The sequence below is a fragment of the Flavobacterium sp. 120 genome, assembly GCF_003633605.1.
Taxonomy (GTDB): Bacteria; Bacteroidota; Bacteroidia; order Flavobacteriales; family Flavobacteriaceae; genus Flavobacterium; species Flavobacterium algoritolerans.
Genome location: NZ_RBKZ01000001.1, coordinates 3517962 through 3633304 on the forward strand (window position 1 = coordinate 3517962; position 115343 = coordinate 3633304).

Sequence of the window (115343 nt, forward strand, 5' to 3'; positions counted from 1 at the left end):
GCCAAATATCATCATTGACCCAAAACCGGTTGAACCAACTATTGAGGTTGAAGATGCTGTTTTCAATTGTGATGGTACTGCAACCAGTACCGTGACTGTAACAAATAATGGTGGAGCCAATTATAGTTATCAATATCTGTTGGATGGTACTCTGAATGCGAACATACCGTCAAATGTTTTTACAAATGTGCCTTCCGGAACGCATACAGTAAGTGTTTCCTATACATTATTAAGCGTTCCAACTTATAGTAATTTATTGAAAGAAGATTTTGGATCTGGAGCACCAACTACAACTTCGGGGATTGCAAGTGCTTATTGTTTTAATGATCAACATGTGTTAGCACCTTATGCTTGTGGTACTAGATCAGTCGAAGACAACCAATATTCTGTAGCCAGCTTTTTTTGGAGATCTGACGACCCAACAAGTAATAATACTGGGGCTTGGTATCACTTTAAAGATCATACAAGTAATGGAACGAATGTAAATGGAAGGTATTTATTGGTTAATATCGGCTCTGCTGCAGGACCTTATGGGGTTCTATACAGTAAACCTATTGTTGATATTATTCCAAATCAAGACGTAAAAGTTGATTTGTATCTTGCTAACTTAATAAGGACTTCTAGAACTGGAGCTAAACCGGATTTCATAATAGAGTTAGTCGATGGTTCAGGAGCAGTAGTAGCTTCACAAGCAACTGGTGAAATTGCTAATAATGAGATTTGGAATCTAAAATCGTTGTCTCTAAATCCGGGTAATAATACTAATTTGACATTTAAAATACGTTCCGGAAGTATACTATATTCCGGGAATGATGCTTTAATTGATGATATCACGGTATATCAATTACCAAAATCATGTATTACTACCAAAGATTTTACTGTAATTATTCCTACTGATGAAGCTTTTACTGCTTCTATTACAGGATTCAAGAATGTAACTTGTGCCGGTGCTAATAATGGAGAAATCACAATCGCTGCCCAAAATTTTGATACTACAAAAGGGTTTCAATATTCTATTAATAATGGTGTGACTTGGTTTACCCAAATGACTTCTCCTTATACGATCACAGGATTAGCAGATGCCACGTATAATTTACAAATTCGTTATGATGCTACCTCAACTGGAACGTGTGTAAAACCATTTACACAAATTATAACTGCGCCAACGGCATTAATCACGACAGCAACTGTAACTAAAGTTGCAACCTGTATTTCGGGTGCAACCATTACGGCCAGTTCGACAGGAGGAACTTTAGCATATAGATATGAATTATGGGATGCAACAGGAACCAATAATGTTCAACCATCTCAGAATACCGGTATTTTTACAAATGTTGCACCGGGAACCTACATTGTTCGTGGGTATGACGCTAATAATTGTACCGATGACGCTGATGCACTTGTTGTTTTGGCTCCGCCAACTTTAACCGCATCACTGGACGCAAGCTCCGATTTATGTTTTGATAGTTTGAATCAGGCTTCATTAGTAGTAAATGCTTTAGGAGGAACTGCACCATATACGTTTAGTTTAGATGGTGCTCCGGCTCAAAACAGCAATACATTCAATACTGTAAGTTCAGGGAATCATTCGGTCTTGGTAACAGACAGTTTTGGTTGTACTGCGCCGGCTATTACTGTTAGTATTGCACCTCAACTGACTACTGTAGCTACCACTACTAAGACATTAGATTGTACAGGTAATCCAAATGCTGTAATATCAGGAACCATTTCTGGTGGGAATGCTCCATTTGTAATAACGGTACTTTCAGGAACTGGACCAGGAACAATAGCCCAACCAACAGCAACTACTTTTACATACACAACAGCAGTTGCAAGCACGTATCAATTTCAAATACAAGATGCCCAAGGATGTATTACTACTGCTACTGCAACGGTAAATTCTTTAACTCCGATAACAGCGACAACTACAAATAGTAACCCTTCTTGTAATGGTGCATTTGATGGTTCAGTACAAATAGTTCCATCAGGAGGAGTAGGTCCTTATACTTACAGCAGCGATGGAATTACGTATGTTTCGAGTTCATTATTCTCAGGTTTAGGCAACGGAACACATACTTTTTATATCAAAGACAGTAAAGAATGTTTTATTACAAAAACGGTTACTTTAACACAACCTACTGCTTTAGTAACCTCAGCAAGTGCAACCGCATTTAGTTGTAGTGTCACTAATACGAAACAATCAGCGACAATAACCATAGCGGTTCCTACTACAGGAACAGCTCCATATCAATACAGTTTTAATGGTGGCGGTTATACCAATGTCAATACCTTAACGATAAATGATAACGGAACAGATCAAGTAATTTCGTATTCCGTAAAAGATGCAAAAGGGTGTGTGTACTCAAACACGATTACAGTTTTAAAGTTAAATCCACCAACTGATTTAAGTTTTGCGGCTGCACCAATAACATGTACGGCGCCAACAACGACAGTTACAGTTACAGCCACAAATGGAGTAGGAATATTGACTTATGCCATTACTTCGCCGGCAGCTTCAGTAGCTTCAAATACTACCGGTGTTTTTGCTGGATTATTGCCGGGAACTTATATTTTTAAAGTTACCGATGCAAATGGATGTTATTTCTCAGAATCTTATGTTGTAAATTCAGTTACGCCAATCACTGTTATTGGAAGTAAATTGAGCGATGTGTTGTGTAATGCTGGAAATACAGGATCAGTTCGATATACTGTTTCTGGATTTTCAGGAACGTATAGTTATAGTATTAATGGAGGTTCAACGATTACGGGACAAACGGCAACAACGATTAATCTGACCAATCAATTTGCAGGAACATATGCAATTTTGATAACCGATGAGGTTACGGGTTGTACGGCGAATGCTTCCGTTACAATACTAGAACCGACAATTCTAACAATACCTTCAACAAGTGCCACTAATGTGCATTGTAATAATGACAATTCACAAATTACGGTAATGGTCTCTGGAGGTACCGCTAATTATTTATACGCAGCAGTAATTGCGGGCTCTACGGCTCCAATAGCTTCAGTGTACAACAGCAGTAATATCATAACTGTTGACACGAACTCAGCGACAAATTTAAGCTGGGATGTTTATGTAAAAGATGCTAAAGGCTGTATCGTAATCACTACAGTAGATGTGATTACAGATGATTTACCAATTGTTACGGCCAGTGTAAACAATCAGTGTACAAGTTCAGGAAGTAATTTTACAATTACTGCTTCGGGCACTGGATTAGCGCCTTTAACGTATAGTATCAATGGAACTACTTTCCAAACAGGTTCAACTTTTACAGTTACTCCAGGTTCATATACGGTTACTGTTAAAGATAAGAATGGTTGTACCGCTCAAGCAGCTGCACCTACTGTTGTTTATCCGGCTATGATTGTAACGGCTGTTTTAACCAAAGACAACACTTGTTTTCCTGCGCCTACGGATGCTAGTATGACTATTTCGGTAACTGGAGGAGAAGCTCCATTTGGATATCGTGTAAAAGTTGGAGCTGGTTCTTATATTGGTTCGCCAATTCCTTTTGGAGGAACCTCGTTTACATTTAACACATCAACCGCAAATACATATCAATTTGAAATTACGGATGCTAATGGATGTACCAAAGAAAGTAATGTAATTTCAACAACAGCCATTGTACCTGTAACGGCTTCTTTTGTAAAAGTAGACCCAACATGTAATGGGTTTTCAGATGGTTCTATTCGATTAACAGCCCTAACCGGTGAAGCGCCTTTTACGTATAGTATTGATGGAGGAGCTACTTTTGTTGCTACTAATGTATTTGGAGGACTAGCTTCGGAAAGTTATCCTTATGTAGTCAGAGATAAAAAAGGTTGCGATGCGACAGGAACAATTATACTTGATAATCCAGCACCAATTGATGTTTCGATTGCAATAACAGACATACTTTGTAATGCAAATACACCGGGTAGCTTACTTGCAACAATTAATTCAGGTGGGATTGCTCCATTTACATATACTCTGTATAGTAATACTTTTACACAATTAGCAACATCTGGAACAACAGCAGCGACAAGTTATAATTTCGCCGGATTAACTTTTGGGGATTACTATATTACAATAGTGGATGCTAAAGGATGCGAATATGAAAGCTTAAAACAAAGAATTAAAACACCACCATTTCTTAGCCTTGCTGCGCCTGTAATTGTAGGTAGTGATTGTGTTAATGGTGCCACGGTTCAACTGGAAGTTATTTCTGGAGGAGTTGCTCCTTATAAATTTTCAATTTTTGGACAACCGACAACAACCTCACCAGCCATAAATACTCCTCCGTATCAATGGACGTTTACTAATTTATTACAAGGAACCACTTATTATTTTCAAGTTGAAGATGCTAATCTTTGTACATCAATATTAGAGGTTATTATACCGCCAATATCTACTATTGCAGTAAATATAGATAGCATAAAAAATGTTACTTGTAAAGGTTCCAATAATGGTATTTTAGATTTCACAGTTAGTAGTTTTGATACTTCAGTAACAACTATAAATTACGAAATATTAGACGCATTGACTAATGCTCCGGTTTCCCCAGTTATTAGTGGGGCTATAACAGGAACTGCGGGAGGACCAATATCAGGGACTATTACTTCGTTACCTCCAGGGGATTATTTGTTGAAAGTAACAGAATCCACCGGTACACTTTGTTCTGCAATTATACCATTTAGCATAACTCAGCCTCTTCAAGTACTTGCTTCAAGCATTACGGCTCAAGTAAATGCTAATTGTGATTTGGGTTCTCAAATAACGCTAACTACAACAGGAGGAACCGGGCCTTATGAATATGCTGCTGGTGCGCCTGGATTTACACCAATAGCAGGTGATTTTGGAACAAGTAATGTGTTGACTTTAAATTATGTTGCTCCCGGAAATTGGGATATAGTAGTAAGGGATGCCAATGATTGTAGGGTTACAATTCCTGTAACAATCTCTAAAGATGATGATCCAACCATAAATACACCAGCTGCTATTTGTTATGACGGGAATCCGTTTACAATTACTATTTCAGGAACTGTTGATCTGGATTTAGCCGGTACAGAAATGTATAGCGTAAACGGTAGCGCTTTCCAAGTAAGTCCTAGTTTTACTTTTAATGCATCTGGAACTTATAATTTAGTAATTAAAGATGGAAATGGTTGTACGGCTACAGTACCGTATGAAGTAAAAGACCAATTGGAGTTAAGTGCAACTCTTACCAAAGAATTGGATTGTACAGCAACACCAAATGCACAAATTACTTTGACTACAACAGGTGGATATACAACGCCGTCTGCTAACTATACTTATGAAGTTTCTACAAATGGCGGTGGAACATGGACAGCTATGGCTACCAATGTATATCAAGCAGTAATAGCGGGAACGTATGATTTCAGAGTTACTGATGCGAATAATTCAATAATTTGTCAAACAACAACAACTTTTATTTTAGATCCAATACCAACCACAGTATTTAACACTACAGTAACTAATGTAAGTTGTAACGGTGGGAATGACGGATCGATTACGGTGAATGTAACTTCTGGAGTTGGGCCTTTTGAATACCAATTGGGTGCAGGAATCTTTCAATCTTCTAATTCATTTACAGGTTTAACAGCTGGTACAGCTTATGTTATTACCGTCCGTAATGCTAAGAATTGTACGCTGGCGTCATTGCCAATCACCATTAAAGAGCCAGACGATTTAACGGCAACTTCATCTATTACAACAGCATTAGTATGCGGTGCGGGGAATGCAGCACAACCAGCAACAGTGACTGTAAGTGGAATTGATGGTACTGCTCCGTATACTTATAGTTTTGATGGAGGTGCAAATTATACAGCAACACCTACTTATCAATCATATACGGGAATCACATTTGATGTTTATGTAAAAGATGCCAACGGTTGTATTTTTATTTTAGATAATGGTGTTGATATTCCGGCTTTGGATGCTCCAAGAGATTTAAATTTTGCAGCACCTGCTGTTACTTGTTCTGTATTAACAACTACGGTAACAGTAACAGTTCCTGTGGGACAAGGAGGTATAGCACCTTTTACATATAATAACCTAACATCAGGGACAGCAAGTGGTACTGGAGTATTTGCGGGACTTTTACCGGGAACCTATTTATTCCAGGTAACGGATGCTAATTTCTGTACCTACCAAGAGTCACACACTGTTAATCCGGTAACTAATATCACTGTTTCGGGTCAATTAATTAGTGATGTGACTTGTAATCCGGGAGCCAATGGAGAAGTATTGTTTACAGTAGGAAACTTTGCAGGAATGTACAGTTATTCATTAGACGGAGGAACGACAGTTATTACCGGACAAACAAATCCAACGATAACAGTATCAGGGTTAAGTGCCGCAAGTACACAAACTATCATCGTAACTGATGAAACAACAGGATGTACAGCTACAACTTTTATTGATGTTTCGCAACCTGCTCCATTAGCTTTGACAGCAAACCCATTTATTAATGCCAATTGTAATTTTGGCGCTCAAGTAAGTGTGACTGCTTCAGGTGGTGTTGCTCCATACAGTTATTCGTATGTAATAAGCGGAGATCCGGCAGGAACTTATTCTGCTTCGGCTTCAGCTGTTTTAAACCCGGCTACAGCAACATCATGGGATGTGTATGTGAAAGATGCTAATAATTGTGTAATTACAACGCCATTAACAATCGCTATTGCAACTGATCCACTTCCAACAGGAATAACGGTTTCTGGTTTAAGTCAATGTCCAAGCGCAACAGGCGATTATACTTTTACCGTAAATGTAGCAACAGGAGTGGGTCCGTATGAATATAGTATTGGAAGCGGATTCCAAACAAATCCAACATTTACCGTGAATGCATCAGGAACGTATGATGTAATTGTAAAAGATGCTAATGGCTGTTCGACAACAGCGACAGGTTTAGTTGTTATTTTACCTGCTTTACAATTACAGGCTACTATTACGGCTTTACCAACTTGTATTGATGGCGATGGAACACTAATGCTTTTAGCTACTGGAGGTTCGGGTAATTATGAATACAGTATAGACTCAGGAACATATCAAGCTTCCGCAAATTTCACTAACATTTTTGCAGGAACACATACAGTAACTGTTAGAGATATTACAACAAATTGTACCAAGTCTATTTCGGTAATTTTGGCAGCGGCAACTCCAATCACTAGTTTTGCGCTTTCAAAAGTTGATGTGACTTGTAACGGAGGAAACGATGGAAGTATAACTGCTACTATGACTACTCCTGCGGTAGGAGTAAATGACAATCCAATATACAGGTATAGTATTGATGGAGGTGCTACCACTCAAACTTCAACGGTCTTTAGTGGTTTGATTGCCGGAACATATACTATTGATGTGACTTCAGGAAGAGGTTGTGAGGCCACTCAAACCATAACTGTTGACGAGCCGGCTATTATTACAGTTCCTGCTCCAACGGTTTCTCAGTATGGCTGTAATACAGGCTCAAATGCAACTAATTATGTTACGATTACTGTAACTGGGGTAACTGGAGGTTCTGGAACTTATGCTAATTATGAATTTATAAAAGGTGGAACAGTAGTTCAGTTTGGTGCGAACAATACGTACACCGAATCTGATTTATTGGGCGGTAGTTACACCGTAAATGTTTACGATAATAAGGGTTGTATTGGCACTGCGCCATCTGTAATTACGATTGCGCCATTTATTGCTTTAGACAAAGCGAATGTAGCGGTTAACAATGCAATTACGTGTACCAATCTAGAAGACATTACGGTTTCGGTAAGCAGCATCGGAGGAACATCAACGAATCTGCAATATACTGTAGCTGATTCTAATGCGACAACAGGAGTAATTGGAGCTAATTATAATTTCACCAATGCTACTGGAATTTTCACTGGACTAAATATAGGGAATTACCTGATTACAGTTGAAAATTTAGATACAGGATGTAGCATACAAAGTGTGCATTATGTAAATAATCCAAATACTTTCGACCTTACCATAGACACTATTGTTGATGTGACTTGTTTCAATGGAAATAACGGTAGTGTTAATGTCACTTTTGTGGACAGAGTAATTTCAGCCACTAATCCGAATCAATCCGGGCCTTTCAATTATACGATAGTTGATGCCCTTGGTAATTCGGTTACTGCAGGGACAGCAGCAACTGCGGGACCAATAACCATTAATACTTTGGCAGCTGGTACTTACACTATTACAGCTACATTGACGAATAGTCCGTTTTGTACAGTAAGTAAAAACTTTACCATTACGCAACCTACAGCAGTTTTGGCCATAGCCGAAACCCATACTGCAATAACATGTGTTACAGGTAATAATGATGGAAGTATTTCCGCATCAGCTGTTGGCGGATGGCCGGGAGGTTATCAGTTTGAATTAACAGGGCCAATGACTGTAGCGTATTCTTCTCAAAGTAATTTTACCAATTTAACAGCAGGAACGTATACAGTAAATGTCAGAGATAGTAAAGGCTGTGTAGCTACAACAACTGTAACACTTGTGGTTCCAACACCAATTACCGTAACCGCAAGTTCAGATATTACAATGCTAAACTGTAAAGGAGATAAAAATGCTACGATTACTGTTGATTTGCCTACAGGCGGTCAAGGATCTAATTATTTATACACTTTGAATACGACATCTGTTACTCCGCCAACGGCATCAGGACCGCAAATTTCTCCAGTGTTTAGTGGCTTAGGTGCAGGAACGTACACGATTACGGTAACAGATGGATACAGTTGTTCAGCAACTTCGGCTGCTATTATTATCACTGAGCCAACAGAGGTGAAATCTAATTTGGTAGTGGCAACAACACAAACGTGTTTAACACAAACAACACTTACCTTGAGTGCAACGGGTGGAACAGGACTTTACACGTATAGCGACTCTGCGGCGTTTACCACAATTTTAGGTTCGTTTGTGTCATCGGTAACCTTTCCGGTGCCAGTAGGAACGTATGTTTATTATGTTAGAGATGCCAATGGTTGTGTTGCTACTGTTTCTAATCAAATCAAGATTGATCCATTGCCAGCATTAATAATCAATTTAGATAAGACAAATGCGGTTATTAATTGTGCAGGAGACAATACGGGTGTTATTGTTGCAACTGCGCAAGGAGGACTTGGAAATTATATTTATACACTACAGGATGCATCTGGAAATAACCTTACTGCTGTTCAGGCCAGTCCAGGTGTTTTCACAGAACTTTTTGCTGGAAATTATCAAGTAAAAGTAGATAGTGGTGATTGTACAACAACGTCATCAATTATTACGATTACCCAGCCGTTGGCACCATTAGCTGCACCTTTCACAGTTAGTGATGTAACCTGTAATGGAGCAAATAACGGATCAATTGAAATAAATGCTTCTGGTGGAACCGGTATTATCAAATATGCTATATCTCCAAATTTAAACCAGTTTGTTGACGATACTATTTTTGATAAACTGGCGCCAGGTACTTATGATGTAATTGTCCAAGATGTATTAGGATGTTATATAAAAATTAATTTCACTATAAATGAACCAGACTTAATAAGCGTGGTAACTGATCCATCGTCTATAATTCCGGAAGTTTGTGAAGGGGATAAAGACGGAGAATTCAGCATTACAATTTCAGGTGGGACGGCTCCATATAGTGTAAGCTTAGACAATCCAAGCGGAACTTATACAACGGGTACAGCTACTCAGACCGACTTTGATTTTACAGGATTAACAGGAGGTGCTCATACCGTTTATATTCGTGACAACTTAGGTTGTAATACAGAATGGACGGAAGTATTGCCGGAATCAATACGAATAAATCCAATTGCTGTCATTGATTACAGTTGTGTAAATAATGCGGCAAGCAATACGGTTACCGTAACGGTAGATGCTAGTATAACAAACCTAACGGATGTAGATTACTCACTGGATGGAGCATCTTATCAAACGAGCAATGTATTTACAAATGTGGCTCCAGGAACAGGTCATTATGTTGATGTAAGACATACAAATGGATGTGTCAAAAGAACAGCCAGCTTTGATATTGTACAAGTTGATCCGTTGGCATTAGTTTTAAACGATGGAGGATTAAACGAAATTGTAGCTACGGCAACTGGCGGTGGTGGCGGATATCAGTATACGCTTAACGGGGAATCCTATGGAACGAAGAATACTTTTATCATCTATAAATCGGGAGATTATACCGTTGAGGTAACAGATTCAAATGGTTGTGTGGTTTCAGCTACCCGATATTTTGAGTACATCGATGTCTGTATCCCGAATTACTTTACGCCAAACGGTGACGGAGTAATGGATGGATGGGCTCCCGGATGTACAATCAATTATAAAGACTTGACATTCGATATTTTTGACAGATACGGACGAAAAATAGCAACCTATCGCCTTGGCCAATATTGGGATGGTAAATACAATGGTAACGAACTTCCTTCCGGAGATTACTGGTATGTTTTAAAATTGAATGATTTGAAAGATGCTCGAGAGTTTGTAGGTCATTTTACCCTTTACAGATAATAAATAAACACTGATGATCAAGTTGTCCCAAATTAAAATGATCCAAATGAAAAAAATAATAGTACTCCTTCTCTTGACTGTAACTTCGGGCTACAGTCAGGAGTTAAATTTGCCTGTTTTTACACAATATTTAGCAGACAATCATTTTGTAATATCACCAACATTCGCAGGTATTGGTGATAACCTGAAAATTAGAGCCAATGGACTTACGCAATGGGTTGGCATAAAAGACGCTCCGGATAATCAGTCCGTTTATGCTGATTTTAGAATTGCGGATCAATCAGGTGTAGGGATATCGTTGTACAATGACAGCAATGGAAACACCAGACAAACTGGGCTTAAACTGTCCTTTGCGCATCACTTAATACTAGACTATTATTCAAAACAATACTTGTCTTTTGGGATGTCATATAACATTAATAACTTTAAAATAGACATTAATAATTTCAATACAACATACGAAGCTCCTGTTCTGGATCCAAGCATCACGGACAACCGATTTGTATCCAATAACAACTTTGATATTGGTGCATTGTACAGAAATAAATCATTTTATTTGAGCCTTAATGCCAGTAATATTTTAAATAAAAATGCCGATAAGTTTTCAGGAGTTGAGCCAGTATTACTAAGAAATTATCAGGTTTACTCCGGATATGTTTTTAAAAGTCCAACGAATAACAGGATTGAATATGAGCCATCCGTTTTCTATCAATATTTTGCCAGTGACCAACGTTCCAGTACGGATGTGAATATAAAATACAGACAATTCAACAAGTATGAGGATTATTATTGGGCTGGAATTTCCTACCGTTTTTTGAATGATCAGTTTTTCAAACCGTTAAATTTAGGGCCAATGGTTGGTTTCAAGAAGTCTAATTTTTATTTTGGATATTCTTATCAACTTACCCTGAATCAGTTGATGGCATACAACTCAGGAACCCATGTTGTTACAATTGGACTTGATTTTCTGGCAGGAATCAGCAACTGTCCTTGTACGCAAAGTCCGGTTCACGATTGATTATTCTTATTTATTTTCTTAGTTTTTGATATAAAAAATTGCATTAACTATTAATTTACAACGATTTCGTTGGTAAAAGCTATATTTTTCTAAGTTTTTCAAATTTAATAATAATTTAAAAGTTCTATATTTGTTATTCTTTCAAAAAAAACAAACTAAAAATATACTTAATGAAAACTTTAAACGATTTTGATTTTGCAACTAAAAAAGCAATAATACGTGTTGATTTTAATGTGCCTTTGGACGAAAACTTCAATGTAACAGATGCAACCCGTATCGAAGCGGCAAAACCTACAATTGATGCTATTCTTGCTCAAGGCGGAAGCGTAATTTTGATGTCACATTTAGGCAGACCAAAAGGTGTTGAAGAAAAATATTCATTGAAACATATCCTGAAAACAACTTCAGAAGTACTTGGAGTACCTGTTCAGTTTGCTTCAAACTGTATTGGTGAGGAAGCTAAAACTGCTGCAGAAAAATTACAAGCTGGAGAAGTTTTATTATTAGAAAATCTACGTTTTCATGACGAGGAAGAAGCTGGTGATGTTGCTTTCGCAAAAGAATTAGCGTCACTTGGTGATATTTATGTAAACGACGCTTTTGGAACTGCACACAGAGCACACGCTTCGACTACAATTATAGCTCAGTTTTTCCCAACAGAGAAATGTTTCGGATTATTATTGGCTAAAGAAATTGAAAGCTTGAACAAAGTTTTGAAAAACAGCGAAAAACCGGTAACAGCAGTTCTTGGTGGATCTAAAGTTTCTTCTAAAATTACGGTTATCGAGAATATTTTAGACAAAGTGGATCACATGATTATTGGTGGTGGAATGACATTTACTTTTGTGAAAGCATTAGGAGGTAAAATTGGAGATTCTATTTGTGAAGATGACAAACAAGAATTGGCATTGGAAATATTAAGATTGGCTAAGGAAAAAGGAGTTCAAATTCACATTCCGGTTGATGTTGTAGCAGCAAATGATTTCTCTAATACTGCCGATACTCAAATAGTTGATGTAAAAGAAATTCCTGATGGATGGCAAGGACTTGATGCAGGACCAAAATCTTTGGAAAACTTCAAAAAAGTAATTATGGATTCTAAAACAATCCTTTGGAACGGACCATTAGGTGTTTTTGAAATGGAAAGTTTTGCTAACGGAACAATTGCTTTAGGGAACTTCATTGCAGAATCTACTGCAAATGGAGCTTTCTCACTTGTAGGTGGAGGAGATTCTGTAGCAGCAGTAAAACAATTTGGACTAGAAGACAAAATGAGTTACGTATCAACGGGTGGAGGTGCTATGCTAGAAATGCTTGAAGGTAGAACATTGCCAGGAATAGCAGCTATTCTTGACTAATACAAAGAAATAAAAACCGTTAGAATTGAATGATTTCAAATTGATAAACGGTATCAGAATTCAATGAAAACCTTAGCGGTAAATAATATCGCTAAGGTTTTTTTGCATTAAATTTCAAGAATTGATTTTTTAAAGGGTTTTTTGCCTCTAAAACCGGTCAAAATTCTTTACAAATGAACGAAAGATTGCATTTTTAACAATATTTATAGAATTTTTTAGTTTAAACCTGTTAAGTTTGTAAAAACAAGCTTTGTAATCATTTGAAATATAGGTCTTTGATCGTAAAAATATGAATATAAAAAATACCACCTTATCGTTTTTTCTATTAGCATCCGTGCATTTATTTTCGCAAGAAACAGTTGTAAATAAAGACGTTGTAAAAGTAGAAACAAAATTATCCTATTTAGATTCCATCAAGAAAACCTTCATAAAAGATGACTTAGCATCTTGTGTTGACAGTTTGTGGATGAAAGAATTGACAAACCTCGATTTATACAACAACTTATCAGAGGATATTAAGAACATTAATATTGACCAAATAGTGGATTATGAATTGCCTACAGCCCTTTTGAAAGAAAGATTGGCGGCAATGGATGCCAAATCACCTTTCAATATTGAGTACAATCAAGGTCTGGAAAATATCATTAAATCATTTTTAAAGAACAGAAAAAAATCTTTTGAGCGCTTGATGGGCACATCAGAATATTATTTTCCACTTTTTGAAGAAGCTTTGGCGAAACAAAATGTTCCTTTGGAGATAAAATATTTGGCGATTGTAGAATCGGCTTTGAATCCAAAAGCAGTTTCTAAAATGGGTGCTACAGGACTTTGGCAGTTTATGTATCAAACCGGAAAACAATATGGGTTGAAAATTGATTCCTATGTTGATGAACGCAGCGATCCCTTGAAAGCCAGTGAAGCCGCGGCGCAATACATGACAAATATGTATAAAATATTTGGCGATTGGGATTTGGTTTTGGCCTCTTATAATTCTGGTCCGGGGAATGTTGCTAAAGCCATTAGACGTTCTGGAGGACAGCAAAACTATTGGAACATCAGAAAAAATCTTCCTAAAGAAACACAAGGATATGTACCTGCTTTTCTTGCTACAATGTACATTTATGAATACCATAAAGAACACGGAATTGTTCCTAACAGAGCCGCAGTAAAGCATTTTGCCACGGATACGATTATGATCAAGAAGCAAATGACGTTCAAGCAAATCTCAGATTTGTTGGATGTTCCTGTGGCGCAATTGCAGGTTTTGAATCCGTCATACAAGCTAAATGTGATTCCGTTTTATCATGATCAAAACCATTATTTGAGATTACCACAAGAAAAAATAGCCGTTTTTGCATCTAATGAAGACCAGATTTATGCCTACACTCAATATGAATCAGACAAACGTGAAAAGCCATTTCAGATTGAAAAAGCCCTTGCTGTAAAGGATACTGCGAATTACACGATTCAGAAGATTGCACTGCCCAAAACAACCTATTATAAAGTAAAACGCGGAGATAATCTGAGTATGATTGCTAGTAAATACGACGTTGACGTTGCTGACATAAAAAAATGGAATAAACTTAAAAGTAATGCTTTGGCTTATGGAAAAAGTTTAAAAATAGTGATTGGTGCTGATTTGACAACTCTAAAGAAGGAACCTAAAACAGAATTGGTTCCATCAGAGAAAATTTCGAGTAATGAAAGAATAGTTGCTTCTGAAATGAAAGCCAATAAGGAAGAAAAAACTAAAAAAACTACCCAACCAGAAACAGTAGTATCGAATGCATCTGCACTTTATGTGGTTCAAAAAGGAGATAATTTAGGAAGTATTGCCAAGAAATATGATGTTACCGTTGCCGAAATCCAAGAATGGAATCACCTTTCCAATGATAATGTGCAATTAGGAGCTTCATTGCAGGTTGCAAAAAAAGTGTCAGACAGTAAAGAAGAATTAGTTTCAGGTCCTGAACGAAAAGACATTGAGTATGTTGTTTTGCAAGGAGATAATTTAGGGAATATCGCTAAAAAATTCGGTGCTTCATTAGCGGATTTAAAGCAATGGAATAATTTACCGGATAATACGATTGGCATCGGCGCCACTTTAATTGTAGCCAAAGATGAAATAGTGATCAATACCAATAAAGCGACGGTAAGTTCATTCAAGAAAAAAACGAATATCACTGATTCTTCTAAGAAAGAGGCGATTGATTATTATGTGAAAAAAGGAGATTCCTTGTATAGCATTTCTAAAAAATATCCAGGAGTAACCATTTCTGACTTAAAAAAATGGAACGGTATTCGCAGTGAAGAACTCAAGCCCGGAATGAAGTTAAAAATAAACGGATAATACGATAAACTTCTATAAATTTGGGTTTTATTTTATAATTGAATAGCAATGAATAAAGCCCATTTTTTACTTCTTCTGATTTCTTTGATGTTGTTTTCCTGTAAAAAGGAAAATGAATCTTTGCCACGAAAAACATCGGGGAAAATCAATACTATTTCAGTTATTATTGACGATCAGTTATGGAATGGTGATGTAGGGGACAGCATTCGAAACAAGTTTGCATCTCCGGTAATTGGACTGCCACAGGAAGAACCGCTGTTCAACATCAATCAATATCCGGTTAAGCTTTTGGAAGGTTTTATGACGGATACCAGGGCGATTATAGTGGTAAAAAAAGGAGAAGTAAATAAATTTGAGATTGCTAAAGATCAATATGCATCTCCTCAGAATGTATTTCATATTTCCGGAAAAACAAGTGCGGATATTATAGCAGGCATTGAAAAAAATGCGCCCAAAATGATTCAGCTGATCAAGGAGGCAGAAATAGCCGAAAGCCAGAGAATCAATGGTCAATCCCATATTGACCCAAAGGTAATTTCGAATAAATTCCACATCACATTACAGGCTCCTTCCGGTTACGCATACGTGCTTCACAAAAGCAATTTTATGTGGTTAAAAAAGGAAATCATTGGAGGAAACACGAGTCTTTTAATTTATCAGGTTCCTTTAAGCACCATAAAAAAAGAGGCTGATTTAATCACCAGTATTATTAAAATGCGAGATTCCATCGGGAAATTATACATCAGTGGAACTGAGCCCAACACTATTATGATTACTGAAGAGGCTTACGCGCCGTATCTTTCCAAGATTACTCTTGATGATAAGGAAACCTATGAAACTAAGGGAACTTGGGAGTTAAATAATGATTTCATGTCGGGTCCATTTATCAATTATGCCATTGTCGATAAGGAGTACAATCGGATTCTGGTTTTAGAAGGTTTTTGCTATGCGCCGTCTAAAGAAAAACGCGATCTCATGCATGAATTGGAATCTATCATAAAATCAGTAGATGTATTGAAAAGATAATCTTATTTTCTTTTATTTGTACGATACAAAAAACATAAAAACAGGCACAATGTTACAATGGAAAATTAAGGCGTTTGACGCACTAACTGTTCACGAACTATATGATTTATTACAATTAAGAAGTGAGATCTTTGTAGTGGAGCAAAATTGCGTTTATCTTGATCTTGACGGGAAAGATAAAGTAGCATTACATCTTATTGGCGAATTTGAAGGTAAAATAGTAGCTCATTCCAGATTATTCAAACCCGGAATCAGTTTTGATAATGCTTCTATCGGAAGAGTAACTGTTGATGCTAATTATCGTGACAGAAAATGGGGACATGACTTAATGCGAGAATCAATTGCAGGAATCGCTTTGCATTTTGGCGAAAGCAAAATCACTATTGGAGCGCAGTTGTATCTAAAAAAATTCTACGAAAACCACGGATTTGTGCAAACCAGCGAAATGTATCTGGAAGATGATATTCCGCATATTGAGATGAAAAGAGAATAATTAAATTTTCACAATAAGGAATTCGACTCTTCGGTCTAACGCTTCTCCTAAACCTGTAGGGAATTTGTTTCCACATCCTATATATTTCATTCTAAGGCTGTTTATACCTTTAGACATGAGGTATTTGTATACGCTTTTGGCCCGATTCAAAGAAAGTTTTCTTTCGCGGCTGTCTTTGTCTATGGCGTCATCGTAATAGTTTGGAGTACAACATACGTGTCCTTTAATTTCGAATTGTAAGTTTTTCTGTTTTTGTAAAATTTTTGAAATTTTGTCTAATTCCAATTTAGATTGTGCGGTTAATTTGCTGCTTCCCAAAGGAAATAGAATATTGTCTAAGTAGACTCGGTCACCAACTTTGTGGTTGTCCTGAAAGGAGTTATAAATTCCTTTTCCAAAACTGTTTTTCTTTACAAGGAGTAAATCAACACGTCTGTTTTTGGAACGGGTTTCATTTAAATTTTCAAAAGCATCAGTTGTTAAAATCACCCGGCCTTTCCCCTCGATAATAACAATTTTGTTTTTATTAAAACCATTGGAAGTCAGGATATCTTGAACAGTTTTCACTCTGTTGTCTGATAATTTATAATTGTAATCATTATCGCCTCTATCGTCACAATAGCCATAAATCTGTATGGATTCGACTTTTGTAGTATCGACTCTTTTTATAAAATTGACTATAGTTTGTATTTGGTCGGTATAAAGATTGTATTTATCAAATTCAAAATATACGGTTTCTGAGGTTTTAATTTGAGCGGATAAATAACTGAAAAAAAGCAAAAAGAGTAGACTAAATAAGTTCTTCATTATATTTTTAAAATAGTCTTATACTCTGAGTTGTTGTTTAAAATGCTCACTGCTTTCTTAATTTCTGAATTGTTTTTGATGTAATATTGATACAATCCTTCTTGGTATTGATAGCGTTTAATGATTTCATCCAAAATCAGATTTTTAATTTCTTTTTGGTTTTTATCCAATAAAGCATTCTCACTTTTTTGAAGCGCAGTAAGCAGTTGTTGGTATTCTGTAAGGATGGATTCCTCTATTTTTTCTTTTTTGGCTACAGCCAAAGTGTTTTTCAAAGCGAGTTCAGTTTCAGTGTCAAAAGAGAATTTTTGCACTTTTAAAAACTGTTTGAAATCCAAGAAATCAGCATCGGTAACGGTAGGAATGCGGTTTCCTAAATCGGGATTTTTATAATAATAACTAGTTACGTAATTAAAAATCCCGTCATTTTTTATCAAAGCATCCGTTATTGGACTTGATTTTGCTTCTTCCAGTTCCACATCGGGCTGAATACCGCCACCATCATAAACGGTTCTTCCTTTTCGGGTTTTAAAAGCATTGTAGTTTTTCTCTTCGGTCTTTATGGCTTTGCCATTTGTATCTTTTCGGGTGTAATCCAAAGCTTGAATGCATCTTCCTGACGGCGTGTAATAGCGCGAAATGGTTACTTTTAGTTGTGTTCCGAAGGTCAAATCCACCGGTCTTTGAACTAATCCTTTCCCAAAACTACGGCTTCCTACCACCACAGCACGATCCAAATCCTGCAAAGCGCCAGCCACAATTTCTGATGCCGAAGCACTTCTGCCGTTCACAATAATAATCAAAGGAATTTCAGTGTCTACAGGATCTTTGGTTGTTTTATAGGTGCTGTTGTGTTTTTCTATTTTTGATTTTGTAGTAACAATAATCTCGTTTTTTGGAACAAATAAATTACAGATATTCACCGCTTCATTCAAAAGTCCTCCCGGATTATCTCTCAAATCCAGTATAATTCGTTCCGCACCGTCTTTTTTTAATTGTTCCAAGGCTTCTTTGGTTTCGAATGACGCTTTTTTATTAAAATGTGACAATACAATATATCCGGTTTTGTCGTCTATTTTTGCAAAAAAGGGAACCGATTTGATTTCGACTTCGTCAAGGACAATTTGAGTGGTGCTCATTTTTCCTTGTCGGATGTATTTGATGTCGATTTTAGTGTTTTTCGCACCTTTAAAAAGCTGTGAAGCATCTTCTTTGAAATCAGATAATAATACATCGCCTATTTGAGTAATTTCGTCACCCGCTTTAAGACCCGCTTTATCCGCAGGGAAGTTTTTATAGGCTTCCTTGACGATTAATTTATCTTCTTTTCGAGTCAATAAAGCGCCTATTCCAGTATATTCTCCAGTGTTGTTTATCTTGAACCTCACCACATCCTGTTCGTTGAAATAAACGGTGTATGGGTCTAAATTAGCTAACATTCCTTTGATGGCTTTATCCATTAAGTCACCAGGATTCGTTTCATCGACATAATTTCGGTTCAATTCCTTGAAAAGGGTCGTGAATATCTCGATTTGCTTGGCGATTTCAAAAAAATCGTCTTTGAAACTAGCACCAATAAACAGAAATGCCGAAGCGACAACGGGGATTATGAATTTTTTTTTGAAGAAGTTCATAGGTTTAATTAACTAAATTTGAGGCCACTAAAATAAGAATAAATCACCAAATAATTAGGTAGGACTAAATCTAAACGCAACTTTGTTCAATTAGAATATATCAAATGTTTAAATTTCAGAAATAGAATCGCTTTCTGACTCTGGTTTTTTAATATTTTGAGCAATAAACTTCTCAAACAATTGAATGGTTTTGGTATTAATTTCCTCGTACGTCAATCGGTCCTTCGTTTGATAAAAAAACATAAATGAGTACGGTTGGTCCAGATTATCAATCAATAAGTGTTTGTTCAGGCGATAGGTTTCGCGCAACACACGCTTGAAATAATTGCGGTCTACGGCTTTCTTAAAATTCTTTTTTGAAACCGAAACGCCCATTTTTATTTTTTCACCCGTCCCGAAGTTTCGGGATTCGGGATTACCAAAAGAACCTGCTTTATACACCAATCGCAACGGATATTTAGATACTGATTTCCCTTCGGTAAACAATAATCCAATGGTTATTTTACTTTTTAGCTTTTCGTTTTTTGGGTAAGTGAAGTTCATTTTAATAGAAAAAAGACATAGATTTTAACATGCAAAGTTACGATTAAACGTTGAGCCTGTATATTGTTTCGGATTTAAATACCGCTAAAAATATATTTCTTACTTTTGTGGCAAATTTTTAAAGCATGCAAAAACTAATTTCGTATCCCATTTCCGTAATTTATTATTTATGTTTCGGTCTTACATTGGTTATTTTTCATCCAATTCAGTGGGTTTGCTTCAATGTTTTTGGTTATCAAGCCCATAAAAAAAGTGTCGACTATTTGAATTTTTTCTTATTGCGATGCACGAATCTTTTGGGAACAACGTACAAATTTGAAAACATAGAAAGCATTCCAAAAAATGTTCCTCTGATTTTTGTGTCTAATCATCAAAGTATGTATGATATTATTGCTATGATTTGGTTTTTCCGCCGATTTCATTGTAAATTTGTCAGTAAGAAAGAATTAGGAAAAGGCATCCCAAGTGTATCGTTTAATTTACGTCATGGAGGCTCTGTTCTTATCGATCGTAAAGATCCCAAACAAGCCATTCCGGCCATCAAAGGATTGTCTGAATATATTGAAAAAAACAACCGTTCTGCAGTTATTTTTCCGGAAGGAACACGAAGCAAGACGGGTAAGCCAAAAGAGTTTGCACAAAGCGGGTTGAAAATTTTATGTAAGTATGCGCCCTCGGCATACGTAGTTCCAGTAAGCATAAACAATTCTTGGAAAATAGTTAAATACGGGTTTTTCCCTTTAGGTTTAGGAAATCGCCTTACCTTTGTAGTACATAAACCGTTAGCGGTTAAAGATTATGATTTTGCTGAGTTGATGGAGAAAACAGAAGCAGCAGTTGTTCAAGGAATAAAAATTTAATTTATATATAATGTCAATAAAAAACATTCGATTAGAAGTAATGCAGTTTTTGGAAAAAAACGTAGACAGCTTTGTCGATCAGTATCTAATTCCAGTGGAAAAAATATGGCAACCAACAGATTTTTTGCCTAATTCCCAAAGTGATACTTTTTTTGATGAGGTCAAAGAATTACGTGAAATTGCAAAAGAATTACCTTATGATTTCTGGGTGACTTTAGTAGGTGATACCATTACTGAGGAAGCTTTACCAACTTACGAATCCTGGTTAATGGACGTAGATGGAATTGATAATGTAGAGCGTAACGGTTGGTCTAAATGGATCAGACAATGGACTGGAGAGGAAAATCGTCATGGTGATTTACTGAACAAATACTTGTATTTATCAGGTCGTGTGAACATGCGTGAAGTAGAAATGACTACGCAACACTTGATCAACGACGGTTTTGATATTGGAACCGGAAGAGATCCATACAAAAACTTTGTGTACACCAGTTTTCAAGAATTAGCAACCTATGTTTCTCACAACAGAGTGGCGCAGATGGCTAAGAAATATGGGGATAACAAATTGTCTAAAATGTGTAAAATGATTGCTGGTGACGAGATGCGTCATCATCATGCGTACAGCGAATTTGTAAACCGTATTTTTCAAGTTGATCCAAGTGAAATGATGCTTGCGTTTCAATACATGATGAAAGCAAAAATCGTTATGCCAGCGCATTTCTTGAGAGAATCCGGTGAAAAAATCAGTACTGCATTCGAACAGTTTTCTGATTCGGCACAACGTATTGGTGTTTACACTGCAGCAGATTATGTAGATATCATGCAAAAATTAATTGACAAATGGGAAATTGACAAAATTTCCGGTTTGACTGATGAAGCAGAAAAAGCCCGTGATTACTTGATGAAATTACCGGCAAGAATGGCAAAAATTTCAGAAAGATTAGTTATTCCACAAGAATCACACATCTTCAAATGGGTCGAGCCAGCTTTAGTAAGATAGATTTTTGAGTTCTAAATAAAGAATAAAAATGTTGGATTTTGAAGTTGGAGAACTTTGAAATTCAACATTTTTTTTAAAATAAAATAAACAATGATAAACCCTGATTTAATAAGCAAAACGATTCTTTTTGTAAAAGAAAAACTAGAAAATGCCGAAGGCGGACACGACTGGTTCCATATCGAAAGAGTGTTTAAAAATGCTGTTCTGATTTCAAAAAATGAAGTTTGTGATGCCACTGTTGTAAAACTTGGGTCTTTGCTTCATGATGTTGCCGACAGTAAGTTTCATGATGGTGATGAAACCGTTGGACCAAGAATAGCGCGTGAATTTTTAGAATCAGAAAATGTTGATGAAGAAATTATCACGCATGTGGTAAATATCATTGAAAACATCTCATACAAAGGCGGTAATTTCGAAAAGAAATTCTCATCCATAGAATTGGATGTGGTGCAGGATGCAGATCGTTTAGACGCGATTGGCGCCATTGGAATTGCCAGAACGTTCAATTATGGCGGATTTAAAAATAGAGCGCTTTACGACCCTAAAATCGTTCCAAATTCCAGTATGACAAAGGAAGAATACAAGAAGAATGATTCTCCAACGCTCAATCATTTTTACGAAAAGTTATTGCTTTTGAAAGACAAGATGAATACCGAGGCCGGAAAACAAATTGCACAAGAAAGGCACCGTTACATGGAAGGATTTCTGGCGCAGTTTTATGCGGAATGGGAAGGGGAAAAGTAAGTAAGCAGTGTTCAGTTTTTAGTATTCAGTTTGTTGACGTTGAAATTGTACCGCTGTACTCCAAAAAAAATCGATTTCAGTCTTGTTTTACACATAAACCATGAACTGATCACTAAATTCTGTTAACTGACCACTAATTTTAAATTCCTTTTTCTTTCATTTCCAGAATCACATCTGAAGCGTTTTTAAAAGTGGGTGCTTGCTCAATAATACTTCCCACTCTTTTTTTATTGAGTTTAAAGGTGATGTCATTTTCTGTTGTAAACAACAAAGCGGTCAAAAACGGGTTATTCATATACGGAGCCAATATAATAAAGGCTTCGTCAAGCGAATGGAAACTTTCTATTTCTTCGGTTTTGTAACGCGCCGTAACCGAAAGACTGAATACGTCATTCTCCAGTAAAACGGGACGCACATAAATATTTTTCAGTTCCGTATCACCAATGGTTTTGGCAAGTGTTAGTTTGGCGTACGTATGGTTTTCGATACTTTCTTTTACCTTTTCCCAGAAAAGTACAAATACAGGTTGGAAGGACATAAGTTTGATTTTAGATGGTGTTATATTCCGAAACGGGTCTGTAAAATTAAGTGTTGTAAGCCAAACAATCTCTTTTTAAGGAAAGATTATTTTAAAGGATAATCACTTATAAACTAAAAAGAGAACCACTGTGGCTCTCTTTTGTTATTATTTCCCAGTAAACACTGCTTTTCTTTTCTCTAAAAAGGCGGTTGTTCCTTCTTTAAAATCTTCGGTTCCAAAACATTTTCCAAAGGCTTTTATTTCGGCTTCATAGCCATTTTTTCCTTCTTTGAAATTAGCATTGACTGCTTTTATGGCTTTGCCAATGGCGTAAGGAGAATTCTTGATTATTTTGTTTGCAAGGTTCACGCAGTAGTCTAAAAGTTCAGCTTCAGGAACAACGTGATTCACTAGTCCGGTTCTGTATGCGTCTTGTGCCGTTACCATTCCTGCGGTCATAATCATTTCCATTGCACGTCCTTTTCCTATCAATTGTGGCAAACGTTGTGTTCCTCCGTAACCCGGAATTACACCCAGTGAAACTTCAGGCAATCCCATTTTTGCATTTTCCGAAGCGATTCTAAAATGACACGCCATCGCCAGTTCTAATCCGCCACCCAATGCAAAACCATTGACCGCTGCAATTACCGGAGTTTTTAAATTCTCTATAAAATCAAATAATTTCTCTTGTCCTTCTGCCGCCAATTGCGTTCCTTCTTCAATCGAAAAATTAGCAAATTCAGAAATATCAGCTCCGGCCACAAACGCTTTTTCACCACTTCCAGTTAGAATAATAGCACGAATTTCATCATTTTTCCCTAATGTTTTGAAGGCTTTGTTCAAATCAGAAATGGTTGCAACATTCAAAGCGTTTAGTTTTGTAGGACGATTAATAGTAATCGTTGCGATGTTGTTTTCAGTTGCAATTAAAATGTTTTCGTAATTCATAATTGTAATTTTAAGAGTTAATTATTGGGAGTGAAACAATAAAAGTAGTTCCTTTTCCAAATTCAGTTTCAAAGGTAATCGTTCCTTTATAATTTTCGATAATGTTTTTTATAATACCGAGACCAAGACCCATTCCGCTGCTTTTGGTGGTGAATTTTGGTTCGAATATACGGTCGATGTCCTTGGGCTGAATGCCAATTCCGTTATCGGCAACAGTAATTAAAACGTTGTTTTGTTCTTTTTTTACCGATACGACAATAGACTTATTTTCCTGCTGTTCCGGAATGGACTGAATGGCATTCTTTGCTAAATTTGTGATGATTCGAATGAGTTGTGTTCGGTCAATTTTCGAAATAATTTCGGGAGAATCACTTTGGAATTGAATGTATTCTTCGTTGAAAATATCCATGGCAAGTTCTACTACTTCTACCACGTTTAAGGTTTCATTTTGTTGTGCCGGCATCGATGCAAAGTTAGAAAAAGCCGAAGCCACCGCGCTCATTGTATCAATTTGCTGGATTAAAGTTTCGGAGTAGTCATTCATTTTCTGCTTTACATTGGGATCAGTCGGGTCAAATTTTCGCTGAAAACTCTGCACTGTTAGTCGCATTGGCGTAAGCGGATTCTTGATTTCATGCGCCACCTGTTTCGCCATTTCGCGCCAAGCTTCTTCACGTTCGCTTTGCGCTAGTTTGATGGCACTTTTCTCGAGTTCATCCACCATTCCGTTGTACGCTTTTATCAAAAGATTAATCTCTTTGCTGCTGGCTTCCAAAACAATTTTCTCGTTTTTTTGATTCAAACTCGTTTCGCTTAACTTATCTGAGATTGTTTTCAACGATTTAGTGATGTACGAAGAAAGGAAATAGGCCAATGCAAACGCGACAATAAGCATAAAGGAATACACTTGTCCCAGGCGGATTAGAAAGCTTTTTAATTCGTTTTCATAGTAACCGTCGTCTTCTACGTATGGAAGATTTAAGATTCCCAACGGTTTGAATTTATCGTCTTTGATTTGACTGAAAGCAGAGCGGTTCTTTTTGCCATCAATAGTTTTAATGTCCACGTATCTTTTTTCAATCGAAGAGCGAACCAGTTTTAAAATGTATTTGGGAATTGGCGGAGCGACTTTATCTACAGAAAATGATTCTTTGGAGGATTTTAGCAATTTTCCGTCTAAACTGTAAATGTTAATTTCAATACTGTGAATTTGTGCCAGTTCGTGAATTTTATCTTTAAAAATCAAACCTAAATTCTCCGTTGTCAAAGGATATGTAGTGGTCGAAAGCACATAATTTATATGTTCTTTTATTGCATCTTCTTTTCGTTCTAAGCGCTCTTGGTGGTATTCTTTGGCTTCGTTTTTAAACTGAATAATAGAAATAGAAGCTAACAAAACGGACGCCATGATTATCAATACAATCATCGAAAGGAAAATCCTGATTCGTAACGAAAGCATTGATATTTTGAAGCTTTTAAACATATTAAGATTGATTTCTTTCTCTGATTTTTTTATAAAATTTAAATCCAAGCATAATTAAAATGGAAAAGAGAAAGATTCCAATTACACCATAAATCCAGTTGACTGCATTTTTTAAAATTACTAAAAAAACCACTGCAAAAAGGATAATCGTTGCGCCTTCGTTCCACAATCTCATGAAATTTGTGGAATATTTCACTTCGTCATTTTGCAATTGCTTGAATATTTGATGGCATTTTGCATGGTATAAATACAACACAAATACAAAGCCAAGTTTTACATGCATCCAAGGCATTTTTAACCAAGCTTGTCCTAAATCTGTAAAAAACAGCATCCAAAAAGCAAAAATACTGGCTAAAACTGCTGATGGCCAAGTGATAATGTACCACAAGCGATAGGTCATTATTTTGTATTGTTTTTGCAATATTTCTTTTTCTGGCGAAGGTTTTTGCGCTGCTTCAATTTGATAAACGAATAAGCGAACAATGTAAAATAATCCTGCAAACCATGTGATTACAAAGATGAGGTGCAGGGATTTAAGGTAATTATAGTATTCCATCGTTAGTTTGAATCAGTTTTGTGTTCATTTCTTTTTTTAGAAAATAGCCAGTTAGTAGCGTTGATAAAATATCAGCAATCGGGAATGCAATCCACACTCCAAAAATACCTAAAAAATTTGGTAGAATCAGCACTAACGGAATCAGGAAAAACCCTTGTTTGCTTAAGGTCAAAAGCAATGCTTTTTTTGCCTTTCCCGCAGCTTGAAAATAAGCCGCACCAATAAGTTGTACCGCTATGATTGGCGAAGCCGCAAAAACCCAGCGCAACGCTTCTGGAGTTTGGGTAATCACGAGTGGATCTGTAGTAAAAATAGCGACTATAGGTTTGGCAAAAATTAGAATAATCACAAAAATAACGGAGGCTAAAAAAGCAGCGTATTTTATTGAAAGCAGCACACTTTCTTTCACTCTTTCATAATTTCCCGCACCGTAATTGAATCCGGCAATTGGCAGAAATCCTTGCGTAATTCCCAGAATTGGAAACAAAGCAAACATCAACATTCGGCTGATAATTCCATATATAGCAACGGAATGTTCGCCACCATATGTGTACAAAGTATGATTCAGGATTATGGCTAAAATACTCACGACTCCTTGTCTTGAAAAAGTCACAAAACTCAATTCGGTTATTTCCTTTACAATAGGAATGTTGAATTTAAAATGTCTGGCTTTTAGTTGTAGTTCACTTTTAAAATAAAAAAACCAAAACACAAATAGAAAGCACGTGAAATAGGATATGGCTGTAGCCAAAGCAGCGCCAAACATTCCTAAATTCAGGTATTTTATAAAAATAATGTCTAGTAAAATGTTTATAAATGCAGGGATTATCATGGCGACCATTGCAAACTTTGCTTTGCCTTCGGCACGAATCACGTTGTTTCCCATCATACAAAGTGCCAAAAACGGAACGCTTATAATTATAGGTATAAAAAATTCTTTGGCGGGTTCCATTATGGCTCCTTTCGCACCAAAAAGCATCAGCATTTCGTCGCTGAAAAAAAGACCAAATAGCACAAAAACAGATGCCAATAAAAAAGTCATCATGGTTTGGTTCCCAAATGTATGCAATGCTTTTTCCTTATGATTGGCTCCTAATGCTCTGGAAAGTACAGAGCCTCCGCCCACACCAATCGCCATTCCTAAAGAAGAAATCAAAAAGGTGATGGGCAAAACTACGGTTACCGCCGCAATGGCCAAAGAACCAATCCATTGCCCAACAAAAATGGTGTCAATTAAAATATTAACCGACATGAATAAAATTCCAATAGAAGACGGAACGGCTTGTTTTATCAAGAGTTTTTTGATGTCCTGAGTTCCTAACTCATCGGCGGTAACAGCCATTTAAGCGTTTATTTTTTCAGAGTCAGCTTTAACTGATGAAGAAGTGTTGGACCAATTTGAAATCCAATTGCTTACTGTTTTGCACCAATCGTCGCTGTCGTTCAAACATGGAATTGCTAAAAATTCTTCACCACCATGAGCTTTGAATTCATGATTGGCTTCCATGGCAATTTCTTCCAAAGTCTCCAAGCAATCGGATACGAACGCAGGTGTTACGACGGCAAGTTTTTTAATTCCTTTTTCGGGCATTTTGTTCACTTCAACATCCGTGTAGGGTGTCAACCATTTGTCTCCCGCTAATCGCGATTGAAAGGTCTGGCTGTATTTTCCTTCTGGGATTCCCAATAATTTTACCACTTGTTTTGTGGTTTCGTAACATTGGTGACGGTAGCAAAATTCATGTGCCGGCGAAGGCGTGTTGCAACAAGAACCGTCTATTTTACAATGGGATTTGGTAATATCTGTCTTGCGAATGTGACGCTCTGGAATTCCGTGGTAAGAGAATAATAAATGATCGTAATCAAAACCCTCTAAATGACCTTTGATAGAATCAGCCAGATTTTTTAAGTAATCAGGTTTGTTATAAAATGCAGGAACAATGGTAAATTTCATTTCCGGAAAGTGCTTTTTACGCAATTCTTCGGCTAGTTCTAATATTGTAGTTGTAGATGCCATTGCATGTTGTGGATACAATGGAAAAAGCAGTACTTCATTCACACCTTTATCATGCAATTCTTGTAAACCGGACAATAAAGATGGATTTCCATAACGCATCGCTAAGGAAACGGGAACATCAACTAATTGCTTTACTTTGGCGTGCATTCTTTTGGAAATAACGACAAGTGGAGAACCTTCGTCCCACCATATTTTTGCGTAAGCAGCAGCCGATTTTTTAGGTCTTGTTTGTAAAATTATCCCACGAACTAATAATGCTCGCAACAAAAACGGAACGTCAATTACGTATTTGTCCATTAAAAATTCATCTAAATATGGTTTTACATCTTTTGGAGTTGGACTTTCCGGAGAACCTAAATTAACTAATAATACACCTTTCATGTTATCTTTTTTTGTTGGCACAAAAGTAAATAAACTTACTTTTTTATAAATTGCGATTAACTATTTTTTATTTATTGTTTAATATAAGAAATCAATTGGTTACTGCATATTTGGGTTGATTGACATCAAATATTTCTTTGGCGTGGTGGCAAATTTCTTCTTGAACGCCGCTATGAAATGACTTCCGGTGCTGTATCCAATTTTCAATCCTACTTCGTTTACATTGTAAGAGCCGCTGTCGAGTAATTTTCGGGCAAAATCCATTTTGTAGTCAAATAGAAATCCATAAACGGTATCGCCATAAATTTGTTTGAAACCCATTTTTAGTTTCTTTAGATTCAAACCTATTTCATCCGCTAATTCCTGTAATCCTGGCGGTTCGGCCATGTTGGCAATGATGATTTCTTTGGCTTTTCTTATCTTCATTACATTGTCCTCATCAATTAAAAACGGACATTGTTCTGCATTTGGATCTTCGGTTCGATTGAAATACAAACTCAATAATTCGTATCCTTTCCCTTTGTAATAGAGGTTTTTTATAGACGGGTGTAAGCTGTAATGGAATAGTTGCGACAAAACAATTGCCATCGATGGACTGATATTTCCTTCGTTATAATATTTTTTGTCCTTATTATCAGCACTCAAAAAAGTAATATAATCGGCTTCTGTAGAAAACAAAGCATGAAATTTTTTGATGGAAATAATCACGGAAATCACCCAAGAATTTGGTGCTAATTCCAAATTTAAAGGCAACTCTTTTTGTGGATTGTACAAAAGCAATGATTTTTCCTCTTTCAGTTCCAAAGCATAATTACCTTGGTTAAAAATAAATTTGGCTTTTCCTTTGATTCCAAAGTGAAACTGAATCAGTCCGCTATCTACTTCGCGTTGTGCATTAAAGGCATCAACACTGTCATTTTGAAAGCGAATGAGCGTAAAATCATCCTCAATTTTTATAATTTCCTGAGAACCCATAGCGATATTTTTTTAATATGAAAATGATATTTATCAGACTCTTTTATTTAGAACAGCTCTAAATAGGATGATTCAAACAACTTGATTTCACTACAAAAATAGAATTTTTTACAATAAAATAAGCAATTGGAACTAAAAAATCACTTAGCGATACAAAAAGAACTTCTAGCGTTACTTTTATAAATACTATAGTGATAATTTTGTTCCACTTTCTGGAAAAGTGCAAATATGGAAAACAATAACACATCAAAGCATCACTATTTTTACGCAGTTGGATTAAGCTATAAAAAAGCAGATGCTGAGATTAGAGGTAAGTTTAGTTTAGACGCTGCTGCAAAAACGCGTTTGCTGGAACAAGCTAAGAATGAAGGAATAGAGAGTTTAATAGTCACTTCTACCTGCAACCGTACTGAAATTTACGGTTATGCGGAACATCCGTTTCAATTAATCAAATTAATTTGTGAGAATAGTCAAGGCTCTGTTGAATCATTTCAAAAGGTAGGTTTTGTCTATAAAAATCAAGAAGCGATTAGTCACTTGTTTCGTGTAGGAACGGGTTTAGACAGTCAAATTCTGGGTGATTTCGAAATTATAGCACAAATAAGAAATTCTTTTTCACAATCAAAATCATTGGGTTTAGCCAATGCTTTTATGGAACGATTGGTGAATGCCGTTATCCAAGCCAGTAAAAAAATAAAAACCGATACAGAGATTAGCTCAGGCGCTACTTCGGTTTCTTTTGCCGCGGTTCAATATATTTTCAAGAATGTAGAAGACATTGGAAACAAAAATATTCTATTGTTTGGTACTGGAAAAATTGGTAGAAATACATGTGAAAATTTAGTAAAGCACACTAAAAATGAACATATTACCTTAATCAACAGAACCAAAGAGAAGGCAGAGAAATTAGCCGGAAAATTGAACCTAATCGTAAAAGATTACTCTGAACTGCATTTGGAGCTGCAAAAAGCAGATGTTGTTGTGGTAGCAACCGGCGCGCAAAATCCTACTATAGACAAAGCAATTCTGAATTTGAAAAAACCAATGTTGATTTTGGATTTATCGATTCCGAAAAATGTGCATGAAAATGTGGAAGAAATTGAAGGTGTTACGCTGATTCACATGGATTATTTGTCACAACTTACTGACGAAACTTTAGAAAACAGAAAAAAACACATTCCTGCTGCTGAAGCCATCATAGAAGAAATTAAAGAAGAATTTATTACTTGGACCAAAGGCAGAAAATTTGCACCAACAATCAATGCTTTAAAAGCAAAATTGAATGCGATAAAAACATCTGAATTGGATTTTCAAAGTAAGAAAATTTCAAATTTCAATGAAGAGCAAGCTGAAATAATCAGCAACAGAATTATCCAAAAAATAACGACTCACTTTGCCAATCATTTGAAAGACGACGATACTATGGTAGACGAAAGTATAGAATGGATTGAGAAAGTTTTCAAAATAGGAGCTATTACAAAATAATGAGCAAAACGATACGCATAGGAACCCGCGATAGCGAACTCGCGCTTTGGCAAGCACACACCGTCGAAAAAAAACTAAATGATTTAGGCCATAAAACCGAAATTATAGCGGTAAAATCACAAGGAGATATCATTCTCGACAAACCACTTTACGAATTAGGAATCACAGGAATTTTTACTAAAACGCTCGATATTGCCATGATTAATGGTCAGGTCGATATTGCGGTTCATTCCATGAAAGATGTTCCTACAGCTTTGCCAGTAGGAATTGTTCAGGCAGCTGTTCTGGAAAGAGCCAATACGTTGGATATTTTGGTACACAAAGGCAACCTTGATTTTCTTAATGGAGCAGGCACAATTGCCACAGGAAGTTTGCGTCGTCAGGCACAATGGCTCAATAAATATCCCAATCACAACGTAGTTGATTTGCGTGGAAACGTCAATACGAGAATGCAGAAATTGCAGGAAAGCGATTGGAACGGAGCCGTTTTTGCGGCAGCAGGATTGGAGAGAATCAACTTGAAACCTTCTAATTATATCGATTTGGATTGGATGATTCCAGCGCCGGCTCAAGGTGCTATGGTTGTTGTAGCTATGGCAAATGATGAATTTTGCAGACAAGCGCTAAACGAACTTAACGATATTGACACTGAAGTTTGTACGCACATTGAAAGACAGTTTTTAAAAACACTCGAAGGCGGTTGTACGGCACCAATTGGCGCTTTAGCAGTTTTTGTAGAAGATGATATTTTGTTTAAAGGCGTTCTTTTTTCTATCGATGGAAAGCAAAAAATCGAAATCGAAAAAACTGTTCCGATGCAAGAATGGAAGAAATTAGGCTTTTATTGTGCCAAAGAAATTTTAGAAAATGGCGGAGCAGAATTGATGACCGAAATTAAAATTAATTTGAAGAAATAATGAGCCAAACAAGCATTTTATCCACCAAAACATTGTCGGCAGAACAAAGACAAGTATTTCTTGACGCTAATTTTGATCTTTTAGAACAAGATTTCATCGAAATTAAAAACAATCTTTTCGAACTCAATACCATCAACAACAACTTGATTTTTAGCAGTCAAAATGCTGTATTAAGTTTGATTGAACAAAACGGTTGGGAAGTTTTAAAGACTAAACCTGTTTTTTGTGTCGGTATTAAAACTAAGGAATTACTGGAGTCGCATGGCTTTACAGTTGATGTTTATTTGGATTACGCATCTGAATTAGCTGAAATAATCACTTTGATTTACAATAAGGAAAGCTATACTTTTTTGAGCGGAAATTTGCGTAAAGAAACGTTGCCTGAAGCATTAAAAAGCGCAGGAATAACTTTTAATGAAATCGAAGTGTATCAAACAACACTTGCGCCTTTTAAAATATCAGACCAAGAAAATTTTGACGGAATTCTATTTTTTAGCCCATCTGGCGTTGAAAGTTATTTGACAAATAATAAAATCAAGAATGAAGTTTGTTTTTGCATAGGCACAACTACAGCATCAGCATTAGAAACGAAGAAAATTAAAAACATAGTAATTGCCGAAACACCAACTATCGAAGAGGTGATTGAGGAAGTTATTGAATATTATAAAACGGAAAGCATCTAGCAATCTGCTAAAATTTAAATACATGATTAAGAACGACCTATTTTTAAGAGCACTAAAAGGAGAAACAGTACAACGTCCACCAGTTTGGATGATGCGTCAAGCGGGAAGATATTTACCGGAATTCATCGCTTTGCGTGATAAATATGATTTTTTCACCCGTTGTCAAACTCCGGAATTAGCTGCTGAAATCACCGTACAACCGATACGAAGAATTGCTCCGGATGCTGCGATTTTGTTTTCGGATATATTAGTAATTCCACAAGCAATGGGAATTGAAGTGTTGATGAAAGAAAATTTTGGTCCGTTTTTGCCAAATCCAATTCGTACGATTCAAGATGTGGAAAAAGTTATCGTTCCAGATGTTAATGAAACATTAGGATACGTTTTTGACGCTATCAAATTGACCAAAGAAATGTTGAATGATGAGGTGCCATTAATTGGTTTCGCAGGTTCTCCTTGGACAATTATGTGTTATGCAGTAGAAGGGAAAGGCTCTAAAAGTTTTGATATGGCCAAAGGATTTTGTTTCCAACATCCAGAAGCAGCGCATGTTTTATTGCAAAAAATCACCGATACCACTATTTTATATTTGAAAGAAAAAGTAAAAGCGGGAGTAAATGCCGTTCAAATTTTTGACTCTTGGGGTGGAATGCTTTCTCCGGTTGATTATCAGGAATTCTCTTGGAAATACATCAACCAAATTATTGAAGCATTGGCTGATGATGCTCCGGTAATTATTTTCGGAAAAGGATGTTGGTTTGCATTAAATGAAATGGGAAAAAGTAGAGCATCAGCATTAGGAGTTGACTGGACGTGTTCTCCTAGAAATGCACGATACTTGTCAGGTGGAAATATCACATTGCAAGGAAATTTTGATCCATCCAGATTATTATCTCCAATTCCGGTGATTAAGAAAATGGTGCACGAAATGATTAACGAATTCGGAAAAGACAAATACATCGTGAATTTAGGTCACGGAATTTTACCAAATATTCCTGTGGATCACGCGAAAGCGTTTATTGATGCAGTGAAGGAATACAATCAGTAGTCAGTCACAGTCACAGTTTTCAGTTTCCATTTTTGTAGCTGAAAATCGTTACTGAAAACTAATTTATAATGAAAGAACAATTTTATTCTTACATACAAAACCTTCAAGACCAAATCTGTAAAGGATTAGAGGCAGTTGAAGGTCAAGCCAAATTCCGTGAAGACCTTTGGGAACGTCCGGAAGGTGGAGGAGGAAGAACACGCGTGATAGAAAATGGTCCCGAAGGGTCGGGAGTTTTCGAAAAAGGCGGCGTGAATATTTCGGCAGTACACGGGAAATTACCCGAAGCCATGCAAAAGATGTTCAATGTAGGTGAAGCTGATTTTTTTGCCTGCGGATTGAGTTTGGTTTTGCACCCAAAAAATCCAATGACACCAACCGTTCACGCGAACTGGCGTTATTTCGAAATGTACGATGACAACGGAAATGTAATCCAGCAATGGTTTGGAGGCGGACAAGATTTAACGCCGTATTATTTGTTTGAAGAAGATGCAATTCATTTTCATCAAACCTGTAAAACCGCTTGCGACAAACATAATCCAGAGTTTTATCCAAAATACAAGAAACAATGCGATGCCTATTTTTGGAACGCTCACAGAAATGAAGCACGTGGAATTGGTGGATTGTTTTTCGATTATTGCAAAGCAACCGATGAAATGAGTATGCAAGATTGGTACAACTTTGTAACCGAAGTTGGCAATAGTTTTCTGCAAGCGTATGTTCCCATCGTAGAAAAAAGAAAAGATTTACCGTATACTTCAGAGCAAAGAACGTGGCAGGAAATCCGTCGTGGTCGTTATGTGGAGTTTAATTTGGTGCACGACAAAGGCACTTTATTTGGACTAAAAACTAACGGAAGAATCGAAAGTATCCTGATGAGCTTACCACCGCATGTGCAATGGGTTTACGATCATCATGCAAAAGCCGGAAGCGAAGAAGAAAAATTAGTAAACGTATTAGAGAATCCAAGAAATTGGATTGCAGATTGATGATTAACGATTTTTGATTTCAGATTTTCTGTTATCACCAATTCGTTTTAAATCATAAATCAGCAATCGCTAATCTAAAATCATAAATTTTATGTTCCCATTACACAGAGGCAGAAGATTAAGAACGAACGAATCCATTAGAAGTTTAGTTCGTGAGACCAGTTTAAGTCCAGCGGATTTCATGTTTCCTATGTTTATTGCTGAAGGCGAAAATGTACAAGTGGAAATTCCTTCCATGCCCGGAATATTTCGACGTTCTATAGATTTAACGGTAAAAGAAATTCATGAATTATTCGATTTAGGGATTCGTGCGGTTAATATTTATGTAAAAGTCAGTGAAAATTTAAAAGATAACACAGGAAATGAAGCTTGGAATCAAGATGGATTAATGCAAAATGCCATTCGTGCCATCAAAGCCGCTTGTCCAGAAATGATTGTAATGCCCGATGTAGCTTTAGACCCTTATTCGATTTATGGACATGACGGAATTATTGCAAATGGAGATGTAGAAAATGATTCGACGAATGCAGCTTTGGTGAAAATGGCTGTTTCTCATGCGCAAGCGGGAGCTGATTTTGTAGCGCCATCAGACATGATGGACGGACGCGTGTTGCGTTTGCGTGAAGGTCTTGACGCTGCCGGTTTTCACAATGTGGGTATCATGAGTTATTCTGCAAAATATGCTTCTGCATTTTACGGACCATTTCGTGATGCGTTAGACAGCGCTCCTGTTGACGCCACTGAAATTCCAAAAGACAAGAAAACCTACCAAATGGATTATGCCAATCGAATCGAGGCCATCAAAGAAGCGTTGTGGGACGTGGAAGAAGGCGCTGATATGGTCATGGTAAAACCCGGAATTGCGTATTTAGACATCGTTCGTGAAGTCAAAAATGCGGTAAATGTTCCGGTAACAGTATACCATGTTTCGGGAGAATATGCGATGATCAAAGCCGCAGCCGAAAGAGGTTGGTTGGATCACGATAAAATTATGATGGAACAATTAATGTGTATCAAACGTGCTGGAGCCAGTTTAATTTCGACTTATTTTGCTAAAGAAGCTGCAATACTTTTAAATAAATAGAAATGAAAAAATATTTAATAATAGCGGTTTTATTGCTGTCCAATAGCATTTTTGCACAAGTTGAGGTGGTTTCCACTTTCATCGAAAAATGGGATAATTCCAAAGATTATTTAGTAGCCGTTGCAGAAGCTATGCCGGAGGATAAATATGATTACAAGCCTGCTGAACGTGAAATGTCGTTTAGAGAACAATTATTTCACATACAAGACAACATGAATTGGTTGAGTACAACGCATTTTTCGGGCGAGAAATATGTGAAAAAAGAATCGGTAAAAGGACTTTCAAAAGCGCAAATGATCCAAGAAATAAAAGCCTCTTTTGATAAAGCAAAGGCATTTGTACAAAAAACCAATGATGTTGAATTATCCCAAAAAGTAGATTTTTTTGCTGGTCCAAAATCAAAATTACAAATACTCAACTTGATGCAAGATCATGTTACCCATCACAGAGCGCAAATTTTAGTATATTTGAACCTGAATGGAATTCAACCACCCAAGTATATTGGTTGGTAATTTTGCAATTTAGATACTTATAATTAAAGAAATTAACATGAGAAAGACGTTGTTTTTATTTGCCGTTTTAGCCTTTGCTTCTTGTAAAAAAGAAGAAGTCAAAAAAGAACCTTTATACCCAACCATTACCGAAGAAGTTGCGCAAACTCCAGAGGAATTAGGAGAAGAAATTTTCAAAGGAAAAGGAAATTGTGTTGCCTGTCATCAAGTAGACAAGAAAGTGATAGGACCAAGTCTGCAGGATATTGCTAAGATTTATAAAGATAAAAACGCAAGCATCGTAACGTTTTTAAAAGGTGAAGGTGAGCCTATTGTTGACCCAAGCCAGTATGAAGTTATGAAAACAAACTTCGCCGTTACAAAAGCGATGTCTGATGACGAATTGAAAGCTTTAGAAGCTTACGTATATTCAAATTTGAAATAATCCTGGCGTTTTTCAGGAGGTAATTCCGCTCTACGCTGTATTCCCGATAAATAAAAACTACGGCTAAAAAGCCTTGTTTTTCTAAATCGGGAGATGTCGCTGCTATTGGGGCTAAAATACAAGAACCATTCGTCTTTGCGAATGGTTTTTTTTATGTCTAAAACTGTTTGAGCATATTTATTTCTGAACTTTCTTGCTTCTTTAGAAACAATGTGGTTAATTTTTTTATCTTTAAAATATGGAAACAGCATACATCAAAACGCCTTTAGGTATCGCTACAATCATTGGTGATGAAAATGGAATATCTGTAATTTCAGTTTCGGATGAAGGTGAAATTTCAACTACAATTCCTGCTGTTGTGCAAGAAGCCGTTACACAACTCAACGATTATTTTGAAGGGAAACGAACCGATTTTGACTTTGCACTGAATCCAAAAGGTACTGAATTTCAACAAAAAGTTTGGAAAGGATTGCTCGAAATCCCATTTGGGAAAACCTGCAGCTATATGGATTTATCTAAAAAACTGGGTGACGTTAAAGCTATTCGAGCTGTGGCTTCTGCTAATGGGAAAAACCCGCTTTGGATTGTCGTTCCATGTCACAGGGTCATTGGAACAGATGGTTCCTTAACAGGATATGCGGGTGGTTTATGGCGCAAAAAATGGTTGTTGGAACATGAGAATCCAACCACACAACAAAGTCTTTTTTAAAAACAGACTTCTTAGATTTTTAGAAGGTTAGACACATTAGATTTCTTTGATTGTTAGAAATTTAGATTGTCTCAGATTCAAAAAAATCGATCAAGTTTACTAATTTAGGTTTTTGTATTTAATCTAAAAATCTAAGAAGTCAAAAAATCTAACAAATCTAGCTGATGATAGAAAAAATAAATCTCAATAACATTTTGTTCCTCGACATAGAAACCGTTCCGGAAGCCGAAGATTTCAATGCATTAGATTCTGAAATGAAAGACCTTTGGGAGCACAAAACCCAATACCAGCGCAAAGACGAATACACGCCGGAGGATTTTTATGACCGAGCGGGAATTTGGGCCGAGTTTGGTAAAATCGTTTGTATTTCCGTGGGTTATTTTACCATCAAAGGCGATATTCGGAATTTTAGGGTGACTTCTTTTTTTGGAGAAGAAAAGAAAATATTGCTCGATTTCAATAATCTGCTGAACAATCATTTCAATCAGCCACAACATGTTTTGTGTGGGCACAATGCCAAGGAATTCGATATTCCATTCCTTGCCCGACGCATGATTATCAATCAAATTGCCATTCCTAACAAGTTGAATTTATTTGGAAAAAAACCATGGGAAATTCCGCATTTGGACACTTTGGAATTATGGAAATTTGGCGATTACAAACATTTTACTTCTTTAAAATTGATGTGTAAAGTGCTTGGAATCCCTTCTCCAAAAGGCGACATCGACGGCAGTCAAGTAGGGCATGTGTTTTATGTAGATAAGGATATTGATAGAATCGTAACCTATTGCGAGAAAGATACCATTGCCGTGGCACAGATTTTTCTGAGATTACGCAGGGAAGAATTGTTAATTGAGGACGAGATTATTCATGTGTAAGCATTCTGTCATTGTCATTGCAATTGATTTATTACATTTACAAAAATTATAAATTATGGTATTGAGTAGATTTTGGTTGGTCATTTTTATTTCAGCAATTGTATTTGTAGTGTTTAGTTTGTTTTCTGGAGACAGTTATACTATTGACCACGTTTTGAATGGAAAGAAAGATGATCCAATTCTGGTTTCGGAGAAATTCGCAGAGCAACTTCCTGCTTTTATTAAAGACAGCATCAAGAAAGCACCTGAACAAACCATGATTATCAATCGTGATACGCTAAATGCTGACACAACTTATGTTTATAAGAACAAAACCGTAAAAATATATAGTGGTGTTCAAAAATCAGATGGTTTATTGCCAACGTGTAAAAGTACTTTACTGGAATTAATCCTTCCGCTGATGGCTTATTTGGCTTTTTTCTGTGGATTGATGGAGCTTTTAATCATTTCCGGAGCCTCTGGAAAATTAGCTAAAGCATTGAGTCCCGTTTTTGTAAAAGTGTTTCCAAGTATTCCTAAAAACCATCCTTCCATTTCGTATATGACCTTAAATTTCGCTGCGAATTTCTTAGGATTAGATTCTGCTGCAACTCCTTTTGGTCTAAAGGCCATGGAGAGTTTACAAGAGATAAATCCAGAGAAAGACAAAGCAAGTGATGCACAAATTATGTTCATGTGTTTGCACGCATCAGGTCTTACTTTGATCGCTACTTCTATTATAGGATATCGTGCTGCTGCAAATGCGAGTAATCCTGCTGATGTGATGTTGCCTTGTATTATTACTTCTTTTATCGGCACGATTGCTGCTTTTTTAATTGTTGGAATCAAACAAAAAATCAATTTTAGAAGTGCTTCTTTGGTGATTGTATTGATGACATTAATAGCTGCCATTGTAGGTTTGTTGATGTATGTAAATCATTTGGATTTAATTGGGAAAAACTATTTCACCTCTAATCTTTCTGCTTTAATATTAATTGGAATAATTGCCTTTACCTTGATCTTTTCGTTTATTCATGAGAAAAAATTTACTGAAGCATCTACTACAGTTTTTGAAAGTTTTGTAGTGGGAGCTAATAATGGTGTGAAAACCGGAGTGACTATTTTTCCTTATGTATTGGGAATGCTGGTAGCTATTTCTTTATTCAGAAACAGTGGTTTGTTTGAAATTATTAGCGATTGGATTGCTTTCATTTTTTCAAATATGGGAGTAAGTAAGGAAATTACAGATGCTTTACCGGTTGCGTTGCTTCGTCCTTTTAGTTCTGCCGGATCAAGAGGATTTTTGATTGACTCGATGAATACTTTTGGTGCGGATTCTTTAACGGCTAGATTGGCAAGTATTTTTCAATGCAGTGCCGAGAGTACTTTTTATGTGATAGCCGTTTATTTTGGCTCTGTGAACATTAAAAACACACGTTATGCACTAGGAACGATGCTTATAGTAGATGTAATTTGTGTGATTACAGCAATTTTTGTGGCGACTTGGTTTTTTTAAAAATAGGATTTTTGAATTGAATTGATTTTTGGATACAATCCCAAATCTAATCATAAAAAAAACCGCAATCTCAATTAATTATTGAGATTGCGGTTTTGTGTTTATAAGAGTGTTTATTTTAATCTATTTCCATCTCCGGAATTTCACCTTCAATAATTAAATCAGCTTCGGTAGAAGCGATAATATGTTCTACGGTTACACCAGGTGCGCGCTCCAATAGTTTGAAACCTTGCGGTGTTATTTCCATTACGGCCAGTTCAGTAACTACTTTTTTAACGCAACCTACACCCGTTAATGGCAAGGTACATTTTTTAAGTATTTTAGATTCTCCAGCTTTGTTTACGTGCATCATGGCTACAATAATATTCTCGGCAGAAGCCACTAAATCCATTGCGCCACCCATTCCTTTGACCATTTTACCAGGGATTTTCCAGTTGGCAATATCACCGTTTTCGGCAACTTCCATGGCACCAAGGATTGTTAAGTCAACATGCTGTCCACGAATCATTCCAAAACTGAATGCGGAGTCAAAGAAACTTGCTCCGGGCAAAGTAGTTATGGTTTGTTTTCCTGCGTTGATTAAATCAGCATCTTCATCGCCTTCAAAAGGAAATGGACCCATACCTAGAATTCCGTTTTCACTTTGAAATTCAACGTCAATTCCTTCGGGGATATAATTAGCGACTAATGTTGGAATTCCGATTCCGAGATTCACGTAATAGTTGTGTTTTAATTCTTTTGCAATGCGTTTTGCAATTTGATTTTTATCTAAAGCCATAATTAGAAAATTTTTCTCACGGTTCTTTGTTCAATTCTTTTTTCATATTTCACACCTTGAAAAATTCTATTTACAAGTATACCTGGAATATGAATTTCATTTGGATCTAAACTTCCTGCAGGTACTAATTCTTCTACTTCGGCGATAGTGATTTTTGCAGCTCCAGCCATACAAGGGTTGAAATTTCTTGCGGTTCCTTTGAAAATTAAGTTTCCGGCTTCGTCACCTTTCCATGCTTTCACGATGGCAAAATCAGCGTTGAAAGCGTGTTCCATAACATGCATTTTCCCATTGAATTCACGGACTTCTTTGCCTTCGGCTACTTCAGTTCCATATCCGGCTGGTGTAAAAAAAGCGGGAATTCCTGCTTGTGCCGCACGACAACGCTCTGCTAAAGTTCCTTGAGGAATAAGATCCACTTCGAGTTCTCCAGAAAGCATTTGGCGTTCGAATTCGGCATTTTCACCTACGTAGGAAGAAATCATTTTTTTGATTTGACGCTTTTGCAAAAGCAATCCAAGACCAAAATCATCAACACCTGCATTGTTTGAAATACAAGTTAAATCCGTAGTTCCTTTTTTTACTAATTCGGCGATGGAATTTTCTGGAATACCACATAATCCGAAACCGCCAAGCATAATAGTCATCCCGTTTTCAATTCCTTGAAGGGCATCCTGAACGTTGTTTACTTTTTTGTTAATCATAAAAATGAGTTGCTATTTGTCGAATTTTATTTAATGAAGAAGTAAATCTGTTTATAATACAAGAACAACAGAATTTAATTTTGAGAACCAAAGCCCTAGCCCAGATAAAAGCGACATCCTTTCAGGGCCTGATTTTTTTCAGGACCAGAAAGATATAGCGGTTAGCTGGATTAGCTCCAGATGAAAATTTTACAATTCAAATTCTTCGGTATCTTGTTCTACGGCCGTCGTGTCTATTACCTTTTTAGGAACGTAACAGTCTACTTTTATAGAAAGATTTGCAGGTCTTTCAAAGCCTTCCTTAGAAACTTTAAGGGCAGGATCAGCATAACACAATTTCATGAAATAACCCCAAACCGGCAATGCGGCTGTGGCTCCCTGACCATAAGTGATGCTTTTGAAACGTGCCGAACGATCCTCACAACCTACCCAAACTCCAGTTACAAGATTAGGAACCATTCCCATGAACCAACCATCGGATTGGTTTTGAGTAGTACCTGTTTTTCCTGCAATAGGGTTTCTAAACGAATACGGATAACCCGTCCAGCGGTTGTCTCCATTACCACCGCCAGTGGTGCGCAAACGGTCTCCAGAACCACCTTCGGTTACACCTTCCAGTAATTTGATAACCGCATAAGCGATGTCTTTGTTTAAAACATCATGTGATTCAGGTATTGGTTCGTAGATGATAACGCCACTTTTATCTTCAATTTTAGATATAAATTGAGGTTTCATATAAACGCCTTGATTGGCAAAAGTGCTGTAAGCGGCAACCATGTCTTCAACCGTTATTTCAACTGCTCCTAAGGCAATGGAAGGTTGGTTTACAATTTCGGATTTCACCCCTAATTTATGGGTTAAATCGATTACTGCTTCCGGACCAACTTTGTCAATTAATTTTGCTGATACTGTATTTATTGAATTCGCCAAACCTCTTTTTAAGGTAACCATTCCGCGGTATTTATTGTCTGAATTTTTAGGTTCCCAATCTTCGGTAACATGATGGCGACCTTTTCTAATCATGAATGGTCCATCTACAATCGAGTCACAAGGAGACATGTTTAATTGCTCAATAGCAGTGGCATAAACAAATGGTTTGAAAGTAGAACCTACTTGTCTGGCGCCTTGTCCTACGTGATCGTATTGAAAATATTTGTAGTTGATACCACCAACCCAAGCTTTTATATTACCGGTTTGTGGTTCCATTGCCATCAATCCAGATTGTAAAAAGTGTTTGTAATAACGGATAGAATCCAATGGCGTCATGATCGTATCTTTTTCTCCTTTCCAAGAAAAGACAGTCATTTTTGCTTTTTCGCTGAACGATTTTATAATTTCTTCATCGCTTTTATCCATTGATTTCATCACAGCCCATCGGTTAGATGATTTCATTGCTTGATTCAAAATTCGTTGTGTTTCTACCGAAGAAATATTAACAAATGGAGCGTTTTTATTATCCTTGGACTGATTGAAAAACTCTTCTTGAAGGTTTGCCATGTGAGCAGTAACCGCTTCTTCAGCATGCAATTGCATTCTGGAATCAATCGTAGTGTAAATTTTCAGACCGTCTTTGTAGATGTCATAATCAGAACCATCCGGTTTTTTATTTTCCTCGGCCCATTTCTTCATGTAATCGCGAAGATATTCTCTAAAATAAGTTGCCGTTCCGTCTTTATGTGTTTCTAATTTGAAATTTAATTTGATCGGTAAACTTTGCAGTCTTTCCTTCTCTTCTTTTGAAATGATTTTTCCTTTTTCCATTTGCAAAAGCACCACGTTTCTGCGGTTTTTTACACCTTGCGGGTTTCTGATAGGATTGTATAAACCTGAATTTTTAAACATTCCCACTAATATTGCCGACTCACTGATGGTTAAATCCTTTGGCTCTTTGGAGAAATAGGTTTTTGCCGCTGAACTTACTCCGACAGAATTATTTCCAAAATCATACACATTACAATACATGGCAATGATTTCATTTTTAGTGTATTGTCTTTCTAATCGAATAGCAATAATCCATTCTTTTATTTTTTGTACAATTCTAAAAGGCAGGAATTTAGATCCTTCTCCGTGAAATAATTGTTTGGCTAATTGCTGTGTCAACGTACTCGCTCCACCGCTTGTTCCTAAACTTGAAATAGCTCTTAAAGTTCCTCTACCATCAATACCGGAATGCTCATAAAAACGAGCATCTTCAGTAGCGATTAATGCTTGTACGAGGTTTTTTGGTAAGTCTGAATAGCGTAATTGAGACCTGTTTTTTTCGAAATACTTACCCAAAACCACTCCGTCAGCCGATATGATTTCGGTAGCTAAGTTAGAATCTGGATTTTCTAAATCTTCAAAAGAAGGCATCGAGCCGAAAAGTCCCCATGAAGCAAATAAGAAAAACAAACCGACAGCACCCATTCCATAAAAGAAGATTTTCCAAAATTTCTTTTTGTAGTAAGTGACGTCCTTATCAATGTTTTTTGTCTGATTGTTATTTTTTTTGATAGCCATAATACTATTTTATTCTTTTTTTTCTATTCTAAAACCTACCTCTGTAATTCCGTCTAAAGCTGTTACGCCAGGAACTTTGCCGTTTTCTCTAACAGCTTGTTTGATGTAGACTTTGTATTTTGATTTGAACCGCACATTTTCCTTGTAAAAGAGTTTGCTTTCTTTTATATCCGAAAAACCATCACCTAATAATGTTCCGTCAGGATCTGCCATTTGGTATTCAAGTGTGTCTACTTTTGTAAAACCATTTGGCAATTCCAATGCCACAATTAAAAACAGATTATTGTATTGATAATTGTTATTGGCTCTCAAATTCACAAATAAATTGTATCGTTTTGTTGAGTCTAATTCCGGTAAATTGAACGTTACAATGCTGTCTTTGTGCCACGCACTGCCAACAGATTTATATTCATCAAAAACTCTTTTTTTATCACATGAAGAAAAGAGAATCACCACTAAAAGAAGTAAAGCGCTATTTTTTATCCACATTTTTAGTAATAATTATAGGTTTTCTTGGTTCCGCAGGCTTTTTGTCATTTGGATTCTGACGGTTATTATTGTTATTGTTTGCGGGCTTGTTGTTATTTGCTACAATTGCATTTTCACCGGCCGGTTTGCGTTTTTTATGCTGTTTTTTCTTTGGTTTTGGTTGATCAAAACGAGTCAAACTTTCTTGACCCATTGCATTATTGAAGTTTTTCTCCGGTTCAGCAACAATCTCGATAGCATAATCTTCTAACGAAGAAACTTTGTTTTTTAGTTTGTTTTCAGCAACAATTTCTTTGACTTGTTCAATTTTCAACACATGCCAATTAGCAAAATTATTGGTGTATGCAAACCACATTAATCCTTTGAAAATATCTTGTTTCTGACAAATGGCATCTCCTTTTTCAGTTACCAATTTTGTTTCGAAATCCGGAAAATCTTTCAAGGCATCCATGTACGTATCTAGCTCATAGTTCAAGCAGCATTTCAATTTTCCGCATTGTCCAGCCAGTTTTTGTGGATTCAAAGACAGTTGTTGGTAACGTGCCGCTGAGGTGTTTACACTTCTAAAATCTGTCAACCAAGTAGAACAACACAATTCTCTTCCGCAAGAACCAATTCCGCCTAAACGAGCTGCTTCCTGACGGAAACCTACTTGTTTCATCTCGATACGAGTACTGAATTCTTTAGCGAAATCTTTAATCAACGCACGAAAGTCGATACGGTCATTTGCCGTGTAATAAAACGTAGCTTTTGATCCGTCCCCTTGAAATTCAATATCCGAAATTTTCATTTCCAGTTTTTGAGCAATCGCCAGTTCACGTGCGCGAACCTTCATTGGCTCTTCACGATCTCTTGCAGTAGACCAAATATCAATGTCTTTTTGGGAGGCTTTTCTATAAATTTTTGGAATTTCATTACCCAAGTAATTCGCTCCTTTTTTCTTCATTTGAATTTTAACCAATTCTCCAGTCAAAGTAACAATTCCTATATCATGACCCGGAGAAGCAACAGTAGCTACGATATCGCCAATGCTTAACGTTAATTTCTCGGTATTGCGGTAAAATTCTTTTCTTCCATTTTTGAAACGTACTTCAACACAGTCAAAAGGTGCGTCGCCATTAGGCAAACTCATATTAGAAAGCCAATCGAATACCGTTAATTTATTGCAGCTATCGGTGCCGCAAGTCCCATTATTTTTACAACCCTTAGGTGCGCCACCATCAGAAGTTGAACAACTTGTACATGCCATAATCTTATATGTAGTGTTGCGACGAGCACAACTTAAGTTCTTAAAACGTTTAATGTGTAAAGATAGTATTTTTTAATTTTATGGAACAATGCCTATTTGCGCCAATAAATCATAAATTTTTAATAAAAAAACCCATTACAAATCAGATTGTAATGGGTTAATTTCATAGGATTTTATCCTAAATATTTAATCTAGAATCTTATATAATTTATCAGATAATCGAATTCTGAAAGGTAGTTTAAACGTGCAAGTGTCTCCAGAAACTGCTTTTTCTTGTGCTAAATCGTTAACAAGCATTTCTTCGATTACTACTTTTTGTTCTCCGGTTGTAGTACCTTTTATTAAAATGGTATCGCCAATTTTGATTTCGTTTTCTTCAATTAAAAACTGACCAATACTTGGTTTTGGAAAAAAATGCGTTCCTTTTCCGATATAGACTTTCTTAATTTTTGGTTCTTTTTTGATGGCAGTCCCGGCGCTTCGGGATGGTTTTTCGGCAACAAAAACACCATGCGTTTCTTCATTGTTTTTGAAAGTCAAAACGTCTGATTTTCCTTTTTTGAAAATCTTATTTCCGTTTTTAATTCCTCTTCGAATGGCTTTTTGTTCTTCTTCCGGCATGTGAATGACAGTTACACATTCAGCAGAACAGCAACCTTCCATTTTTTCCTTGCAAGAATCACATTGGATAAAAAGCAAATGACAACCTTCATTCACGCAATTCGTATGTACATCACAAGGTTCGCCACATTGATGGCATTGTGAAACAATATCGTCTGTGATTCTTTCGCCCAAGCGGTGATCAAATACGAAGTTTTTTCCAATGAATTTACTTTCTAAACCTTCAGCTTTTACTTGGCGCGTGTATTCAATAATTCCGCCTTCCAGTTGGTATACGTTTTCAAAACCTTTGTGTTTGAAATATGCGCTGGCTTTCTCGCAACGGATTCCTCCGGTGCAATACATCAATAGTTTTTTGTCTTGTTTGTGTTCAGAAAGTTGTTCTTCGATGATTGGTAAACTTTCACGAAAAGTATCAACATCTGGTTTTATAGCTTTGGTAAAATGTCCAATCTCACTTTCGTAATGATTTCGCATATCGACCACAATTGTGTTTGGATCTTCCAAAAGTTCATTGAATTCCTTGGCTTTTAGGTGGATTCCAATATTCGTCACATCAAAAGTCTCATCAACCAAACCATCAGCTACAATCTTATCACGCACTTTTACAGTCAGTTTCAGGAACGAGTGATCGTCTTGTTCTACGGCAATATTCAATCGGATTCCTTTCATGAAATCATAGACTTCTATCGAATCTTTGAACGCATAGAAATTATCCGCAGGCAATGATAATTGGGCGTTGATTCCCTCACTGGCTACATAAATTCGACCCAGAACTTCAAGAGAGTTCCATGCCAGAAATAATTCGTTACGAAATTGTGTTGGATTTGAGATTTGCGCATAAGCATAGAAAGACAGCGTAAGACGTTGTTTTCCGGCATCATCAATCATGATGGCTCTTTCCTCTGCGCTTAATGTGTTATACAGTTGCATGCTATAAACAGTTTTAAGTTGAGAAATATATTTTTTGCAAAAGTATATAATTTAACCGCAAAGTTCGCAAAGTTTATGCATAAAAAACCCTTTCAGAGTTCTAAACTCTGAAAGGGTTAATACATTCTAAAATGTAAATTTTAGCAATACTCGTCGAAAGCGTCTTTCAAGTTCTCAGCAATTAGTTCTGCTGGGCGACCTTCAATGTGGTGACGCTCTAGCATGTGTACTAATTCTCCGTTTTTGAACAAAGCCATACTTGGCGATGATGGAGGAAAAGGGAACATGTGTTGTCTTGCAGCATCAACTGCATCTTTGTCAACTCCTGCAAAAACAGTGATTAAATGGTCTGGTTTTTTAGCGCCATCTAAACTCATTTTTGCTCCTGGACGTGCGTTTCTAGCAGCACAACCACAAACCGAATTTACAACTACAAGCGTTGTTCCTTCTAATTTCATTGCGTTTTCTACCGCTTCAGCACTATGTAAATCTTGAAAACCTGCAGCTGTTAATTCCGCTTGCATTGGTTTTACCATTTCTTCTGGATACATATCTTTTTTATTTTAAATCAATAATAACTTCGAGTTGCAAAGTTACAAAGTTTACAATCAAGAATAGGAGTTCAATTATAAAGTTTTGTTATAGTTTGATTGTTATTTCATTGTTTTGAAACCAACATGAAACAGGGCTTTAATAAATAGCATTTTTGGACATTTTAAAATCACCTGAATGTCTTCAATAAAAGAGGTTTCCTCGTCTAAGAATTTAAAAATCAAACTTGGATTTCCTTTTTTGAACATCGAAGAAAAAATGTGGGAACCCAATTCATTTTTTCGGTCTAAAATGTCTAACAAAAGCAAATCGTAAAACCAGAATTTGGTTCTTTTATGAAATTTGGTGAAGTCGGTTTCCCTTTGCAGAAACGTAACCAATTGACTTGATTTTTTATCGGAATTTTTGAAAGTATAGCCCGTACTGGCTTTCGTCCAACCACCGGAAGTTCCTATGTTTAGTACGTTTTTAGTGTTTGCTTTCCAAAAAGGATAACACGTCATAGGAATACTGCCTTGCTCTTTTTCGACGATTTCATAGTTCGTAATTCCAAGTTTTTCGATGTATTGCTGGATTTCGTTTTCGTATTCCTCAGTTTTTAAATGCTGGTGCGAGAACAAAGTGTATTCCAGTAAAGCTTCAGTTTTTGATGTGGGTAACACATACATAAAACGGGTGTTTCCTTTTTGTTCCACCGAAAAATCCATGAAAGTTGCTTGCTCCGAATTGAAAACAGGCTGCTCGCTTTTGATAAACCAACCAATAAAATGCTGTTGTAAAACTGGATATTTTGTATGGTTATCTGCTTTGTGTTTGTTGTAAATGCTGTTGAATAATTTCGAGCAGGAAAAGGATTCGCTTTCGGTTTGTACCAGAATTATAGTTTCAGATTCTTCAATTTCCAATACTTTGTGTGGAAGGAAAGTGATATTTTCTTGTTTCGAAAGCAAATCAAATACTTGAGTGTAAAAATCCAGTCCTTTCACCATATTGTAGTCGTACGGTTGCAAGTCTAAATCCCTGCGAAAGTTTTCATTGGCAAACAAAGCCGAGTCCCATTTCTTGGAAATAGATTTTTCCCAAACCGAATCGTTGGTTTTCCAAAAACACCACGTTCTGTCGTTGGTTTTTTTAGTGTTTTCATCCAATAACAAAATACTTGTATTCTTAAATTTTCCGGATTGCACCATTTTATACACGGTCATCAAAGCCGATAATCCTGCGCCGGTAAAAATATAATCGTAGTGTTTCATTTGAGAATTTGACATTTCCCCCAAAAATAGACAATTTTATTCTTTTAGTTTGGCTAAAATCAGCTTTAATTCTTTTGGTTTCAAGTACCCGCTGTGCTGAAAAACAATCTCGTTTTCACTGTTCAAAACACACAAAACAGGAAAGTTCAGTTGCTTATTTATTGTTCCTAAAGCAATCGCCAGTTCGTGCGTTCCAGAGTTGTTTCCTGTGGGCTTGAATTGAAAAGTGGTTTTATTGAAAACTACCGCTCGTTTCTCTTCGGCATTGAAATCAACAAAATAAAAAGTGTTGTTGAGTTCCTTGATGATTTCCTCGTTTTTGAAAGTGGTGTTTTTCATCGCATGGCAAAATTGACACCAATCGGTTTGAATGAAAACTATCGTTTTTCTCTTTTCGATACGTTGTAAACTGTCAATTTCTTCGAATGCAACCGAATGCATTTGCGCGAATCCAGCAGGAATCACACAGCATAATAACAACAGTAAATAAAGATTCTTTTTCATTATTTTAAGGTATAACGAAGTCCGAAAAAGCTTCTGATTCCTTGGTTCGGTCCATAAACATAAGTCGTGTCAAACGTTAATCCATAGGGATTTTCAGGTGTTGCCAATACTTGACCGTTCGTATCGTATGTTACATTTTTATCAAAAGGATCATTGGTTCTTGCAATTAAAAACGGATTATTTTGTTTAGGCAAAAAGTTTAATAGGTTTTTAATTCCGGCATAGAATTCAAAGTTTTTCAAGCCAGAATACGTAAATTGAATGTTTTGCAAACTGTACCATGGCGATTCCAGAGCACGAGGATCTAAAGCGCTTAAAAGAGGCAATTGCATCGGGCTGTACACATTTCCGGTATAATCTACATTCAAATCAATAGCTTGAAATTTATACGAAATGCTCCAGGTTGCTGTGAATTTCTCGGTTAGAAAAGGGGTTTCTTTTCGGCCATTTTCAACATTTTTATTGTCTAGCAAGGAAGCGCCAGTGATGATTTTTAATCCATTCGGAAAATTGAAATCGATGTTCGTACTGATTCCTTGGCTTATCGCATAACCGTTGATGTTGTCATAAATGATTTGATTTGGATCAGTATCATAATCCGTAACAATTTTATTACCGAATCGGGTATGGAAAAAGGAAGTTTCAATTCCGATAAAAGTTCCGTTGTCGAAATTTATTTTCTTGATATAATTCAAATTGGCATTTATGGATTGTTCCGGTTTCAGGTTATTGGCGATTACAATTTCACGGGCGCCGGTTAAAGCAGCGTGATCTTCGGTAAATAAATTCACGACTCTAAAACCCGTTCCCGCATTCAAACGAATGATGTTGTTATCGTCAAATTTCCATTTGTAAGCAATTCTGGGTGTTAAGATACTTCCGTGAAACGAGTTGTAATCGTAACGCATTCCCAGTAACAGCTTGTGTTTTTCAGTAAACGTGATTTCATCTTGAACAAAAATTCCCGGTAACCACGTTTTTTCGGGGTTGTTATTTCCCAGTTTTGAAGTTGCAGGTGTATTGTCATCGTAATAATTGTATCGGGTGGCAATTCCGGTAAGCAAATCATTTTTCCCTATTTTTTTATCCCAAGTTAATTGTAGAAAACCAATTTTTTGGTTGGCAATATAACTCGTTGTGCCATAGCGACTATCTTGAAAATGTACATTTCCTGAAAAGGAAAGCATCAGTTTTTCCTGAAACGGCAGTTGGTAACTTCCAATCAATTCTGCTCGTTTGGTATAAATGCTTTCGCCGTAAATTTCGTCACCGCCACGATTTTTTTTCTCCCAACGCACATCGCCACCAAAACGGTCTTCATAAACGCCTCGCGCCGCAATGGTGAACAATCGATTTTCTTTTCTGTCGAAAGTCCATTTTTGAAAAAGGGAAATTCGGTCAGAAAGGGTAACATCGGTAAAATTATCGCCGTCGTTGTCTATTTTTTGATTGTATCTGAAATAATTTAAACCTAAAAGTGCGGTTGCTTTTTTACCAACATTGAGTTTTACTCCTAAATCAACATTGGTTTCCAGCCAAGAAGTAGAAAACACATCGGCGGAAAATAGGGGAGCATTTGTTGGATTTTTAGTAATGATATTGATTAAACCGCCCACGGCTTCACTGCCGTATAAAGAAGAAGCGGGACCTTTTACGATTTCAATTCGTTCCACCAGTGAGTTTGGAATTCCGGATAATCCATACACTGTGGATAAACTGCTCACGATGGGCATTCCGTCTATCAGAACCAAAGTATACGGACCTTCCAGTCCGTTGATGTGGATGTCGCCCGTATTACAAACACCACAATTAAGCTGTGGTCGGACTCCGTTTACATTCTGTAAGGCTTCATAAATACTGGCTGTTGGGTTTTTTTTGAAAAATATTGGAGAATAAACCTCGACAGGAACAGCACTTTCTAATCTTTTTACTGCTTTTAAAGTTCCCGAAACAACGACTTCATTGAGTTGGTTTTCGGTACTTGAAAGTTCAAAATCCAAAATGTTGTTCTCATTAATTTTGACCGTTATATTCTTTTTTAAAGTTTGAAAACCGCTTGTCGTAATCTGAATTCTATAATTTCCTTCAGCAATATTTTCGATGCTGTAGTTTCCTAAACTATCCGTTTGGGTGGCGTATTTTGTTCCAATTAAAAAAATACGGGCATCCGAAACCCCTTTTTTCTCTGATGAAACAAATCCCGAAAGGCTTGTTTTTTCTTGACTGTAGCCAAAGTTAAACATCAGAATAATGGACAATATATATAAATTTTTCACTGTACTTAAATTAAATTTAGACAAAGCTAAAAATTATATTTTGCAAAACAAATTTTTTAATTACATTTGTATCAATAACTTAATATCATGGCTAAATCTTTAGAAGAAGTAAACCAATCGGTTTCCACACAAAACAAAAAATCAGTATTCCGAAAAATCCTTGCTTTTTTTGGTCCGGCTTATTTAATTAGTGTTGGTTATATGGACCCGGGAAACTGGGCGACAGATATTGCTGGAGGAAGCCAGTTTGGATATGCCTTGCTTTGGGTTTTATTGATGAGTAATATTATGGCTCTGTTGTTGCAAAGCTTGAGTGCCCGACTGGGAATTGTTACCCAACGTGATTTGGCGCAAGCCTCCCGAGAAACCTATTCGCCATTTATCAATTATATATTGTACTTCCTTGCTGAAATTGCTATTGCTGCCTGTGATCTCGCCGAGGTTTTGGGAATGGCAATCGGTATCAATTTATTGTTTGACATTCCGCTGATTGAAGGCGTGTTAATCACAGTTTTAGACACCTTTTTATTATTATTTTTAATCAATAAAGGCATCCGTAAAATGGAAGCTTTTATCATTGTATTGGTGGCTATCATTGGGTTTTCCTTTATTTTCGAAATGATATTTGCCCAGCCGGAACTGGATAAAGTGTTGTTTGGGTTAATTCCTTCGATGCCCAATGAAGCGGCATTGTATATTGCTATCGGTATTATTGGAGCTACGGTTATGCCACACAATTTATACTTGCATTCTTCATTGGTGCAAACCAGAAAATTCGAAAGAACGACTGCCGGAATTAAGCAGGCTTTGAAATACAATTTCATCGATTCTACCATTGCATTAAACTTAGCTTTTTTAGTGAATGCAGCTATTTTGATATTGGCTGCAGCCACATTTTATAAAAACGGAATGTTTGAAGTGGCCGAGATTCAAGATGCCCATCGCTTTTTGGAGCCGCTTTTAGGAAGTAAATTTGCACCTATATTATTTGCGGTAGCCCTAATTGCTGCCGGGCAGAGTTCCACAATTACAGGAACTCTTGCCGGACAAATTGTAATGGAAGGGTATCTTAATTTGCGCATTCAGCCGTGGGTTAGAAGGATTATCACACGACTGATTGCCATTGTTCCTGCGGTTATCGTAATTACGATTTACGGGGAAAGTGTTACGGGAAAATTACTGATTTTGAGTCAGGTTATTTTGAGTTTACAACTGGGTTTTGCCATTATTCCGTTGATTCATTTTGTGAGTGATAAATCAAAAATGAAAGGATTTCATATTGGGAAAGTGACCCAAATCGCTTCTTGGGTTATTGCAACAATCATTGTTTCATTAAATGCTAAATTGGTTTTTGATGAAATAACAGGTTGGCTTGAAACTTCCGAAAATCCACTTTTGTTATGGTTAACGGTAGTTCCTTTAGCTTTTGGATTCTTGATTTTATTGCTTTATATTGTGTTTAAGCCTTTTATTGCCAAAGCCAAAATAGATATTCAAAATCATTCGCCACACAGTTTAAAACTGCGATTTTCTAAATCAGGAAGTTACACAAAAAAGAATATTGCGGTCTCCGTAGATTTCTCCAGTGCCGATGAAGTGGCTTTAAATAACGCTTTTGAACTAGGAGGAATAGAAGCAAAATACACTTTGATTCACGTGGTAGAAACCGTGGGAGCCATGATTTATGGCGAAAACACAGATGATCACGAAACCTTAATCGACGAGAAATTATTAGAGGAATACAAAGTAATGCTTACCGAAAAAGGATTTCAAGTAGCCATACAATTAGGATTTGGAGAGCCTAATAAAGTGATTCCGGAAATTATCAATAAAGGAGAATTTGACATTTTGGTTATGGGAACGCACGGTCATACCGGATTCAAGGATTTAGTCTTTGGAACCACAGTTGACAAATTGCGCCACAAAATTTCTATTCCGTTACTAATTGTAAAAAATTAAATAAGTTTTCATCCAAAGTGAATTTTTTGGAGGTGCTATTCCCGCTTACCGTTGTAAATGAAATTCACTGAACAACAATGCAAATAAAAGGATTCCCACTGTTATCCGGACTAGGGAATCTGAAATCAAAAATCGTTAATCTGCAATCAAAAATCAAATGACATTTTCAGAAGAGAATTATCTTAAAACCATATACCACCTTACCATTATTTCAGATTCAGAAATAAGCACCAATGCTATTGCCGAAAAAATGGAAACCAAAGCTTCGTCAGTGACTGATATGCTCAAGAAATTAGCCGAAAAAGACTTGGTTAATTATAAAAAATACCAAGGCGTTTCGTTGACAGAACACGGAAAAATAGCCGCAAAAATGATCGTGAGAAAACACCGTCTTTGGGAGGTTTTTTTAGTAGACAAACTAGATTTTTCCTGGGATGAGGTTCATGATATTGCGGAACAATTAGAACACATCAAATCAGAAAAACTCATCAACAAACTCGATGATTTTTTAGGAAATCCTACCGAAGATCCACATGGCGATCCTATTCCCGATGCAAATGGTCAAATTGTTAAAATAGAAAAGCAATTGCTCTCTGAATTGCACGAAAACCAAGCAGGGATTTGCGTTGGTGTTAAAGATACCTCCTCAGAATTTCTAAAATATTTGGACAAACAGGGAATCGCATTGGGTTCTAAAATTGAAATCATAGGAAAGGAAACTTTCGATTTGTCTTTGAAAATAAAAGTGGACAACAAGGATTTGACCATTTCCAATAAAATTGCCAGTAATCTTTTTGTGAAATTAACGTAGCTATTTGGCGTTATCTTTGGATAAACTATTTAAAATAAAGAACATGAAAAATTCCTTGTTGTTGTTTCTTTTGATGATTGGCACGATAACTTTCGCACAAAACACCAAAACAGAAAATGTTCAATCCTTGAAGATAACCCAAAAAAAGTGTCTTAAGAAAAAAGGATTCAATTTGGTTTTGAAAGAACTCGTTTCTGATTCCCGCTGCCCGGAAGGCGTGACTTGTATCTGGGCGGGAGAAGCTTCGGTTGTAGTTTCGGTTTACAAAGATTCAAAATTAGTGGAGGATCACACGATGGTTTTTTCGATGAAAAACGAAGAAGAAAATAAACAGTGGTTTTCTAAATATTTGCCTGAAAAGCAAAAAAACATAAAAAATTTTAGTGTTTTTCCTTATCCAAAAGAAGGAGTTCAAGTCAATCCGAAAAACTATTATGTAAAAATTGGGTATGTAAAATAACCCTTCTGGAATCAGTACAGTAAATGTTATTTTTTATCGCTTTTGAATCCTATTAATTTTCGATATTTCTGTTCGCTTTCTTCTAAAGCCACCTCAAGTTCTTTGTAATAGGTGATGTCTTTTATATTTGCAACAGCAGCAATTACATAGTTGTTTTCATCGATTATCGGTCTTCCGCTGATGATAACCCGTTTTTTAGTTTTCGTTTCTGAATCTTCAATTATAATCTCGACATCATCTGTTGATTCGCCTTTTAATGCTTTTTCCAATGGAAGGTTTTGAGCTGGAAAAACAGTTTGCTCGTCAGGATAATACAAGTCGTATTTAGTGGACCAATCCAGTGTAGTTGGCATTGTAGAGTCTTGTTTTATACCTATGATTTCTTCGGCCATATGATTCGACAAAACGATTCTTTTCTGGCTGTCAGTTACAATAATTCCTTCGCCAATATTTTCTAAAATCAATTTCAATTTTAATTCATTAAGGCGCACTAATTTATCGGCTTCTATTTTCTCGTCTTCTAGTTTTTTGCTTATTGAAATGTCTTTAATAAAAGCAATGAAGATGTATTTGCCTAAAATAGTAGCTTGCGACACGGTTAGCTCAATATCAAATTCAACATTTTGTTTGTTAAGTGCTGTGGTTTCAAATGTTTTATTAAGAATAGGTCCTTCGCCAGTATCTATAAAGTGATGAAGTCCTTTTAAATGATTCTCTCTATGTTGTTGTGGCATAATTAATTCATGCATTCGTTTGCCTAAGGCTTCTATAATGGTCCAGCCAAAGATTTTTTCGGCTTGCGGATTCCATCTCATGATGATTCCTTCGTCATTTATTACAATCAAAGCGTCAGGCGCCTCATTGAATATGGTTTGCAATTGACCTTCGCTTTCTTTTAATTTCTGTTCGGCTGCTTTTCGTTCCGTGATGTCTCGCATGATCGATTTGTGACCGGTAATTCTATTTCCTTCCCTTAGCTGCATTACCGTTTGTTCTACCCATTTTAGTTCTCTGTTTTTGGTAATAATGGGAAATGAGAATAATGTTTCGTCTATTTTATGTTTAAATTGATTTAAGTAAAAATCGGCCACACGGTCTTTCCATTCTGGAGCGACTAGTTCTGAAAAATGTTTTCCTATAAGCTCATCTTGGGTATAACCCGTTAGTTTTTTACAAGCAGGATTGATGTAGGTGAAATAACCTTTATAGTCTGATGTGTGGACAAGATCACTTATGTTTTCCACAATTTCACGATATTTCTCCTCGCTTTTGCGAAGTGTTTCTATGGCCTCTGCCAATTGAGCTGTGCGTTCCGTTACTTTTTGTTCCAGTTCTTCATTTAGTTTTTTAATCTCGGTTTCTGCATTTTTCCGTTCCGTGATATCATGAAAAACTGCCACCGCTCCGGTTATTTTACCAGCCGAATCTTTTAATGGTCTGGCGGATATTACGACAAAATTGCCTTCGGTTTTTTTGTAATTTTGTACAAATATTTCCATATCATCTACTTCTTCGCCATGTAATGCCTTAACGATAGGCAGGTCATCAGTAGCCAAAACAGCTTTAGTATCCGGCCACAATATGCCATACGTGTCAGCCCATTTTTCTTCGGGTATATCAAGAAGGCCAATTCCAATTATTTTTTCAGAAGCGGGATTCCAAATGATAAATTTCCCATTTTCATCAGCAACGACTAATCCATCACCCATGTTTTGAATCACGGATTGTAAAAGTGTATTTTGCTCATTTAACTGCTCTTTGGATTGAGCGACTTCATTGTCTCTTTTTTCGATTGTTGAAAGCATGTCATTAAGACCTATGGAAAGAATGCTGATTTCGTCTTTTCCTTCAACGGTCATTCGGGTGGTATAATCACTGGTGTCCTTTATCTGCTGAATTACGGTTACCAAGTTCAATAAGGGTTTTGAGATGTATTTTTTAATAATCATTGCAATCAAGAATGCCAGCCCGATTCCTACGACCAATAGTACAACTCCCAGACGGAGCACATCCATTTTTATTTTATTCAATTCTGATAATTCAAATCGGATACAAACCAATCCAATTGTTTTATTGTCTTTCTTGATTTTGCTGTAAACAAAAAGATTTTCATTGGTAAAATGAGAACTTTTTTCATTCATGGCCGGAACAGAAAATCGATAGTTAGGATCAGAACCCGGTTTTGTATAGGAGGCAAAAACGTTGCCTTTTTTGTCCAATATGTTTGCATTCAAAATGTCGTTTTGCACGTTTAATTCTGACAGAATTTTATTGGCGGCAGCATTATCCAAAAACTCAAGGGCAGAAACATTATTGAAACCAACCACTTGTGCAATGGCTATTGAACTAATCACTTTTCGGTCTTTAAATCCTTGAATGTCTATCAGTACAAAAGCAGTAATACAAAGTCCCAATACAAATGCTGAGGTGAAAACCTGCATGAGCACCAGCTTATTTTTAATTGATATGTTGCGTAGATTCATCATGTATGTATTGTTTTTTCAATATTTATAGCACCACTTCATACACTAAACGGTTTGTATTTTAAAGATTTTCAAATCACTCAAAGCTGTATTTTGATATTATTATTGCACAATAATGGCATGTTGCAATAAGAACGAACTGATTCCTATTCCGGCTTTATTTATTGCTTTTAGATTTACTTCAAATTTTAATTTATTGTCGACTTTGACAAAATTCACATGTGTTCCTTTTTTTCCAAAACCGTTTTGTTCTGTGACAATCAGTACCGGTTTCCCTGCATATTTAGAAAGAATGGTTTCAATAGGAATGGAACAATTGTAAGGAACAAACAGGATGTTGCAAAAACTTATATCATTCAAATTTTTATATTCTTTTACTTCAATTTTTTTGTCTTTACTAATGTCAAGCAGTGAACTGGTAATTGGACTTCCTTCCAAAATAGCAATCTTGAAAGTTTGTTTTTTAGAGTAATTTTTCCAGTAAACATAGTCTACAAAACGATACAAGAAATCTGCTTTTAAAGCATATTCCTTTCCTCCGGAATTCTCTTGGGCCGAAATCGTATTTCCCCCCATTAGCATAATAATTATGCTTAAAATAAATAGGTGATTTCTAGTTTTCATCATTCTGTTTTTAACGAAGTTCTACCCTGATTTGAAATATCTTTTTTAAAATTTATAGATAAGCGACAAGCTAAATAAAGTTCCTAATTGGCTAAAGTGATATCCTTGATAGGTCATTTGCGAGTAACGACCATTGAATGTAATCAGGTTAAATTGTGATTTCACTTGAGTCGGGTTGTTCAGAATGGCTGTTCCGGCGGCATTTTCGGCTTTAAATTTCCATTCGGGCACTACATTTAACACATTATTCGCGTTAAGCGTTATGGTTAATTTATCTGTTGCAGCGTAGTTAATTCCTAAATCAGTGACTATTTTAGGGATAAACTCTGTTCTTAAATTGGAATCTAAACCTTCTTGTTTGAAAGTTGTTTTTCCAAAATACGTGTTGCTAAGTGAGAAATCAAATTTTCTGATTCTGTAATTTGCTCCCAAAATCCATTTGGTTTCGGGTCTGGACGTAAACATTAAAGCATCAAGTGTTGTACCAAAATTATTACTTGCAACGGGTGAAATTCTTTTGTTTTCAAGCGTTATATTTCCGGACAAATTGAATCCAATAACCCCGGCCCCTAATGTTAAAGTGCCGTAATTCATGACCACATCTAAGCCTGAAGTTCTCGTATCGAATGAGTTTTCAAACCAGGCAACGCTGCCAAACTGTGTGTCCACTTTATCCCCTAAAATGATTCTGTCTTTTACTTTAATGTTGTAATAATCTACAGTGAAATTTAAATCTTTCAAAGGATTGGAACCTATTCCTACAGTTATATTGGTTGATTTTTCGGCATCTAATTTTGGAATACCCAAAATACGTGCATGTGCAGAAATATTATTAATTAAGCCGTTGATTTGAATTCCCTGACCCGCTACGAAAGAATATTGTGATTTTTGAGTGTAGATTTGGTGTAATGTCGGTGCTCTAAATCCAGAAGAAATAGAACCTCTTACCGTAATTTTGTCTTTATAAAATTTATATCTGGAACTTAATTTCCAAACCGTTGCTGCTCCAAAATCGCTGTAATCTTCATAACGAACGGTACCGTTTACTGAAAAATCTTTTGTAAAGTCATACGCCAGATCGAAGTATCCTCCTAAATTATATCGATTCCATTTTCCGGAATTCTCGGGTCGATTCCCCGCAAATGAGTCAGCGCCAAATCCATCCCAAGAAGCTTTATCGCCTTCATTGATCAGGAACGTTTCGGTTCTCACTTCGGAGCCAAAACCAATGCTTATTTTATCTGACAGCACTTTAGAAATATCTAAATTACCCACAACATGATTGAATGATGCACCTCCTGGTTTGAAAAAAATAGGGCTGTTTTCACGATATAAATTCACTCCATTTGCATCCTGAATATCAGATCTGTTATGAGAGTTTTCTATAGCGTAAGTTTGTTTGTTTCCGCCTACTGTTATGCTGGCATCAGTATTCCATCCGTTTTTTATGGATTTGTAGCCTAAAGTGGCGTTGTAATCGTTTAATTCGCCTATAAATGTTGGGATATAGCCTTTGTATGAAGCGATAGTTCCGTCTCCAAAGAAATTTAATAAATAGGGAAGGTCGTTTAAAGTAATTCCTCCTCCGTAGCCCCAGTATGGCGTTCTGTAATTGGCATAAGAATTCACTTTTTTATAGACATAAGCGGCGTTGTAATACATTTGTGTTTCATCAGATAGATTAAATCCACCGTTTACCAAAAATTTTGCAGCAGCAGTTTCTGGAGCTCCATTTATATTCTTGGCATACGGGTATTTTGTTAGAAAAGCGTTAATATCTGCTGAGGTGTTAATGCCTGAAATAGTGCCTCCAAAATCAGTAAATTCTCCATCTGCATCTACTTTTCCGGGTCTGTTTGCCAATTTTACTTTCGAAAAATCTAATGTATAATTTACAAAACCATTATTGCCCACAGCAGAGCCATTGTTCAAGCTCACGCCCAGCATTTCGCCGTCACCTTCACCCGTCACGCCTGTTTTAATAGTTACGGAACCATCATCAGTTCTCTTTTTTAAAATAATATTGAGTACTCCGGCAATGGCATCAGAACCGTATTGTGCCGATGCGCCATCCCGAAGAATTTCTACCCGTTCTATGGCATCAATTGGTATTCCGGAAATATCAGCTCCTGTTTCCCCTTGACCGGGCGATGTTTGAACATACAGTAAAGCGCTTAAATTTTTCCGTTTTCCGTTGATGAGTATTAAAGTTCTGCTGGGTCCCATATTTCTAATTTCGTATGGGTCAAGTAAGGAAGTAGCATCATTTACGGGAGTTTGAGCCGTATTAAAAGAGGGGATTTTGTACTGTAATGCTTTGTCAAATGTTGTTTGTCCTGTTGAAGTCAGTTCTTCATAGGACACAATATCAATGGGAAGTGTTGTTGTAGTATTGCTTCTGGGCGTAGCTCTTGTTCCGGTAACGACAACTGCGTTAAGATTTTGTCCGCTTCCTTCAGATAAAACAACATTCAAAATAGATTCCGTTGTGTCATATTCTTGTTTGGAGAAACCAAAGTAACTAAAGACTAAAATAGCTCCTTCTTTGACGGTAATCTTGTATGCTCCGTTGAGATCAGTGGAAACGCTGTTACTTGTTCCTTTTTCGGTGACATTTACGCCTGACATGGCAACACCAGCATTATCTATCACAAAACCGGAGATTTCTTTTTGTGCAAAAAGAAAGGTGATGTTCAGCATAAATAATACGATGGTGACAAACTTTTTCATGATTAGTTGATATTGGTCCATTTTGGTTTGAAATCAATGGCAACGTAATAATTGTAAGAAGTTTTCAGGGAACTACTTGTTGTGTTTTTGAGAAAAAGTAATCCGTGAAAAAGATGAGTATGAAATCAAAAAGTAGTTTTGTTCAATTTGTTAAAAAGAAGTTTATCCAAAAACGAATACTACTTTAGGTCTATAACAGAATCAGAAATATTTTTTGGGATTAAAAATATTTATAACTTACGAATGAGATTTTTACTAAAAATTATGATGGTTTAATCCTATGCGAATTCCCCATTCATAATAGTTCTATAATTTCAATTCTTTGTAGGGATAGAGTTGAAATTATGTCCAAAAGGCAACTTAGATTCAGGTTGTATTTAAAAGCCACTTTTTTTAATCTAAAAAATGGAAAGAACTGATTTTGAATCTAAAAGCTCGTTTTTTCTATAGTAAATTTAATCAAAAAAAGGCATTTTCTTAAATAATAGAAGGCTTTTTTTTGTTTTTTTAAGTAAAGTTTAACCCAGTTGAGTTTTAAAGTAGTTCAGATTAAAAAACAGAAAAGAGGAAAATTTTAATTGCAACCACAATCATCACCGCTACCGCAATTTTTATCTGATTTTTTCTTTTTGAAAAAGAATTTTTTGATCAAAAAAGCAAGGGCAATTCCCAAGGCAATAAAAGCAATTATTTCTTGAATATCCATAATAGGTTATTTTAGAATTTGATAGGCAAGTAAAGCCACCACATAAGCAAATCCAGACATGAAGATCAATTGTCCAGCCGGCCATTTCCATGAATTGGTTTCTTTTTTAGTAACTGCAAGCGTACTGGCACATTGCATAGCAAAAGCATAAAACAACAACAATGATATTCCGGAGGCAAAGTTGAAAATCTTTTCTCCGGTTACCGGATTGATTTCTGCAGCCATTTTATTTTTGATTGTAGTCTCATTATCACTGCCACCTACGCTGTAAATAGTAGCCAATGTTCCTACGAATACTTCTCTGGCAGCAAAGGAACTGATGATTGCAATTCCTATTTTCCAGTCGTAACCAAGGGGTGAAATCGCCGGTTCAATAGTTTTTCCCATTAATCCAATATAGGAATTTTCCAGTTTTTGTGAAGCTACAGCATTCTCAAAATCTGTTTCTGACAACGGATTTTGCTTGGTGTTTTCAGTAACAATTGTTTCTGCATTATTGAATTTTTCGCCTGGACCGTAAGAGGCTAAAAACCACAATACAATAGAAATCGCTAAAATGATTTTTCCGGCGCCAAAAATAAAAGCTTTCGTTTTCTCGATTACATTGATTCCCACGTTCTTGAAAAGTGGTAATTTATAATTTGGCATTTCTACTACGAAGTATGTTTTCCCTTTTATTTTAAGGATTTTATTCAAAATGTAAGCGGAGAAAATAGCCATTCCAAAACCCAAAAGGTACAACAACATTAAGGTCATTCCTTGCATGTTCAGAAATCCAAAAACACGATTATCAGGAATTACCAGTGCAATAATAATGGCATAAACGGGTAATCTAGCAGAACAGGTTGTGAAAGGAGTTACCAGAATAGTGATTAATCTTTCTTTCCAGTTCTCTATATTTCGGGTAGCCATAATTGCTGGAATAGCGCAGGCGGTTCCTGAAATAAGCGGCACCACACTTTTACCTGATAAACCAAATTTTCGCATGATTTTATCCATCAGGAAAACTACTCGGCTCATGTAACCACTTTCTTCAAGAATCGAAATAAACATAAACAGGAACGCGATTTGTGGAATAAATATCAAAATTCCTCCTATTCCGGGAATGATTCCCTGCGAAATTAAATTAGTCAAAACTCCTGCCGGTAATTCTTCGGCAGCAAGTGTACTCAATGAAGCAAAAGAAGCATCGATAAAATCCATTGGAATTTTAGACCATTCAAAAATAGATTGGAAAATAACAAACAAAATCAGGAAGAAAATTACATATCCCCATACTTTGTGTGTCAGAACACGATCCAGTTTACTACGGAAATCTTTAGCAATAGTGGTGTCAATTTTTAATCCTTCTTTCAAAACATCATTGATGAATTGATAGCGTTTTATGGTTTCTTTTTGTTGCAAACGCTTTAAATCCGAATGCGATTTAGTAAACGAACTTCTAATTTCATTTCGATCTAAATTCAGGAAGTTTACGTCTTGCGTGATGACCAACCATAATTTATACAACAGCTGGTTAGGAAATGTTTTTCGAAGCGTATTGAAATATTCAGGATCAATACTGGACGCATTCAGGCATGGTTCGCTTGAAATGGTTTTGTAACTGACAATCAATTTTTTCAATTCATCAATCCCAAAACCTTTTCTGGAACTAATCAGTGCGATTTTTGTTTTTAAATGCTCCTCAAGATACGGGATGTCTAGTGTGATTCCTTTAAATTTCATTCTATCGGCCATGTTGATGACTAATATTGTGGGGATTTCAAGGTCTTTTATTTGGGTAAAAAGCAGTAAATTTCGTTTCAGATTTTCAACATCAGTAACGACAAGTGCTACGTCCGGATATAATTTATCGTTTTTATTCAGTAATAATTCAATGACTACATTTTCATCAATCGAACTTGCATTTAAGCTGTAAGTTCCGGGTAAATCCAGAATATTTGCTTTGGCATTATTGGGTAATTTACAAAAACCAATCTTTTTTTCAACCGTAATTCCAGGGTAGTTTCCCACTTGTTGATTAAGTCCTGTCAACTGATTAAAAACGGAAGTTTTCCCCGTATTAGGATTCCCGATTAAAGCAACATTGATATTTTGATTGGTCATTATAAGTTGTTTTTTAGTATTTCAACTTCAATCTCACGGGCTGTTTCCACGCGGATAGCAACGTGTGAACCATTAATGTTAAGGTATAAAGGATCGCCAAAAGGAGCAATTTGAAGCAGTTCAACCATATTCCCAGGCAAACAACCCATTTCTAGTAATTTCAACGGAACAATGTCAATATCAAAATCTTTGATAATGGCTTTTTCACCTTTTTTTAGAGAATGTATCGTTGTTTGCAAGTCTTATTTAGATTGAATTAAGATTGCAAAAGTACATATTATAAAACTAAAAAAAATGATAATTGTCAATTTTGTAGTTTTTTTGGATAAATTTTAAGAATAGGGAATAGTTTGTTTTACTGGGTTTTTCAATCAGATTATAAGTGACTTATCTTCTGTTTAAAGTCTTTATTCGTTACTCAAAAAAGTAATGTCTTCGATTAATCGCTTGATGTCTTCTTTATTGGTGCCGTCATAAAAGCCACGAACTCTTTTTTTGGCATCCACCAAAACAAAATTTTCGGTGTGAACCATATCATATAATTCACTTGGTTTACCCAGTTTCACGGCCAAATAGGATTTTCTGGCCATGGTATAGATTTCTTTTTTATCTCCGGTGACTAAATTCCATTTGGCATCATCAACATGATGTTTTTTGGCGTAAGCCTTTAAAACGGGAACGCTGTCAGTCTCCGGAAAAACGGTGTACGATAATAATTTGACCTTTGGATTATTGGCGAAAGCTTTTTGAATATCGGATAAATTGGTGGTCATCTTTGGACAGATGGAGCCGCAAGTGGTAAAGAAAAAATCAGCAACGTATATTTTGCCTTCGTAATCTTTTTGGGTGATGGTTTTTCCGTTTTGGTTAACAAATGAAAAATCAGCAATCGTATGGTACTTGCTTTTGTATTGAATGGTGCTGTCCACTAATTCAGGATTCACATCCGCAGGATTATAAATGGGAAGTGTTTTTTTTGGCTTTAAAGCCGAATAAAATAAAGATAAAATGATTGCCGAAAGAACAATGAAGACCCCGAAAAAGAGTCGGTATTTTTTGAAAAATTCTAACATAACGCTATTTTGATGCAAAAATACGAAAACGAGATTTGTTTTTAATTCAAATTAACACAATCTTATTTTAGATGAATTCCTTTGAAATAAAGGATGTGAAATTAATACCTTTTATGATTAAACCTTTTAGAAATTTTAAAGTCAAATAGAGATGTATTTGATTTTAACTAAAAATCAAATTATTTATTAATAGCTTTGTTAAGATAACTAAAAACCAAAAAAAAATGAAAAAAACCAGCAATAAGCAATTGCTTTTTGTGATTCCCGCAATCATGGGTTTTGCGGTGAGTCAAGCACAGAATGCTCCGGCAGCTAAAGAACCGGGGATCAATGTTAATTACATGGATAAGGCTGTAAAGCCTAGCAACGATTTCTTTCGTTATGTAAACGGAACTTGGTTGGATAATACGGAGATTCCAGCTGATAGAACCCGTTGGGGTAGTTTTGATGAATTGCGTCAAAAAACAGATGCTGATGCATTGGCAATTCTAAAAGAAGCGACAACAAATCCAAGCTACAAATCGAATACAGATCAAGGGAAAGCGATTAACTTATACAAATCTATTCTTGATACCGTAGGAAGAAATAAGTTAGGTATAGCGCCTTTGAAACCGTACTTAAAGAAAATAGATGCGGTTAAAAACGCCAAAGATTTAGAGGCATTATTGATTGAAATGGAACCTATTGGTGGGATTGGATTTATGGGTGCCGGTGTAGGAACAGATGCAAAGAACAGCAGTAGAAACGTGATTAATTTAGGTCCGGGCGGTGTAGGCTTGCCAGACAGAGATTATTATGTTTCTGAAGATGCTGATTCCAAAGAGAAACGTGCGAAATATCTTTTACACGTTGCTAAAATGTTGCAATACCTTGGTGATAAACCAGCAGTTGCAAAAATGAATGCTGAAAAAATCCTGGCTCTTGAAATTGCCATGTCTAAACCAAGATTAGACAGAGTAGAACGCAGAGATCGTAGAAAGTCATACAATCCGATGACATTGGCTGATTTGAGTAAATTAACTCCATCAATCAACTGGAATAATTATTTTACAAAAATTGGATTGGCAAAAGTAGATACTGTTATTGTATCGCAACCAAAATACATGACTGCTCTAGAAACTATTTTTAAAGAAAATAAAGTAGAAGACTGGAAAGCATACATGCGTTGGAGTTTGTTGAACAGAGCTTCAAGCCAATTATCAACTGAAATTGAAAATGCAAACTGGGAGTTTTACGGAAGAACGTTAACGGGAGCTGTAAGTCAAAGACCACGTGACGAAAGAGCACTTCAAACCATCAATGGAGCGGTTGGAGAAGCGTTAGGAAAATTATATGTTGAGAAAAAATTTCCGGCTGAAGCCAAAGCCAAAGCGGAGAAAATGATCAAAAATATATTTTCAGCTTTCGAAAATAGAATCAATAATTTGTCTTGGATGTCTGCAGAAACAAAGGTGAGCGCGCTTGCTAAACTGCATAAATCAAGAATTAAAATTGGTTATCCTGACAAATGGAAAGATTATTCAGCCTTGACGATTAAAAGTCCAGAAGAAGGAGGAACGTATTTTGAAAACGCTAAAAGCATGGCGCAATGGCGTTTCAATGAAAATATAGCTGAGTTGAATAAACCTGTTGATAAAGACAGATGGGGAATGTCTCCACAAACGGTAAATGCGTATTACAATCCTTCAAATAACGAGATTGTATTCCCAGCAGCAATTTTACAACCGCCTTTTTACAATTACCAAGCGGATGAAGCTGTAAATTATGGTGGAATCGGTGGTGTTATTGGTCATGAAATTTCACATGGTTTTGATGATTCAGGTTCCCGTTACAATGCTGACGGAAACTTAGTAGACTGGTGGACCGCAGAAGATTTGAAACAATTTTCAGCCTTAACAGGAGCACTTGCCGCTCAATACAGCGCTTTGCAACCTATTCCGGGAACTTTTGTAGATGGTAAATTTACGCTGGGTGAAAACATTGGAGATTTAGGTGGAGTAAATGCTGCTTATGATGGTTTACAATTGTATTTGAAAGAAAACGGAAATCCGGGATTAATCGACGGATATACTCCAGAACAACGTTTCTTTATTTCTTGGTCAACGATCTGGCGTTCAAAAATGCGAGATGAAGCCTTGAAAAACCAAGTAAAAACAGACCCGCATTCTCCAGGAATGTACCGTGCTTATGTTCCTTTGCAAAACATTGATACGTTCTATAAAGCGTTCGATATCAAAGCAACTGACGGAATGTATATTGCACCTGAAAAGCGTGTAAGAATCTGGTAGAAATACATACAAGCATAAAAAAAGTCCCATTTGAAACTGTCAGATGGGACTTTTTTGATTTATCAGGAATTTATTTTCGGCCTTTCCTCAACGAATAATTCACCAGATACAATCCAAACAATGTAACGCCACCGCCTATTGCAATGGCAGCATTTAGTACTTCTCCGAAAATCACAGCACCTAGAATCACGGCTATAATTGGGTTGATGTATGCGTAAATACTGCTTATTTCAGCAGGAAGATTTTGAAGCGCATAGATAAAGGCAATGAAAGTAAGTACGGAACCAAAAACAACTAAATAAGCAATAGACCACCACGAAATTGCTGGAATAGCACTCAAACTAACAGAAGTTCCCGTTGCTCCATTGTACGCAAAAATTAAAATACTGGATATAAACATTTGCAGTCCCAAACTAAAATAAGGGTTAAAACTAGCTGCTTTTTTCTTTGTATACAACGAGCCAAATGCCCAAGTTAACGTAGCTATCAATGACAGTATAATCCCAAATCTAAAATCAGGAATCATAAAATCACTTAAATGATCGTAAAAGATAACGCAAACGCCACCAAAACTGATAATTAAACCAATAACAGTAAGTCTTGCCAATCGTTCTCCCTTAAAAAAAGTAATAATTACAATCCATAAAGGAACAATAGCGCCAATGATTGCTCCAAGTCCGCTACTGATGTATTTCACGCCCCAAGTGCTTAATCCGTTACTCAAAACAAAATTAAGGATGCTTAAAATGACAATGGTTTTCCATTGTTTTCCTTTTGGCCAAGGTGTTTTTTTGAACAAGAAAAAAGAAATATACAGCAATCCACCAATGAATTGTCTAATGGCAGCAAGTTGTAAAGCCGGCATGTGTTTTACGCCTTCTTTTGAAGCAATCCAAGTAGTTCCCCAAAAAAAACTGACCCAGCACAAAGCCAAAATAGGTAATCCAATGGCATTAACTTTAGACGAAACAGCATTTTTAATTTTAGTTCTCACGTTATAAATTTGGTTTTGTAAAAGTATAATTTAAAACGGTTTCTATTTTAGTACTCAAAATTGTTTTTCCAATAGATGGATTTTTATGATTAAACTTTGGCAAAGCCAAATCTAAATCCACTGCTTTTTGTGTGTAGTACCTTTCTCGTGAGGGATGAGATGGAGCGACCGCATTGAAGGTTTCATTCCACACATCATTTTCAATGATTTTTAGAATTATACCCACACAATCTTCCTGATGAATCAAATTAATCGAGGCGTCAGGATTATCCAAATTTTCACGTCCAGCCAAGAACTTTATTGGATTACGGTCTTCGCCAATTAAGCCGCCAAAACGCAATACCGTTGTTTTAAAGTTTATATTGCTTTGCAAAAGCTTTTCTGTTTCCAGTAATTGTTTGCCGCCTTCAGTATCCGGTCTCGGGATTGTTTCTTCAGTAACAAAAGCATCATCATCATTATAAACGGATGTCGAACTGATGAAAAGCACGTTTTCAACTGATGATTTTTCTATAAACGGAATTGTATTTCGAATCTTGGAAACAAAGTTTTCTGTCCCTGAACCGCGAAGTTTTGGCGGAACATCGATGATTAAAATTTCAGAATTCTCCAGAAAATCTGTTAGGTTTCCAGTGGTTTTATTTTCTGAAAGCGCAATTAAAAAAGGTTCAATTCCTGCATTTTCCAATACGGCTAATTTCTCTGTCGAAGTCGTCGAGCCGTTTACGGAAAATCCTTTTGAATGTAAGGCTTTCGCCAAAGGAAAACCCAACCAGCCACAACCCAGAATACTAATTTTTGTCATTTTATGTTTAAATTATTTGACTTTCAAACTGTCTTTCACAACTGTTAAACTATCTTTAGTCATAGGATTGATAGCTGTATCCAAAGCATTTGCAACCACAACTGGTGTCGGTTTTATTTTTTGTTTGATTACTACCGCATCATTCAAAACAAAAGGTGTTGGCATCATCCAATTTTCTCTTTTGGCTATTCCAAATAAAGGATTAGTCATTAAATCAAAAGAACTTTCCATCAGTTCCATATCAAAAACCGTTGAGGAATTTACACTGAACTGCATTTCTAAAGGTGTATTTCCAACGACATAATAACTCAATATTTTCTTTCCTTTTCGTTGGTAAAGTGAATTTTTCTGGCCTAATGTGGTCACGCCATTCGCTTTGAAATTATGAATCACCATTTTTTCATTGGCAAAAATATCATAGCGGTTGACGTTTCGATTTGGGGAAATTTTTATTTTCAAATACCTTTGATTGCCTACAATTCTGTCTTCTAGAAACGTAATACTTGGTTTTAGAATGTCTTTTCTAGGAGCTTTGGCAGCATACGTAAAACCGGAATTGTATTTGCTGAACAATGGTGTTTCGTTCAAAATGGATGCGTCTTTTGGGTTTTCACCCAAATAGCTTTTGGTCCAGGAATCAAGATTGGTGTCATACGTAACCCAATTGGCTTTGTCAGTATCGGCATCATAGACATACAATAAGCTGTTTGATTTGGCTTTCCCATATTCGTAACCTGATTCAGAATGCGCTTTCGCAAAAAAGCCAATGGCAAGCATAAAAAATACTAAAGACCAGATTCCTTTTTTGGCGAAAGTCCCAAAAACAGGCAACAATAATGTGAATGTCAAAACGGTAAGGATTGCACTTCCAAACAACACTTTTAATCCCAAACCAATAGGAAACATCTGGATGAAAGGCGTTATGATTATCAAGGCCGGAATGCTAAAAATAAGACTTAGTATTTTACGGGATTTTTGGGTAATGATAAATGCAGCAAATAAAAATAATCCAAAATAGACCGGAATAATCAGGAATCCAGCTCCTTGTAAACTGAAAGCAAGCGCTCCATTAATGACAATCCAAATAAATAATGGTGCTACATAATGATTCATAGTCACTTTCTTGGCAGAAAAACGGTTGTAAAATACTAGGCTTATCGCCAAAGCCAGAAGTACAAATGCTGCAATGTAAGCGTGTCCGTTATATGTAAATCCGTTGAGTAAATCATTGTATTGCGGGTAAACGGCTAATAATCCTTTCCAACCAAAAAAAGTAATTAATCCAGTAACAATCAATGAACCTAAAAATGGAATAAATCCTCTTCCAATTTCGCGGAATGATAAAATACGCTTGGCTATTCCTAAAAATAATAGAAAAATAAACAGGACCAATGCGATTACCACCATTGGTAAAACCCAGCTAAAAGGATAACTTATAAACGTATACGGAATGGTAAAATAGACGTAATCTTCACTGGCTTGTGTTGTATTTAAATCGGCATTTGAGAAATAGTTCAGCAATGGCATTAAATACGTGCCTTGATGTGCTAATGTGTTTTTGTTCAAATGATTGATGTCGTCCTGAGCAGTATGATAGTTAAAATGGTCATCAATAAAAGCAAAATTATACCCTTGAATATTGCCTTGTTCTCTGAAAACAGTCAAGTCAGTATCATTGGGTAACATTTTATAAATGCTGTACATCAAGGAATTTGAAACGGGAAAAGTCGCTTTTGCGGCAGCAAACTCTTTTACTAACCCTGCATTTCCCTTGTTGGTTTCCATCAACATATAACTGGGTCCGGATGAACCACGCGCTTCAAAGTTTAGCACTAAGCCTATTTCTTTTGCCCAATGGTGTTTGGTTACAAAAAGCGCTGCGCCATTTAATCCTAATTCTTCCGCATCTGAAAACAGAATAATAATATCGTTTTTATGTGGGGTTTTGGAATATAAAAAAGCACGAACACTCTCCAGAATCGTCGCTACGCCTGAACCTGCGTCACTTGCACCTTTAGAGTAGGAATGTGGTGCGCTGTCATAATGGGAAAGCAATAACAACGCTTTAGAATTAGAAGTTCCTTTTATTCGAGCCAATATGTTTTTTGATTGTACTAAATTTCCCCAATCACTCAAGGTGTATCCTTCTTGAACAGAAGTTTCCAGTCCTAACTTGTTCAGCTCTTTTACGAGATAATTAGCAACCACTTCATGTTCTTTGGAACCTACATAATGAGGTTGTTTTGAAATGGCTTCTACTTGGTTTAAAGCTCTTTTGGTCGAAAATTCAGAAAGAGAGCCTTCTTCATCTGAAGTCCAATGTGGCATCATGGTAAAGTAAATCAATCCTAGTATCCCTAGGAGAAATAAACTGGCAAAAATTGAGGAATAATCTTTTTTCATTTTTGGTTAGATAGGTTTGGGGTTGTGGTATTTAAATGTCTTTTTTGACTAGCATATAAAAATCATTATCCAAAAGCATATAGCCTTGGTCATATAGGAAATAGTAGGTATTTCCAGTTTTGGTTTGTAAAACATTAGTAAAAAACTCAAAATCGAAACCTTTACTCAGGAGTTTTGCTCGAGTGGTTTTTGATTTTCCTTCAACATTAAGCTCTGACAAAATACGGTAATTCTTGCGTAACTTATTGTTGATGTTGCGCATAAAATTAGTACTGTCTTTGTTTATTTTATTATTGTAGGCATTACGACAGCCGTCACTACAGAATTTCTTATCCTCGCGACCTACAATTTTCTCTCCACATTCTAGGCAGGTTTTCATGGATTTATTTTTTTAATTTCGTACAAATCTGTTCTACGATCTTTAAGAATTCGAACACTTCCATGCTCGTGAAGTTCCTTTAATAAATTCAAATCAACATCTACAATTAGGGTCATTTCAGTATTCGGAGTAGCTTCAGCTTTTATTCCGTTACTTGGAAAGGCAAAATCTGATGGTGTAAACACCGCAGATTGCGCATATTGAATGTCCATGTTGTTCACCTTTGGAAGATTCCCAACACAGCCTGCTATAGCGACATAACATTCGTTTTCAATTGCTCTGGCCTGTGCACAATGTTTGACTCTTGTGTAGGCATTTTGAGTATCAGTCAAGAACGGTACAAATAAAATATTCATCCCTTCATCCGCCATTAATCTGGAAAGTTCCGGAAACTCTACATCATAACAAATTACGATACCTATTTTTCCGCAATCGGTATCAAAAGTCTTAATTTGTGATCCTCCGGTCATTCCCCAATGTTGTACTTCGTTTGGCGTGACGTGAATTTTAGCATACATTTCTGAAGTTCCGTCTCTTTTACAAAGAAAACCAACATTGTATAACGTGCCGTTTTCTAAATACGGCATACTTCCTGTAATGATGTTTATGTTATAAGAAATGGCTAATTCCTGGAAACGTTTGTGAATGGGTTCAGTATGTTTGGCTAATTCCCGTATGGCTTCGGCTTCAGATAAATGGTTGTAATCCGCCATCAACGGCGCGGTAAACAGTTCCGGAAATAAAGCAAAATCACTTCCATAGCCAGAAACAACATCGACAAAAAATTCGCATTGTTCGAACAAAGCTTCCAGATTATTCAATTGACGCATCTGCCATTGTACTAATCCTAGTCGGATGACGCTTTTTGCAAGGTTTATTAATTTTGGACTTTCGTCGTAATAAATATTATTCCATTCCAGTAAAACGGCAAATTCTTTGGAATCAGAGTCCCCTTCCAAGTAGTTTTTCATTACTCGGATCACGTGGAAGTCATTACTCAACTGAAAAGAAAGTACGGGATCGTGAAGTTCTTTTCTTTTTACTTTTTCGATATAATTTTTTGGAGTAAGTTTTTTTGCATGTTGTCCATAATTAGGAATTCTTCCTGCAAAAACAATTGCTTTTAAATTCAATTGTTCACATAATTCTTTTCGGGCATCATATAAACGTCTGCCAAGGCGTAATCCTCTATAATTTGGATGAATAAAAACATCTATTCCGTATAAAACATCTCCTTTCGGGTTGTGGGTAGAGAAGGTATATTTTCCGGTTATATCAGAATAATTATGGTTTTTGTCGACCAGACTTTCATCAACAATGAGTGATAATGCAGAACCTACTACTTTTCCATCAACTAAAATTACCAATTGACCTTCAGGAAAAATGCTTAATAATTTTTCAATATGATGTTCTCTCCAGTAAGAGCCAACCATTTCCGGATAAGATTCTACCATGGAGTTTTTTAACTCTTTGTAGTCGTCAAATTTCAGATTTCGTAACTCTACTTTGTTTATTTTGGCTTGCATAAGAATTTGATTTTCATCAAATATAGCTAAATTTTCCCATTTACAAACGTTTACAAATAGTTACAACCGAAAGTAAATAGTTAGTAACCGAATACTTTTTGGAAGTCACCGCATCTTTGCAATGTTGATTTGAAAGACCAATTCAACAAAACATACACTAACATTTAAATAGTATACGCCATGAGCACATTAAGAAACAAAGTACAGTTAATTGGACACGTAGGAAATGATCCGGAAATCAAAACTTTTGACGGAGGAAAAAAATTAGCCAATTTCACATTAGCAACCAACGAGAGCTACAAAAACGACAAAGGAGAAAAAGTAGAAGAAACCCAATGGCACAAGCTTGTAGCTTGGGGAAAAACAGCTGAAATCATTGAAAAATATGTTACTAAAGGCAAAGAAATTGCCATTGAAGGGAAATTGACACATAGAAGTTATGATGATAAAAATGGGGAGAAACGCTATGTTACCGAAGTAGTGGTAAATGATGTGCTTCTTTTAGGGAAGTAATATTCAGTCTATAAGTATTGTAATGTTGTAAATTACGACTGAAACCAAACAAAAAAACCATCGATAACTATCGGTGGTTTTTTATGGATTATTGAACGGTAAACGATAACTGATATTGTTTATTTGTCTTTTTTGCGTAAATCAAATTTTGGACAGTTTTTGCAACGTTTATGTTCTCCTTTTTTATATTTTTCGCAACACTCAGACTTGAGGTTTTCTTTAGCAGATCCATTTTTAAGGAACTTTTTTTTATCCTTTTTCGTATCCTTATTTTTTTTCTTTTTACTCAATTTCTAAAAAAATTAAAATCAAGTTATTTGCTAAACAATATTTGATTATTTAGATGTGCTGTTTAAAGTTAGTTGTTGCATATCTCTGTCAAATAAATACAAACCACCTTTATCGTCACCAATCAGGTTTATTTTATCCAAAATAAGTTTTGCCTGAGCTTCTTCTTCAATTTGTTCAGCTACATACCACTGTAAAAAGTTGTGTGTGGCATAATCCTTTTCAGAAAATGAAATATCAACCAGTTTGTTAATCGAATCAGAAACAAAAACTTCATGTTTATACAATTCTTCAAACATTTCCTTAAATGTTCCGTAGCTGATCTTTGGTGCCTTTAATTCGCTAACCTTAGCATGACCACCTCGTTCATTTACGTAGCGGACTAGTTTAAGCATGTGTACCCTCTCTTCTTCAGATTGAGCATACATAAATTTTGAAATTCCTTCCAAACCATGAGTTTCAGCCCATGAAGCCATAGAAAGATAGGTTTGGGATGATTCAGCTTCAATTCGAATCTGATTGTTCAGCGCTTGTTCTATATTTTTTGATAACATGGCAGTAAGTTTTAAGTAAAGTTACAAAAAAACTTAATCTATTGATTCATAATATCTTGGAAAAAATCTACAAATTGTCCTAAATGTAAGCCATCAACTAATCCATGATGCACATGTATAGACATTGGCATGGTTCTTTTTCCGTTTTCAGCAATTTTCATTTTTCCAAAGGAAATTTTCGGACAACTATCCGGAAAAGTATAGCTTCGTGCATGCGATAATGAAGTGAAATCCAGCCATGGAATCGCCGAAAAATGGATTACATTATCATCTGTAAATGTTCGGGTAAAAAGGCCTGTCGTGTTTTGTATTCTTTCAATTTCAGTCAATGCATTTGTAGTGAAAATTTCAAAATCTGCGTTGTATTCGATTAAAGAAAATCCGAAACTACCGTCTTCACGACCAATAGTTGCAGAAGTATTAATTTGGTCACAAACATATATTTGGTCATCCGTAATCCTGTAGCGAAATGATTCGGTAGTATTGACTGCAACTAATGTTTTGTGTAAATAATAGATAAAAAAGGAGGCGTTCAATGATTTTGCTGTTGCGTAGGCTTTGGTGCAGTCGATTTCTACGGTTGCACCAAAAAAGGGTTCTTCAAATTGTCTAAAAAAATGGAAATGTTCTTTTCTGGACCAGTTCTCTATATCTAAAAGTGTTTTCAAGATTTTGTAATTTTATTTAGGATTCAAAAGTACAGCTATTCTTTGAAATCTGGAATTCATTTCATCCAACTTTTGTTGCGAACAAATTATAAAATGGATGTTTCGGATGCTGTAATGTTGATTTTTTTTTGGTGATAAAAAACGAAAATAACAGCCATAAAAAAAGCCCTAAAAGAAATTTCCTTTAGGGCTTTTTGATATAAAAAAGTAGCTTATTTTACTCTGAAAGTAACTCTTCTTACTAATCTTCTTGCGTTTTCTGAATCGATATCTACTGAAGTATCTTCACCAGCTGCAATTACATTCAATCTTGATGCATCAACATTAGCTTTCACTAAAGTGTTCTTCACATTGTTTGCTCTTGCATTAGATAATTTATCATTGTATGCAGATCTTCCAACTTCGTCAGCGTGACCTACAATATCAATTGAAGCAGTAGGATTGTTTCTCAAGTAAGTTAACATGAAGTCAATACCTTCTGTAGAAACATTAGTTGGAGTAGATTTATTGAAGTCAAAATAAACTGCAACATAACCACCGTTAATTAAACTAGTAATCAACTCGTTGTTTGTTAAAAGAGGAGAGTTGTTAGTAGTACTACCATAATTTTTTATGATAAAAGCTTCTGTTTCATCAGGAACATTATTGTTGTTCTTGTCAATTGATCTTCCTTTAGTATCAACCATTGCTCCTGCAGGAGTACTTAACTCTTCGTCTAAATAATCAGCTACACCATCTTTATCAGAATCTAGCATTTTATTTTCAATAGCCATAAATCTTGCATCAATTGCGTCAAATCTACCTTCATGGTCGATAACCCAGTCAGCATGTTTTTCGTTTTTACCTAAGTAAACAGTTAAACCTACTGTACCATTGAAAAGAATTCCTCCAAAACCTCTTGTACCTGAAAGACTTGCAGCATCAAAAGCAGCATCTTGAGATGCATTTAAGATTGTTGTAAAATCTCCAGTTAAAGCAATTCTGTTAGATAACTTGATCTGACCTGTTATACCAGCCATAAAGTTACCCATTCTGTCTTTCAACGCAGAATTTTGATCTTCTAATTGTGCCAAACCGAAACCAGCATGACCTAATAAACCAAGTGTGTTTGTCCAAGTTTCAAAATTCATGATTCTACCTAAGTTAGCAACACCTTGTAAGTCTACTCTGTAGTACTTAGTGTCAAAATCAATTGAATTTTTTTGTCCTTCAAAACTGTTGTATCCAAAATCAGCTTTCAAACCAAATTTGTTGTTAAACATGTATCTAACTCCAAGATCAACAACATAAGGACTAGGTGTTGAAGTAAATTGGCCAGGACTCATAGGTCTTTGTGGTTTGTTAACACCACCAGCTAATTCAACAGACCATTTGTTAAATTCAGTTCCTGTAGTTGCGCTTTCTACATTTTCTGTTTGAGCACTCAAAGTTGTCATTGCAGAAGCAAAAACTAACGTAAGTATGATTTTTTTCATAATTTTATTGTTTAAAATTTTATGCAAAAATACGACATATTGTTAGATAAGAAATATTAAACAGTTAATTATGTAAGAATTAGTTTTAATTCTGTAAACGGAGTTAGCAACGGCATTTTTAGCAATATTTTGTACTTTTTTTATAGATTACACAAAGATATTAACTTTAAATTCAAGTGTTTTTTAGCTGAAAAGACTTTTATTAATGATTCAAAGAGATTTAAAACAGGTTTTTATTATTCCAGTCTTTTTAGTATTTCTGTTATTTTTTCATAAGCACTGAAATTTTCATGTTCTACTTTATGGTCGATTTTTTCGTGTGCCCAAGTTGTATGAAACGGAATATGAACGGCGTGTCCGCCAATAGCTAAAACTGGTAAAACATCTGATTTTAAGGAATTACCAATCATAAAAAATTCTTCAGGTTGTATTTCGAGTCGTTTTATTAAATCAGAATAATCAATTTCTTGCTTGTCCGACATCACTTCAATATGATGAAAATAATGACCCAAACCAGAATTGTGCAATTTTCGGCGTTGGTCCAATAAATCGCCTTTGGTGGCAACCACTAGTTTGTATTTTCCGTGTAAAGCGTCTAAAGTTTCTTCGACACCATCCAATAAAACAATCGGTTTTTCCAGTAATTCTTTCCCATATTGAATTATTTTTTCGATAATTTCTACAGGAAGTGTATTATTCGAAATAGTCATCGCGGCCTCAATCATCGACAGAATGTAGCCTTTGATTCCGTAGCCGTACAATTTCAGATTGTCAATTTCGACCTTAAAAAGTTCTTTCGAAATTCCCTGATGCGACAAATAATCTTCCATCAAACCACAGAATTTCTTCTCGGTTTCATCAAAATACGTTTCGTTGATCCATAAGGTATCATCGGCGTCGAAAGCAATTACTTTTAGTTTCATTTTTTTTGTAATGGTTGATTAATAAAATCCAAAAATTAATTATGTTCTATTTTTAATCATTAAATTTTTTGATAATATATTCCTTTGTTTTATTATCATAATAACCTAAATAATAAGCATCGGTTTTAAATAATGTTTGTGATGAAACATCTTTATATGTATCGAAAAAAGTACGGATTTTATCAAACGCTAAAGGTTGTAAATCGCCTTTAATATGACTGCCTTCCTTGTCAAATAATCCGTCTGTTTTAACCACTTTTCTATTTGAGTAGGAATTAAAACTCTCTATGCCAGGGTTGTGCACGGCGATTGAAACGAGTGCTCCAATTAAGCCAAATTGGCCCATACCAAATTGGCTGGCTGACTGTTGCACTGGAGAAACACCCCCAAAAGTAATTAGTGTGTTTTGGCCAATTGTATAGCAGCTAACACCAGGATATAAATTGTTTACTTTTCGAATAAACTGTGAAGAATTTTCTAAGGTTCTCTTTCCTCCAAAATCTCCTCCTTCCAGTTGAACTTCCGAATTTTTAAAATCGATTGGTTCGGATGACTTAGCGGTATGTTCCTTCAATACTTTTCCGTCTAAATCTTTTACAGTAAGATAAAATAGATTGGATGCGCTTTTTAATTGATATAATTTGTTGTCAAAGTAAAATGAATTCGAATTTAAATACGTTCGGTCTTCTTCTATATCGTGGGTTTTTATTTTTTTTTCAGTAGCTTTAAAATCTGTTAAATCAACAGTGATAATTTGGGTAAACTCGATATTCGTGTCAAGGGTAATGATAATTCGATTGTTTTTGAAATAACATTTTCTCTTTTTGGCACTATCAGTTAGAGATGTTGGGTTGTCGGTATTTATAAGCTGCAACGAGAAAGGCGCTTCAAAAGGAAGTAAATTTTCTCCTAATACTTCATATAAGTTTGATTGTGTATAGTCTGATTTATAAAAAGTAAATTCGTTCAAATTGATTTTTTTTTCGGTATAATCACCTTCTTTATCAAAAACATAGATTTTTAAATCATTACTTTTTTTGATAACTGTTAGGATGTAAAAAAAATCTATATCACTAAATTTTTGTAAAACTTTTTCGTCTTTTAATAATAAAGAATGTTGTTTTGTTGTCGTTTTATGGTTATTGAAATCGTATAATTCAGTAAAAATATCCTTGGAATCATTTGATGACCAAAAAAGTCTAGTGTTGTCATTGTTGATGTTGTAGCCAATCATCTTCGTGTAAATTTTAGTATTTGGCCTTTCGGATGAAATACTATCAACGATTTTCATTTTTTCATCGAGTTGAATTGCTTTTACTTTTATTTTATCACCAATAAATAAAGTAATTTCTTTTTTATCGTTATTTATAGTCTGAAAAACATCTCGATTTTTTTTTAGCTCAAGAGGTATAGAAGATACCAGTTCTTGTGAAAAAGAAATTAAACTACTTAAAATTAAAGACGCAAGAAGTGTTTTTTTTATCATTTTTAGATAGGTTTATTTTTTAGCTAATATCTTATTTTTTTTTAAAATATTAGTAGTTAAAAAATGTTTTTTAAATGCAAATTGCGTGACTTAATTAAAATTTTAATTAAGTCACGCAATTTTATACTTTTTTCAAAAAGTCTTAATTTATAGTCTCTCCATTGGCAACGCCATCGGTATCCGGGTTTACAAATACCAATTTTCCTTCAGCATTCGTAGTCATCAAAATCATTCCTTGGCTTTCTACGCCGCGAAGGTTTCTTGGTGCCAAATTCACTAAAACAGTAACTTTTTTACCAATAATATCTTCCGGTTTGAAACTCTCGGCAATTCCCGAAACAATAGTGCGAACATCAATTCCAGTATCTACTTTTAAAATCAAAAGCTTGTTCGCTTTTGGCATTTTTTCGGCTTCCAGAATCGTTCCTGTACGGATATCCATTTTGGCAAAATCCTCAAATTGAATCGCTTCTTTTTGTGGTTCTGCTTTTTTGTTTTCGGCAGTATTGGCAGTTTTAGTAGCTTCCAGTTTGTCTATTTGTTTTTGGATTTCCTCGTCTTCAATTTTGGCAAACAATAATTCGGCTTCACCAATTTGATGTCCAGCCGGAATCAAATCAGAATTTTGAGCAATAGTATTCCAATTCAACGGACTTTCTATTTTTAAAATTCTTGATAATTTTTTAGCCGTAAATGGTAGGAAAGGTTCGCAAAGTGAACTCAACGCAGCCGCAATTTGCAGCGCCACATACATTTGAGTTTGCACGCGTTCTGGATTGTCTTTGATAACTTTCCAAGGCTCTTCATCCGCCAAATATTTATTTCCTAAACGAGCCACATTCATCAATTCACTTAACGCTTCACGGAATCTGTAACGTTCCACAGAACTCGAAATTACAGCTGGATACGCTTTCAATTCAGTTAAAGTCGCTTCATCCACTTCCGAAAGTTCGTTTGGTTGAGGTACAATTCCGTTGTAATATTTATTGGTTAAAACCACAACACGATTGATGAAATTTCCATAAATCGCAACCAATTCATTGTTGTTTCTCGCCTGAAAATCTTTCCAAGTAAAATCATTATCCTTTGTTTCCGGCGCATTCGATGTCAAGGCATAACGCAAAACATCCTGTTGATTCGGAAATTCTTCTAAATATTCGTGCAACCAAACCGCCCAGTTTTTAGAAGTAGATAATTTATTTCCTTCCAAGTTCAAGAACTCGTTCGCAGGCACATTATCTGGCAAAATATAACTTCCTTCGGCTTTCAACATCGCCGGGAAAATGATGCAATGGAAAACAATATTGTCTTTCCCAATAAAGTGAACCAGTTTTGTATCCTGATCTTTCCAGTACGGTTCCCAATCTTTTCCTTCGCGTAAAGCCCATTCTTTCGTAGAAGAAATGTAGCCAATCGGCGCATCAAACCACACGTATAATTTTTTTCCTTCGGCACCTTCAACAGGAACGTCAATTCCCCAATCCAAATCACGAGTTACCGCACGAGGTTCTAATCCGCCATCAATCCACGATTTTACTTGTCCGTAAACATTCGGCTTCCAATCGTTTTTATGTCCAACAAGAATCCATTCTTTCAAAAACTCTTCATAACGGTCCAAAGGTAAAAACCAGTGTTTCGTCGATTTCAAAATTGGAGTTTCTCCAGTAATTGTCGATTTAGGATTAATCAAATCCGTAGCATTCAGCGTCGAACCACATTTTTCGCATTGATCACCGTAGGCTTCTTCGTTGCCACATTTTGGACAAGTTCCCACCACGAAACGGTCTGCGAGGAACTGATCTGCTTTCGCATCATACAATTGCTCGGTCACTTCTTCGATAAAATCCCCTTGTTCATACAGTTTTCTAAAAAATTCCGAAGCCGTATCATGATGAATTTTAGCCGAAGTTCTGGAATAATTATCAAACGAAATTCCAAAATCAGAGAACGATTTACGAATGATTCCGTCATATTTGTCGATTACTTCCTGTGGCGTTATGCCTTCTTTTTTGGCTTTCATCGAAATCGCCACGCCATGTTCGTCGCTTCCGCAAACAAACAAAACGTCTCTTCCCTGCAATCTTAAATATCTGGAATATATGTCCGAAGGCACGTAAACACCGGCCAAATGGCCAATGTGAATTGGTCCGTTCGTATACGGCAATGCCGCTGTAATCGTATATCTTTTTGGATTCTGTATCATAAATTTATTTTTAGATTCTGAAATTAATTCAGAACGAGGTGCAAAAATAAGGAATCCAATTTTATTTGAAGCTATTTAGCTTCGCTGAATCTGCGATGTCCCGCTATCCGTTGCAATCTTTTACTTTTTAAAGAAAAAAGTAAAAGGATTTTCACTGCTATCGGGGCTAGGAAAACCCGGATTATAAAAATGTATAAGTCTTGTGAGCTTTCTCTTCCTGCAAGGTTTTTTTTGACCTTGTAGGTGTTTATATCTAAAAACATACCTACAAAGTTTTGTAAACCTTGCAGGAGAAAAAATTCTAAAGGCACATTTTTTTAGCCAAATGTGGAAAGCCGTAAGTGTATGTTTTTTCGTCTCGATAAATTTGAGGGCAGAATTGCAATGAATGCTAGCTTAATACAGAACCTAAAATTTAAACAGAATGAGAAAATTAATTACATTACTAATTATCGTATTAATATTAATTCCTAAAAAAGCTGAAGCTCAAAATAATGGTGCTGCAGCAGTAGCTGCTATTGCGGGTATAGCCGCTATTGGCGCTGGAATATTTGCCGTTGAACAGATGAAAGAGCAAGCTGAGCTAACCGCAACCCAATGGATATTAAAAAACCACCCGGAATTAACTAGCTTTTCATTAAAAACATTAGATTTTGACGGTAAAAAATTAAAGGATATGTCTTCCGTATCTGTAATCTTGTTCAATGTTCAAGAGTTTCAGCCACAAGAAAAGCCTGAGTTAAATGGTAAAAAACAAGTTTTGTTTGGATTTACCAGTAATGGCTGGGTAAATGAGAACGGTGTTAACTTCGATAAAGTAAAATGGTATCTTATTGACGAAAGTGAATGGATCAAAATGATGACATCCTATGTTAAAGTTGCTTCGGGTGTTAATGATAGTAAATTGATTAAAGATAAATTATTGGAAGGCAAGATTGTAAATAAAGGCTTGAAAATTAACAGTAAAATTGCACTTCCATTTTTTGAATTAACTGGCGACATGTATGTTGTAACGGATTACTCAAATGATATGAAATTTATCTACAATGAAAGATCTTTAGGTATTTTTCTAAAAGAAACTAATGATTTAGTTCAGATAGGAAGAAATCAGATCATCGATATCCACGACTTCTTCTTTAAGAAATAAGCAGATTTCGTCTACTAACTTGGACTAATCTAACGAGGATTTTTTGGCAATTTTTATCCATAAAAATTTAATTAAAGCATTTTTTATCAATAACACGTAAAGAAGGAAAGCTACATTTATAATGTAGCTTTTTTTTATATTTGTAACCGTAATTAAAGAAGTTTCTACATTATGGCAAAAGGACCCGAAAAAAACACCAAAAATAAGGCTTTACATACCAAATTGCTCAATCGGAAAAAGGCTAAACTTCAAGAAGAAAAAAAAGAAAAAGCGTTGCGTTTGAAAGCTTTGGTTACAAAAATGAATCAGAAAAAGAATAGTGACGAATCTGATAGCATATAAATCGAATTGTATTTCTTTTCTGTTTTATTTTACCCGAAATTTGCAGCACATATTCAAACACAAAACCTATGGAATTCGGTAGAATAATTATTTCAGAAACAGCCTTTAATAGTGAGAACCTTCAAGATGTGATTCACTCTAATATTTCGGTAATCAACTTAATGCGTGAGGAAGGCGTGAACGATGATTTGATTCACGAAGATGCTATAATGAGTTATTATTTAGATTATTATACCTCACAATATACCGAAGGAAATTTTGCTCAGTTTGTATACAATTCCGGTTGGGATAAAGAATTAAACGAATTAATCGAAGAAGGTTTGGCATTAATTGGTGCCGAAAAGCATTTGGAATTGTTCCAACAGCAATCCAAAAAAGTAAAACTGATGAGCAGTGTGAAGCTGAATAAATTCCTAAAAGGGAAATTAGAAGGCGTAAATCCTATCCGAGATTTGCTTAACAACGACACTTTTTTTGAAATAGAAGAAAATCTAATTACTTTGAATGCTGCTTTCTTAAAAACCCACCCAGATTTTGAAGTCCTTTCTGTAGACGACATGTTTGCAACCTTAGAAGAATTTGTGGGGCACGAGATTAAAAGAGACTAAGTAAGTCAAAAGTCCAATGTCATAAAGTTTTTAAAGTCCTGTTTTTATTTGTTTTTTTGAAGTTCTATTGTCAATGTAAATTAAACATTAGGGCATTTGAATCATACATTAGTATTGGACTTTATGACTTTTGATTTTTGACGAATTTTTTCCCCCATTTCTATCAAACATTTCCTTAAATTTGCTTCCATTATTATAAAAGTTAGCGTTAAAAAAATCAAGCTATGTTACAAATCGCATTTATTAGAGAGAATCAAGAAAAAGTAATCACCGCTTTGGCAAAGAGAAACATCGATGCTACAAGTGTTGTTGAAGAAGTGGTCCAACTGGATGAAAAACGTCGCGCTACGCAAGTGGAGCTAGACAATATTTTATCCGAATCTAATAAATTATCCAAAGATATTGGCGAATTGATGAAAGGCGGAGAGAAAGCAAAAGCCGCAATTCTAAAAGAAAAAACCGTTTTAAACAAAGAGAAAAGCAAAGCTCTAGCGGAAACAGCTGATGCGCTTGCCGCTGAACTTTTAGAGAAATTATATACGTTACCCAATCTTCCTGCTGATATTGTTCCTGTTGGAAAAACACCGGAGGAAAACCTAAACGTTTTTGAAGAAGGGGAAATTCCAGTTTTGCATGATGGAGCGCAACCGCATTGGGAATTGGTAAAAAAATATGATATCATTGATTTTGAATTGGGTGTGAAAATCACAGGCGCAGGATTTCCTGTTTATAAAGGAAAGGGAGCTCGCTTACAACGTGCTTTGATCAATTATTTCTTGGACAAAAATACTGCTGCAGGGTATAATGAAGTTCAGGTTCCGCACATGGTCAACGAAGCATCCGCTTACGGAACGGGACAATTACCGGATAAAGAAGGGCAAATGTATCACGATAAAACGGATGATTTGTACTTGATTCCAACGGCTGAGGTTCCGGTAACGAATTTGTTTCGTGACGTGATTTTGAACGAAAATGAATTACCCGTTTTAACAACGGCCTATACGCCATGTTTCCGTCGTGAAGCAGGTTCTTACGGAGCGCATGTACGTGGATTGAACCGTTTGCACCAATTTGACAAAGTGGAAATTGTACGTGTAGAACATCCTGATAAGTCATACGAAGCTTTGGACGGAATGGTGGAACACGTTAAAAATATATTACAGGAATTGAAATTACCATATAGAATATTGCGTCTTTGTGGTGGAGATATGGGTTTTACTTCAGCTTTGACGTATGATTTCGAAGTGTTTTCTACAGCGCAAGATCGTTGGTTAGAAATCAGTTCAGTTTCTAACTTTGAGACTTTTCAAGCGAATCGTTTGAAATTGCGTTTCAAAGATAAAGACGGAAAAAACCAATTGGCACACACTTTAAACGGAAGCGCATTGGCTTTGCCAAGAGTTTTGGCTGGAATTTTAGAAAATTACCAAACTCCGGAAGGAATTGTAATTCCTGAGGTTTTACGTCCGTATTGCAGGTTTGATATTATAGATTAATTAGTGTTCAGTCCTCAGTGATCGGTGTTCAGTTAGCTTTTTGGACAATGCACCGTTTGGCAAACTGAACACTGAATACTGAACACTTTTAAGATGAAAAATATTTTTCTACATATTACCCTGTTTTTTTCATTGCTTTGTTTTTCTCAAAACGAACAATTAGCGCAGTATTATTATGACAAAGGCGATTTTGAAAAAGCAAAAATCAGCTATGAAGAGTTGCTGCAAGAGATTCCGTTAAATTCCCAGTATTTCTTAAGAATAATAGATTGTTCTCAGCAATTGCAACAGTTTGAAAGTGCCGAAAAAGCCATTCAGGAACGATTTAACAAGTACAATCAAGGGAATCTTCTGGTAGAATTAGGCTATAATTTTCAGTTGCAAAAAAATGATGTCAAAGCTAAGATCTACTACGATCAAGCATTGGACCGAATCAGAAAAAATCCAAATGAAGTCTACGGAATATCGAACGCTTTTGAGAAAAAAGTGTTGCTCGAATACGCCCTGAAATCCTACCAAACCGCCACAGAATTAGAGCCTAATTTTAATTTCAATTATCAAATAGGATTGCTTTACGGTCAATTGTCTAATATGGAAATGATGATTTCCACTTTTCTGGACGAGGCGTTTGCGAATCCTCAAAACTCCATTAGAATCCAAAATCAATTGGTTCGTTTTATGGCTGATGAAGGTGATGCAAACTTCAATGAAATATTGCGCAAAGCATTAATTCTAAGGACTCAGAAAAATCAAGATCTCTTTTGGAACCATTATTTGAGTTGGTTTTATGTACAGCAAAAAGAATTCGAAAAAGCATTTATTCAGGAAAAAGCCATTTACAAACGCAATCCGGAATCGCTTGCCAATATTGTGAATTTAGGGCAACTGGCCATTGAAGAAGACAATCAGGAAGCAGCTAAAGAAATTTTGGGATTTGTATTGGAAAATACACAAGATTTAGAATTGTTGATCCAAGCGAATTCGTATTTGGTAACCATGAAAATTGAAAAAGCATCCGAAAATGACTTTGCAGCCATCAACACAGAATTAGACGGTTTGTTGAAACAATTTGAAATAAGTCCTTTTACCTTATCTTTGCAGCTGATTCAGGCACATTTCACGGCATTTAATTTGAAAAAACCAGAGGAAGGAAAGGCAATTGTCAAGAGAGCATTGGAATTGAAATTGAATGATTATGAAGTGGCTAATGCCAAAATGGAACTGGCAGATATTTTACTTTACGAAGAAAAATTCAATCAGGCTTTGATTTATTATTCGCAGATTGAATTGGATTTGAAGAATGATGTAATGGCACATGAAGCCAGTTTGAAAGCCGCAAAAACCAGTTATTTCAAAACCGATTTTGCTTGGGCATTGAAACAATTTAAGGAATTGAAATCAGCGAATACGCAGTTGATTGCCAATGATGCTTTGGAATTTTTTCTGTTAATCAACGACAATACTGTTGCCGATTCGACACAAACGGCTTTGAAGCAATTTGCAAAAGGAGATTATCTGTTGTATCAAAACAGGAATCAGGAAGCGGTAACGCAGTTTCAGACGATTTTGAAAAACTATAAAGGACAAGAAATAGAGGCCGTGACCTTGTTGCGATTAGGGAAAATATATGAAAAGAAAGGTGATTTTGCTTTGGCTTTAAGCCAATACCAAACGATTATTGACCAGCATAGCGACGGAATTTATATAGATGAAGCGTTGTATTTTTCGGCAGAAATTTATAACAAGCAATCGTTACCCGAAAAAGCGAAACCATTATATGAAAAGGTATTGTTCAATCATCAGGACAGTATTTATTTTGTGGAAGCAAGAAAGAAATTCAGACAATTGCGAGGAGATACTAATTTGTAAAAAAGTTTAACTGTTTAATTGTTGAGTCGATTAACCAGTTAAACAATTAACCAGTTAAACAAAAAAAATGATACTATACAACGTTACCACAAACATACATGAAAGCGTTCACGATCAATGGATGATTTGGATGCAATACAAACACATTCCTGAAATTTTGGCTACGGGAAAATTCTCTTCGGCAAGAATGGTACGGGTTTTAATTGAAGAAGAAATGGGCGGAGTAACGTACTCTGTTCAATACGCAACAGACAGCAAAGAAACTTTGGAGAAATATTATCAGGAGGATGCGCCGGCTTTTCGCGAAGAAGGAGCAAAGTTGTTTGGAGACAAAATGCTTGCTTTTAGAACAGAATTAGAATTGATTGCAGATTTTTAGAGTCATTGCAAGGAACGAAGCAATCACATTCAGATTGTCGTTTTGAACCACAATCTTGAAGTCGCAATCTGCGATCTCCAATTTGAAATAAAATACACTTTGTGCCTTAGTGCCAAAATAAACTTAAAATAAAGCGAGATTGCTTCGTGCCTCGCAATGACAACATGGAAAAAGTAACAGCCAAAAAACACCTCGGACAACACTTTCTTAAAGACGAAAGCATTGCAAAAGACATTGCTGACACGTTGAACTTAGAAGGATATGATGATGTATTAGAGATAGGTCCGGGAATGGGAGTTTTGACAAAATATTTGTTGGATAAACCGGTGAATACGTACGTTATTGAAATCGATACGGAATCAGTGACGTATTTGGACCAAAATTATCCAAAATTAAAAGACAGAATCATTTCTAAAGATTTCCTGAAATATAATGTAAACGATGTTTTTGAAGGGAAACAATTCGCTATCATTGGGAATTTCCCGTATAATATTTCGACACAAATTGTTTTCAGAACTTTGGAATACCGCGATCAGATTCCGGAATTTGCAGGGATGTTTCAGAAAGAAGTAGCGCAACGTATTTGTGAAAAAAAGGGAACAAAAGCGTATGGAATTCTATCGGTTCTGGTTCAGGCTTTTTATGATGCCGAGTATTTATTTACAGTTGATGAAAATGTATTTATTCCGCCACCAAAGGTAAAATCGGGAGTTTTACGTTTGCGCAGAAAGAAAGATTACAGCTTGCCATGTGGTGAGAAATTGTTTTTCACGGTAGTGAAAACGGCCTTTCAACAGCGACGCAAAACGTTACGAAATAGTTTAAAAACCTTAAATTTGTCGGATAGTTTAAGAGAAGATAAAATTTTTGACCTTCGACCAGAACAATTAAATGTAGAACAGTTCATAGAACTTACCCAAAAAATAGAAGCCGATGGAGTTTAAAATCAGCAAAGAATTAATTCAGGAATTAGAGCAACTCATTCAAAATAAAAACGACCAGCAACTGGAAGTCTTATTGAATGATATGCACCATGCTGATATTGCTGAAATTCTCGATGAGCTTGATTTTAATGAAGCGACCTATATTTTTAAAGTTTTAGACAGTGAAAAAACCGCCGAAATTCTTCTGGAACTGGAAGATGATTTGCGGGAAAATATATTAAGCAGGCTTTCGCCAAAAGAGATTGCGGAAGAATTAGATGAGCTGGAAACGAATGATGCAGCCGATATTATTGCAGAGCTTTCGAAAGATTTGAAAGCCGAAGTAATATCAGAACTTCAGGATGTTGAGCACGCCAAAGATATTGTTGACTTATTGCGTTATGATGAGGATACCGCAGGTGGAATCATGCACAAGGAATTGGTTAAAGTCAATGAAAATTGGAATGTGCTAACGTGTGTAAAAGAAATGCGCATTCAGGCCGAAAACATCTCCAGAGTCCATTCGATTTATGTCGTGGATGATGAAGATAGATTGAAAGGCCGTTTGTCACTCAAGGATTTATTGACCACTTCTTCCAGAACACCGGTAAGTGATGTTTACATCCGAAAATTAAACTCTGTAAAAGTAGATACCGAAGATGTTGAGGTGGCCCGAATCATGCAAAAATACGATTTAGAAGCCATTCCCGTCGTAGATGAAATGGGACGATTAGTGGGAAGAATCACCATTGATGACATTGTAGACGTAATCAAGGATGAAGCTGATGAGGATTACCAGTTGGCAGCAGGTATCTCGCAAGACGTTGAAGCTGATGACAGCATTTTTGAACATACAAAAGCACGATTGCCTTGGTTGGTTTTGGCTCTTTTAGGTGGTTTTATCTCCGTAAAAGTGCTCGGCTTGTTTGAAGGAGCGATGTTTGAACATGGGAATTTGTTCTTTTTCACACCACTTATTGCCGCAATGGCAGGAAATGTAGGCGTACAATCATCAGCAATTATAGTGCAGGGTTTGGCTAACAATACGTTGAGCGGATCCTTGTTTAATAGATTGGTCAAAGAAGTGTCACTAAGTTTATTAAACGGACTGATTTTGGCTACGATATTGTTTTTAGGAAGTCATTTTCTGTTGAATGTCGAATTGATCATTGGCGTTATTGTTACTATAGCATTGATGTCGGTAATTATTATTGCATCGTTAATAGGGACTTTTGTTCCGTTGTTACTCGATAAATTTGGCATTGACCCCGCATTAGCAACCGGACCGTTTATCACAACGAGTAATGATATTTGTGGAATTCTGATTTATTTTTCGATAGCAAAAATGATTCTGGGATTTTAAGAAAGAATTGAACAAAAAGAATAGAGAGAAATTAAAAAATAACTAATACAACTATAACTACACAACCAACACTTTTCCCTAACGGCTTACTTTTCTTTGGAGAGTCCAGAAGCTTCGGGAGGGGAAAGGAAAAACCACAACTAGCATGAAAGTACACATTATTGGCGGCGGAAACTTAGGTGTTTCTATCGCATTAGGACTATCAAAATTTTCACCAGAGAACCAAGTAACCGTAACCAGAAGAAACACATCAAGCATTCTGTATCTTGAAAAATTGGGTGCTACGGTTTCTACGAATAATATCCATCAGATTCAGGAGGCCGATGTCATTATCTTGACCATAAAACCATATCAAGTGGATACCGTTTTAGCCGAAATCCTTCCAGTAATTTCGAATAAAATTATTGCGTCGGCAGTGAGTGGATTGTCCATAGAAAATTTACAAAACAAAATCGGTGCTGCTAATAGTGCCATCCGAATCATGCCCAATATTGCGGCACAGTTTGGTGCATCAGCAACTTGTATTGCGTTTCACGAAAAAGACAAAGAGAAAGCACAAGATGTAGTTTCTCTTTTTCAGAGTTTGGGAACTGCTCCTATTATTGACGAAAAATTAATGGATGCAGCAACTGTTCTTGCGGCCAGCGGAACTGCTTTTGCGTTGCGATACATTCGCGCATCGATGCAAGCCGGAATCGAAATAGGATTTGACTGGCAAACCGCATTAGCCATTTCGGCACAAACCGTAAAAGGTGCTGCCGAAATGCTGCTGGAAGAAAAAGTACACCCGGAACAATTAATTGACCGCGTAACTACACCACAAGGCTGTACCATAGCCGGATTGAACGAAATGGAAATGCACGGATTCAGTTCGTCCCTGATACGAGGAATCAAAACGTCCTTGAAACAAATTAAGGGGTAAGCCTCGAGTTCCGTAAAATCTTGATTATATAAGCTGCGCAAATGTCTCTGACTTTGCGCAATTTTTTTACTTAAGCTTCGCAAATATTGATATTTGTTTACACAATCAAATAAATACTATATTTGAAAAAAAACTACCATGAAAAAACTACTGCTTTTAACCCTTATTTTAATTTCAAGTTATACTGTAAATGCTCAACAAAATAAACAAAAACAAGTGCTTAGGCATGTGGTGATGTTTGGTTGGAAAGCCGGAACCGATGCGGCAGCAATTGACAAAGTGGTAACTGCTTTTGGGAATTTGGAACATAAAATCAAATTGATAAAAGCGTATGAATGGGGAATCAATAACAGTCCTGAAAACTTGAATAATGGTTTGACGCATTGTTTTACCTTAACATTCAACAGTGAAGCTGATAGAGATGCGTACTTGATTCATCCGGATCATAAAGCTTTTGTGGCTGTTTTGAGTCCGGCTCCAGAGAAAGTTACCGTAGTTGATTATTGGACTAATAAGTAAAGGACAGGGATAATAAATAAAACGGACTTAGCTTATAAATAGCCTAATTATAATCATAAGTTTCAATAAAAAGTGGTGTTTAGTTTTAAAACTAAACACCACTTTTTTTATTAGAGACATTAACTAATTCTATTGGTTAAATCTTCATTTTTTTTGCTCTAGCAGGGTTCAAACTAAATTTCAACCATAAAAAGCCAATGGTTCCCGCAATAAAGGAAGCAATCAAAATCGCAATTTTTGAATAAGTAATGACTTCTTCTCCGTCGTTTTTGAAAGCAAGTAAGGTTATAAAAATAGACATGGTAAAACCTATTCCGCCCAGCATTCCTGCACCTAGAATACTGCTCCACTTTAGGTCTTTAGGCAAACTGCAAATTCCTAAACTAACAGCCAGGAATGAAAATAACCAGATCCCCAATGGTTTTCCTACCACAAGACCCAGTATAATTCCAATTGTGTTGGGATGATTCAATCCCTCATGCCAATCTGAATTTATGGCAATACAAGTGTTGGCTACAGCAAACAAAGGAAGAATAAAAAAAGCCACTGGTTTGTGTAAAAAATGCTGTAATCGATACGAAGAAGTTTTCTTGCCTCCATCACCAAACGGAATTACAAAGGCCAATAATACTCCGGTTATCGTTGCGTGTACACCAGAATTTAACATAAAATACCACATGGCAGCACCACCAATCAAATAAGGAATGAGGCTGTGAACTTTTCTTCGGTTAAGGATAAATAGACCGCCCATAATGGCAAAAGCGATAAACAAATTCATAAAAGCAATAGTGTCCGTGTAAAATATTGCAATTACCATAATAGCACCTAAATCATCAATTACAGCAAGCGCAGTCAAGAATACTTTGAGTGATGTAGGAACGCGATTTCCTAAAAGTGACAGGATTCCAATAGCAAAAGCAATATCAGTCGCCATAGGAATTCCGGCTCCGTTTTGTGTGATGGTTCCAAAATTCAACAGTAAAAAGATTCCGGCTGGGACAACCATTCCGCCTAATGCGCCAAAAATAGGTAAAGCGGCATTTTTAATACTGGATAATTCTCCTTGGTACATTTCGCGTTCTAATTCTAAACCAATCAAAAGAAAAAAGATAGCCATTAAGCCGTCATTAATCCAATGTGTTATGGAATGACTTCCAATATTGGTTTCCCATAAAGCTATATATTCAGTTTGAATGGATGAATTGGCTAATAAAAGAGAGAGTATTGTTGCAAAAAGTAATAAGAGTCCACCGGCTTTTTCGCTTTCAAAAAAAGCGTTGAATGTTTTCGTTAATTTCATTTTTGTTTTTTCATTTATTATAAGCATGAGATTTATAATAAAAATTGAGAAAGCTAATTTACGATTTTATGAGCTAATTTCCTTCGATAAAACAATAAACCGTAATTTTTTTGTTAATTTGAAGTATCAAAAAATACTACTTTTATGGATATCAAAGTCCTTCATATCGATAGCAATAATTCCTTGCTTTGGGATCAATTGCAACAGTCCGGATTTATAAATCACAGCGATTTTACCTCGTCAAAAGAAGAAATTGAATCTAAAATTCAAGAATATCAGGGAATTGTCATTCGAAGCCGATTCAAAATTGACAAGGCTTTCTTGGACAAAGCCACTAATTTGCAATTCATTGCACGCGTTGGAGCCGGATTAGAAAGCATCGATTGCGATTATGCAGCATCCAAAAACATTACGCTTATTGCTGCTCCCGAAGGAAATCGAAATGCTGTTGCCGAACATACATTGGGGATGATATTGTCGCTTTTTAATAAGCTAAATGAAGCGGACAGAGAGATACGATCCGGACATTGGAACCGTGAAAGCAATCGTGGACATGAACTTGACGGAAAAACGGTGGGGATTATTGGTTACGGAAATATGGGAAAATCATTCGCCAAGAAACTCCGTGGTTTTGATGTCGAAGTGTTGTGTTATGACATTCAGGAAAATGTAGGCGATGTAAATGCAAAGCAGGTTTCATTGGAAGAATTCCAGCAAAAAGTAGATGTAGTGAGTTTGCATATTCCGTGGACTCCCGAAACAGATAAAATGGTTGACAGTGATTTTATCAATGGATTCGCCAAACCTTTTTGGATTATAAATACGTCTCGTGGCAAGAATATTGTCACTGCTGATTTGGTTGCGGCCATGCAATCCGGAAAAATTCTAGGAGCTGGTTTAGATGTTTTGGAATACGAGAAGTTGTCATTCGAAACGCTGTTTCAAGATAAAAATACTCCCGAAGCTTTCCAGTATTTGTTGAACGCCAAGAATGTGATTTTGAGTCCGCATATTGCCGGTTGGACATTCGAAAGCCATGAACGATTGGCGCAAGTCATAGTTGATAAAATAAAAGCAAAGTATTTTGGTCAAGCCAAAGATACGGAGCTGGAGAAACGCGTCACGGGAATCGGTGGTTTCTTTTTTAAATCAAAAAATCCCAAAGAACTGGTAGCTTGGTACGGAAAACACCTGGGTTTAAAAACGGATCAATATGGTTCCACTTTTTGGTGGAAAGATAAAGATGGGAATGATTGTTCTACCCAATGGTCGCCATTTGCAGATGATACCAATTATTTTGTACCAAGTGAGAAACAGTTCATGCAAAACTTTAGAGTGGATGATTTAGAAAAGTTATTACAAAAATTGTCAGAGGAGGGTGTAACAATTGTAGGTGATATGGAGTCTTATGAGTATGGAAAATTTGGATGGATTCTAGATGTCGAAGGGAATAAGATAGAACTTTGGGAACCAATCGATACAGCATTTCAATAAAATTTTTAATTTCAATATTTACTAACTTAAATTTAACCAAACCAAAATGGAAGAAATCGCACAAGAAACTTGGAACACTCCAAGGAAACCCATTCCAGTATTTAAAGTAGATCCAGTATTAGTATTAATTTTTGGGTTTTTAACCTGTGGATTGTATTTAATCTATTGGAATATTAAAGTTGCAGAAGTTTTTAATGCTGTTTCTGAGAGAGAAGTTATTTCACAACCCATTGCCATATTTGCGGGCTGTTGTTATCCTGTAAATATTTATTTCTTTTATTTAGCTGGCAGAGACGGACTTCCTGATGTATATCATAGATCTGGTTCAGCTCAAAAAGACGATACGGTTTTGCTGCTTATTTTAGGGCTTTTCTTTCCAATGATTGCCGCAATGATAGTTCAAAATGACATCAATAAATTATACAATTAATAGTAAAGATAAACGTAAAATTTACGGAATTATAGGCGCTGTTTTCACACTCATGGTTCCGTTTTTTTTAATGTTTTTTAATGATGATAATCATCTTGAGACCGATCAGTCTTTGTGTCCTTTCAAAATGATTACAGGCTTTCCATGCCCGGGTTGTGGAATTACAAAATCATTGGTTTATTTTTATCAGGGAGATTTTTACAAGAGCATAAGCTATCATATATTAGGTCCTTTTGTGATTGCATTTAGTATTGTTAGCATTGTTATACTGTCTATTGAATTAATTACTAAAAAAGAGTATTTTAATACTGTTATGTACAATAAAAGACTAGCCTATAGTTTGGGTATTTTTCTAGTTGGATATCATATCATAAGATTGATTTTCTTTATAAATAACAATTCTTTAGATTCTATTTTGAAAGAATCCATCTGGAGATAAACTAGAAATAAAAAATCCCGTCTTGTCTTTTTAGAACGAGACGGGATTTTTTTATATCTAATTGATATTAATCTTCTTTGTCATTTAATTTTCGTTCCAATTCTGCCTGAAACTCTTCCATTACGGGCTTCATGGTGCTTTCTGGAATATCTGCAATTCTGATGTACATTAATCCGTCAACGGCATTGTTAAACAACGGATCCACGTTAAAAGCAACCACTTTTGCATTTTGTTTGATGTATTTTTTAATCAAAACCGGCAAACGCAAACTTCCTGGCTCTAATTCATCAATGATTTTATCAAACTTGTTCAAATCAGATTCGGCTTCGTCAAATATGAAATCCTTATCGGCATCTTTCAGTTTTACTTTGTAAGCTTTCTTAGGGTGAACGTATTGTGCAATATAAGGATCGTAATAATTGGACTTCATGAATTCAATCATCAATGATTTTGAGAAATCAGAAAATTGATTGCTGATACTCACGCCACCAAGCAAATATTTATGTTCTGGAAAACGCAAAGTAGTGTGCATAATTCCTTTCCAAAGCAAGAAAAGGGGCATTGGTTTTTGTTGGTATTCTTTGATGATGAAAGCTCTGCCCATTTCGATAGACTTGTGCATCATATCATTTAATTCCGGTTCAAATCGGAATAAGTCGTTGAGATAGAAACCATTTATTCCGTATTTCGGATAAATTTCAGAACCTAAACCCATTCGATACGCACCAGCAATTTTATGGGCTTCATTATCCCATAAAAAAAGATGATGGTAATATTGGTCGTGCTTGTCTAAATCAATGGATTCGTTTGTTCCTTCTCCAACTTCGCGGAAAGTGATTTCTCGAAGACGGCCAATTTCGTGCAGAATATTTGGAATTTTAGCAGCTTCAGTAAAGAAAACTTCGTAGTTTTTGCTTTGTAAAAGACGACAATCCGTACTTCTTAAAGCATCTACTTCGGCAATCATTTTCTCACTATTGGCAGGAGTAACAATTTTCTTCGGACTTTTAGGAAGTTTCAAATTTGGAGGCGTCAGCAATTTACTTTCTTTCTCGAAAGGATTGGCGAGCATATAGGTTTTCTTTCTCAAAAACTCGGAATATTCCTCAATCGTTGCGTGTTCGTTTTGTTCACTTACCGAAATAGGTTTGCCAATACGTACTTTTATCACACGATGTTTTTGGCTAAACACTTCCGAAGGCAGTTTTGCCGTTCTAAAAGTGCCGCTTATTTTAGAAAGTAAATAAAATAATCGACTGTTTTTAGCGTGAAAATAAATGGGAACAACAGGAACTTGGGCTTTTCTAATGACTTTAATAGCACCTTCTTCCCAGGGTTTATCCACCATTAATTTTCCGTCTTTATACGTAGAAACTTCTCCCGCAGGAAACATTCCTAACGGCTTTCCATCGCTTAAATGACGTAAGGTTTCTTTGATTCCCACCACGCTTGACTTAGCATCCCTGTGATTTTCAAAGGGATTCACAGGCATGATGTATTTTTTGAGAGGGGCAATGCGATGCAAAAGAAAATTGGCGATAATTTTGAAATTAGGTTCTCTTTCAAGCATTAATTTCAATAATAAAACACCGTCAATTCCTCCTAGCGGATGATTTGAAATGGTGATATAAGCACCGTCTTTTGGTAAACGTTTTAAATCCTCTTCCGGAATTTCGAATTTTATTTGTAGATCATCTAATACCCCATTTAAAAACGCAACGTCTTTTAAATGTTTATTTCTGTCGTATACTTTGTTTAAGGTAGAGATTTTTAGCACCTTCATTAGCATCCAGCCAGAAAAAGTCCCCAGAACTCCGTACTTGTCTGCATTTATTGCTTTTGCAACTTCTTTCGCGGTTACTAAACCCATGTATTTTTTTGTTTTTTTAGAGCAAGAAACAAAGATAGCAAAAAACTCCATTTTCTCTATTTTTCTGAATCAAACTTCTAGTTTTTTGTTACATTTGAAACCCACATCTAAACAATATAATTTTTTCCGAGAAAATAAAAAGTGGGTTCCTGACAACCGCAGGCAAAAAATAGTTTTTCGGAAGAAATTCAAATTTTTTTTAAAATGAGAATTATTTCATACAACGTAAACGGAATCAGAGCCGCCATTTCAAAAGGATTTATCGACTGGTTGCAACACGCAAATCCCGATGTTATTTGTCTTCAGGAAATTAAGGCTACCGAAGACCAAATCCCAGTCGAAGATATTGCAAAAGCGGGTTATCCCTACCAATATTACTATTCAGCAACCAAAAAAGGATATAGTGGCGTAGCTATACTTTCTAAAATCAAGCCTAATAATGTCGTTCACGGAACCGGAATTCACCACATGGATTTCGAAGGAAGAAACCTTCGCGCTGATTTTGATGGATTTTCAGTGATGAGTTTGTACTTGCCATCAGGGACAAATATCGATCGATTGGACCATAAATTCATGTTCATGGATGATTTTCAAACCTACATCAACGAACTTAAAAAAGAAACGCCAAACCTAATTATCTGCGGGGATTATAACATTTGTCACGAGGCAATTGACATTCACGATCCAATCCGAAACAAAAATGTTTCCGGATTTTTGCCGCAAGAAAGAGCTTGGCTCGATGGATTTATGAAGTCCGGATTTGTGGATAGTTTTCGTCATTTCAACAGTGAACCGCATCAATATTCGTGGTGGAGTTACCGCGCCGGAGCCAGAGGAAACAACAAAGGTTGGCGTATCGATTACAATTTAGTAAGCGATTCTTTAAAACATAAATTAAAAAGAGCCGTTATTTTATCAGATGCCGTGCATTCGGATCATTGCCCTATTCTGGTAGAAATCGAGTAATCTGGAGCTATTTCCCGTCTCGTCCTAAAGAAGAGATTACAATCTTGTTGTTTTTAAAGAAAAAACAACAAGGATTTTCACTTTTATCGAGGCTAGGGCATTCGAATACAATTTGAATTTTTGCTTTCAAAACAACATTAGAAACAACATAAATACAAACAAAATGATTAAAAGAGTTTCCATCGGATTATTAGTATTGGCGCTTTCAACCTCCTGTGTATCCAAGAAAATATACAACGACTTAGAAAGTAAGTTCACCGATTTAAAAAAAGAAAACAGAAGTTTAGCAGATGAAAATGCCGATTTGCTAAAAGCTAAAAACCAATTAGAATTAGACCGTGACGGCTTAAAAACTGATTTGAGTAAATCCAAAGCCGAACTGGATAAATTGAAAGCAGATTACGCAGCAGCTCAAAATAAATTCAAAGTTCTGCAGGATTCATACGCTGCTTTAGAAAAAAACAGCGGAGATGCTTTGCAAAGCAACATGAAGAAAAACCGTGATTTACTGGATCAATTAGACGAGAAAGGAAATGCATTGGCATTAGAACAAGAGCGATTGAGCAAAAGCGCACAACGTTTGCAAGAATTAGAAGATTTGATTGCTGCCAAAGAAGCGAGCATGAAAAAACTAAAAGAAACCTTGTCTAAAGCCTTGAACAGTTTTGAAGGAAAAGGGTTGACAGTAGAACAAAAAAACGGAAAAGTGTACGTTTCTATGGAGAACAAACTACTTTTCAATTCGGGAAGTTGGGCGGTAGGTTCCGAAGGGAAAAAAGCAGTAATTGAAGTTGGAAAAGTTTTGGGTGACAACCCAGATATCTCAGTACTCATCGAAGGTCATACGGATGATGATGCTTTTACGGCTTCAGGACCAATTGCGGATAACTGGGATTTATCAACCAAAAGAGCGACAGCAATAGTTGCTATTTTAAGCGAAAACAAGAAAATCAACAAACAAAATCTGACGGCTGCCGGAAGAGGAGAATTCTCTCCATTAGCAAGCAATTCAACTGCAGATGGAAAAGCTAAAAACCGTAGAATCGAAATCATTCTAACGCCAAGATTAGACGAAATCGCCGAAATGTTGAATGAGATAAATTAAGGTTCAAAGTGTCAAAGACAGAAAGGTTCAGAGTTTTTTACTTTGAGCCTTTTTTGTTTTCTACGAGACGTATTGTAAAGCGTCTAGTGTTTTTAAGTTTCACCATTAAGAAATTAAGAAAATTAAGTTTTGATCCTTAATGAAACTTAATTTCTTAATGGTTAAAAAAAGAACCTTTTCTTATTCGCAAATCTGCTAATTTCATCTTTCGATGGAAGGTTTCGATTGGCGAATTAGCGGTTTTATTTTTTTAAATATCCCGTTTAGTTATAAATAAACGTTTCTCAATTTTCTGTTAACTGTAAATTTAAACCACAAACTAATTTTATCTTTGTTTTCGAAAAATAAAATACAATTTCCTTAAAAATGAAATACACTACTTTACCAAATACTGATATAAAAGTCAGCAAAATTTGCCTTGGAACCATGACTTTTGGGCAACAAAATACGGAAGCTGATGGTCATGCTCAAATGGATTATGCTTTAGAAAACGGAGTCAATTTCTTTGACACTGCCGAAATGTATTCGGTTCCAGCGCGTCAGGAAACTTATGGAAGTACAGAAAAAATTATTGGAACTTGGTTCAAAAAATCAGGAAAAAGAGAAGAAATAGTCTTGGCTTCTAAAATTGCCGGACCCAGTCCTAATTTTGGCTACATGAGAGAGAAATTAGATTTCTCACCAGCCAGTATCAAGTTTGCATTGGATAATAGTTTACAACGCTTACAAACGGATTATATTGATGTTTATCAATTACATTGGCCGGAACGCAAAACCAATTATTTTGGACAACGCGGTTTCAAAGTTCAGGATGATGCTTGGGAAGATAACATTCACAATGTATTGGAAACATTAGACGGTTTTGTCAAAGAAGGAAAAATTAAACACATCGGACTTTCAAATGAAAATCCTTGGGGAATCATGCGTTTTCTGGAGGAAAGCAAATACAACAATTTGCCAAGAGTAAAAACGATTCAAAATCCATATTCGTTATTGAACAGACTTTTTGAAAACGGTTCTGCCGAAGTTTGCCTTAGAGAAAATGTGGGTTTATTGGCGTATTCGCCGATGGCTTTTGGGGTTTTGTCCGGTAAATTCCTTACTGGTGAAGCGCATCCAAATGCAAGAATCAAGTTGTTTCCACAGTATTCCAGATACAACAGCACACAATGTACTGAAGCTACAAGATTGTATCAGGAAATCGCCAAGAAAAACGGACTGACTTTAACGGAATTGTCTTTGGCATTTATAGAACAACAGCCGTTTGTAACCAGCACGATTATTGGCGCGACAACATTGGAACAATTAAAAGAAAATATTGATACGATTCAAGTGTCACTTTCGGATGAAATTCTAAAAGCAATTGATGAAGTGCAAGCCGTGATTCCTGATCCGGCACCGTAAAGTAATAAACCCTATCAGAGTTCTAAACTCTGATAGGGTTATTTTAAGAATTAAAGATCAAATTCCTCATCAACGGATAACGAATCCACTTTTATTTGCGTTGAATCTTGTACTTTGAATTTGATAAAAGATCGTGCAGGTCCTGAAATTAGTATGGGTAAGGATTTGTAAATAGTGTCTTCTGGAGTCAAAAGTCCTCTTCGAAACATGATATTCGTTAGAAAAGATTCTTGTTTTACTGCAAAATCTTTCAACATCCCTTGATCGTTGAACTGGTACATGAATTTCTTGGGACTTGGAATAATTCGGGCGAGATACAAGCATTCGTTCAGCGATAATTCCGAAGGTGTTTTTTGGAAATAAAACTGACTTGCTTCACCAATTCCATATACATTTGGACCCCATTCGATAATATTAAAATATACTTCGAGCATGCGTTCCTTGCTCACAATTCGGTTGTTTTCCAGAATGTAAACCAATAAAATTTCCTCCAGTTTGCGGGATACGGTTTTCTCTCGACTCAGAAAAGCATTCTTTACTAATTGCATACTGATCGTGCTGGCGCCACGGGAGAATTTTTTGGTTCTTATGTTTTTGACGATGGATTGTTTGAAAGCTTCGCTGATAAAACCACGATGCGAAAAGAAAGAAGGATCTTCTGTAGTTAAAACGGACTTTCTTAAATACGGTGAAATTTGGTCTAATGGCGTATAATTTGGATTGGCAGAACCAACCAAAATCGGACGTTGCAACACATTTTTTATAAGTGCGCGATACACAAATTCTCCATTGAGTTTGTTGAGATTCGCTTCGCCGTATTTTGTAATTTTCAGATTTTCTTTCTTCAATTTACTGTCAAAAACCAGTTGATTCGGTTTGTTTTGGTTGAAGGCAAAATCCAATTTGTAATCAAAATTACCGCTTGCTTCCATTCCTTGAAAGTGGGTGAATAAACCGTCAGGTAGCGAGGTGATAAAGTCCTGCGCTTTCATTTTTGGGATAGTAACCTTGAGTTTGTAAATCGTATCTTTTTCCGTTTCGTAAGCTACGTAAGGATGAAATTTTATCTTGTTCAACTGAACTGTTGAGCTGCTGTCAATCGAAATAAAATCAGAACCCAATAAGAATCGATAATCAAATTTTGCATTCTTAAGAATAACATCTTTGCTGGCAATTTTCGGGTGGTTGAGTTTTAAATTGGCAATAGCCATAAAGCCATCAATATGCAATTCGTCGCCATCTCTATCTATGTTTTGAATATTCAATCGAATAGAGTCAAAGCTTGATTTCAGGTTGAAACGCTCGTCTAAATAGGGCATTTGGATGGCACCAGTATCAATATTGACGAAACGGATATCGGCTTTTTTATTTCTTGGATCAGCAAACCCTTTGATTCTCCACCGTTGTGAAATGGTATTGGTTTGAACTTGAATGGATGTTTCTAGTTGTTTGTTGACCAATCGCAGTTTTTGGAAATTAATGGTTGCTTTTTTTCCGTTATCATTGAGTCGAAAAGACAGATTGTCCAGAATCATATCCGTAGGGACTAAATTCAGTGCTTTTGAGATTATTCTGTAGGCAAACTGTGCGTAATCTCTTTTCTCGTCGCTTATTTCTGTTTGATTGTCTTTTTTTAGAAAAGCATCAAAATTCCTCAGTTTTCCTTTTTTTACTAACTGGACAAAACCGTTCTGGACTTCTAAAGTTCCAAGCTGAACATCTCCCGTTATGAGATGCCATAAATTGACGCTGGTTTTTAGTTTTTGGATTTTAAAAAGCGTGTCTCTGTTTTTTGGAACCAGTATTATTTCGGTAAGATTCAAACCCGATAATCCGTCAAAAGAAGCTTTTTTTATCGTAAAAGAGCTGTTGTAATCCACTTCCATTTCATTGGAAACTTTTGCTATTGTTTGTTGTAAAACGGCATCTCGAAAGATATAAAAAGCAATAATTAAAGTGACAAATAATACAAAAAATATTTTTGCTGCTAGAATTAATTTTTGTTTTCCGGTTTTCATAAACAGTTTAATAAGTAATACAATCTAAAATACAATGCGTTTGGAATCTCGGCCATAAAGAAAAGGAAAATAATACTAAGGGAAAGATTTTTATGGTTTTCTTTAGAATATTGATTGGGGAAAATGATTTTTTAAATAAAAAAACTACAACCATAAAGCGTTGTAGTTTTTAAATTATTGCGTAGCAGCTAAATTTGCTTTAGGGTTTAGGTTCTTTATATTCAAAAGGGTTATAAAAGCGTCTTACTTTTTCCACAATCTGGTTTAAGGTCATTTTATCAGCTGTTTCTACGGCTTTTAGTTTTCCGGGTTCAATTAAATGATCCGTCATTAATTTTTGTTCCAGTTTAGTTTTGGTTTGTGCGGGACCAAAAACAATAAGTTCATCCGATTTTTTGACATAAGACAGCACTGATTTTATAAAATAATCCAGCTCTTGTTTTTTTCGGTCGTCAAATTTTTTGTCGCTATTGCCATGATGAACTCCTGAGAAAGTTCCTTTATTACCTTCGTCATTATGATGTACGCTGTTTTCAACCTCAGAATCTATTTCGGTAATTTTTTCTGTATCACCATCAAGAGCAACAATTATTGCTTTTGAGGAGTCTATCCAAATGCCAGTTTGTCTTTTCATGTCTTTGATATTTTAAATTAAAATAGATTGTTTTTTGCTGTTTTTATTGCAACAGAATCGCGCTTAGTTGACTTATTAGAACGTGTTCTGATTTGTTTTTTCCTGAAAATGAAGAAGCTATAGCGTTGGCAGTTTTTAGAATTAAGGCGTTAATTTCCGGAGTGAACAAATGTGGGTGTTCTGCTCTGAAAATTTTAAAGTCAGGCATCACTTGTTCAAATTCCCATTCATTGGCGACAAGCCAGTCAAAAACAATTTCGATTTCATAAGCGGTATCATCCCCAAATTCATTAAAACTATTTTCCAGCGGAAGCCATTCGGTCTTTATAATTTGTTTCAGTTTGTTGATTTCTTCTGTACAAATGGTTTTGTCTACGGCCGCAATAGAATAGAACACTTTGCCTAAGTGTTCGTATAAATGAGTCATAGTTTGGTGAGAAGGTTTCATTTTTGTTTTCGTAAAGTATTGTTAAACATAAAGTTACGAAAAATAATGAATTCCTTTGCTGCTTTTTCTTTTTAATTGAAATAAACGTGAAATAAACAAAAATATAATTATTTGATTTTCAGTTTTTAACAAAAAAAAGAGGAAGCCTTTTTTAGTGACTTCCTCTTTTTTGCAGCGGCAGAAAAATTATTTTTTCGAGTATTCTTTGTCTAAAAATAAGTAACGGGCGTCGTTCTCTGCTCGTACTGATTTTGAGGCTAAATCGATAATCATGATTTCGGGTTTTTCTTCATTTTTTGACATTGGCCAAACCGGAAGCTTATCACCATTTGGATTTCCAGTTTTAATAAAGTTGGCAAAATAATTCAGCATCGTTTCTGAAACTGCATAATCAGATTCTGTCCAGGCATAGTCTTTATTTCCGGCTAAATTACCCATTGCATATTCGATTTCGGCAGAGTGTACTGCTCCTTTTGGTATTGGTGCTTTTGGAGTGTTTGAATTCTTTTTGATGACACCGCCAGCAAGGCCAGCTTCAAGACTATTGTCTCGCATTTCTGGTCTGGGATGTGTATAATAATAGCGATATACGGGTTGTGTGCTGTTTTTTCGATGCAAATCAAACCATTTCCAGGTGCTGTAGGCGATAAAACGGTCACCCGATAAATCGGTGGCAGATTGCTCTGTTACTTCCAGAGTTCCTGTTGGATATAATTTCAATACTTCATCGGCTTTTTTGCCATACAATTCTTTTACTTTTTGAATATAGGTTTCATTACTGATGTCTTTTCCGGCTGTCAATGCTCTGTAAGTCATTTCTTCGGAGTTCCATCCTAATAATAAAGGAATCATAGCTTGTTGTTTGGCTTCAAAAGTTTCAGGTAGTGTTTTGGTTAAAAAATAACCGTCAATGGTAGTTTTAAAAACGCCTAAACTGCTTCCTAAGGATTTTTGGTAAAGTTCTAACGTAGACATCTCCCGAAGATTTTTTAAGGAAGTTGCTCCGATTTTTTGGGCATATTCAAGGCCTGTTTTTTCGGCTTCGGCCAAAGGAACCGGTGCTAATGTTGGGAATATTGAACCACCGCTTTCGCCAATAGCTCCTGCAATAATTCCTTTTGATAAAGGAGAAGCCATTTGTGCACTTACGGCAATAGAACCCGCTGATTCTCCTGCAATAGTTACGCGTTTTGGGTCACCTCCGAATTTTGAAATATTGGCTTGTACCCATTTTAAAGCGGCATTTTGATCTAATAATCCGTAGTTTCCAGATGCACGATTCGGTGATTCTTTGGTCAGTTCCGGATGGGAGAAAAATCCCCAAATCCCTAATCTATAATTTACGGTTAAGGTTACTATTCCTTTTTTTGCCATATTCTCACCATCATAACGACTTTCTGAGCCATCGCCTGCAGCAAAACCACCACCATAGAAATACACTAAAACTGGTAATTTTTCACTGGCAGATTTAGCAGGAGACCAAACATTCAGGTACAAACAATCTTCGCTCATGCCATCACTTCTAAAACCCATATCGCCAAAAACATTAGATTGAATGGCTCGTGGTCCAAATTTTTTGGTTTGTTTTACTCCAGTCCAATTGGTTAAAGGTTGAGGTGCTTTCCATCGTAAATCACCTACTGGTGGTTGTGCAAACGGAATTCCTTTGAAACTTTGAATGTTTGTCTTTATGTCAAATTCTCCTTCAATAGTTCCGTTAGCAATAGTGAGTTGAACGGGGAAAGCATTTTGATTTTCGGCTTGTTGCGCTTCCGAAAAGAAAGGAATGAGCAACAGCAGTATTCCGATACAGTTTGTTTTTAGATTCATAGTGTATTATTTTATTTGTTTTTTTGACATTATATTTATCCAAATAGTTCACTCGCCACATCTTCAATTTTGGCTACCAATCGTATTTTGATTCCGGTATTTTTCAATGCAATTTTATTGTATTTGGATACGAAAATGGTCGAAAAACCTAATTTCTCCGCTTCCTGAATGCGTTGGTCCACGCGGTTTACAGGACGTATTTCGCCTGAAAGTCCCACTTCGCCGGCAAAGCAAAAATCTTTATTGACTGCAATATCTTCATTCGAGGATAAAATGGCGGCTACAACAGCCAAATCTATCGCCGGATCATCTACTGAAATTCCTCCCGTCACGTTCAGGAAAACATCTTTGGCGCCAAGCCTGAAACCGGCTCTTTTTTCTAAAACGGCCAGAATCATATTGAGTCTTTTCGCATTATAACCTGTCGTGCTGCGTTGCGGTGTTCCGTAAACTGCGGTGCTTACCAAGGCTTGGATTTCAATCATCAACGGTCGCATGCCTTCTAATGTTGACGCAATTGCAGTTCCGGATAATTCTTCATCTTTATGCGAAATCAATATTTCGGATGGATTCGAAACTTCTCGTAATCCATTACCTAACATTTCATAAATACCAATTTCGGCAGTAGATCCGAAACGGTTTTTTAAAGAACGTAAAATGCGGTATACGTGGTTTCTGTCGCCTTCAAATTGTAAAACCGTATCGACCATGTGTTCCAGGATTTTTGGTCCTGCAATGTTTCCGTCTTTGGTGATATGACCAATCAGAATCACGGGAATATTGGTTTCTTTGGCAAACTTGATCAACTCGGCGGTGGTTTCTCTAATTTGAGAAATACTGCCGGGAGTGGATTCAATATAATCCGTATGCAAAGTTTGAATGGAATCGATAATCACGATTTCCGGTTCAATGGCTTCAATTTGCTTGAAGATATTTTGGGTTTTGGTTTCGGTAAGAATATAGCAATTGTCTCCGCTTGGCGTGATTCTTTCGGCACGCATCTTTATTTGTTTCTGACTTTCTTCGCCCGAAACATATAAGGTTTTATACGGTAATTTCAAGGAAATTTGAAGTAAAAGCGTGCTTTTTCCAATGCCGGGTTCACCACCCAAAAGAATCAAAGAACCAGGAACGATTCCGCCACCCAATACGCGATTAAGTTCGGCGTCTGTAGTGTCCATTCGGATTTCCTGAGCCGAATCAATTTCGTCTATTCGTAACGGTTTCGGTGCTTTACTGCTGGTAGTAGTTTCGCTTTTCCAAGCTGTTTTTTCCTGTTTTTGGATAATTTCTTCCGCAATGGTATTCCATTCTTTACAAGAATTGCATTGTCCTTGCCATTTTGCATATTGTGCGCCACAGTTTTGGCAAAAAAAAGTTGTTTTTACTTTCGACATTATTTTTTTGGTGTTTGGCTTGTCATGTCATCGTATTTTTCCATCATCATGTTTTTTGTAAGGTCGCCAATTTCCTCTAATTGGGAAGCACTTTGATAGCGTTTTGCCGCTTTCTTAGGGTCGCCCATTTTTTCATACATTAAACCCAATTCATAATCGGCAAGCATTGATTTTGGATAATTTTTATTGGCAATTTCAGCTAATTTATCCAATTCAGGATACGCTTTGTTTTTTAGAATTGCCGCTTCAATGGCTTTGAAATCGTTTACACGAATTGGTATTTTTAAACCTAAACTTTTGGACAAAGCAGCATATTTATTGGTCAAATAATCAACATAACCGGATTGCAACACAGCAATTTTTTCGCTGTATTCAGTAGATGAAATAGGCTTGTAAGCGTCAAAAAATTGGTATAAGGCATTTGGAATCGAGTATAGTACAAGCGAATAGTGTGATGCGCCTTTAAAATTATCGAACTTGTAATTTAATTCAGGATTAGCAACCTGTTTTATGTTCTCGTCCAGTTTTTTTATAGACTCTTGAATTTTTTTTATATCGCCATCTCCATTGGATTGATAATAAAAAATAGGTTGTTTTATATTTGAAAGTTTTTCTGGAATGATATTTTCCATTTCAGGAGCCAGTTCCGGGCTTAATGAAATATATCCATTGAATATAGGATTGTCTTTATACAGGAAAAAGTTTAAAAATCCCGCCGTAGTGTCGTGTCCTGCAATGATTCGGAATGGCGCAACTGGGTATTTTTTTTCGATATAGGGAAGTAACTCGGCGCCAATAAACTCAAAGAATTTTGCGCCTTTTCCAGAAGGAACTCCATCTGCTTCATCATAAGTGCTGTCGTCAAAGCGTTCGTTATTTTTGTTTTGGCTTATGCCAACGACAATCATTTCGGGTAAATCATCCCAATAAGCACCGTAATTCAAAGCGCCATAAAATGGGTCAAATAAGTAATCGCCATCGAGTAAAATAAGTATAGGATACTTTTTATTTGGGTTTTTTTCGAAAGAAGGCGGAAGTCCAATTGTGATTTCACGGCTTTCGCCCAAAGCGTTTGAATCGAATGGTATGGTGGTTTTTTGTGAAAATGCTGTAATAGAGAAGAATAAGAATAGTAGTAGTTGTTTCATAATGTGGAGCGTTTAGAAATTAAAGTACACCTAAATAAGACAGCAATATAATACTTTATTTACTTTTATTTTAAAAACAAGAAAAGTTAAGGCGCCAGAATTGCACTTGCTTTTTAGAACAATAAATAGGATTTAGGGAGTTGAAAAATGCGCTAAACAAAAAACAACTGAATATCTGATTTTGAGTTAAGTAAATCAGATATTCAGTGTCTTGTGGAATTAAATACTTTTACTTTGAGTGATAAAATAAGTAATTTATCTTTTTCAAAAAGTATATCAGTACGTATTTGTTCTTTGAAGAATTAGGTCAAAGAATTGTCATTTTCGTTAGGGAAAATAATCCAAGGTTTGAAGGCTTTTGCTTCTTCAAATTCTAGGATTGCATACGAAATAATGATAATAATATCATCTCTTTGTACTTTTCTGGCTGCTGGACCATTTAAGGTTATGATGCCTGAGTTTTTTTCGCCTTTGATGGCGTAGGTGTCAAAGCGTTCGCCATTGTTGATATTTACGATGAATACTCTTTCTCCTTCAATGATATTGGAGGCTTCCAGTAAAGCTTCATCTATGGTAATGCTACCGATATAATTTAAATCGGCGCCAGTTACTTTTACTCGGTGTATTTTTGATTTTACGACTTGAATTTGCATGCTACAAAAGTAAATTAATTTAATGAAATGGTGTCAATCAATCGAATATTATTGACAAGTACCGCAATGAACGCACGGTATTTTTTATTTTTATTTTTTCGGGTACAAGGTAAAAGTGTTGCTTCATCGGCAATTACGAAATATTCCAATGTGAAGCGCGTGTTCTTGTTGAATGATTTTTGAACCCATTCTGAAATAGCTGTGGTGCTATTAGTCGCAAATTTTTCTTTTACTGCGGTTAGTGTTTTATAAATAATAGCCGCTTCGTCTCTTTCTTGCGCTGATAAACGTTCGTTTCTGGAACTCATCGCAAGATTGTTGGATTCTCTGTATATAGGACAGCCAATTACGTTTACTTGTAAGTGGTTTTTGGCGACCATTTTTTTGACAATTTGTAATTGTTGAAAATCTTTTTCACCAAAATACGCGTTTGTTGGTTCTATTATTTCAAACAGACGTTTTACAATCGTGCCTACGCCATTAAAATGTCCAGGTCTGAATTTGCCTTCCATTTGGTTTTCTAATCCATCAAAATCGAAAGATTGAGAAAGAGGTTTCCCATCATAAATGTCTTCAACAGATGGTGCGTATAGAATTATATTTGGATTTAAAGCCGTAAGTTTTTTTACGTCTTCTTCCAATGTTCGGGGGTATTTTGCTAAATCTTCGGGATTGTTAAATTGTGTTGGATTTACAAAAATACTTACGACAGTATTTTCATTCTCCAGCAATGATTTTTGCATTAATGCCAAATGACCTTGATGTAAAGCGCCCATGGTAGGAACAAATCCAATAGTGGATTGGACGGTTTTTATTGATTTCAAATAGTCGATTAAAGATGCTTTTCCGTAGAAAATATGCATGGCAGTATTATTAAAATTAAATGCAAACTTACTATTTTAGTTAATAACTGCATAAAATTTTGTAATTTTGCGTGGTTTTTATTGCCAATAAATTAAGTAAATTACAATATGAAAGATAAGAGGATATTATATGTATCATCTGAAGTGGTGCCTTATCTCGCTGAAAATGAGGTCTCTTTAATGTCTTACGACGTGCCGAAAATGATTAATGATCAAGGTGGACAGATAAGAATTTTTATGCCAAGGTATGGAAATATTAACGAGAGAAGACATCAATTGCACGAAGTAATTAGACTTTCGGGGATGAATTTGGTAGTGAACGACTTGGATATGCCCTTGATTATAAAAGTGGCTTCCATACCAAAAGAAAGAATACAAGTTTACTTTATTGATAATGATGAGTATTTCAAAAGGAAAGCCACATTTGCTGATGAAGAAGGTGTGATGTATCCTGATAATGACGAACGTGCCATTTTCTTTGCAAAAGGAGTTGTTGAAACGGTAAAAAAACTCAATTGGGTTCCTGATATTATTCACGTTCACGGATGGATGGCTGCTATGTTACCCATTTATATGAAGCATTTTTACAAAAATGAAGCATTGTTTTCAGAGACAAAGATTGTTACTTCGGTTTACAGTCAGTCTTTTGACGGTACTTTAGATGTAGAGATGATTAATAAAGTGAAATTTGACGGTGTTCCTGATGATGCGATTTCGGATCTGGAAGTTCCAGACTACGAAAATATTATTAAGGCTACTATTAAGCATTCCGATGCTGTGATTATTGCATCAGAAAACCTGTCTCCAAGTTTAACAAAATATATAGAATCTTCAGGAAAACCTTTTTTACCTTTCGCACCGAAAGATGCATTCGCGGAAGCGTATACTAATTTCTATAGAAACGAGGTTCTTTAAATTAAACTTTTTTATTAAATATGTACAATAATTCTTTTTTTAAGAAAATTCTGGTAGTTGCGAGTGTTGTTTTTTTATATTCCTGTGATAAAGATTATAATGAAATTGGAGGTGATTTAATTGGTGAAAACAATTTTGATCTCAAAAAAGAAACGTACAATGTTTTAGCTTACAATCAAAAAACGGGTCCTATACAGTCGAATGATCTTGTAGTAAATCCTTTGGGAATTTATAATAATCCAAATTTTGGTGAAACAACGGCCAATTTTGGTACGCAATTGACTTTGCCAGCAACCATAACAACGATTAGTACAAGACCGTATATTGAAAGTGTAGTTTTGACAATCCCATATTATTATGATGCGACCAAAACAGTTACAAAAACTGATGGTAGTCATGAATATGTACTAGATTCTATATATGGACCTGACAAGGCCGAGATGAAACTAAGTATTTATGAGTCTGGTTATTATATGAGAGATGCAGATCCTATTGGTGGATTTTTACAGCCTCAAAAATATTTTACAAATCAAAATGCAGAATTTGATAATGTTAAAATACCGAATCGTTTAAATGATGATTCCAGTTTGGCTCAAAACGATAAGTTTTTCTTTGACCCAGCGGAACATGTTGTGACTACGACAGATTCAATTACAAAAGTAGTTACAACTACAAGAACTCCTCCGGGAATGCAATTGAATTTGAATAAAGCTTTTTTCAAAGCAAAAATAATTGATGCTGTTGCAGCTGGAAAATTGGCAACAAATGATGTTTTCAAAGAGTACTTCAGAGGACTTTATTTTAAAATGGAAAAATCAGGAAGTAGTGCCGGAAATTTAGCAATGTTGAACTTTAAGGCGGGAAAAATTACTTTAAAATACAATGAAGATTTGTCAACAACAACTGCTGGTGTGACTACAATTACACGAGTTAAAAAAACCATAGTTCTTGATATGACCGGTAATTCAGTGAGTTTGTTGAATACAGATTTTGCAGGTAGCGGACTTGCTTATAATGCTTTGCCAAATACTGGAAATACAACTGAAGGGGATGATAAATTGTATCTAAAAGGTGGTGAAGGATCTGTAGCGGTGATAAGTCTTTTTAATACTCCGGGTGAGTTAGATGCTATTAGAAATAGTGGATGGTTGATTAATGAAGCTAATTTGGTTTTTCATATTGACGCTGCAACTATGGCTAATAATTATGAGCCACAAAGAATCTATCTATATGATTTTAATAATAACCGACCTATTGTTGATTATTATGCAGATGCAACAACAAATAGTGTTGATGTTAAAAAATCAAAAGCCATTTTTGATGGTAATATAAATAGAAATGCTACAAGTAAAAGAGGAGTTACGTATAAAATTAGGGTTACAAATCAAATAAGGAATCTTGTTAAATATAAAGATTCAACTAATGTTAAATTAGGATTGGTAGTTACAGAAGATATTGGTACAATAGCTTCTCATAAGTTGAGAACTCCAAATGCTTTTATTTCTGGAGCGCCAAAAGCATCTGTAATGAATCCTTTAGGAACTATTTTATTTGGAGGTAAATCCACGGTTCCTGATGATAAGAGATTGAAGCTTGAAATTTATTATACAAAACCTAATTAAAAAATTATGTGTGGAATCGTTGGTTATATCGGTTATAGAGAAGCTTATCCTATTGTAATAAAAGGATTAAAGAGGCTTGAATATAGAGGTTATGATAGTGCCGGTGTGATGTTATATGATGGTAAAGAGCTAAAACTTTGTAAAACAAAAGGAAAGGTTTCAGATCTTGAGGAAAAGGCTGCTACGGCAATTACTGCAAACGGGACTATAGGGATAGGGCATACGCGTTGGGCAACTCATGGTGTTCCAAACGATGTGAATTCGCATCCTCATCTTTCTAATTCAGGTGATTTGGCAATAATTCACAATGGAATTATTGAAAATTATGCACCTTTAAAAGAAGAGTTAATAAAACGTGGGTATGTTTTTCATTCGGATACTGATACTGAGGTATTGATAAATCTTATTGAAGAGGTACAAACTAAAGAGAATTTAAAACTGGGGAAAGCAGTCCAGGTAGCATTGAATCAAGTAGTGGGAGCGTATGCAATTGCTGTTTTTGACAAAAAGACTCCGGACGAAATTGTTGCTGCTAGATTAGGAAGTCCATTGGCAATTGGTGTAGGAGAAGGAGAATATTTTATTGCTTCGGATGCTTCACCTTTTATAGAATATACTTCTAACGCAATCTATCTTGAAGATGGCGAAATGGCAAATATTAGATTGCATAAAGCCATGAAAATTAGAAAAATTAAAGATGATTCTTTAGTTGATCCTTATATTCAGGAGCTTCAAATGAACTTAGAGCAAATTGAAAAAGGTGGTTACGATCATTTTATGCTTAAGGAAATTTATGAGCAACCAAGTGTTATAAAAGATACCTATCGCGGAAGACTTCATGCTAATGAGGGCATTATTCAAATGGCTGGAGTTGAGGATAATTTAGAAAAATTCCTTAATGCTGATAGAATTATTATTGTGGCTTGTGGAACTTCATGGCATGCAGGTTTAGTTGCTGAGTATGTTTTTGAAGAGTTTGCGCGTATTCCGGTAGAAGTAGAATATGCTTCGGAGTTTAGATATAGAAACCCAATAATAAATAGTAAAGATGTAGTTATTGCTATCTCACAATCAGGTGAAACAGCTGATACTATGGCTGCCATAAAACTAGCCAAAGAACATGGCGCATTTGTGTTTGGTGTTTGTAATGTAGTGGGTTCTTCTATTTCTAGGGAAACACATGCAGGAGCTTATACACATGCCGGACCTGAAATAGGTGTCGCATCGACTAAAGCTTTTACGACTCAAATTACAGTATTGACAATGATTGCTTTGCGTTTAGCAAAAGCCAAAGGGACTTTGTCGAATAGCGATTTTCATACTTATTTACAAGAATTACAAATTATTCCTGAAAAAGTGAAAGAGGCTTTAGAGACAAATGAAAAGGCAAAAGAAATTGCTTCTGCTTTTAAAGATGCTCCTAACTGTCTTTATTTAGGAAGAGGATATAACTTTCCTGTAGCTCTTGAAGGCGCCTTGAAACTTAAAGAGATATCTTATATTCATGCTGAAGGTTATCCTGCAGCTGAAATGAAACATGGACCTATTGCATTAATTGATGAACATATGCCAGTAGTTGTTATTGCTCCTAAGCAAGGACACTATGACAAAATTGTAAGTAACATTCAGGAGATTAAATCAAGAAGTGGAAAAATTATTGCTGTTGTAACTAAAGGCGATACACAAGTACGTGAATTAGCTGATTATGTTATTGAAATCCCTGAAACATCAGATGCTTTGTCACCATTGATTACGACAATCCCATTACAGCTTTTGTCTTATCATATTGCGGTTATGCGCGGTTGTAATGTTGATCAGCCTCGTAATTTAGCAAAATCAGTAACTGTAGAATAAGTTTTATACAAAACAGATTTACATTATAATATTTAAAAAGCCTCGAAAGATTTTCTTTCGAGGCTTTTTTTTGAATAAGTGTTTTTATGTTGGGACTTTTTTAAATGCCTGAAAAGCGTAAAGGAAACGTTAAATTTCCGCTGCTTTATCACTTTTATCAAATATCTAAAAATTAATAATTTTTTTGTGATAAATGTATTTTTTATATGCATGCATAATGATATTCTGTTATTATTACATAATTTTTAACATATAATAATAAAAAATAAATGTAGAATAAGTGCGAATGAGGTAAAATAACTGATAAATATGAAATTTTTTAGGCGCTTTTTTATTAATATCAAAAATATTTGTACTTTGGCGTCATAAACCAACAAATTTTAACCCAATGAGAGTGTATTTACTTTTTTTGTCATTGTTTTTTTGTAGCCTAACTTTTGCTCAAAATTCAATTTCAGGTATTGTTACAGACAGTAACAACCAACCTATTCCTGGAGCCAACATTAAAATTGTTGGAGACACTTCAGGTGCGATTACCGATTTCGATGGTTCTTTTATTTTAAAATCGTCCAGAAAGGCACCTTTTACAATTGAGGTGACGAGTGTAGGATATGTATCTAAAAAAATTAATGTTTCGTCTGATAATCAGAAGTTAGTTGTAAAGCTTGAAGATGAAGAGACTAAACTAAACGAGATAGTGGTATCTGCTTCAAGAACTCCAGAGAGAGTGATTGAGTCGCCGGTTACTATTGAGCGAATGGGTATTCAACAAATAAAAAGTACTACTGCGCCAACATTTTATGATGGTTTAGAAAATCTTAAAGAGGTGCATTTTAATACAAGTAGTATCTCATTTAAGTCTATCAATACAAGAGGTTTCTCTACGGTAGCAAATACTCGTTTCATGCAATTAGTGGATGGGATGGATAATTCTTCTCCTGCGTTAAACTTTGTATTAGGAAACTTAATAGGTCTTTCGGATATTGATGTGGCTAATGTTGAGTTGCTTCCTGGAGCTTCTTCGGCTCTTTATGGAGCAAATGCTTTCAATGGTATTTTGTTCATGAATAGTAAAAATCCTTTTACAAATCAAGGGATTAGCACCTACGTGAAATATGGTCAAACAAGTCAAGATGTTGCAGGTACTAATGACTATTTTGATTTTGGATTAAGAGCAGCTACTGCTTTTAGCAAGCATTTTGCAGCCAAAGCAAATTTTAATTTCTTGAGAGCAACAGAATGGATTGCTGCTGATCAAAGAAGTATGACTGGTGGTTCAATTGGACATGCAAACAACCAAAATTATGATGGTTTGAATTTATATGGTGATGAGGTTACAACTTTTATTACTAATGTAGGTCAAGTTAGCAGAACGGGATATCGTGAGCAAGATTTAAATGACAATAAAGTAAAAAGCGTAAAAGCTGATTTCTCTTTGCATTTTAAACCATGGGAAGGTGAGACAGAAATTATATTGCAACATAAAATAGGGTTGGGAAGTACTATTTATCAAGGTGCAAATAGATATGCATTGGGAGATTTCTTCATGCAACAATCTAAATTGGAAATAAAAGGGAAAAATTTCTTTGTAAGAGGATACATTACAGATGAAGACGCTGGAAATTCATACGACATGCGTTTTGCTGCTTGGAATGTTAACAGAGCAGCAAAGTCTGATACAGAATGGTTTACAAACTACGCTACTGCTTATCAGCTTTCGGGTGCTGTTTTGGGAACTAACGCTCAACAATCAGCTGCAAATGCGAGAAACTATGCTGATTATAATATCAAGCCAGCAGGTTTAGCTTTTTTACCTACTCCAACAGGAAGTGCTAGATTTGAGCCGGGTTCTGTTCAATTCAAAAATGCTTTAGCTGTGGCGATATCTGAGCCAGATCTTACTAAAGGAGCTAAGTTTATTGATCAATCAAAGATTTACCATTCAGATGTGAATTATAATTTTAAAGATTTAGTGAAATTTGCTGAGATTCAATTAGGAGGTTCATTCAGACAATATGAAATGAACTCTCAAGGAACAATCTTCACTGATTTCGACGGTCCATTAAGATATAATGAATATGGTGCTTACGGGCAATTGACAAAAAAATTCATGGACGACCGATTGAAATTTACAGGATCTGCGCGTTACGATAAAAGTCAAAATTTTGACGGAAACATTTCGCCTCGTGTATCTTTTGTTTATTCTGCCGGAGCAACTAAAAAACATAATTTCAGAGTTTCTTATCAAACAGGTTTCAGAAACCCAACTACACAAGATCAGTATATCGGTCTGGACTTAGGTCCGTTCGCTTTAATTGGTTCTGCTGCTGAGAATTTAGATCGTTTTACTGAAGTTAGAACTGTTAGTGCTGCAAGTCAGGCATTGGGAATTCCTGCAACTTTAACACTGACAGGTCAAAACGCATATAACAATTCATATACATTGACTTCTGTTCAGGCTTTTAGTGCTGCTATTGCGGCTAACCCAACTAATGTTCCAGCAGCAGCAGCTTTGTTGCAAGCGGCTAAGATTGGATTGGTAAAACCGGAAGAGGTTCAAGCTATCGAAGTGGGATACCGTTCGGTTGTTAATAAT

93 protein-coding genes and 1 pseudogene (2 of these 94 cut by a window edge) are annotated in these 115343 nt (G+C 35.9%); 46 read left to right on the forward strand and 48 right to left on the reverse strand.

The window, feature by feature from the left end; genetic code table 11:
• The 6 genes from C8C87_RS15120 to C8C87_RS15145 all read left to right on the forward strand — a co-directional run.
• Positions 1 to 10537, forward strand: partial view of a T9SS type B sorting domain-containing protein gene (locus C8C87_RS15120; RefSeq protein ID WP_121343160.1) — the 3' portion only. 3482 nt of this gene lie to the left of the window's left edge; only the last 10537 of its 14019 coding nucleotides appear in the window; its start codon lies off the left edge, out of view; it ends in the stop codon at positions 10535 to 10537.
• Positions 10538 to 10583: 46 nt separating this feature from the next.
• Complete coding sequence (locus C8C87_RS15125; protein WP_099716225.1) at positions 10584 to 11555, forward strand: type IX secretion system membrane protein PorP/SprF; 972 nt, start codon at positions 10584 to 10586, stop codon at positions 11553 to 11555.
• 170 nt (positions 11556 to 11725) lie between these two features.
• Positions 11726 to 12913, forward strand: a complete 1188-nt coding sequence (gene pgk / locus C8C87_RS15130) for a phosphoglycerate kinase (protein ID WP_099713922.1) — start codon at positions 11726 to 11728, stop codon at positions 12911 to 12913.
• A 289-nt stretch (positions 12914 to 13202) separates the two neighbouring features.
• Positions 13203 to 15263 carry a LysM peptidoglycan-binding domain-containing protein gene (locus C8C87_RS15135; protein WP_121343161.1) on the forward strand — a complete coding sequence of 687 codons (2061 nt, stop codon included), beginning with the start codon at positions 13203 to 13205 and terminating at the stop codon, positions 15261 to 15263.
• Between the two features lie 48 nt (positions 15264 to 15311).
• Positions 15312 to 16289: a DUF4837 family protein gene (locus tag C8C87_RS15140; protein ID WP_099713920.1), complete on the forward strand. Its 978-nt coding sequence runs from the start codon at positions 15312 to 15314 to the stop codon at positions 16287 to 16289.
• A gap of 49 nt (positions 16290 to 16338) precedes the next feature.
• Complete coding sequence (locus C8C87_RS15145; protein ID WP_121343162.1) at positions 16339 to 16782, forward strand: GNAT family N-acetyltransferase; 444 nt, start codon at positions 16339 to 16341, stop codon at positions 16780 to 16782.
• Here the strand turns inward: C8C87_RS15145 and C8C87_RS15150 are convergent, their stop codons facing one another.
• From C8C87_RS15150 to C8C87_RS15160, 3 genes are all read right to left on the reverse strand, one after another.
• Positions 16783 to 17589: an OmpA family protein gene (locus C8C87_RS15150; RefSeq protein WP_121343163.1), complete on the reverse strand. Its 807-nt coding sequence runs from the start codon at positions 17587 to 17589 to the stop codon at positions 16783 to 16785.
• Complete coding sequence (locus C8C87_RS15155; protein WP_121343164.1) at positions 17589 to 19223, reverse strand: S41 family peptidase; 1635 nt, start codon at positions 19221 to 19223, stop codon at positions 17589 to 17591. The genes C8C87_RS15150 and C8C87_RS15155 overlap by 1 nt, the downstream gene beginning before the upstream one ends.
• A gap of 108 nt (positions 19224 to 19331) precedes the next feature.
• On the reverse strand, positions 19332 to 19766 hold the full coding sequence (locus C8C87_RS15160) for a ribonuclease P protein component (RefSeq protein WP_121343165.1): 435 nt from the start codon (positions 19764 to 19766) through the stop codon (positions 19332 to 19334).
• 125 nt (positions 19767 to 19891) lie between these two features.
• Here C8C87_RS15160 and C8C87_RS15165 point away from each other — a divergent pair, with 125 nt between their 5' ends.
• From C8C87_RS15165 to C8C87_RS15175, 3 genes are all read left to right on the forward strand, one after another.
• Positions 19892 to 20626, forward strand: a complete 735-nt coding sequence (locus C8C87_RS15165) for a 1-acyl-sn-glycerol-3-phosphate acyltransferase (protein WP_099713915.1) — start codon at positions 19892 to 19894, stop codon at positions 20624 to 20626.
• Positions 20627 to 20636: 10 nt separating this feature from the next.
• A complete protein-coding gene (locus tag C8C87_RS15170) occupies positions 20637 to 21626 on the forward strand; it encodes an acyl-ACP desaturase (RefSeq protein ID WP_099713914.1) in 990 nt (329 codons plus the stop codon).
• Between the two features lie 90 nt (positions 21627 to 21716).
• On the forward strand, positions 21717 to 22370 hold the full coding sequence (locus tag C8C87_RS15175; protein WP_121343166.1) for an HD domain-containing protein: 654 nt from the start codon (positions 21717 to 21719) through the stop codon (positions 22368 to 22370).
• A gap of 139 nt (positions 22371 to 22509) precedes the next feature.
• On the opposite strand, the gene C8C87_RS15180 is transcribed toward C8C87_RS15175, so the two are convergent.
• The 7 genes from C8C87_RS15180 to C8C87_RS15210 all read right to left on the reverse strand — a co-directional run bounded on the left by C8C87_RS15180 (position 22510) and on the right by C8C87_RS15210 (position 29250).
• A complete protein-coding gene (locus C8C87_RS15180; protein ID WP_099713912.1) occupies positions 22510 to 22908 on the reverse strand; it encodes a hypothetical protein in 399 nt (132 codons plus the stop codon).
• A gap of 147 nt (positions 22909 to 23055) precedes the next feature.
• The gene (locus tag C8C87_RS15185; protein ID WP_099713911.1) at positions 23056 to 23838 is read right to left on the reverse strand and encodes an enoyl-CoA hydratase/isomerase family protein; all 783 of its coding nucleotides are present in this window, start codon (positions 23836 to 23838) and stop codon (positions 23056 to 23058) included.
• A gap of 10 nt (positions 23839 to 23848) precedes the next feature.
• Positions 23849 to 25321 (reverse strand): PAS domain-containing sensor histidine kinase, encoded by a 1473-nt coding sequence (locus C8C87_RS15190; protein WP_369869831.1) that lies wholly within the window; start codon positions 25319 to 25321, stop codon positions 23849 to 23851.
• A 1-nt stretch (position 25322) separates the two neighbouring features.
• Positions 25323 to 25877, reverse strand: coding sequence for a CopD family protein (locus tag C8C87_RS15195; protein WP_121343167.1), 555 nt, complete (start codon positions 25875 to 25877; stop codon positions 25323 to 25325).
• Positions 25864 to 27219 (reverse strand): MATE family efflux transporter, encoded by a 1356-nt coding sequence (locus C8C87_RS15200; RefSeq protein ID WP_121343168.1) that lies wholly within the window; start codon positions 27217 to 27219, stop codon positions 25864 to 25866. The genes C8C87_RS15195 and C8C87_RS15200 overlap by 14 nt, the downstream gene beginning before the upstream one ends.
• Positions 27220 to 28275, reverse strand: a complete 1056-nt coding sequence (gene hemH / locus C8C87_RS15205) for a ferrochelatase (RefSeq protein ID WP_121343169.1) — start codon at positions 28273 to 28275, stop codon at positions 27220 to 27222. It abuts the gene before it with no gap.
• Positions 28276 to 28374: 99 nt separating this feature from the next.
• Positions 28375 to 29250, reverse strand: a complete 876-nt coding sequence (locus C8C87_RS15210; protein ID WP_099713906.1) for an AraC family transcriptional regulator — start codon at positions 29248 to 29250, stop codon at positions 28375 to 28377.
• A 228-nt stretch (positions 29251 to 29478) separates the two neighbouring features.
• Between C8C87_RS15210 and hemA the strand changes: the two genes are divergently transcribed.
• The 11 genes from hemA to C8C87_RS15265 all read left to right on the forward strand — a co-directional run bounded on the left by hemA (position 29479) and on the right by C8C87_RS15265 (position 39474).
• Positions 29479 to 30735: a glutamyl-tRNA reductase gene (hemA, locus tag C8C87_RS15215; RefSeq protein ID WP_121343170.1), complete on the forward strand. Its 1257-nt coding sequence runs from the start codon at positions 29479 to 29481 to the stop codon at positions 30733 to 30735.
• Entirely contained in the window at positions 30732 to 31652 is a 921-nt protein-coding gene (gene hemC / locus C8C87_RS15220; RefSeq protein WP_121343171.1) for a hydroxymethylbilane synthase, read from the forward strand. The genes hemA and hemC overlap by 4 nt, the downstream gene beginning before the upstream one ends.
• Positions 31652 to 32335: a uroporphyrinogen-III synthase gene (locus C8C87_RS15225; protein WP_121343172.1), complete on the forward strand. Its 684-nt coding sequence runs from the start codon at positions 31652 to 31654 to the stop codon at positions 32333 to 32335. Before hemC ends, C8C87_RS15225 begins: the two co-directional genes overlap by 1 nt.
• A gap of 22 nt (positions 32336 to 32357) precedes the next feature.
• Complete coding sequence (gene hemE / locus C8C87_RS15230) at positions 32358 to 33383, forward strand: uroporphyrinogen decarboxylase (protein WP_121343173.1); 1026 nt, start codon at positions 32358 to 32360, stop codon at positions 33381 to 33383.
• Positions 33384 to 33451: 68 nt separating this feature from the next.
• Entirely contained in the window at positions 33452 to 34372 is a 921-nt protein-coding gene (gene hemF / locus C8C87_RS15235; RefSeq protein WP_121343174.1) for an oxygen-dependent coproporphyrinogen oxidase, read from the forward strand.
• Positions 34373 to 34463: 91 nt separating this feature from the next.
• Positions 34464 to 35456 (forward strand): porphobilinogen synthase, encoded by a 993-nt coding sequence (hemB, locus tag C8C87_RS15240; RefSeq protein ID WP_121343175.1) that lies wholly within the window; start codon positions 34464 to 34466, stop codon positions 35454 to 35456.
• Between the two features lie 2 nt (positions 35457 to 35458).
• Complete coding sequence (locus tag C8C87_RS15245) at positions 35459 to 35968, forward strand: DinB family protein (protein WP_121343176.1); 510 nt, start codon at positions 35459 to 35461, stop codon at positions 35966 to 35968.
• Positions 35969 to 36005: 37 nt separating this feature from the next.
• Positions 36006 to 36392 carry a c-type cytochrome gene (locus tag C8C87_RS15250; protein WP_121343177.1) on the forward strand — a complete coding sequence of 129 codons (387 nt, stop codon included), beginning with the start codon at positions 36006 to 36008 and terminating at the stop codon, positions 36390 to 36392.
• Positions 36393 to 36630: 238 nt separating this feature from the next.
• On the forward strand, positions 36631 to 37101 hold the full coding sequence (locus tag C8C87_RS15255) for a methylated-DNA--[protein]-cysteine S-methyltransferase (protein ID WP_121343178.1): 471 nt from the start codon (positions 36631 to 36633) through the stop codon (positions 37099 to 37101).
• A 164-nt stretch (positions 37102 to 37265) separates the two neighbouring features.
• Positions 37266 to 37979: a 3'-5' exonuclease gene (locus tag C8C87_RS15260; RefSeq protein WP_121343179.1), complete on the forward strand. Its 714-nt coding sequence runs from the start codon at positions 37266 to 37268 to the stop codon at positions 37977 to 37979.
• Between the two features lie 55 nt (positions 37980 to 38034).
• Positions 38035 to 39474 carry a nucleoside recognition domain-containing protein gene (locus C8C87_RS15265; RefSeq protein ID WP_121343180.1) on the forward strand — a complete coding sequence of 480 codons (1440 nt, stop codon included), beginning with the start codon at positions 38035 to 38037 and terminating at the stop codon, positions 39472 to 39474.
• A 118-nt stretch (positions 39475 to 39592) separates the two neighbouring features.
• Here the strand turns inward: C8C87_RS15265 and C8C87_RS15270 are convergent, their stop codons facing one another.
• The 10 genes from C8C87_RS15270 to C8C87_RS15315 form a co-directional block, all read right to left on the reverse strand.
• Positions 39593 to 40252, reverse strand: coding sequence for a CoA transferase subunit B (locus tag C8C87_RS15270; protein WP_121343181.1), 660 nt, complete (start codon positions 40250 to 40252; stop codon positions 39593 to 39595).
• Between the two features lie 2 nt (positions 40253 to 40254).
• Positions 40255 to 40956, reverse strand: a complete 702-nt coding sequence (locus C8C87_RS15275) for a CoA transferase subunit A (RefSeq protein WP_121343182.1) — start codon at positions 40954 to 40956, stop codon at positions 40255 to 40257.
• Between the two features lie 189 nt (positions 40957 to 41145).
• Complete coding sequence (locus C8C87_RS15280) at positions 41146 to 43455, reverse strand: penicillin-binding protein 1A (RefSeq protein ID WP_121343183.1); 2310 nt, start codon at positions 43453 to 43455, stop codon at positions 41146 to 41148.
• 9 nt (positions 43456 to 43464) lie between these two features.
• Positions 43465 to 43944 (reverse strand): gliding motility lipoprotein GldH, encoded by a 480-nt coding sequence (locus tag C8C87_RS15285; RefSeq protein ID WP_099713891.1) that lies wholly within the window; start codon positions 43942 to 43944, stop codon positions 43465 to 43467.
• A complete protein-coding gene (locus C8C87_RS15290) occupies positions 43928 to 45193 on the reverse strand; it encodes a regulatory iron-sulfur-containing complex subunit RicT (protein WP_099713890.1) in 1266 nt (421 codons plus the stop codon). Before C8C87_RS15290 ends, C8C87_RS15285 begins: the two co-directional genes overlap by 17 nt.
• A gap of 186 nt (positions 45194 to 45379) precedes the next feature.
• On the reverse strand, positions 45380 to 46747 hold the full coding sequence (locus C8C87_RS15295; protein ID WP_121343184.1) for a rhodanese-related sulfurtransferase: 1368 nt from the start codon (positions 46745 to 46747) through the stop codon (positions 45380 to 45382).
• Positions 46748 to 46887: 140 nt separating this feature from the next.
• The gene (locus tag C8C87_RS15300; protein WP_121343185.1) at positions 46888 to 47298 is read right to left on the reverse strand and encodes a BrxA/BrxB family bacilliredoxin; all 411 of its coding nucleotides are present in this window, start codon (positions 47296 to 47298) and stop codon (positions 46888 to 46890) included.
• A 102-nt stretch (positions 47299 to 47400) separates the two neighbouring features.
• Complete coding sequence (locus C8C87_RS15305; protein WP_233550046.1) at positions 47401 to 48567, reverse strand: lycopene cyclase family protein; 1167 nt, start codon at positions 48565 to 48567, stop codon at positions 47401 to 47403.
• A 21-nt stretch (positions 48568 to 48588) separates the two neighbouring features.
• On the reverse strand, positions 48589 to 49056 hold the full coding sequence (locus C8C87_RS15310; RefSeq protein ID WP_121343186.1) for a thioredoxin family protein: 468 nt from the start codon (positions 49054 to 49056) through the stop codon (positions 48589 to 48591).
• The gene (locus C8C87_RS15315; protein WP_121343187.1) at positions 49056 to 51299 is read right to left on the reverse strand and encodes a TonB-dependent receptor; all 2244 of its coding nucleotides are present in this window, start codon (positions 51297 to 51299) and stop codon (positions 49056 to 49058) included. Before C8C87_RS15315 ends, C8C87_RS15310 begins: the two co-directional genes overlap by 1 nt.
• A gap of 120 nt (positions 51300 to 51419) precedes the next feature.
• On the opposite strand from C8C87_RS15315, the gene C8C87_RS15320 reads away from it, so the two are divergent.
• From C8C87_RS15320 to C8C87_RS15330, 3 genes are all read left to right on the forward strand, one after another.
• Positions 51420 to 53291 carry an Nramp family divalent metal transporter gene (locus tag C8C87_RS15320; protein WP_121343188.1) on the forward strand — a complete coding sequence of 624 codons (1872 nt, stop codon included), beginning with the start codon at positions 51420 to 51422 and terminating at the stop codon, positions 53289 to 53291.
• A 157-nt stretch (positions 53292 to 53448) separates the two neighbouring features.
• The gene (locus tag C8C87_RS15325) at positions 53449 to 54102 is read left to right on the forward strand and encodes a metal-dependent transcriptional regulator (RefSeq protein ID WP_099713885.1); all 654 of its coding nucleotides are present in this window, start codon (positions 53449 to 53451) and stop codon (positions 54100 to 54102) included.
• 43 nt (positions 54103 to 54145) lie between these two features.
• The gene (locus tag C8C87_RS15330) at positions 54146 to 54562 is read left to right on the forward strand and encodes a hypothetical protein (RefSeq protein ID WP_121343189.1); all 417 of its coding nucleotides are present in this window, start codon (positions 54146 to 54148) and stop codon (positions 54560 to 54562) included.
• 26 nt (positions 54563 to 54588) lie between these two features.
• Here the strand turns inward: C8C87_RS15330 and C8C87_RS15335 are convergent, their stop codons facing one another.
• The 7 genes from C8C87_RS15335 to C8C87_RS15365 form a co-directional block, all read right to left on the reverse strand.
• Positions 54589 to 57048, reverse strand: coding sequence for a PAS domain S-box protein (locus tag C8C87_RS15335; protein WP_121343190.1), 2460 nt, complete (start codon positions 57046 to 57048; stop codon positions 54589 to 54591).
• Between the two features lie 99 nt (positions 57049 to 57147).
• A complete protein-coding gene (locus C8C87_RS15340) occupies positions 57148 to 57621 on the reverse strand; it encodes a YfiR family protein (protein ID WP_233550047.1) in 474 nt (157 codons plus the stop codon).
• 93 nt (positions 57622 to 57714) lie between these two features.
• The gene (locus C8C87_RS15345) at positions 57715 to 60399 is read right to left on the reverse strand and encodes a TonB-dependent receptor domain-containing protein (protein WP_121343398.1); all 2685 of its coding nucleotides are present in this window, start codon (positions 60397 to 60399) and stop codon (positions 57715 to 57717) included.
• Positions 60400 to 60973: 574 nt separating this feature from the next.
• On the reverse strand, positions 60974 to 61105 hold the full coding sequence (locus C8C87_RS15350; RefSeq protein WP_121343192.1) for a FeoB-associated Cys-rich membrane protein: 132 nt from the start codon (positions 61103 to 61105) through the stop codon (positions 60974 to 60976).
• A 6-nt stretch (positions 61106 to 61111) separates the two neighbouring features.
• On the reverse strand, positions 61112 to 63211 hold the full coding sequence (feoB, locus tag C8C87_RS15355; protein ID WP_121343193.1) for a ferrous iron transport protein B: 2100 nt from the start codon (positions 63209 to 63211) through the stop codon (positions 61112 to 61114).
• Positions 63211 to 63450 carry a FeoA family protein gene (locus C8C87_RS15360; protein WP_121343194.1) on the reverse strand — a complete coding sequence of 80 codons (240 nt, stop codon included), beginning with the start codon at positions 63448 to 63450 and terminating at the stop codon, positions 63211 to 63213. The genes feoB and C8C87_RS15360 overlap by 1 nt, the downstream gene beginning before the upstream one ends.
• A gap of 168 nt (positions 63451 to 63618) precedes the next feature.
• Positions 63619 to 64284 (reverse strand): SCO family protein, encoded by a 666-nt coding sequence (locus tag C8C87_RS15365; protein ID WP_099713879.1) that lies wholly within the window; start codon positions 64282 to 64284, stop codon positions 63619 to 63621.
• Positions 64285 to 64508: 224 nt separating this feature from the next.
• Between C8C87_RS15365 and C8C87_RS15370 the strand changes: the two genes are divergently transcribed.
• Positions 64509 to 66572, forward strand: a complete 2064-nt coding sequence (locus C8C87_RS15370; RefSeq protein WP_121343195.1) for a M13 family metallopeptidase — start codon at positions 64509 to 64511, stop codon at positions 66570 to 66572.
• A 70-nt stretch (positions 66573 to 66642) separates the two neighbouring features.
• On the opposite strand, the gene C8C87_RS15375 is transcribed toward C8C87_RS15370, so the two are convergent.
• The 5 genes from C8C87_RS15375 to C8C87_RS15395 form a co-directional block, all read right to left on the reverse strand.
• Entirely contained in the window at positions 66643 to 67566 is a 924-nt protein-coding gene (locus C8C87_RS15375) for a DMT family transporter (protein WP_121343196.1), read from the reverse strand.
• Between the two features lies 1 nt (position 67567).
• Entirely contained in the window at positions 67568 to 68371 is an 804-nt protein-coding gene (locus tag C8C87_RS15380) for an SDR family NAD(P)-dependent oxidoreductase (protein WP_121343197.1), read from the reverse strand.
• A gap of 12 nt (positions 68372 to 68383) precedes the next feature.
• Positions 68384 to 70702 (reverse strand): M28 family peptidase, encoded by a 2319-nt coding sequence (locus tag C8C87_RS15385; protein WP_121343399.1) that lies wholly within the window; start codon positions 70700 to 70702, stop codon positions 68384 to 68386.
• 103 nt (positions 70703 to 70805) lie between these two features.
• The gene (locus tag C8C87_RS15390) at positions 70806 to 71153 is read right to left on the reverse strand and encodes a hypothetical protein (RefSeq protein WP_121343198.1); all 348 of its coding nucleotides are present in this window, start codon (positions 71151 to 71153) and stop codon (positions 70806 to 70808) included.
• Positions 71150 to 72679 carry a bifunctional GNAT family N-acetyltransferase/carbon-nitrogen hydrolase family protein gene (locus C8C87_RS15395; protein ID WP_121343199.1) on the reverse strand — a complete coding sequence of 510 codons (1530 nt, stop codon included), beginning with the start codon at positions 72677 to 72679 and terminating at the stop codon, positions 71150 to 71152. Before C8C87_RS15395 ends, C8C87_RS15390 begins: the two co-directional genes overlap by 4 nt.
• Positions 72680 to 72859: 180 nt before the next feature.
• Here C8C87_RS15395 and C8C87_RS15400 point away from each other — a divergent pair, with 180 nt between their 5' ends.
• Entirely contained in the window at positions 72860 to 73192 is a 333-nt protein-coding gene (locus C8C87_RS15400; RefSeq protein WP_099713873.1) for a single-stranded DNA-binding protein, read from the forward strand.
• Between the two features lie 335 nt (positions 73193 to 73527).
• Here the strand turns inward: C8C87_RS15400 and C8C87_RS15405 are convergent, their stop codons facing one another.
• From C8C87_RS15405 to metG, 6 genes are all read right to left on the reverse strand, one after another.
• Positions 73528 to 74034 carry a ferritin gene (locus C8C87_RS15405; RefSeq protein WP_121343200.1) on the reverse strand — a complete coding sequence of 169 codons (507 nt, stop codon included), beginning with the start codon at positions 74032 to 74034 and terminating at the stop codon, positions 73528 to 73530.
• Positions 74035 to 74072: 38 nt separating this feature from the next.
• The gene (locus C8C87_RS15410) at positions 74073 to 74702 is read right to left on the reverse strand and encodes a chloramphenicol acetyltransferase (protein WP_121343201.1); all 630 of its coding nucleotides are present in this window, start codon (positions 74700 to 74702) and stop codon (positions 74073 to 74075) included.
• Positions 74703 to 74914: 212 nt separating this feature from the next.
• The gene (locus C8C87_RS15415) at positions 74915 to 76177 is read right to left on the reverse strand and encodes an OmpA family protein (RefSeq protein WP_121343202.1); all 1263 of its coding nucleotides are present in this window, start codon (positions 76175 to 76177) and stop codon (positions 74915 to 74917) included.
• 236 nt (positions 76178 to 76413) lie between these two features.
• A complete protein-coding gene (locus C8C87_RS15420) occupies positions 76414 to 77100 on the reverse strand; it encodes an HAD family hydrolase (protein ID WP_121343203.1) in 687 nt (228 codons plus the stop codon).
• 52 nt (positions 77101 to 77152) lie between these two features.
• A complete protein-coding gene (locus C8C87_RS15425; RefSeq protein ID WP_121343204.1) occupies positions 77153 to 78586 on the reverse strand; it encodes a hypothetical protein in 1434 nt (477 codons plus the stop codon).
• 142 nt (positions 78587 to 78728) lie between these two features.
• A complete protein-coding gene (gene metG / locus C8C87_RS15430) occupies positions 78729 to 80789 on the reverse strand; it encodes a methionine--tRNA ligase (protein WP_121343205.1) in 2061 nt (686 codons plus the stop codon).
• A gap of 424 nt (positions 80790 to 81213) precedes the next feature.
• On the opposite strand from metG, the gene C8C87_RS15440 reads away from it, so the two are divergent.
• The 10 genes from C8C87_RS15440 to C8C87_RS15480 all read left to right on the forward strand — a co-directional run bounded on the left by C8C87_RS15440 (position 81214) and on the right by C8C87_RS15480 (position 90357).
• A complete protein-coding gene (locus C8C87_RS15440) occupies positions 81214 to 81936 on the forward strand; it encodes a hypothetical protein (RefSeq protein WP_121343207.1) in 723 nt (240 codons plus the stop codon).
• A 171-nt stretch (positions 81937 to 82107) separates the two neighbouring features.
• Complete coding sequence (locus tag C8C87_RS15860; protein WP_199716388.1) at positions 82108 to 82278, forward strand: hypothetical protein; 171 nt, start codon at positions 82108 to 82110, stop codon at positions 82276 to 82278.
• A 68-nt stretch (positions 82279 to 82346) separates the two neighbouring features.
• Entirely contained in the window at positions 82347 to 82886 is a 540-nt protein-coding gene (locus tag C8C87_RS15445; protein WP_121343208.1) for a DUF4375 domain-containing protein, read from the forward strand.
• A gap of 224 nt (positions 82887 to 83110) precedes the next feature.
• Positions 83111 to 84382, forward strand: a complete 1272-nt coding sequence (gene serS, locus C8C87_RS15450; protein ID WP_121343209.1) for a serine--tRNA ligase — start codon at positions 83111 to 83113, stop codon at positions 84380 to 84382.
• A 93-nt stretch (positions 84383 to 84475) separates the two neighbouring features.
• Positions 84476 to 86251, forward strand: a complete 1776-nt coding sequence (locus C8C87_RS15455; protein WP_121343210.1) for a tetratricopeptide repeat protein — start codon at positions 84476 to 84478, stop codon at positions 86249 to 86251.
• Between the two features lie 67 nt (positions 86252 to 86318).
• Positions 86319 to 86630, forward strand: coding sequence for a DUF4286 family protein (locus tag C8C87_RS15460; RefSeq protein WP_099713863.1), 312 nt, complete (start codon positions 86319 to 86321; stop codon positions 86628 to 86630).
• A gap of 164 nt (positions 86631 to 86794) precedes the next feature.
• Positions 86795 to 87574, forward strand: a complete 780-nt coding sequence (gene rsmA, locus C8C87_RS15465; protein WP_121343211.1) for a 16S rRNA (adenine(1518)-N(6)/adenine(1519)-N(6))-dimethyltransferase RsmA — start codon at positions 86795 to 86797, stop codon at positions 87572 to 87574.
• The gene (gene mgtE / locus C8C87_RS15470; RefSeq protein WP_099713861.1) at positions 87564 to 88916 is read left to right on the forward strand and encodes a magnesium transporter; all 1353 of its coding nucleotides are present in this window, start codon (positions 87564 to 87566) and stop codon (positions 88914 to 88916) included. The genes rsmA and mgtE overlap by 11 nt, the downstream gene beginning before the upstream one ends.
• 145 nt (positions 88917 to 89061) lie before the next feature.
• A complete protein-coding gene (gene proC, locus C8C87_RS15475; RefSeq protein ID WP_099713860.1) occupies positions 89062 to 89838 on the forward strand; it encodes a pyrroline-5-carboxylate reductase in 777 nt (258 codons plus the stop codon).
• A 138-nt stretch (positions 89839 to 89976) separates the two neighbouring features.
• Positions 89977 to 90357, forward strand: coding sequence for a Dabb family protein (locus C8C87_RS15480; protein WP_121343212.1), 381 nt, complete (start codon positions 89977 to 89979; stop codon positions 90355 to 90357).
• 136 nt (positions 90358 to 90493) lie between these two features.
• On the opposite strand, the gene nhaA is transcribed toward C8C87_RS15480, so the two are convergent.
• The gene (nhaA, locus tag C8C87_RS15485) at positions 90494 to 91657 is read right to left on the reverse strand and encodes a Na+/H+ antiporter NhaA (protein WP_099716221.1); all 1164 of its coding nucleotides are present in this window, start codon (positions 91655 to 91657) and stop codon (positions 90494 to 90496) included.
• 144 nt (positions 91658 to 91801) lie between these two features.
• Here nhaA and C8C87_RS15490 point away from each other — a divergent pair.
• The 4 genes and pseudogenes from C8C87_RS15490 to C8C87_RS15500 form a co-directional block, all read left to right on the forward strand.
• Positions 91802 to 92740, forward strand: a pseudogene (locus C8C87_RS15490) (2-hydroxyacid dehydrogenase); the annotation flags it as partial.
• An 84-nt stretch (positions 92741 to 92824) separates the two neighbouring features.
• Positions 92825 to 93151 carry a VOC family protein gene (locus tag C8C87_RS15990; protein ID WP_369869870.1) on the forward strand — a complete coding sequence of 109 codons (327 nt, stop codon included), beginning with the start codon at positions 92825 to 92827 and terminating at the stop codon, positions 93149 to 93151.
• 46 nt (positions 93152 to 93197) lie between these two features.
• Entirely contained in the window at positions 93198 to 93581 is a 384-nt protein-coding gene (locus C8C87_RS15495) for a DUF4234 domain-containing protein (protein ID WP_099713857.1), read from the forward strand.
• The gene (locus tag C8C87_RS15500) at positions 93556 to 94020 is read left to right on the forward strand and encodes a DUF2752 domain-containing protein (RefSeq protein ID WP_121343213.1); all 465 of its coding nucleotides are present in this window, start codon (positions 93556 to 93558) and stop codon (positions 94018 to 94020) included. Before C8C87_RS15495 ends, C8C87_RS15500 begins: the two co-directional genes overlap by 26 nt.
• A gap of 67 nt (positions 94021 to 94087) precedes the next feature.
• Here C8C87_RS15500 and C8C87_RS15505 read toward each other — a convergent pair whose 3' ends face one another.
• The gene (locus C8C87_RS15505; RefSeq protein WP_099713855.1) at positions 94088 to 95890 is read right to left on the reverse strand and encodes a lysophospholipid acyltransferase family protein; all 1803 of its coding nucleotides are present in this window, start codon (positions 95888 to 95890) and stop codon (positions 94088 to 94090) included.
• 204 nt (positions 95891 to 96094) lie between these two features.
• Between C8C87_RS15505 and C8C87_RS15515 the strand changes: the two genes are divergently transcribed.
• The 3 genes from C8C87_RS15515 (at position 96095) to C8C87_RS15525 (ending at position 99365) form a co-directional block, all read left to right on the forward strand.
• A complete protein-coding gene (locus C8C87_RS15515; RefSeq protein ID WP_121343215.1) occupies positions 96095 to 96856 on the forward strand; it encodes an exodeoxyribonuclease III in 762 nt (253 codons plus the stop codon).
• A gap of 163 nt (positions 96857 to 97019) precedes the next feature.
• Positions 97020 to 97961 carry an OmpA family protein gene (locus tag C8C87_RS15520; RefSeq protein ID WP_121343400.1) on the forward strand — a complete coding sequence of 314 codons (942 nt, stop codon included), beginning with the start codon at positions 97020 to 97022 and terminating at the stop codon, positions 97959 to 97961.
• Between the two features lie 366 nt (positions 97962 to 98327).
• A complete protein-coding gene (locus tag C8C87_RS15525; protein WP_121343216.1) occupies positions 98328 to 99365 on the forward strand; it encodes an aldo/keto reductase in 1038 nt (345 codons plus the stop codon).
• A gap of 50 nt (positions 99366 to 99415) precedes the next feature.
• Here the strand turns inward: C8C87_RS15525 and C8C87_RS15530 are convergent, their stop codons facing one another.
• The 8 genes from C8C87_RS15530 to panC form a co-directional block, all read right to left on the reverse strand.
• Entirely contained in the window at positions 99416 to 101383 is a 1968-nt protein-coding gene (locus tag C8C87_RS15530) for a transglycosylase domain-containing protein (protein WP_121343217.1), read from the reverse strand.
• Between the two features lie 199 nt (positions 101384 to 101582).
• A complete protein-coding gene (locus C8C87_RS15535; RefSeq protein WP_091172364.1) occupies positions 101583 to 102017 on the reverse strand; it encodes a hypothetical protein in 435 nt (144 codons plus the stop codon).
• Positions 102018 to 102060: 43 nt separating this feature from the next.
• Entirely contained in the window at positions 102061 to 102465 is a 405-nt protein-coding gene (locus tag C8C87_RS15540) for a hypothetical protein (RefSeq protein WP_233550049.1), read from the reverse strand.
• Between the two features lie 186 nt (positions 102466 to 102651).
• Positions 102652 to 104295 (reverse strand): carboxylesterase/lipase family protein, encoded by a 1644-nt coding sequence (locus C8C87_RS15545; RefSeq protein ID WP_121343218.1) that lies wholly within the window; start codon positions 104293 to 104295, stop codon positions 102652 to 102654.
• A gap of 35 nt (positions 104296 to 104330) precedes the next feature.
• Positions 104331 to 105692 (reverse strand): DNA repair protein RadA, encoded by a 1362-nt coding sequence (gene radA, locus C8C87_RS15550; protein ID WP_121343219.1) that lies wholly within the window; start codon positions 105690 to 105692, stop codon positions 104331 to 104333.
• The gene (locus tag C8C87_RS15555; protein ID WP_233550050.1) at positions 105692 to 106840 is read right to left on the reverse strand and encodes an alpha/beta hydrolase; all 1149 of its coding nucleotides are present in this window, start codon (positions 106838 to 106840) and stop codon (positions 105692 to 105694) included. The genes radA and C8C87_RS15555 overlap by 1 nt, the downstream gene beginning before the upstream one ends.
• 302 nt (positions 106841 to 107142) lie before the next feature.
• Entirely contained in the window at positions 107143 to 107493 is a 351-nt protein-coding gene (panD, locus tag C8C87_RS15560) for an aspartate 1-decarboxylase (protein ID WP_121343221.1), read from the reverse strand.
• Positions 107494 to 107507: 14 nt separating this feature from the next.
• Complete coding sequence (gene panC / locus C8C87_RS15565; RefSeq protein WP_121343222.1) at positions 107508 to 108356, reverse strand: pantoate--beta-alanine ligase; 849 nt, start codon at positions 108354 to 108356, stop codon at positions 107508 to 107510.
• Positions 108357 to 108464: 108 nt separating this feature from the next.
• Here panC and C8C87_RS15570 point away from each other — a divergent pair, with 108 nt between their 5' ends.
• The 4 genes from C8C87_RS15570 to C8C87_RS15585 form a co-directional block, all read left to right on the forward strand.
• Positions 108465 to 109271, forward strand: coding sequence for a glycogen/starch synthase (locus C8C87_RS15570; protein ID WP_121343223.1), 807 nt, complete (start codon positions 108465 to 108467; stop codon positions 109269 to 109271).
• Positions 109272 to 109291: 20 nt separating this feature from the next.
• Positions 109292 to 110893 (forward strand): DUF4270 domain-containing protein, encoded by a 1602-nt coding sequence (locus tag C8C87_RS15575; protein ID WP_121343224.1) that lies wholly within the window; start codon positions 109292 to 109294, stop codon positions 110891 to 110893.
• Between the two features lie 6 nt (positions 110894 to 110899).
• Complete coding sequence (gene glmS / locus C8C87_RS15580) at positions 110900 to 112747, forward strand: glutamine--fructose-6-phosphate transaminase (isomerizing) (protein WP_121343225.1); 1848 nt, start codon at positions 110900 to 110902, stop codon at positions 112745 to 112747.
• Between the two features lie 388 nt (positions 112748 to 113135).
• A protein-coding gene (locus C8C87_RS15585; protein ID WP_121343226.1) for a carboxypeptidase-like regulatory domain-containing protein crosses the window boundary here: on the forward strand, positions 113136 to 115343 show its 5' portion. It continues 618 nt past the right edge of the window; 2208 of the gene's 2826 nt are visible here — the first part of the coding sequence; the start codon lies at positions 113136 to 113138; its stop codon lies off the right edge, out of view.

Excerpts from the sequence above, each read along its gene's own strand:
- C8C87_RS15310 (WP_121343186.1), bottom strand. The coding sequence starts at position 49,056 with ATGAAAAAGAATCTTTATTTACTGTTGTTATTATGCTGTGTGATTCCT.
- C8C87_RS15255 (WP_121343178.1), top strand. The coding sequence starts at position 36,631 with ATGGAAACAGCATACATCAAAACGCCTTTAGGTATCGCTACAATCATT.
- proC (WP_099713860.1), top strand. The coding sequence starts at position 89,062 with ATGAAAGTACACATTATTGGCGGCGGAAACTTAGGTGTTTCTATCGCA.
- C8C87_RS15185 (WP_099713911.1), bottom strand. The coding sequence starts at position 23,838 with ATGAATTACGAAAACATTTTAATTGCAACTGAAAACAACATCGCAACG.
- C8C87_RS15570 (WP_121343223.1), top strand. The coding sequence starts at position 108,465 with ATGAAAGATAAGAGGATATTATATGTATCATCTGAAGTGGTGCCTTAT.
- C8C87_RS15305 (WP_233550046.1), bottom strand. The coding sequence starts at position 48,567 with ATGTCAAATTCTCAAATGAAACACTACGATTATATTTTTACCGGCGCA.
- mgtE (WP_099713861.1), top strand. The coding sequence starts at position 87,564 with ATGGAGTTTAAAATCAGCAAAGAATTAATTCAGGAATTAGAGCAACTC.
- C8C87_RS15460 (WP_099713863.1), top strand. The coding sequence starts at position 86,319 with ATGATACTATACAACGTTACCACAAACATACATGAAAGCGTTCACGAT.
- C8C87_RS15140 (WP_099713920.1), top strand. The coding sequence starts at position 15,312 with ATGAATAAAGCCCATTTTTTACTTCTTCTGATTTCTTTGATGTTGTTT.
- C8C87_RS15155 (WP_121343164.1), bottom strand. The coding sequence starts at position 19,223 with ATGAACTTCTTCAAAAAAAAATTCATAATCCCCGTTGTCGCTTCGGCA.
- C8C87_RS15455 (WP_121343210.1), top strand. The coding sequence starts at position 84,476 with ATGAAAAATATTTTTCTACATATTACCCTGTTTTTTTCATTGCTTTGT.
- rsmA (WP_121343211.1), top strand. The coding sequence starts at position 86,795 with ATGGAAAAAGTAACAGCCAAAAAACACCTCGGACAACACTTTCTTAAA.
- C8C87_RS15180 (WP_099713912.1), bottom strand. The coding sequence starts at position 22,908 with ATGTCCTTCCAACCTGTATTTGTACTTTTCTGGGAAAAGGTAAAAGAA.
- C8C87_RS15165 (WP_099713915.1), top strand. The coding sequence starts at position 19,892 with ATGCAAAAACTAATTTCGTATCCCATTTCCGTAATTTATTATTTATGT.
- C8C87_RS15350 (WP_121343192.1), bottom strand. The coding sequence starts at position 61,105 with ATGGATATTCAAGAAATAATTGCTTTTATTGCCTTGGGAATTGCCCTT.
- C8C87_RS15125 (WP_099716225.1), top strand. The coding sequence starts at position 10,584 with ATGAAAAAAATAATAGTACTCCTTCTCTTGACTGTAACTTCGGGCTAC.
- C8C87_RS15575 (WP_121343224.1), top strand. The coding sequence starts at position 109,292 with ATGTACAATAATTCTTTTTTTAAGAAAATTCTGGTAGTTGCGAGTGTT.
- hemB (WP_121343175.1), top strand. The coding sequence starts at position 34,464 with ATGTTCCCATTACACAGAGGCAGAAGATTAAGAACGAACGAATCCATT.
- hemH (WP_121343169.1), bottom strand. The coding sequence starts at position 28,275 with ATGAAAGGTGTATTATTAGTTAATTTAGGTTCTCCGGAAAGTCCAACT.
- C8C87_RS15370 (WP_121343195.1), top strand. The coding sequence starts at position 64,509 with ATGAAAAAAACCAGCAATAAGCAATTGCTTTTTGTGATTCCCGCAATC.
- C8C87_RS15495 (WP_099713857.1), top strand. The coding sequence starts at position 93,198 with ATGGAAGAAATCGCACAAGAAACTTGGAACACTCCAAGGAAACCCATT.
- C8C87_RS15380 (WP_121343197.1), bottom strand. The coding sequence starts at position 68,371 with ATGACAAAAATTAGTATTCTGGGTTGTGGCTGGTTGGGTTTTCCTTTG.
- C8C87_RS15320 (WP_121343188.1), top strand. The coding sequence starts at position 51,420 with ATGGCTAAATCTTTAGAAGAAGTAAACCAATCGGTTTCCACACAAAAC.
- hemE (WP_121343173.1), top strand. The coding sequence starts at position 32,358 with ATGATTAAGAACGACCTATTTTTAAGAGCACTAAAAGGAGAAACAGTA.
- C8C87_RS15330 (WP_121343189.1), top strand. The coding sequence starts at position 54,146 with ATGAAAAATTCCTTGTTGTTGTTTCTTTTGATGATTGGCACGATAACT.
- C8C87_RS15280 (WP_121343183.1), bottom strand. The coding sequence starts at position 43,455 with ATGGCTATCAAAAAAAATAACAATCAGACAAAAAACATTGATAAGGAC.
- C8C87_RS15540 (WP_233550049.1), bottom strand. The coding sequence starts at position 102,465 with ATGAAACCTTCTCACCAAACTATGACTCATTTATACGAACACTTAGGC.
- C8C87_RS15135 (WP_121343161.1), top strand. The coding sequence starts at position 13,203 with ATGAATATAAAAAATACCACCTTATCGTTTTTTCTATTAGCATCCGTG.
- C8C87_RS15225 (WP_121343172.1), top strand. The coding sequence starts at position 31,652 with ATGAGCCAAACAAGCATTTTATCCACCAAAACATTGTCGGCAGAACAA.
- C8C87_RS15260 (WP_121343179.1), top strand. The coding sequence starts at position 37,266 with ATGATAGAAAAAATAAATCTCAATAACATTTTGTTCCTCGACATAGAA.
- C8C87_RS15400 (WP_099713873.1), top strand. The coding sequence starts at position 72,860 with ATGAGCACATTAAGAAACAAAGTACAGTTAATTGGACACGTAGGAAAT.
- C8C87_RS15505 (WP_099713855.1), bottom strand. The coding sequence starts at position 95,890 with ATGGGTTTAGTAACCGCGAAAGAAGTTGCAAAAGCAATAAATGCAGAC.
- C8C87_RS15295 (WP_121343184.1), bottom strand. The coding sequence starts at position 46,747 with ATGCAACTGTATAACACATTAAGCGCAGAGGAAAGAGCCATCATGATT.
- C8C87_RS15245 (WP_121343176.1), top strand. The coding sequence starts at position 35,459 with ATGAAAAAATATTTAATAATAGCGGTTTTATTGCTGTCCAATAGCATT.
- C8C87_RS15145 (WP_121343162.1), top strand. The coding sequence starts at position 16,339 with ATGTTACAATGGAAAATTAAGGCGTTTGACGCACTAACTGTTCACGAA.
- pgk (WP_099713922.1), top strand. The coding sequence starts at position 11,726 with ATGAAAACTTTAAACGATTTTGATTTTGCAACTAAAAAAGCAATAATA.
- hemF (WP_121343174.1), top strand. The coding sequence starts at position 33,452 with ATGAAAGAACAATTTTATTCTTACATACAAAACCTTCAAGACCAAATC.
- C8C87_RS15315 (WP_121343187.1), bottom strand. The coding sequence starts at position 51,299 with ATGTTTAACTTTGGCTACAGTCAAGAAAAAACAAGCCTTTCGGGATTT.
- C8C87_RS15175 (WP_121343166.1), top strand. The coding sequence starts at position 21,717 with ATGATAAACCCTGATTTAATAAGCAAAACGATTCTTTTTGTAAAAGAA.
- hemA (WP_121343170.1), top strand. The coding sequence starts at position 29,479 with ATGGAAAACAATAACACATCAAAGCATCACTATTTTTACGCAGTTGGA.
- C8C87_RS15170 (WP_099713914.1), top strand. The coding sequence starts at position 20,637 with ATGTCAATAAAAAACATTCGATTAGAAGTAATGCAGTTTTTGGAAAAA.
- C8C87_RS15520 (WP_121343400.1), top strand. The coding sequence starts at position 97,020 with ATGATTAAAAGAGTTTCCATCGGATTATTAGTATTGGCGCTTTCAACC.
- C8C87_RS15385 (WP_121343399.1), bottom strand. The coding sequence starts at position 70,702 with ATGATGCCACATTGGACTTCAGATGAAGAAGGCTCTCTTTCTGAATTT.
- glmS (WP_121343225.1), top strand. The coding sequence starts at position 110,900 with ATGTGTGGAATCGTTGGTTATATCGGTTATAGAGAAGCTTATCCTATT.
- C8C87_RS15415 (WP_121343202.1), bottom strand. The coding sequence starts at position 76,177 with ATGAAAAAAATCATACTTACGTTAGTTTTTGCTTCTGCAATGACAACT.
- C8C87_RS15860 (WP_199716388.1), top strand. The coding sequence starts at position 82,108 with ATGGCAAAAGGACCCGAAAAAAACACCAAAAATAAGGCTTTACATACC.
- C8C87_RS15535 (WP_091172364.1), bottom strand. The coding sequence starts at position 102,017 with ATGAAAAGACAAACTGGCATTTGGATAGACTCCTCAAAAGCAATAATT.
- C8C87_RS15285 (WP_099713891.1), bottom strand. The coding sequence starts at position 43,944 with ATGTGGATAAAAAATAGCGCTTTACTTCTTTTAGTGGTGATTCTCTTT.
- radA (WP_121343219.1), bottom strand. The coding sequence starts at position 105,692 with ATGTCGAAAGTAAAAACAACTTTTTTTTGCCAAAACTGTGGCGCACAA.
- C8C87_RS15525 (WP_121343216.1), top strand. The coding sequence starts at position 98,328 with ATGAAATACACTACTTTACCAAATACTGATATAAAAGTCAGCAAAATT.
- C8C87_RS15190 (WP_369869831.1), bottom strand. The coding sequence starts at position 25,321 with ATGTTTAAAAGCTTCAAAATATCAATGCTTTCGTTACGAATCAGGATT.
- C8C87_RS15200 (WP_121343168.1), bottom strand. The coding sequence starts at position 27,219 with ATGGCTGTTACCGCCGATGAGTTAGGAACTCAGGACATCAAAAAACTC.
- C8C87_RS15405 (WP_121343200.1), bottom strand. The coding sequence starts at position 74,034 with ATGTTATCAAAAAATATAGAACAAGCGCTGAACAATCAGATTCGAATT.
- C8C87_RS15420 (WP_121343203.1), bottom strand. The coding sequence starts at position 77,100 with ATGAAACTAAAAGTAATTGCTTTCGACGCCGATGATACCTTATGGATC.
- C8C87_RS15500 (WP_121343213.1), top strand. The coding sequence starts at position 93,556 with ATGACATCAATAAATTATACAATTAATAGTAAAGATAAACGTAAAATT.
- C8C87_RS15265 (WP_121343180.1), top strand. The coding sequence starts at position 38,035 with ATGGTATTGAGTAGATTTTGGTTGGTCATTTTTATTTCAGCAATTGTA.
- C8C87_RS15195 (WP_121343167.1), bottom strand. The coding sequence starts at position 25,877 with ATGGAATACTATAATTACCTTAAATCCCTGCACCTCATCTTTGTAATC.
- C8C87_RS15250 (WP_121343177.1), top strand. The coding sequence starts at position 36,006 with ATGAGAAAGACGTTGTTTTTATTTGCCGTTTTAGCCTTTGCTTCTTGT.
- C8C87_RS15160 (WP_121343165.1), bottom strand. The coding sequence starts at position 19,766 with ATGAACTTCACTTACCCAAAAAACGAAAAGCTAAAAAGTAAAATAACC.
- C8C87_RS15150 (WP_121343163.1), bottom strand. The coding sequence starts at position 17,589 with ATGAAGAACTTATTTAGTCTACTCTTTTTGCTTTTTTTCAGTTATTTA.
- C8C87_RS15300 (WP_121343185.1), bottom strand. The coding sequence starts at position 47,298 with ATGTATCCAGAAGAAATGGTAAAACCAATGCAAGCGGAATTAACAGCT.
- nhaA (WP_099716221.1), bottom strand. The coding sequence starts at position 91,657 with ATGAAATTAACGAAAACATTCAACGCTTTTTTTGAAAGCGAAAAAGCC.
- C8C87_RS15545 (WP_121343218.1), bottom strand. The coding sequence starts at position 104,295 with ATGAATCTAAAAACAAACTGTATCGGAATACTGCTGTTGCTCATTCCT.
- C8C87_RS15390 (WP_121343198.1), bottom strand. The coding sequence starts at position 71,153 with ATGAAAACCTGCCTAGAATGTGGAGAGAAAATTGTAGGTCGCGAGGAT.
- C8C87_RS15445 (WP_121343208.1), top strand. The coding sequence starts at position 82,347 with ATGGAATTCGGTAGAATAATTATTTCAGAAACAGCCTTTAATAGTGAG.
- C8C87_RS15335 (WP_121343190.1), bottom strand. The coding sequence starts at position 57,048 with ATGATGAATCTACGCAACATATCAATTAAAAATAAGCTGGTGCTCATG.
- panC (WP_121343222.1), bottom strand. The coding sequence starts at position 108,356 with ATGCATATTTTCTACGGAAAAGCATCTTTAATCGACTATTTGAAATCA.
- C8C87_RS15365 (WP_099713879.1), bottom strand. The coding sequence starts at position 64,284 with ATGTTAGAATTTTTCAAAAAATACCGACTCTTTTTCGGGGTCTTCATT.
- C8C87_RS15210 (WP_099713906.1), bottom strand. The coding sequence starts at position 29,250 with ATGGGTTCTCAGGAAATTATAAAAATTGAGGATGATTTTACGCTCATT.
- C8C87_RS15530 (WP_121343217.1), bottom strand. The coding sequence starts at position 101,383 with ATGAAAACCGGAAAACAAAAATTAATTCTAGCAGCAAAAATATTTTTT.
- feoB (WP_121343193.1), bottom strand. The coding sequence starts at position 63,211 with ATGACCAATCAAAATATCAATGTTGCTTTAATCGGGAATCCTAATACG.
- C8C87_RS15340 (WP_233550047.1), bottom strand. The coding sequence starts at position 57,621 with ATGGGGGGAAATACGATTTCGGCCCAAGAGAATTCCGGAGGAAAGGAA.
- C8C87_RS15555 (WP_233550050.1), bottom strand. The coding sequence starts at position 106,840 with ATGAAACAACTACTACTATTCTTATTCTTCTCTATTACAGCATTTTCA.
- C8C87_RS15275 (WP_121343182.1), bottom strand. The coding sequence starts at position 40,956 with ATGATTAACAAAAAAGTAAACAACGTTCAGGATGCCCTTCAAGGAATT.
- C8C87_RS15425 (WP_121343204.1), bottom strand. The coding sequence starts at position 78,586 with ATGATAAAAAAAACACTTCTTGCGTCTTTAATTTTAAGTAGTTTAATT.
- serS (WP_121343209.1), top strand. The coding sequence starts at position 83,111 with ATGTTACAAATCGCATTTATTAGAGAGAATCAAGAAAAAGTAATCACC.
- C8C87_RS15270 (WP_121343181.1), bottom strand. The coding sequence starts at position 40,252 with ATGGCTTTAGATAAAAATCAAATTGCAAAACGCATTGCAAAAGAATTA.
- C8C87_RS15515 (WP_121343215.1), top strand. The coding sequence starts at position 96,095 with ATGAGAATTATTTCATACAACGTAAACGGAATCAGAGCCGCCATTTCA.
- C8C87_RS15395 (WP_121343199.1), bottom strand. The coding sequence starts at position 72,679 with ATGCAAGCCAAAATAAACAAAGTAGAGTTACGAAATCTGAAATTTGAC.
- C8C87_RS15325 (WP_099713885.1), top strand. The coding sequence starts at position 53,449 with ATGACATTTTCAGAAGAGAATTATCTTAAAACCATATACCACCTTACC.
- panD (WP_121343221.1), bottom strand. The coding sequence starts at position 107,493 with ATGCAAATTCAAGTCGTAAAATCAAAAATACACCGAGTAAAAGTAACT.
- C8C87_RS15480 (WP_121343212.1), top strand. The coding sequence starts at position 89,977 with ATGAAAAAACTACTGCTTTTAACCCTTATTTTAATTTCAAGTTATACT.
- C8C87_RS15345 (WP_121343398.1), bottom strand. The coding sequence starts at position 60,399 with ATGAAAAAGTTTGTCACCATCGTATTATTTATGCTGAACATCACCTTT.
- metG (WP_121343205.1), bottom strand. The coding sequence starts at position 80,789 with ATGATACAGAATCCAAAAAGATATACGATTACAGCGGCATTGCCGTAT.
- C8C87_RS15440 (WP_121343207.1), top strand. The coding sequence starts at position 81,214 with ATGAGAAAATTAATTACATTACTAATTATCGTATTAATATTAATTCCT.
- C8C87_RS15290 (WP_099713890.1), bottom strand. The coding sequence starts at position 45,193 with ATGGCATGTACAAGTTGTTCAACTTCTGATGGTGGCGCACCTAAGGGT.